Origin of the sequence: Flavobacterium psychraquaticum (genome assembly GCF_034497725.1) — a bacterium.
Lineage (GTDB): Bacteria > Bacteroidota > Bacteroidia > Flavobacteriales > Flavobacteriaceae > Flavobacterium > Flavobacterium psychraquaticum.
Window position 1 is genome coordinate 1 of sequence record NZ_JAXKVR010000021.1, and the last position, 111891, is coordinate 111891.

Annotated in this window: 114 protein-coding genes, 3 tRNA genes and 3 rRNA genes; 33 read left to right on the forward strand and 87 right to left on the reverse strand. The window is 34.6% G+C overall.

Annotation, left to right across the window (positions count from 1 at the left end; all coding sequences use genetic code 11):
• Positions 1-830: 830 nt before the first annotated feature.
• From T1L09_RS01595 to recR, 6 genes are all read right to left on the reverse strand, one after another.
• Positions 831-2150, reverse strand: a complete 1320-nt coding sequence (locus T1L09_RS01595) for an OmpA family protein (RefSeq protein WP_322549190.1) — start codon at positions 2148-2150, stop codon at positions 831-833.
• 240 nt (positions 2151-2390) lie between these two features.
• Complete coding sequence (locus T1L09_RS01600; RefSeq protein ID WP_322549191.1) at positions 2391-3782, reverse strand: UDP-glucose 6-dehydrogenase; 1392 nt, start codon at positions 3780-3782, stop codon at positions 2391-2393.
• Between the two features lie 664 nt (positions 3783-4446).
• Positions 4447-5427 (reverse strand): SDR family oxidoreductase, encoded by a 981-nt coding sequence (locus tag T1L09_RS01605; RefSeq protein WP_322549192.1) that lies wholly within the window; start codon positions 5425-5427, stop codon positions 4447-4449.
• 20 nt (positions 5428-5447) lie between these two features.
• Positions 5448-7892, reverse strand: coding sequence for a polysaccharide biosynthesis tyrosine autokinase (locus T1L09_RS01610; protein WP_322549193.1), 2445 nt, complete (start codon positions 7890-7892; stop codon positions 5448-5450).
• Positions 7893-7898: 6 nt separating this feature from the next.
• Positions 7899-8684 carry a polysaccharide biosynthesis/export family protein gene (locus T1L09_RS01615; RefSeq protein WP_322549194.1) on the reverse strand — a complete coding sequence of 262 codons (786 nt, stop codon included), beginning with the start codon at positions 8682-8684 and terminating at the stop codon, positions 7899-7901.
• 141 nt (positions 8685-8825) lie between these two features.
• Positions 8826-9443 (reverse strand): recombination mediator RecR, encoded by a 618-nt coding sequence (gene recR, locus T1L09_RS01620; protein WP_322549195.1) that lies wholly within the window; start codon positions 9441-9443, stop codon positions 8826-8828.
• Between the two features lie 76 nt (positions 9444-9519).
• Here recR and T1L09_RS01625 point away from each other — a divergent pair, with 76 nt between their 5' ends.
• Entirely contained in the window at positions 9520-10962 is a 1443-nt protein-coding gene (locus T1L09_RS01625) for a sodium:solute symporter (protein WP_322549196.1), read from the forward strand.
• A 95-nt stretch (positions 10963-11057) separates the two neighbouring features.
• On the opposite strand, the gene T1L09_RS01630 is transcribed toward T1L09_RS01625, so the two are convergent.
• The gene (locus T1L09_RS01630) at positions 11058-11414 is read right to left on the reverse strand and encodes a CoA-binding protein (RefSeq protein ID WP_322549197.1); all 357 of its coding nucleotides are present in this window, start codon (positions 11412-11414) and stop codon (positions 11058-11060) included.
• 102 nt (positions 11415-11516) lie between these two features.
• On the opposite strand from T1L09_RS01630, the gene T1L09_RS01635 reads away from it, so the two are divergent.
• From T1L09_RS01635 to T1L09_RS01645, 3 genes are all read left to right on the forward strand, one after another.
• Positions 11517-11951: a hypothetical protein gene (locus T1L09_RS01635; protein ID WP_322549198.1), complete on the forward strand. Its 435-nt coding sequence runs from the start codon at positions 11517-11519 to the stop codon at positions 11949-11951.
• A gap of 84 nt (positions 11952-12035) precedes the next feature.
• Positions 12036-12677: a MarC family NAAT transporter gene (locus T1L09_RS01640; protein ID WP_322549199.1), complete on the forward strand. Its 642-nt coding sequence runs from the start codon at positions 12036-12038 to the stop codon at positions 12675-12677.
• Positions 12678-13007: 330 nt separating this feature from the next.
• A complete protein-coding gene (locus T1L09_RS01645) occupies positions 13008-14438 on the forward strand; it encodes an SDR family oxidoreductase (RefSeq protein ID WP_322549200.1) in 1431 nt (476 codons plus the stop codon).
• Positions 14439-14500: 62 nt separating this feature from the next.
• Here T1L09_RS01645 and ctlX read toward each other — a convergent pair whose 3' ends face one another.
• The 4 genes from ctlX to T1L09_RS01665 all read right to left on the reverse strand — a co-directional run bounded on the left by ctlX (position 14501) and on the right by T1L09_RS01665 (position 16891).
• On the reverse strand, positions 14501-15436 hold the full coding sequence (gene ctlX / locus T1L09_RS01650) for a citrulline utilization hydrolase CtlX (protein WP_322549201.1): 936 nt from the start codon (positions 15434-15436) through the stop codon (positions 14501-14503).
• A gap of 82 nt (positions 15437-15518) precedes the next feature.
• Complete coding sequence (locus T1L09_RS01655) at positions 15519-15647, reverse strand: hypothetical protein (RefSeq protein WP_422718371.1); 129 nt, start codon at positions 15645-15647, stop codon at positions 15519-15521.
• Positions 15648-15676: 29 nt separating this feature from the next.
• A complete protein-coding gene (locus tag T1L09_RS01660; protein WP_322549202.1) occupies positions 15677-15859 on the reverse strand; it encodes a four helix bundle protein in 183 nt (60 codons plus the stop codon).
• Between the two features lie 117 nt (positions 15860-15976).
• Positions 15977-16891, reverse strand: a complete 915-nt coding sequence (locus T1L09_RS01665; RefSeq protein ID WP_322549203.1) for a dimethylarginine dimethylaminohydrolase family protein — start codon at positions 16889-16891, stop codon at positions 15977-15979.
• Between the two features lie 157 nt (positions 16892-17048).
• Here T1L09_RS01665 and T1L09_RS01670 point away from each other — a divergent pair, with 157 nt between their 5' ends.
• Complete coding sequence (locus tag T1L09_RS01670; RefSeq protein WP_322549204.1) at positions 17049-17756, forward strand: hypothetical protein; 708 nt, start codon at positions 17049-17051, stop codon at positions 17754-17756.
• Positions 17757-17822: 66 nt separating this feature from the next.
• Here T1L09_RS01670 and T1L09_RS01675 read toward each other — a convergent pair whose 3' ends face one another.
• The 36 genes from T1L09_RS01675 to rpsL form a co-directional block, all read right to left on the reverse strand.
• Positions 17823-19106, reverse strand: coding sequence for a citrate synthase (locus tag T1L09_RS01675; RefSeq protein WP_322549205.1), 1284 nt, complete (start codon positions 19104-19106; stop codon positions 17823-17825).
• A 529-nt stretch (positions 19107-19635) separates the two neighbouring features.
• On the reverse strand, positions 19636-20217 hold the full coding sequence (locus T1L09_RS01680; RefSeq protein ID WP_322549206.1) for a hypothetical protein: 582 nt from the start codon (positions 20215-20217) through the stop codon (positions 19636-19638).
• A gap of 201 nt (positions 20218-20418) precedes the next feature.
• On the reverse strand, positions 20419-21714 hold the full coding sequence (gene eno / locus T1L09_RS01685) for a phosphopyruvate hydratase (RefSeq protein ID WP_322549207.1): 1296 nt from the start codon (positions 21712-21714) through the stop codon (positions 20419-20421).
• A 79-nt stretch (positions 21715-21793) separates the two neighbouring features.
• Positions 21794-22903 carry a glutamine-hydrolyzing carbamoyl-phosphate synthase small subunit gene (gene carA, locus T1L09_RS01690; RefSeq protein ID WP_322549208.1) on the reverse strand — a complete coding sequence of 370 codons (1110 nt, stop codon included), beginning with the start codon at positions 22901-22903 and terminating at the stop codon, positions 21794-21796.
• 133 nt (positions 22904-23036) lie between these two features.
• Positions 23037-23519, reverse strand: a complete 483-nt coding sequence (gene rplQ / locus T1L09_RS01695) for a 50S ribosomal protein L17 (RefSeq protein WP_322549209.1) — start codon at positions 23517-23519, stop codon at positions 23037-23039.
• Between the two features lie 61 nt (positions 23520-23580).
• Positions 23581-24573 carry a DNA-directed RNA polymerase subunit alpha gene (locus tag T1L09_RS01700; protein WP_322549210.1) on the reverse strand — a complete coding sequence of 331 codons (993 nt, stop codon included), beginning with the start codon at positions 24571-24573 and terminating at the stop codon, positions 23581-23583.
• A 21-nt stretch (positions 24574-24594) separates the two neighbouring features.
• The gene (gene rpsD / locus T1L09_RS01705) at positions 24595-25200 is read right to left on the reverse strand and encodes a 30S ribosomal protein S4 (protein ID WP_322549211.1); all 606 of its coding nucleotides are present in this window, start codon (positions 25198-25200) and stop codon (positions 24595-24597) included.
• 82 nt (positions 25201-25282) lie between these two features.
• The gene (gene rpsK / locus T1L09_RS01710; RefSeq protein WP_322549212.1) at positions 25283-25666 is read right to left on the reverse strand and encodes a 30S ribosomal protein S11; all 384 of its coding nucleotides are present in this window, start codon (positions 25664-25666) and stop codon (positions 25283-25285) included.
• Positions 25667-25677: 11 nt separating this feature from the next.
• A complete protein-coding gene (gene rpsM, locus T1L09_RS01715) occupies positions 25678-26052 on the reverse strand; it encodes a 30S ribosomal protein S13 (protein WP_322549213.1) in 375 nt (124 codons plus the stop codon).
• Positions 26053-26054: 2 nt separating this feature from the next.
• Positions 26055-26171, reverse strand: a complete 117-nt coding sequence (ykgO, locus tag T1L09_RS01720) for a type B 50S ribosomal protein L36 (protein WP_002987490.1) — start codon at positions 26169-26171, stop codon at positions 26055-26057.
• 10 nt (positions 26172-26181) lie between these two features.
• Positions 26182-26397 carry a translation initiation factor IF-1 gene (gene infA / locus T1L09_RS01725; protein ID WP_008254466.1) on the reverse strand — a complete coding sequence of 72 codons (216 nt, stop codon included), beginning with the start codon at positions 26395-26397 and terminating at the stop codon, positions 26182-26184.
• Between the two features lie 5 nt (positions 26398-26402).
• The gene (secY, locus tag T1L09_RS01730) at positions 26403-27749 is read right to left on the reverse strand and encodes a preprotein translocase subunit SecY (RefSeq protein WP_322549214.1); all 1347 of its coding nucleotides are present in this window, start codon (positions 27747-27749) and stop codon (positions 26403-26405) included.
• A gap of 12 nt (positions 27750-27761) precedes the next feature.
• A complete protein-coding gene (rplO, locus tag T1L09_RS01735; RefSeq protein ID WP_322549215.1) occupies positions 27762-28214 on the reverse strand; it encodes a 50S ribosomal protein L15 in 453 nt (150 codons plus the stop codon).
• Positions 28215-28226: 12 nt separating this feature from the next.
• Positions 28227-28409, reverse strand: a complete 183-nt coding sequence (gene rpmD / locus T1L09_RS01740; protein WP_322549216.1) for a 50S ribosomal protein L30 — start codon at positions 28407-28409, stop codon at positions 28227-28229.
• Between the two features lie 13 nt (positions 28410-28422).
• On the reverse strand, positions 28423-28947 hold the full coding sequence (gene rpsE / locus T1L09_RS01745; RefSeq protein ID WP_322549217.1) for a 30S ribosomal protein S5: 525 nt from the start codon (positions 28945-28947) through the stop codon (positions 28423-28425).
• A gap of 6 nt (positions 28948-28953) precedes the next feature.
• Entirely contained in the window at positions 28954-29304 is a 351-nt protein-coding gene (rplR, locus tag T1L09_RS01750; RefSeq protein WP_322549218.1) for a 50S ribosomal protein L18, read from the reverse strand.
• An 11-nt stretch (positions 29305-29315) separates the two neighbouring features.
• Positions 29316-29858 carry a 50S ribosomal protein L6 gene (gene rplF, locus T1L09_RS01755; protein WP_322549219.1) on the reverse strand — a complete coding sequence of 181 codons (543 nt, stop codon included), beginning with the start codon at positions 29856-29858 and terminating at the stop codon, positions 29316-29318.
• 15 nt (positions 29859-29873) lie between these two features.
• Positions 29874-30272, reverse strand: a complete 399-nt coding sequence (gene rpsH, locus T1L09_RS01760) for a 30S ribosomal protein S8 (RefSeq protein WP_322549220.1) — start codon at positions 30270-30272, stop codon at positions 29874-29876.
• A gap of 103 nt (positions 30273-30375) precedes the next feature.
• Positions 30376-30645: a 30S ribosomal protein S14 gene (gene rpsN / locus T1L09_RS01765; RefSeq protein ID WP_322549221.1), complete on the reverse strand. Its 270-nt coding sequence runs from the start codon at positions 30643-30645 to the stop codon at positions 30376-30378.
• A 3-nt stretch (positions 30646-30648) separates the two neighbouring features.
• On the reverse strand, positions 30649-31200 hold the full coding sequence (rplE, locus tag T1L09_RS01770; RefSeq protein WP_322549222.1) for a 50S ribosomal protein L5: 552 nt from the start codon (positions 31198-31200) through the stop codon (positions 30649-30651).
• 2 nt (positions 31201-31202) lie between these two features.
• Entirely contained in the window at positions 31203-31517 is a 315-nt protein-coding gene (gene rplX / locus T1L09_RS01775) for a 50S ribosomal protein L24 (RefSeq protein ID WP_322549223.1), read from the reverse strand.
• An 11-nt stretch (positions 31518-31528) separates the two neighbouring features.
• Positions 31529-31897, reverse strand: a complete 369-nt coding sequence (gene rplN, locus T1L09_RS01780; protein WP_322549224.1) for a 50S ribosomal protein L14 — start codon at positions 31895-31897, stop codon at positions 31529-31531.
• Between the two features lie 2 nt (positions 31898-31899).
• Positions 31900-32157: a 30S ribosomal protein S17 gene (rpsQ, locus tag T1L09_RS01785; protein WP_322549225.1), complete on the reverse strand. Its 258-nt coding sequence runs from the start codon at positions 32155-32157 to the stop codon at positions 31900-31902.
• A 17-nt stretch (positions 32158-32174) separates the two neighbouring features.
• Positions 32175-32366, reverse strand: coding sequence for a 50S ribosomal protein L29 (gene rpmC / locus T1L09_RS01790; protein WP_322549226.1), 192 nt, complete (start codon positions 32364-32366; stop codon positions 32175-32177).
• A 12-nt stretch (positions 32367-32378) separates the two neighbouring features.
• The gene (rplP, locus tag T1L09_RS01795; protein WP_008254483.1) at positions 32379-32798 is read right to left on the reverse strand and encodes a 50S ribosomal protein L16; all 420 of its coding nucleotides are present in this window, start codon (positions 32796-32798) and stop codon (positions 32379-32381) included.
• 19 nt (positions 32799-32817) lie between these two features.
• Positions 32818-33552: a 30S ribosomal protein S3 gene (rpsC, locus tag T1L09_RS01800; RefSeq protein ID WP_322549228.1), complete on the reverse strand. Its 735-nt coding sequence runs from the start codon at positions 33550-33552 to the stop codon at positions 32818-32820.
• Between the two features lie 8 nt (positions 33553-33560).
• Positions 33561-33971, reverse strand: a complete 411-nt coding sequence (gene rplV, locus T1L09_RS01805) for a 50S ribosomal protein L22 (protein WP_322549229.1) — start codon at positions 33969-33971, stop codon at positions 33561-33563.
• A gap of 9 nt (positions 33972-33980) precedes the next feature.
• Positions 33981-34259 carry a 30S ribosomal protein S19 gene (gene rpsS, locus T1L09_RS01810; RefSeq protein WP_322549230.1) on the reverse strand — a complete coding sequence of 93 codons (279 nt, stop codon included), beginning with the start codon at positions 34257-34259 and terminating at the stop codon, positions 33981-33983.
• Between the two features lie 10 nt (positions 34260-34269).
• The gene (gene rplB, locus T1L09_RS01815) at positions 34270-35094 is read right to left on the reverse strand and encodes a 50S ribosomal protein L2 (protein ID WP_322549231.1); all 825 of its coding nucleotides are present in this window, start codon (positions 35092-35094) and stop codon (positions 34270-34272) included.
• 6 nt (positions 35095-35100) lie between these two features.
• Positions 35101-35391 (reverse strand): 50S ribosomal protein L23, encoded by a 291-nt coding sequence (gene rplW / locus T1L09_RS01820; RefSeq protein ID WP_322549232.1) that lies wholly within the window; start codon positions 35389-35391, stop codon positions 35101-35103.
• A gap of 7 nt (positions 35392-35398) precedes the next feature.
• Entirely contained in the window at positions 35399-36028 is a 630-nt protein-coding gene (gene rplD, locus T1L09_RS01825; protein WP_322549233.1) for a 50S ribosomal protein L4, read from the reverse strand.
• Entirely contained in the window at positions 36028-36645 is a 618-nt protein-coding gene (rplC, locus tag T1L09_RS01830) for a 50S ribosomal protein L3 (protein ID WP_322549234.1), read from the reverse strand. Before rplC ends, rplD begins: the two co-directional genes overlap by 1 nt.
• A 236-nt stretch (positions 36646-36881) precedes the next feature.
• Positions 36882-37187: a 30S ribosomal protein S10 gene (rpsJ, locus tag T1L09_RS01835; RefSeq protein ID WP_006259497.1), complete on the reverse strand. Its 306-nt coding sequence runs from the start codon at positions 37185-37187 to the stop codon at positions 36882-36884.
• 11 nt (positions 37188-37198) lie between these two features.
• The gene (fusA, locus tag T1L09_RS01840) at positions 37199-39355 is read right to left on the reverse strand and encodes an elongation factor G (RefSeq protein ID WP_322549235.1); all 2157 of its coding nucleotides are present in this window, start codon (positions 39353-39355) and stop codon (positions 37199-37201) included.
• 11 nt (positions 39356-39366) lie between these two features.
• Entirely contained in the window at positions 39367-39843 is a 477-nt protein-coding gene (gene rpsG, locus T1L09_RS01845) for a 30S ribosomal protein S7 (protein WP_322549236.1), read from the reverse strand.
• 24 nt (positions 39844-39867) lie between these two features.
• A complete protein-coding gene (gene rpsL, locus T1L09_RS01850) occupies positions 39868-40275 on the reverse strand; it encodes a 30S ribosomal protein S12 (protein WP_322549237.1) in 408 nt (135 codons plus the stop codon).
• Positions 40276-40637: 362 nt separating this feature from the next.
• On the opposite strand from rpsL, the gene T1L09_RS01855 reads away from it, so the two are divergent.
• Positions 40638-42299, forward strand: a complete 1662-nt coding sequence (locus T1L09_RS01855) for a BamA/TamA family outer membrane protein (RefSeq protein WP_322549238.1) — start codon at positions 40638-40640, stop codon at positions 42297-42299.
• Between the two features lie 51 nt (positions 42300-42350).
• On the forward strand, positions 42351-43097 hold the full coding sequence (gene rlmB, locus T1L09_RS01860) for a 23S rRNA (guanosine(2251)-2'-O)-methyltransferase RlmB (RefSeq protein ID WP_322549239.1): 747 nt from the start codon (positions 42351-42353) through the stop codon (positions 43095-43097).
• Between the two features lie 52 nt (positions 43098-43149).
• Here rlmB and T1L09_RS01865 read toward each other — a convergent pair whose 3' ends face one another.
• Positions 43150-43899, reverse strand: a complete 750-nt coding sequence (locus T1L09_RS01865) for a rhomboid family intramembrane serine protease (protein ID WP_322549240.1) — start codon at positions 43897-43899, stop codon at positions 43150-43152.
• A gap of 93 nt (positions 43900-43992) precedes the next feature.
• On the opposite strand from T1L09_RS01865, the gene T1L09_RS01870 reads away from it, so the two are divergent.
• Entirely contained in the window at positions 43993-45270 is a 1278-nt protein-coding gene (locus T1L09_RS01870; protein WP_322549241.1) for a replication-associated recombination protein A, read from the forward strand.
• Between the two features lie 17 nt (positions 45271-45287).
• Here the strand turns inward: T1L09_RS01870 and T1L09_RS01875 are convergent, their stop codons facing one another.
• The 7 genes from T1L09_RS01875 to radC form a co-directional block, all read right to left on the reverse strand.
• On the reverse strand, positions 45288-46010 hold the full coding sequence (locus T1L09_RS01875) for a hypothetical protein (RefSeq protein ID WP_322549242.1): 723 nt from the start codon (positions 46008-46010) through the stop codon (positions 45288-45290).
• Position 46011: 1 nt separating this feature from the next.
• On the reverse strand, positions 46012-46704 hold the full coding sequence (locus T1L09_RS01880; protein ID WP_322549243.1) for a YjjG family noncanonical pyrimidine nucleotidase: 693 nt from the start codon (positions 46702-46704) through the stop codon (positions 46012-46014).
• Between the two features lie 6 nt (positions 46705-46710).
• Positions 46711-47202 carry a hypothetical protein gene (locus T1L09_RS01885; protein ID WP_322549244.1) on the reverse strand — a complete coding sequence of 164 codons (492 nt, stop codon included), beginning with the start codon at positions 47200-47202 and terminating at the stop codon, positions 46711-46713.
• Positions 47195-48445 carry an ABC transporter permease gene (locus T1L09_RS01890; RefSeq protein ID WP_322549245.1) on the reverse strand — a complete coding sequence of 417 codons (1251 nt, stop codon included), beginning with the start codon at positions 48443-48445 and terminating at the stop codon, positions 47195-47197. Before T1L09_RS01890 ends, T1L09_RS01885 begins: the two co-directional genes overlap by 8 nt.
• Positions 48442-49071, reverse strand: coding sequence for an ABC transporter ATP-binding protein (locus T1L09_RS01895; protein ID WP_322549246.1), 630 nt, complete (start codon positions 49069-49071; stop codon positions 48442-48444). The genes T1L09_RS01890 and T1L09_RS01895 overlap by 4 nt, the downstream gene beginning before the upstream one ends.
• A 167-nt stretch (positions 49072-49238) precedes the next feature.
• Positions 49239-49904, reverse strand: coding sequence for a superoxide dismutase (locus tag T1L09_RS01900; protein ID WP_322549247.1), 666 nt, complete (start codon positions 49902-49904; stop codon positions 49239-49241).
• 174 nt (positions 49905-50078) lie between these two features.
• Positions 50079-50762 carry a RadC family protein gene (gene radC, locus T1L09_RS01905; RefSeq protein ID WP_322549248.1) on the reverse strand — a complete coding sequence of 228 codons (684 nt, stop codon included), beginning with the start codon at positions 50760-50762 and terminating at the stop codon, positions 50079-50081.
• 105 nt (positions 50763-50867) lie between these two features.
• Here radC and T1L09_RS01910 point away from each other — a divergent pair, with 105 nt between their 5' ends.
• Positions 50868-51515: a DUF1287 domain-containing protein gene (locus T1L09_RS01910; RefSeq protein WP_322549249.1), complete on the forward strand. Its 648-nt coding sequence runs from the start codon at positions 50868-50870 to the stop codon at positions 51513-51515.
• Between the two features lie 115 nt (positions 51516-51630).
• Here T1L09_RS01910 and T1L09_RS01915 read toward each other — a convergent pair whose 3' ends face one another.
• From T1L09_RS01915 to hpt, 7 genes are all read right to left on the reverse strand, one after another.
• A complete protein-coding gene (locus tag T1L09_RS01915) occupies positions 51631-52986 on the reverse strand; it encodes a UDP-N-acetylmuramate--L-alanine ligase (protein WP_322549250.1) in 1356 nt (451 codons plus the stop codon).
• Between the two features lie 73 nt (positions 52987-53059).
• Positions 53060-53746 (reverse strand): tetratricopeptide repeat protein, encoded by a 687-nt coding sequence (locus tag T1L09_RS01920; RefSeq protein ID WP_322549251.1) that lies wholly within the window; start codon positions 53744-53746, stop codon positions 53060-53062.
• A gap of 90 nt (positions 53747-53836) precedes the next feature.
• Entirely contained in the window at positions 53837-55984 is a 2148-nt protein-coding gene (locus T1L09_RS01925) for a S46 family peptidase (protein ID WP_322549252.1), read from the reverse strand.
• Between the two features lie 179 nt (positions 55985-56163).
• A complete protein-coding gene (gene obgE / locus T1L09_RS01930) occupies positions 56164-57174 on the reverse strand; it encodes a GTPase ObgE (protein ID WP_322549253.1) in 1011 nt (336 codons plus the stop codon).
• A gap of 130 nt (positions 57175-57304) precedes the next feature.
• Positions 57305-58579, reverse strand: a complete 1275-nt coding sequence (locus T1L09_RS01935) for a hemolysin family protein (protein WP_322549254.1) — start codon at positions 58577-58579, stop codon at positions 57305-57307.
• A gap of 119 nt (positions 58580-58698) precedes the next feature.
• On the reverse strand, positions 58699-59271 hold the full coding sequence (locus T1L09_RS01940; protein ID WP_322549255.1) for an adenylate kinase: 573 nt from the start codon (positions 59269-59271) through the stop codon (positions 58699-58701).
• A 22-nt stretch (positions 59272-59293) separates the two neighbouring features.
• On the reverse strand, positions 59294-59824 hold the full coding sequence (gene hpt, locus T1L09_RS01945) for a hypoxanthine phosphoribosyltransferase (RefSeq protein WP_322549256.1): 531 nt from the start codon (positions 59822-59824) through the stop codon (positions 59294-59296).
• A gap of 111 nt (positions 59825-59935) precedes the next feature.
• Here hpt and T1L09_RS01950 point away from each other — a divergent pair, with 111 nt between their 5' ends.
• The 12 genes from T1L09_RS01950 to T1L09_RS02005 all read left to right on the forward strand — a co-directional run bounded on the left by T1L09_RS01950 (position 59936) and on the right by T1L09_RS02005 (position 67745).
• Complete coding sequence (locus tag T1L09_RS01950; protein ID WP_322549257.1) at positions 59936-60469, forward strand: hypothetical protein; 534 nt, start codon at positions 59936-59938, stop codon at positions 60467-60469.
• Between the two features lie 31 nt (positions 60470-60500).
• Positions 60501-60740, forward strand: coding sequence for a hypothetical protein (locus tag T1L09_RS01955; RefSeq protein WP_322549258.1), 240 nt, complete (start codon positions 60501-60503; stop codon positions 60738-60740).
• Positions 60737-61036, forward strand: a complete 300-nt coding sequence (locus tag T1L09_RS01960) for a hypothetical protein (RefSeq protein ID WP_322549259.1) — start codon at positions 60737-60739, stop codon at positions 61034-61036. Before T1L09_RS01955 ends, T1L09_RS01960 begins: the two co-directional genes overlap by 4 nt.
• Positions 61037-61128: 92 nt before the next feature.
• A complete protein-coding gene (locus T1L09_RS01965; protein ID WP_322549299.1) occupies positions 61129-62289 on the forward strand; it encodes a 5-(carboxyamino)imidazole ribonucleotide synthase in 1161 nt (386 codons plus the stop codon).
• Positions 62290-62356: 67 nt separating this feature from the next.
• Positions 62357-62836 carry a 5-(carboxyamino)imidazole ribonucleotide mutase gene (purE, locus tag T1L09_RS01970; protein ID WP_322549260.1) on the forward strand — a complete coding sequence of 160 codons (480 nt, stop codon included), beginning with the start codon at positions 62357-62359 and terminating at the stop codon, positions 62834-62836.
• A gap of 156 nt (positions 62837-62992) precedes the next feature.
• Positions 62993-65017 carry a M3 family metallopeptidase gene (locus tag T1L09_RS01975; protein WP_322549261.1) on the forward strand — a complete coding sequence of 675 codons (2025 nt, stop codon included), beginning with the start codon at positions 62993-62995 and terminating at the stop codon, positions 65015-65017.
• Between the two features lie 51 nt (positions 65018-65068).
• Positions 65069-65599 carry a GNAT family N-acetyltransferase gene (locus T1L09_RS01980; protein WP_322549262.1) on the forward strand — a complete coding sequence of 177 codons (531 nt, stop codon included), beginning with the start codon at positions 65069-65071 and terminating at the stop codon, positions 65597-65599.
• 117 nt (positions 65600-65716) lie between these two features.
• The gene (locus tag T1L09_RS01985) at positions 65717-66220 is read left to right on the forward strand and encodes a GbsR/MarR family transcriptional regulator (RefSeq protein ID WP_322549263.1); all 504 of its coding nucleotides are present in this window, start codon (positions 65717-65719) and stop codon (positions 66218-66220) included.
• A gap of 73 nt (positions 66221-66293) precedes the next feature.
• Entirely contained in the window at positions 66294-66632 is a 339-nt protein-coding gene (locus T1L09_RS01990; RefSeq protein WP_322549264.1) for a hypothetical protein, read from the forward strand.
• Positions 66629-66973 (forward strand): hypothetical protein, encoded by a 345-nt coding sequence (locus T1L09_RS01995; RefSeq protein ID WP_322549265.1) that lies wholly within the window; start codon positions 66629-66631, stop codon positions 66971-66973. Before T1L09_RS01990 ends, T1L09_RS01995 begins: the two co-directional genes overlap by 4 nt.
• A gap of 11 nt (positions 66974-66984) precedes the next feature.
• Complete coding sequence (locus tag T1L09_RS02000; RefSeq protein ID WP_322549266.1) at positions 66985-67371, forward strand: hypothetical protein; 387 nt, start codon at positions 66985-66987, stop codon at positions 67369-67371.
• A gap of 179 nt (positions 67372-67550) precedes the next feature.
• Positions 67551-67745 (forward strand): hypothetical protein, encoded by a 195-nt coding sequence (locus T1L09_RS02005; protein ID WP_322549267.1) that lies wholly within the window; start codon positions 67551-67553, stop codon positions 67743-67745.
• 19 nt (positions 67746-67764) lie between these two features.
• Here T1L09_RS02005 and T1L09_RS02010 read toward each other — a convergent pair whose 3' ends face one another.
• Entirely contained in the window at positions 67765-68589 is an 825-nt protein-coding gene (locus T1L09_RS02010; RefSeq protein WP_322549268.1) for a UbiA prenyltransferase family protein, read from the reverse strand.
• A 151-nt stretch (positions 68590-68740) separates the two neighbouring features.
• Here T1L09_RS02010 and gcvP point away from each other — a divergent pair, with 151 nt between their 5' ends.
• The 8 genes from gcvP (at position 68741) to T1L09_RS02050 (ending at position 77539) form a co-directional block, all read left to right on the forward strand.
• Entirely contained in the window at positions 68741-71584 is a 2844-nt protein-coding gene (gene gcvP, locus T1L09_RS02015; protein ID WP_322549269.1) for an aminomethyl-transferring glycine dehydrogenase, read from the forward strand.
• Between the two features lie 156 nt (positions 71585-71740).
• Positions 71741-72112, forward strand: a complete 372-nt coding sequence (locus tag T1L09_RS02020) for a group III truncated hemoglobin (protein WP_322549270.1) — start codon at positions 71741-71743, stop codon at positions 72110-72112.
• 131 nt (positions 72113-72243) lie between these two features.
• Positions 72244-73302: a 3-oxoacyl-ACP synthase III family protein gene (locus T1L09_RS02025; protein ID WP_322549271.1), complete on the forward strand. Its 1059-nt coding sequence runs from the start codon at positions 72244-72246 to the stop codon at positions 73300-73302.
• Between the two features lie 142 nt (positions 73303-73444).
• Positions 73445-73963, forward strand: a complete 519-nt coding sequence (locus T1L09_RS02030; RefSeq protein ID WP_322549272.1) for a class I SAM-dependent methyltransferase — start codon at positions 73445-73447, stop codon at positions 73961-73963.
• A gap of 26 nt (positions 73964-73989) precedes the next feature.
• Positions 73990-74838 carry a glycosyltransferase family 2 protein gene (locus tag T1L09_RS02035; RefSeq protein WP_322549273.1) on the forward strand — a complete coding sequence of 283 codons (849 nt, stop codon included), beginning with the start codon at positions 73990-73992 and terminating at the stop codon, positions 74836-74838.
• 49 nt (positions 74839-74887) lie between these two features.
• A complete protein-coding gene (locus T1L09_RS02040) occupies positions 74888-75784 on the forward strand; it encodes a hypothetical protein (protein ID WP_322549274.1) in 897 nt (298 codons plus the stop codon).
• Positions 75785-76022: 238 nt separating this feature from the next.
• Positions 76023-76772, forward strand: a complete 750-nt coding sequence (locus tag T1L09_RS02045; protein ID WP_322549275.1) for an MlaE family ABC transporter permease — start codon at positions 76023-76025, stop codon at positions 76770-76772.
• Positions 76769-77539, forward strand: a complete 771-nt coding sequence (locus T1L09_RS02050; RefSeq protein ID WP_322549276.1) for an ABC transporter ATP-binding protein — start codon at positions 76769-76771, stop codon at positions 77537-77539. The genes T1L09_RS02045 and T1L09_RS02050 overlap by 4 nt, the downstream gene beginning before the upstream one ends.
• On the opposite strand, the gene T1L09_RS02055 is transcribed toward T1L09_RS02050, so the two are convergent.
• The 11 genes from T1L09_RS02055 to porU form a co-directional block, all read right to left on the reverse strand.
• A complete protein-coding gene (locus T1L09_RS02055; protein ID WP_322549277.1) occupies positions 77532-78917 on the reverse strand; it encodes a DUF389 domain-containing protein in 1386 nt (461 codons plus the stop codon). The two genes, T1L09_RS02050 and T1L09_RS02055, sit on opposite strands and share 8 nt — an antisense overlap.
• Positions 78917-79975, reverse strand: coding sequence for a mannose-1-phosphate guanylyltransferase (locus T1L09_RS02060; protein ID WP_322549278.1), 1059 nt, complete (start codon positions 79973-79975; stop codon positions 78917-78919). Before T1L09_RS02060 ends, T1L09_RS02055 begins: the two co-directional genes overlap by 1 nt.
• A gap of 44 nt (positions 79976-80019) precedes the next feature.
• On the reverse strand, positions 80020-80622 hold the full coding sequence (locus T1L09_RS02065) for a SprT-like domain-containing protein (protein ID WP_322549279.1): 603 nt from the start codon (positions 80620-80622) through the stop codon (positions 80020-80022).
• Between the two features lie 166 nt (positions 80623-80788).
• On the reverse strand, positions 80789-81475 hold the full coding sequence (locus T1L09_RS02070; RefSeq protein ID WP_322549280.1) for an SDR family NAD(P)-dependent oxidoreductase: 687 nt from the start codon (positions 81473-81475) through the stop codon (positions 80789-80791).
• On the reverse strand, positions 81465-82427 hold the full coding sequence (locus tag T1L09_RS02075) for a M28 family metallopeptidase (RefSeq protein ID WP_322549281.1): 963 nt from the start codon (positions 82425-82427) through the stop codon (positions 81465-81467). Before T1L09_RS02075 ends, T1L09_RS02070 begins: the two co-directional genes overlap by 11 nt.
• Positions 82428-82486: 59 nt before the next feature.
• Entirely contained in the window at positions 82487-84094 is a 1608-nt protein-coding gene (locus tag T1L09_RS02080; protein WP_322549282.1) for a S41 family peptidase, read from the reverse strand.
• Between the two features lie 65 nt (positions 84095-84159).
• The gene (locus tag T1L09_RS02085) at positions 84160-85770 is read right to left on the reverse strand and encodes a 2-oxo acid dehydrogenase subunit E2 (RefSeq protein WP_322549283.1); all 1611 of its coding nucleotides are present in this window, start codon (positions 85768-85770) and stop codon (positions 84160-84162) included.
• A gap of 4 nt (positions 85771-85774) precedes the next feature.
• Positions 85775-86773: a pyruvate dehydrogenase (acetyl-transferring) E1 component subunit alpha gene (gene pdhA / locus T1L09_RS02090; RefSeq protein ID WP_322549285.1), complete on the reverse strand. Its 999-nt coding sequence runs from the start codon at positions 86771-86773 to the stop codon at positions 85775-85777.
• Between the two features lie 158 nt (positions 86774-86931).
• Complete coding sequence (locus T1L09_RS02095) at positions 86932-87411, reverse strand: cytidine deaminase (RefSeq protein ID WP_322549286.1); 480 nt, start codon at positions 87409-87411, stop codon at positions 86932-86934.
• Positions 87412-87477: 66 nt separating this feature from the next.
• A complete protein-coding gene (porV, locus tag T1L09_RS02100) occupies positions 87478-88674 on the reverse strand; it encodes a type IX secretion system outer membrane channel protein PorV (protein ID WP_322549300.1) in 1197 nt (398 codons plus the stop codon).
• Between the two features lie 39 nt (positions 88675-88713).
• The gene (gene porU, locus T1L09_RS02105; RefSeq protein ID WP_322549287.1) at positions 88714-92595 is read right to left on the reverse strand and encodes a type IX secretion system sortase PorU; all 3882 of its coding nucleotides are present in this window, start codon (positions 92593-92595) and stop codon (positions 88714-88716) included.
• A 209-nt stretch (positions 92596-92804) separates the two neighbouring features.
• On the opposite strand from porU, the gene gldJ reads away from it, so the two are divergent.
• Both gldJ and T1L09_RS02115 read left to right on the forward strand, forming a co-directional pair.
• A complete protein-coding gene (gene gldJ / locus T1L09_RS02110) occupies positions 92805-94523 on the forward strand; it encodes a gliding motility lipoprotein GldJ (protein WP_322549288.1) in 1719 nt (572 codons plus the stop codon).
• A gap of 83 nt (positions 94524-94606) precedes the next feature.
• A complete protein-coding gene (locus tag T1L09_RS02115; RefSeq protein ID WP_322549289.1) occupies positions 94607-95887 on the forward strand; it encodes a UDP-N-acetylmuramoyl-tripeptide--D-alanyl-D-alanine ligase in 1281 nt (426 codons plus the stop codon).
• Between the two features lie 87 nt (positions 95888-95974).
• Here T1L09_RS02115 and T1L09_RS02120 read toward each other — a convergent pair.
• The 8 genes from T1L09_RS02120 to T1L09_RS02155 form a co-directional block, all read right to left on the reverse strand.
• Positions 95975-96049, reverse strand: a tRNA-Val gene (locus tag T1L09_RS02120).
• 349 nt (positions 96050-96398) lie between these two features.
• Positions 96399-97613 carry a bifunctional folylpolyglutamate synthase/dihydrofolate synthase gene (locus T1L09_RS02125; protein ID WP_322549290.1) on the reverse strand — a complete coding sequence of 405 codons (1215 nt, stop codon included), beginning with the start codon at positions 97611-97613 and terminating at the stop codon, positions 96399-96401.
• 228 nt (positions 97614-97841) lie between these two features.
• Positions 97842-98636 carry an energy transducer TonB family protein gene (locus T1L09_RS02130; protein WP_322549291.1) on the reverse strand — a complete coding sequence of 265 codons (795 nt, stop codon included), beginning with the start codon at positions 98634-98636 and terminating at the stop codon, positions 97842-97844.
• Positions 98637-98800: 164 nt separating this feature from the next.
• Positions 98801-99202 carry an ExbD/TolR family protein gene (locus tag T1L09_RS02135; RefSeq protein WP_322549292.1) on the reverse strand — a complete coding sequence of 134 codons (402 nt, stop codon included), beginning with the start codon at positions 99200-99202 and terminating at the stop codon, positions 98801-98803.
• Positions 99202-99906 carry a MotA/TolQ/ExbB proton channel family protein gene (locus T1L09_RS02140; RefSeq protein ID WP_322549293.1) on the reverse strand — a complete coding sequence of 235 codons (705 nt, stop codon included), beginning with the start codon at positions 99904-99906 and terminating at the stop codon, positions 99202-99204. Before T1L09_RS02140 ends, T1L09_RS02135 begins: the two co-directional genes overlap by 1 nt.
• 45 nt (positions 99907-99951) lie before the next feature.
• On the reverse strand, positions 99952-101319 hold the full coding sequence (gene nhaD, locus T1L09_RS02145; protein ID WP_322549301.1) for a sodium:proton antiporter NhaD: 1368 nt from the start codon (positions 101317-101319) through the stop codon (positions 99952-99954).
• A 10-nt stretch (positions 101320-101329) separates the two neighbouring features.
• Positions 101330-102556 (reverse strand): Glu/Leu/Phe/Val dehydrogenase dimerization domain-containing protein, encoded by a 1227-nt coding sequence (locus T1L09_RS02150; protein WP_322549294.1) that lies wholly within the window; start codon positions 102554-102556, stop codon positions 101330-101332.
• 91 nt (positions 102557-102647) lie between these two features.
• Positions 102648-103709: an anhydro-N-acetylmuramic acid kinase gene (locus T1L09_RS02155; protein WP_322549295.1), complete on the reverse strand. Its 1062-nt coding sequence runs from the start codon at positions 103707-103709 to the stop codon at positions 102648-102650.
• 96 nt (positions 103710-103805) lie between these two features.
• Here T1L09_RS02155 and T1L09_RS02160 point away from each other — a divergent pair, with 96 nt between their 5' ends.
• Entirely contained in the window at positions 103806-104945 is a 1140-nt protein-coding gene (locus T1L09_RS02160) for an acyl-CoA dehydrogenase family protein (protein ID WP_322549296.1), read from the forward strand.
• 171 nt (positions 104946-105116) lie between these two features.
• Positions 105117-105650, forward strand: coding sequence for an endonuclease III domain-containing protein (locus T1L09_RS02165; protein WP_322549297.1), 534 nt, complete (start codon positions 105117-105119; stop codon positions 105648-105650).
• A 389-nt stretch (positions 105651-106039) separates the two neighbouring features.
• Here the strand turns inward: T1L09_RS02165 and rrf are convergent.
• The 5 genes from rrf to T1L09_RS02190 form a co-directional block, all read right to left on the reverse strand.
• Positions 106040-106149 (reverse strand): 5S ribosomal RNA (gene rrf, locus T1L09_RS02170).
• A gap of 113 nt (positions 106150-106262) precedes the next feature.
• Positions 106263-109146 (reverse strand): 23S ribosomal RNA (locus tag T1L09_RS02175).
• 155 nt (positions 109147-109301) lie between these two features.
• Positions 109302-109375: transfer RNA gene (locus tag T1L09_RS02180), tRNA-Ala, on the reverse strand.
• A 137-nt stretch (positions 109376-109512) separates the two neighbouring features.
• Positions 109513-109586, reverse strand: a tRNA-Ile gene (locus T1L09_RS02185).
• Positions 109587-109674: 88 nt separating this feature from the next.
• Positions 109675-111190: ribosomal RNA gene (locus T1L09_RS02190) — 16S ribosomal RNA — on the reverse strand.
• Together the 16S, 23S and 5S rRNA genes with 2 tRNA genes alongside form the textbook arrangement of a ribosomal RNA operon.
• Positions 111191-111891: the final 701 nt, after the last annotated feature.

The following is a 111891-nucleotide window of genomic DNA, read 5'->3' on the forward strand; positions in this document are numbered from 1 at the left end:
TCTTTGATTAGAAAATCCAGCATGCAAATACAATCGATTATTTTCGTCTAAATAATAATCTTGGAGTGATTTCAAAAAAGTGATGTGTTTGCTCTTTGTTATGGAAGCCCCCTAGCCCCCAAAGGGGGAACTGACAAGATTGTGGAAGTGGTTTGCGTGAGCACTTGCAGGATGACAAGTTTGTGTGCGTAGTTTGCGAACAAACAACCTACAACCCACAACCTACAACCCACAATATACAACCCACAATATACAACCTACAATATACAACCTACAACTTACAACCTACAACTTACAACCTACAACTTATAACCCACAACCTACAACATACAACCTACAACATACAACCCACAACCTACAACCCACAACCCACAACTTACAACAGAAAACAAACAACTGGCAAATGACTCAAGTGGACCGGTTTTGACTGGTTTTGACGGGTTTTGACACGGTTTGAGGGGATATGACTAGTTTACCAACGTTTTTAGGGCATTTCTTCGTAACATGTTCGTAGTTTGTTCGCAACAGCTTCGAAAAAACGCACTTTTTGCGAAGAAACTACGAAGAAAGTAAGTAAATGTTAGGAAGTCCCTTAGCCCGCGAAAGGGGAACGGACAAGATTGTGGCTATGATTTGTGGATGTGCTGTGCGTGGGATCCTTGCAGGATGATAAGTTTGTGTAGCGTCCCCGAAGGAAGCCCTCTGGCCCGCGAAGGGGGAATTGCCGAAGCAATCTGTATTGCTTTTTTTGAAGCTGCTCTTGTCTTAAATAAAAAACCGGTAATGCCAGTGAAGCACTACCGATTTTGATCTATTTTAAAAAATAATTATTACTTAATTAGTTCAAAAGAAACTCTACGTGCTAATTGCAGGCCTGTTTTAGAACTATTGTCCATTGATTTATCTTCTCCTTGTCCCAAGATCTGGATTTGACTCGCTTTGATTTCTGAATTCAACAAATAATTCGAGATATTTTGGGCTCTTCTTTTGGCTAAATCTTTGTTCATTTGTTCATCTCCTGTGGTATCGGCATAACCTGTAATACGCACATTTGCTTCTGGATTATTTTTAAGGAAACTAATAACATAAAACAAATTATTTGCTGAAGCTGTGTTTGGCGTGTCTTTGTTAGTGTCAAAGAAAACATTTACAATCCCTTGCTCTAATAAACTGGCCCCTTCATAAGAACCCCCTTGATCATTGCTATTGAAACTTCTCTTACCATTTCTACCTTCTAACTCATCGGGTACACCGTTTTTGTTTAAGTCAATGGCTCTTCCTTTGGTATCTACTGTTACGCCACCCACCGTGTTAGGTTCTACGTCTAAATAATCTACCACACCATCACGGTCTGTGTCTTGTAGCTTTACTTCGATTTCATCAATTTTCTCCAAAAGTGCGGCTACTTTCAATTCGTTGGGGTCTTGCTTTACTTTCCAGTCCCCATGGATGTTGTCGCTTCCTAGTGCATAAGAAATACCAAAAGATAAGTTGGTATTTTTTCCGTACAGATCATTTGTAGTAGCAACAGTTCCGTCCCAATTCATGTGTTGTCTGTAATTGAAGTATACACTTAAATCTACAAAAAGAGCAAGTTTAGGCGTAATTCTATATTGGGGTGTAATACCCGCTACAAATCCGCCGTGGTACTCAGTATTGTTTAAGTTTTCGTTAGGTACTTGTCCTAAAACAGGAGCCAACATAAAGGCTGTTTTCGAGGTTAAACTCCCCACTTGGAGGCCACCATGCAAAAGTAAACCTACTCTCGTTTCTGGACTAAAATCTAAAATTTTAGCTGCATTTACAACCCCTTGAAGCGACAAATTAAAATGATTTGTTTTGTAAGGCAAACTGCTGTTATCTGCTTCAGTGTATTGGCTGTAAGCCAAATTTCCTTTAATTCCGAATTTAGGCGTAAACATATAGCGCACACCAAAATCAAAACTATTTATAGTAAAATGACTTAAGACGTGTTTCTTATCTCCTGCCGAAAACCCATTGCCATACGGGTAATTTCCATCGCTAAACCCAATCATTCCTTCAACCGTAAATCGGTTGTATGTAGTCAAAGAATCGTTTGCAACGATTGCTTCTTGTGCGCTAGCTTGGCTGATAAACAACGCGCTAGCGAACAAAATAAAATATTTCATAATTGTAAATTTTAAAGGTGCAAAGCTAAGTTTTTATTAACAGTATCGCACACTGATTCGATGATTTAATAGCATTTTAAACCGTAAGCACTTGTAATCAATACTTTAAAGGTACAAAGAGTTTTTTAATTAGGGTACTGCTTTTTTAGTTTTTTCAAATTTGTGGGCACGGAATGCTTTGGTAGAAAAGAATAAAATTCCGAGCTATCGGGTGCCTAAACTCATAACCATATCAAACCTTTAACTTCCTATTGCTTGATATATAAATCCAATTTTCTCTAAGGCTGTTTTATCTAATAAATTTCTACCGTCAAATATGAAAGCAGGTTTTAGCATGTTGGCATATATTTTTTGCCAATCGTAGGTTTTGAACTCATCCCATTCGGTTAAAACAGCTATGGCGTGGGCATTATTGCACGCTTCATACACATCGGTGGCAACATGTAATCCGTTGGCATTTGCTCCTTCAGAACGCGTTGCTAGATAATTTAGATCGGACTGAATTTGGAGTACGCCAACTTTAGGGTCATAGACGCTTATTTCGGCTTGTTCGGCTAATAAATCATCGGCTACATAAATTGCGGCAGATTCGCGGGTATCATTGGTGTCTTTTTTGAAGGCCCAACCCAAAAAGGCAATTTTCTTTCCTGATACCGTATTGTATAAAGTTTTGATGATGTTTTTTGCAAAGCGTCGTTTTTGGTGGTCGTTCATAATAATGACTTGCTCCCAATAATCCGCTACTTCATTTAATCCGTAGGTTTTAGCAATATATACCAAATTTAAAATGTCTTTTTGAAAACAAGAACCACCAAATCCCACAGAGGCTTTTAGGAATTTTGATCCTATTCGGCTGTCTAGACCGATTGCTTTCGCTACTTCGTTGATATCTGCACCTGTTTTTTCACACAACTCACTCAAAGCATTGATGGATGAAACACGCTGCGCTAAAAAAGCATTGGCTGTTAATTTAGACAATTCCGAAGACCATACGTTTGTGGTTAAGATTTTATCTTGCGGTACCCAATTTGCATAAATTGCAACTAATGCCGCAATGGCATTTTGGCCTTCAACGGTGGCATCGCCTCCAATTAAAACGCGATCAGGTGCTAACAAATCTTCCACCGCCGTGCCTTCTGCTAAAAACTCAGGGTTTGAAAGGATTTGGAAATTCACACCATTGCCCGTATGATCTAAAATATCACGAATCGCACTTGCTGTACGAACAGGTAACGTAGATTTCTCTACCACAATTTTATCTGTTTTTGCTACACGTGCAATTTGACGCGCACACAATTCAATGTATTTCAAATCGGCTGCCATCCCTTTGCCTACACCATACGTTTTGGTAGGTGTGTTCACCGATATAAAAATCATCTCGGCTTCATCAATCGCCTTGTCCACTTCCGTAGAAAAGAATAAATTTCGCCCTCTAGCTTCTGCCACCACTTCACTTAAACCAGGCTCATAAATGGGAATGTTATTCACATCTGAATCATTCCAAGCGGCGATTCTCTGTTCGTTCAAATCTACTACAGTAACTTTTATACCCGGGCACTTTTGTGCAATAATCGACATCGTTGGTCCACCTACGTAACCCGCTCCGATGCAACATATATTTTTTATCTTCATAACTTTTTTAATAACAACTTCAATAACAATAACAATAACAATAACAAGTTCAATTTCAATTTCAAAAATCAATACGAATTAAACTATTTCAACACAGATCTAATAAATTTTAAAAATTTAAATACTTTTAAAATACTTTTTGTAAAATAAATACCGTTTGTGAGTAAATTTAAAACATATAAGTCATTTAAGTTTTAAAATCTTTATTAATGACCCAGATCATTTCAATCGCAATTTTCAAAAATCAAATTTAATACGAATTAAACTATTTCAACACAGCTCTAATAAATTTTAAAAATTTAAATACTTTTAAAATACTTTTTGTAAAATAAATACCATTTAGCAAGTCAATTTAAAACATATCAGTCATTTAAGTTTTAAAATTTTTACTAATGACCCAGATCACTTCAATAGCAATTTCAAAAATCAAATTCAATTACAAGCGCAATACGTTTAAAATATTTGCAACACAGATTTTAAACAATTTTTAAAACATATCAGTCATTTAAGTTTCTAAAAACCTAACTAACTCAAAACAATAAATCGCAACACAAGCTACAGCAACCGAAAACAGATAACAGAAAACGAATAACAGATAACCCTCCATACAATCCACATCAATCTGAAACCTCAACACAAGCTACTTCAACCGAAAACAGATAACCTACAACCTCGTTTCCCAATACCACTTTACTGCTTCTTTCAAACCAGCTTTCATTGAAAATTTAGGTGCGTATCCTAACAAATTGGCAGCCTTATCAATACTAGCCAGCGAATGCGGAATATCGCCCACCCTATTTTCACCATAAACAATAGCAACATTAGCTATTGCAGGATCAAATTCAGATAAATATTCTTTCAACCCGTTAATCAATTCATTCAACGTCGTTCTTTCGCCAAAAGCAGTATTGTATACCGTATTAACCGCCTTTGGATTTTGGGTTAGCAACGCCAATTCGTTCATCTGAATCACATTATCGATGTAAGTGAAATCCCTTGAAAAATTACCATCGCCATTAATTACGGGACTTTCGTGCTTTAAGAATTGGGCGACAAACTTCGGAATTACCGCTGCATACGCCCCATTTGGATCTTGATTTCTTCCAAAAACATTGAAATAGCGCAAACCGATGGTTTCAATGCCGTAGGTTTTACTAAACACATCCGCATATAATTCGTTCACATATTTGGTAACAGCATAAGGCGAAAGTGGTTTCCCAATCACCTCTTCAACTTTAGGCAAACTTTCTGAATCGCCATAAGTTGATGAGCTTGCAGCGTATACGAAACGTTGTACATTTGCATTTCTAGCAGCCGTTAGCATATTCAAAAATCCGCCCACATTCACATCGTTAGACGTAATAGGATCATTAATGGAACGCGGCACACTTCCTAAAGCAGCTTGATGCAAGACATAATCGACTCCTGCAACAGCGTTCTCACAAGTTTTAAAATCTCTAATATCGCCTTCAATCAATACAAAATTTGGATTTGCTAGAAATTTTTCAATAGTATGCCGGTGACCTGTAGCAAAATTATCCAAGCAAACTACTTTATTATTTTCTAAAAAATAAGCACACAGATTAGATCCGATAAAGCCAGCACCGCCTGTAATTAGTATCCTTTTATTTTCTAATTTAATCATTACTTATTTTTTTAAAGGTATTATTTTTTCAACTTTTTAATGATTTTTTGCCACCCTTTTACATCGGCTTCCTCATCGTGATACCCTTCACCATAAGCACCATAGCCGTACCCATACCCATAGCCGTATTTTGGTTTGTTTTGATAGCCGTTAAAAACAATACTGATGTTGTGCAATTCCCCTCGTTTGTGTTTTTCATTCACCACGCCTAACATTCCTTTTTTGGTAAAACCCTGTCTGGTAACATATAAAGTAGCATCACAAAAACGCGATAATTCTAAAGCATCTGACACTAGACCCACTGGTGGTGTATCTAAAATGATGTAGTCGTATTTTAATTTTAGTTCTTCAATCAGTTCGGCCATTGCATCGCCCATTAAAAGTTCGGATGGATTGGGCGGAATTGGACCGGAAGAAATCACGTCTAAATAAGGGATGTGTGTTGGTTGAATAATATCATCCACCGTTTTTTGTCCGATTAAATAATTTACAACTCCAGTGATGTTATCGATATTAAAGTCTCCAAAAATCCTAGGTTTTCTTAAATCTAGTCCGACGATTACCGTTTTCTTTTCGCTCAAAGCAAAAACAGTTGCCAAATTAATGGAACAAAATGTTTTTCCTTCTCCACTAACTGAAGACGTAATCATTAGAATTTTTGCCCCTTGCTTTTGTTGTTTTTTATATAAAAACTGAAGTGACGAACGAATCGCTCTAAAAGATTCGGCTAAGGGTGACTTTGGTTTTTCAAAAACCGCTAAATTATTTTCCGTGCTTTTTTTACCCACTACTCCAATTACGGGAATTTTGGTTAATTTTTGAATATCTTCAACACCGTTGATGTTATTGTCTAAAAGTGCAATGATAAATACCAAAATTAGTGGAATTAAAAACCCAAATAACAACGCTAGAATATAATTGACGCTTGTTTTTGGTCCACGTAAACCTCCACCCACATCTTTTGCTCTATCTAAAAAGTTGATGTCTGAAATATTCGATGCTTTTACAATTTCGGCTTCGCTTCGTTTTTCTAAAAAGGTACTATAAATTTTATCTTTTAGGTTATATTTTCTAGTGATTTTGAGGTGTTCCTGTTTTTGTTCCGGCAATAAGCTAGCTTGTCCTTCTGCCAATCTTATGTTTTTATTCACGATTGAAAGATCGATATTTAATGCTGCTTTGGAACTGGCTATGTTTTCAAGCAAGACACTTTTTATTGCTGCCATTTCGCGATCGAAATCTGAAAACATCCCTTTACTCTTAACCGAATAAGCCATCTTTGAGCGCTCAGTAGATAATCCAATTAATTTTGAAACGTTTGAAATAATGTTTGGATCTTCAATTCCGGCTACCGTTGGCGCAGGTAATTTTGAATAATCGGTACTTTTATCTAAGTATGATTTAAGTAAGTTTAAATAGGAAACTTTTCTACCCAGTTCGTCTTTTTCAACATCGTATCCTGATAATTTCTCGGTTAGAACGCCACCACCACCTTCTTCTAATTCAAATATATTTTTCCCTTTTCTAAACTCTTTTAATTCGCCTTCTGCATCTTTGATTTGGTCTTCCATTTGAACCAAAGTACTATCAATGAAGCTGATGGTATTGATAGCAAACAGATTTTTACGATTTAATTCATTCTTGCGCAACATATCGACCGTTACGTTCAAATATTCAACTAATCTCTTCTTATTTGAACCTTCTAATTGCAAGCGTACCACAGAAAGCGCTTTTGCGTCGGCTGAAACATCGATTCCTTTGTAGGCCGCTACTACCTGATTAAAATCGTCAAAACGAATAAAGTATTCTGAATTTTCGTAATTAATTGCATCCGGTTGTAAAAGTAATTTTAGGTTTAGAAAAGGCAAAGCCACACTTTCATTAATCTGATATACTTTTTTAAATGCTTGCTCTCTTACATTGTATTCCGAAACCGATAAATCGGCATAATGCATTAAAGTTGCTGTGCTGGTTTCTTCAAAATCTACGCTTAATTCATATTGCGTAGGACTGATAAATTTGATTTTTATTAGCCTTCCAAATAATTGTCCTTTTGTTTTATCTATTGCAACTACAAAAGGTGTTTCGCCGTATGCATCTTGATAAAAGTACTTGCCTTCTTTAAAATATTGGATGTAATACTGTAATTTATCCACCACAAATTCGTTATGCGAACGCGATTTTAGCGTAGTGATGATTGTTTGTACTTTGTCTGAAGTGCCGCCCCAATTAAAAATTAAACTGGTGTTTGAGGTAAACAACGGATTGTTTTGATCTTCCACTACAATTAGCGACTCCATTCCGAAAACTTTTTCTTTTCTAATATTTACGTTGTATGCAATGGTGAACGCAATAACTAATGACAAGAGAAACCATTTCCAATAGCTGATGATTTTTAAAAGAAACCCTTTAAAATCAAAACTATTTTGTGTTTCAAAAAAATTGAAATCTTTAGTATCTAACATAATATTTTAAAGATTTTTACTTAATAAAATAGCCGTTGTCACTAATGATAAAGCTGAAACAATTGTTGCGACTGTTTGTACGCCTGTTGTCCCTGTTCCCCATGATTTTTGTTTCAAAGGTTTGATCAGGATGTAGTCGTTTGGTTGAATATAGAAATAGGGCGAATTCATGGCTTTTGCATCTGTTAAATCCAATGCGTAGGTTTCAAATCCGTGTGGAAATTTTCTAATAATTTGGACATCTTTGCGATTTCCTGTAAGTGTAATATCTCCAGAATTAGCCACCGCTTCCATAATGGTTACTTTGTCTTGAAACAAAACTTTGGAGCCTGGCGAGCCTATTTCGCCATTGATTGTATACCGTAAGCCCGCTAATTTGACGGTTACAAAAAGATTAGCTTCCTCTTTAAAATATTCATCTAACAGCTGTTTTTCTACTTTACTTCTAATTTCGTCTAACGTGTAGCCCAAAACATTTATTTCGCCCAGCACCGGCACTCTGATATTGCCGTGATCATCTACCGTGAAACCATTAAAATAAAGATCTTGTTGCGAAGTTCCTTGTTCACCATTCTGGGAAGGACTGAACATCGCTACTAATTTCTGATCAAGTGCTTTTATGGCAATTGAAATGATGTCATTGGTTTGCACCCGGTATGGTTTTGAAGCATCTTGTGCAATTTCAATAGCTGTGGTGTTACCCTTTTTGTTTTGAAGATAAATCAAATCCTTGTTCGAAATACAAGACGTAAACAAAGAAGTAAGTAAGGCCAAAAGAATTATTTTTTTCATCGGTTCAATGCCATAAACGTTGGGGTAATTATTTTAGGTAATCCGAAAACCAAAAAGCCCCTCCTATTTTTAGTAAACAAATATAGTTTTTAGAATTAAATTAAAGAAGCTATTCCTATAATTTGATGGAAATTTAGTGGATTATTGCCTCATAGAAGTATCAAATGGAATTCTATTCAACAAACTGCGCCCTAAAGTAACCTCATCTGCATATTCTAATTCGTCGCCCACCGCAATTCCTCTGGCAATAGTTGACGTTTTGATAGCTAAGTGTTTAATTTGTTTGTAGATGTAGAAATTGGTGGTATCCCCCTCCATTGTGGAGCTTAAAGCAAAAATAATTTCAGCAACAATTCCTTCTTTCGCTTTTTCTATTAAAGAAACTATTTTCAGCTGACTTGGTCCGATGCCCTCGATGGGTGAAATTTTTCCACCTAAAACATGATAAACCCCTTTAAACATTCCCGTGTTTTCAAGCGCCATTACATCGCGAACGTCTTCAACAACACAAATAATTGATTTGTCTCGAGAAGGATTAGCGCAAATGCCACAAATTTCAGCATCTGAAATGGTGTGACAGGTTTGACAAAACTGGATGTCTTTGCGCATTGTAGCCAAAGCATTTGTTAAGCCTTCAGTTTGTTCCAAAGGTTGTTTTAACAAGTGCAACACCAAACGCAAAGCGGTTCGTTTACCAATTCCGGGCAAATGCGCCATTTCATTAACGGCATTTTCTACTAATTTTGAAGGCAATTCCATTTGGCAAAATTACAAAACAAAGTGCAAATCTCCATTCATTTATAATTTCTTTTATCTTTGTGACAAACTAAAAACTATGCAACCTTCGTCGATACTTTTACTAATCTTAGGCTATTTCTCGATTTTAATCCTATTTTCTTACTTCACGGGAAGGAAAAACGACAACACCAACGAATCTTTTTTCAAGGCTAACAAACAAGCGCCGTGGTATTTAGTAGCTTTTGGAATGATTGGCGCGTCCCTTTCTGGCGTTACTTTTATATCCGTTCCTGGAAAAGTGGAAGGCTCACAGTTTGTATATTTTCAATTGGTATTGGGTTATATTATTGGCTATTTAGTAATCGGAACGGTGTTGTTACCTTTGTATTATAAGCTTAATTTAACGTCAATTTACAGCTATTTAGGCGATCGTTTTGGGCGCTATTCCTATAAAACAGGTGCCTGGTTTTTTATCATTTCTAGAGCCGTTGGTTCAAATTTACGCTTGCTTTTAGTGGCAGATGTGTTGCAGACTTTGGTTTTTGAACCACTTGGCATTCCCTATTGGTTAACGGTTATGTGTACAATTTTATTGATTTGGGTTTATACTTACAAATCGGGCATCAAAACAATTATTTGGACCGATACCTTGCAGACTTTTTTTATGTTACTATCTGTTGGAATTTGTATTGTGATTGTTTCACAAGATTTAGGTTTGAACATCAATACGATTTCAGGCTTCGTTGCCGATAGTGATTTTTCTAAAACTTTCTTTTTTGATGATGTGAGTTCGCCACAATATTTCTGGAAGCAATTCCTTTCGGGCGCTTTTATTGCCATTGTAATGACGGGATTAGATCAAGATATGATGCAAAAAAACTTGACTTGTAGAAGTTTGAAGGATGCGCAAAAGAATATGTTTTGGTTCACGATTGTTTTAACGGTAGTAAATTTTCTATTCTTAGTTTTAGGTTTATTGTTCACCGAATATGCTTTAAAATATAATATCGACGCACACAAAGATTCACTTTTTCCAATTTTAGCGAACCAACATTTGGGACTTGTGGTGGCTTTTAGTTTTATATTAGGTTTAATTGCTGCTGCCTATTCAAGTGCCGATAGTGCTTTGACCTCCTTGACCACTTCTTTTAGTATTGACATTTTAGAAATTGAAAAGAAATATGATGTGGCGAAACAAGTTATGATTCGAAAAAGAATTCATTTGGGATTTGTTTTCGTTTCAATTTTTATCATTCTCTTATTTAAATATGCTTTTCATGATGCCAGTATTATTGACAAAGTATTGAAGTTTGCTGGATTTACTTATGGTCCGTTGTTGGGATTGTACAGCTTTGGATTGTTTACCAAATGGCAAATTAAAGATAAATTAACGCCTATTGTTGCTGTTTTATCGGTCTTCCTATCCATATTATTAAACCTAAAAAGCGAAACCTGGTTTGGATTCGCCTTTGGATTTGAAATTTTAATTGTCAACGGATTCTTGACGTTTATCGGACTTTTATTAATTCGTCGGAACTAAGTATAGAATCATCTAATTGCTTCACTAAAGCAGAAAGTTTATTTAAACAATCAGATTCCACCGCGTAAATTCGCGAAAGCGTAACATTTATTAGCTTAAAACTGATTGGTTGCCAATAAAACCAACGTACAAGCGACTTCATATTCAATATTATTTTTCTCCAAAATTTTATAAAACTCGGGGTTTTCAGTTCCGGGATTAAAAATTACGCGCCTTGGCTTTAACGACACTATATACTCATAATAGGTTTCTTGTCGTTGCGGATTCAGATAAAGCGTCACCGTATCAATTCCTTGAAAAGCAACTTGTTCTTTTTCGATGGGAATATCAAATGCGATTCCTTCTTTTGCACCAATTGCTACTACTTGATGGCTTTTGTCGACCAAACTGTGAATGGCTTTGTAGGAATAACGCTCTTTATTTGTGGAGGCACCGAGGACTAATGTTTTCATATTTTTATTTTTTACAAGCTAAAGTTACGAATAAATAAACAAATAATAAAGATTTGCTAAATTCTGAAAAGCAACGCAAATTTGGAGTAATTTTAAACAAAAATGCTTTTCAACATTTCCTACAAAGACCCAAAAATAGAACGCCAAATCAATGAATTAGTTGGTTTGCCCTACTCTATAGTAGAACGATTTGCCAAAGGTGGCATTGGTTCTCCCAAATTGTTCATCACCCGATGCAGTCCAGAAATTTATGAATTGTTGCACGTGAATGAATCCGTAAAATTTTGCAACATCGAAATGCGTCCGAATGGCATTATCATTGGATTTCAATCGCGTTTAGAAGTATATGCCTTAGTAATTCCGTATTATAAATTAGTGCTTTTCAAACCTGGAAACACCATTACTTTTCATGTAGATGCCCATTACATTTCGGTAGATTGTTCCAAATACAATGCAAACAGTAAAAAATTCATTGCAAAAATTGAAGAAACAAAATTAAAGCAAACGCCCTATTCTCCTTTAGATGCTTATTTTTAATGTTTTAATAACGCAAAAGCAACTTAGATTTTAAAAAATACAAAAGAAAATAGCTACCTTGCACCCGTTTTCAAAAAATAAAGCATGGAAGTTTTTATCTATTTATTTGCCGCGTTGTTTTCCGTTTTAAACCCAATTGGTACGGTTCCTATTTTCGTAGGATTGACCGAAGGTTATACGAAAGCAGAATTATCGAAAACTTCTTTGTGGACGGCAATTAACGTTTGTATAATTTTATTAATCTCGTTTTTTATTGGCCAATATGTATTGAGCTTTTTTGGCATTACCATCACTGCGCTTAGAATTGCGGGAGGAATTATCATTACCAATTCGGGTTTCGGCTTATTGAATGGTCGGTTTAGCAAAAACAAAGGGATCAACAAAAAAGTAGAAGAAGAAGCCCAAGTTAGAAGTGATATTGCGCTTACACCACTAGCGATGCCTATGCTGGCGGGTCCGGGCTCTATGTCATTGTTGATTGCATATTATCAAGAATTGAAAAGTTCGGATGGCTTTATTTCTACTTACGAAATTGTATCGTCAAGTTTGGCAATTGTTGTGGTGGCGGTTGTGATTTTTATTATTCTTAGAAGTGCTTATTTTTTATCAAAAATACTTGGGAATTCCGGTATTATCGCCATCTCCAGAATTGTAGGATTTCTAACGATTGCTATTGGTATTCAGTATATCATTAGTGCTATTTTGAGTATTGTTAGAGGAATTTAGGAGGTGTGAGGTTTGAAAGTAAGCGGTAAAGTTTTATCTCAAATTTTCACAGCTTAAATTTTAGAACTAACTTCTCCGCATTAAAAACTCTGTCAAAGTTTTAAACTTTGACAGAGTTGCATGAGATTCACGAAGTGGTTGGCTTAGTGTCATTCACGAAATTTCGCGAGTTATTACAAAATTTTCGCCGGAACGCTGCTCTAATTTTTCTTTTTGAAACTATTATTATTGATGTGCTCTTGCTCTTGCTTACTTTAAACAATTCCCAAAATTCATTAATTTTCTGATCGCTATTTCTTTTTTTCTTAACTTTAAGAAAAATTGACAGCAATGCGTATTTTACTTACTGGAGCAAATGGCTATGTTGGCCGGCGATTACTTCCCGAATTAATATCAGAAGGACATGAAGTAATTTGTTGTGTGCGCGATAGAAATCGTCTGGGTTTAGATGAAGCGACTTTAGAAAAAGTAACTTTCTGGGAAGTTGATTTTTTAGATGAAATACGATTAGGAAATTTACCAGAAAAAGTTGATGTTGCTTATTACTTAATTCATTCCATGTCCTCGTCCACTTCTGACTTTGATGTAATGGAAGGTAAATCGGCACATAATTTCAATACCTATATGGCTGCAATTGGGGTAACTCAAGTAATCTATCTAAGCGGAATTGTTAATGATTCGAAACTTTCAAAACATTTGACTTCGCGAAAAAATGTAGAAGATATTCTATTTGAAGGAAATTTTAACACCACGGTACTTCGTGCGGGAATTATAGTAGGATCAGGAAGTTCTTCTTTTGAAATTATTCGGGATTTATGCGAAAAACTGCCTGTAATGATTACGCCAAAATGGGTTTTAACAAAATGCCAGCCAATTGCCATTAGAAATGTAATTCATTACTTAGTTGGTGTACTTCTTAAAGAACCACATTACAACAAATCGTATGATATTGGTGGCCCAAATGTAATCACCTATAAAGAAATGATGCTTTTGTATTCAAAAACGCGAGGCATCAAGTTGTGGATTTTCACTTTACCAGTAATGACTCCGAAGCTTTCGTCTTATTGGTTGTATTTTGTGACTTCCACTTCTTATAAATTAGCAGTAAATCTTGTAGATAGTATGAAAATGGAAGTCGTTTGTAAGAACAATGACCTTCAAAAAGCATTAGGAATTGTGCCCATAACATATGTGGATGCTATTAAACAGGCTTTTTTAAAAATCGAACAAAATTTAGTGGTTTCTAGTTGGAAGGACAGTTTAGTTAGTAGTGAATTTCAACCAAATTTTTCCGAATTTATTCAAATTCCTACTTATGGTTGTTTGAAGGATCACAAAACAAAACCTGTTATTAATCTTGAAAAAACTTTGGATAATATTTTTTCTATTGGTGGCGCTAGAGGTTGGTATTATGGCAGTTGGATGTGGAAAATTCGTGGTGCGATGGACAAACTATTTGGCGGTGTTGGTTTAAGAAGAGGAAGAACGCATCCAACGGAATTAGACAATGGTGATGCGCTTGATTTTTGGCGTGTTTTAGTTGCGAATAGAGCAGAAAAAAGATTGCTTCTGTATGCCGAAATGCGTTTACCCGGTGAAGCTTGGCTAGAATTTAGAATCGATGAAGAAAACAATTTGCATCAAATTGCGACTTTTAGACCTACCGGACTTTTAGGAAGGCTTTATTGGTATAGCTTAGTTCCATTTCATTTCTTTATTTTTGGAGGAATGATTAGAAATATCGTAAAAGAGAAAGTTTAAAACATAAAAAAACCAAATCCCAGTAAATTGGCATTTGGTTTTTTACTTTTTTATCGTGTGGGTTATTCTTGCGGTAAGAAAATTTCTGCCATCATGCAACGTGCACTTCCACCACCACAAGCTTCAATCGTATCTAAACTTGAGCTTACAATTGTTACGTGTTCTTCTAATTGTGCGATTTGCTTTTTTGTTAAACTTTGGTGAGCCGAAGCACTCATAATTAAATATCTTCTGTCGTCTGTTCCTTTTATTTCTAACATATTTCCAGCGAAGTTGTTCACTTGGTCTTCTGTAATTAGAATTACCTCTTTTTCATCGCCTTTTAGACTATCTAAAACCATTTTACGTTCTTTCTTATCGTCGATACAATCGGCGCAAATTACTGCAAATGTTTCCCCAACGCACATAATTACATTGGTGTGATAAATCAACTTGCGTTCGCCATTGACGTTTTGAAATGCTTCAAAAATTACGGGTGTAAATTCGAAATCTTCGCAAAATTCGATAAACAGTTCCTCATCTGCTCTTGGTGATAAAGCGCAGTAGGCTTTTGCATTGGCTCTATCTAAAACGATACTTCCAGTTCCTTCTAGATAAAATTCATCTTCTTCAGCAGAAGTATAATCCATGATTTCATTGATCTGAAATCCTTTTTCTTCTATAACGTCTAAAATATCTTCTCTACGTTCTAAACGGCGGTTTTCGGCAAACATCGGATATAAAACTACATCGCCATTTTCGTGGAAGGAAATCCAGTTGTTTGGAAAAATACTATCTGGCGTATCTGGACTTAGTGTATCTTCGATAACCACTACGTTTGCTCCAATCATCTTTAGCTTTTGTACAAACGTATCAAATTCTTCTTGCGCTTTTTGATTTACGGTCTCGGGAGATAAATTGTCTACTACTTTTTGGTAATAGTTGTTTACTGCTGTTTGTTCGTTCATACGGAATGCCACCGGACGAATCATTAATAGGGAGTTTGTGGTTTGGTTCATGGTTTTATTTGTTATCGGTTCTATGTTGTAGGTTGCAGGTTGTAAGTTGTAGGTTGTAAGTTGTAGGTTTGATTTACGTTTTTCAGTTTTCTTCAACGTATTTTATAAAATTAAAAACTTTAGCACTTAATTCGTTGTAGCTATCCACCAAATGTTGATCATCCGAAAAGACATCAGGATAAAGTTTATTTATTTTTTCAATATGAAACACAGTCTCTAAACAACTCGCATAGGAATAGGTTAGAAACTTAATAAAGTCGGCTTTATACCTTTTCTTCCATAACCTTCAACGATATTTGAATTAACTGAATCTGATGATCTTCTAACTTGACTTCCTAATTCATAAAGTTCATACTTTGGTAATTTCAACGATTTTTGGTGAACTATATAAAATAATTCCAATCCTAAATTATATACATCCAAATCTTTATAACTTTTCATAATATCACTATTTAAATTTTATGCTTGTAATTACCTACAAGTTAAAGTTAATACTTTTACACCATCTGCTTCAACTTAGAACCTACAACTTACAACTTTCTAGTCTCTTATCAACGGCAAAGTTGAGCATCTTAATAATCCTTCTTGTTTGGCGATTTCGGCGTATGGAATTTCTTCTACAGTGAAACCATTGGCTCTTAACCACGTATTTAGTCTTGTGAAATTCTTTTCGGATACAATTACATCGGGTGCAATTGAAAATATGTTGGAATTCATATGATACATTTCTTCGCGTTCGATATGAAATAGATTTTCTTTACCGAATAAATTTACTAAAAACATATAATCGGCTTCTTCACGAAAACCACTTTTGTAGATTATCCCTTTATTTGTACCGATCGGCTGAAAACAACAATCTAAATGCAAAGCATTATCTCGTGGTTCGATTTTCGATTTGACCAAATCAAATGCTTTCACTATTTTATTTGGAAATAAGTCTTTGATAAATTGAACACCTTGCATATTTGTTCTTGCTGTGATATAATCTTTATAATCAGAGCCTTTATAGGTTCCGATAAAAATATAATCGTTCCAAAGCATTACGTCGCCACCTTCAATGTGAACTTCCTCTGGAGGACGCACCACTTTTGTAGGATCCATTTGATCAATTATGTATTGGATTGCATCTAATTCGCGTTCGCGATCTGGTAAAATATTAGCTTTAATAAAGATATCATCGATTACAAATCCGATATCTCTTGAAAATATTTGATTGTAGTTTTCAATAATTTGAGGACGGAATACTTCTACGTCATATTTTTCAAATACTTTTTTAAAAGCTTCCATTTCTTTAATCATATCTGCTTCTACAGGATAGGTTCCTGCTTCAATATGTTGTAAAGATTTAGGATCATAAGCCTCTTCAATTGTGGGTGTCGGACCATTATTTTCTGCTGTTCCTAACACCACTGCCCTTAGGCGTGACGATTCGTTTTTTACATTTAATTGCAACATAACATTAGTTTTTATTGGCCTTATTTGGTTTTGGCATACTTGCAAATATAAGAAAATGAAATGAGATTAAAAATCAATACGGTCTCATTATTATATGTTTTAAGTCATTAATTTCCAATAATTTATTATATTTGATAAAACTTAAAAACTAATTATTATGGGAATAGGAAAATTTTTTAACTCACTTTTTGGAAAAGCAAAAGAAACTGCCGAAGACACTAAAGAAAACTTGCACGATGCAGCAGAAACTGCTAAAGAAAAAATTAAGGAAGCTGCTTCTGAAGCTAAAGAAGTTATAGAAAAAGTTGGTGACGCCGCTTCTAAAAAATTAGATGAAATGGGCGTTTCTGAAAAAGCGGCGGATTTTATGGCAGATGCGAAAGAAAAAGTAGACGAAGCTGCGAAATGGGCCGAAGAAAAAGCACATCAAGCAAAAGATGCGATGGAAGATTTAGCCGACAAAGCTGAAGAAAAAATGCATCAGGCTAAAGATTCTTTTAAAAACACTGCAGAAAAAACAGAAGAAAAAGCGGAGCTAGCTAAAGAGAAAGTAGCTGATATAAAAGAAAAAGTAGAAGAAAAAAAGGAAGAAGCAAAAGAAGCGATAGCTGACGTTAAAGATAAAGTAACCGAAGAAATTTCAGATCTTAAAGTAGCGGCTGCTGAAGTAAAGGACAAAATAGATGAAAAAGTGGAAGAAGCGAAAGAATCTATGGTTGAAGTAAAAGAAAAAGCCAAAGAAGAAGCACACGATGCTAAAGAAGCCGCTCATGATTTACTAGAAAAAGTCGAAAACAAAGCAGCAGAAACACAAAACAATATTGAAGAAAAAATAGAAAAAGCAAAAGACGAAATGGCCGACTAATTTTGAAATCCATTTTAAACAAAAAATCCCACTAATACTAGTGGGATTTTTTATATAATTAAGAGACTATCTATCTTTTACTTCTTTGAATGGACGTAATGTGTAGCCTGTGTAAACTTGTCTTGGACGACCAATTGGCTCCTTATTGATTCTCATTTCTTTCCACTGCGCAATCCAACCTGGTAAACGACCTACTGCAAATAAAACAGTAAACATTTCCACTGGAATTCCCATTGCACGGTAAATGATACCTGAATAGAAATCTACATTCGGATATAAGTTTCTAGATTTGAAATAATCATCTTCCAACGCTACTTTTTCTAATTTTTTAGCGATTTCTAATAATGGATCATCCACTCCTAGCGTTACTAAAACATCATCTGCTGCTTTTTTAATAATTGTAGCTCTTGGATCGAAATTTTTATAAACTCTATGACCGAATCCCATCAAACGGAACGAATCATCTTTATCTTTTGCTTTAAGAACGTATTTGTCAACATCGCCACCGTTATCGTGGATTTCTTGCAACATTTCTAAAACAGCTTGATTTGCTCCACCATGTAAAGGCCCCCAAAGTGCAGAAACACCAGCTGAGATAGAAGCAAACAATCCTGCGTGCGAAGAACCAACAATTCTAACTGTTGACGTAGAACAGTTTTGTTCGTGGTCCGCATGTAAAATGAATAATTTATCTAATGCATCAATAACCTTTAAGTCTGGCTTGTAAGGTCCGTTTGGTAATTCGAACATTAAACGCATAAAATTTTCTACGTATCCTTTGCTGTTATCATAATGATTTAAAGGATATCCCATTTTTTTTCTGTATGTCCAAGTTGCAATAACAAGGAATTTAGCCATTGTTTTGCACACGGCATCATACATTTCTTTTTCATTGTTTGGATTAACTGATTTTGGATTAAAAGCAGTCAAAGCACTAGTTAACGAAGCTAAGACACCCATTGGATGTGCTGTTCTCGGAAAACCATCAATGATACTTTTCATTTCTTCACTTACCAATGTATGTTTTCTAATATCGTTTTCAAATTTTTCTAACTGAGCTGCTGTTGGCAATTCACCGAAAATCAATAAAAATGATACTTCCAGAAAATTAGCTTTGTCCGCCAATTCCTCGATTGAGTAACCTCTGTAACGCAAAATTCCTTCTTCACCATCTAAAAAAGTAATCTCACTTGTACACGATCCCGAATTTTTATAACCAGGATCGATAGTAATAGCACCTGAAGCGCTGCGTAACTTATCGATATCGATAGCAACTTCATTCTCAGTTCCCACTATTACAGGAAACTCATACTTTTTGCCATCCAGCTCTAATATTGCAGTTTTTGACATATTATTATAATGTATTTTTTGATAAATATTTCTGTATGTTGCGAATTTAACAAATAATCCCCAAACTATAAAGGATTTTACTATAATTTATGGTTAAATAATATACATCAAAAAAGGATATTAATTTTAAGCTACTTTCCCTTTCATTCTTTAAAATCAACCCCTTAAGATAATACTTAGGCATTTTCTCTGTTTCCATTCAAAAAAATGTACAGTTTTTCTACCCTACAGCGAGCTAATGCAAAGTTTTTAATGCGATTTGTTGGTGATTAATTCACGTTTCTAAAAATCTTGAGGCCTCCACTGGAAAGAGACAGCGTTCATTTGAATGATTTTGCGATCGTACGACAGCAACTAGTTTTGATGTATTAAATTCCAACAAGTACAAAATTATTGAAAGAATAAAAATTCACCAGCATTTCACCACTGTGGCTAGCAATTTACTTAGTGTAGATTCTGAGACAAAAAAACCTTTAGGATTTAAAATTCTAAAGGTTTTTTTATTTTATTTTAAAAAGTAAACTTTAAACTATGGACTTACAAGATCGCTTGTTATGTTAATAACAACAGGAACTGTTCCAATTACTTCAAAATTAGAATTATATTTTCTGAAATTTCCGTTATACTGAATAGTAAAATTATTGTTTCCATTATTAGTTACGGTTACCGTACCAATAGGGTTATTTGCATTAATTAGTAAAGTACCACCTCCCTGATTAACGGCACATAAAGAAGTCCAACCTAAACAAAGTTTTTCGTCAGTAAGTAGTTGGTCATAAAAATCAGGCGAATAATCATTTAGCGTTTCAGCAATACTATAAGTTCCTTCAACAGGTAATCCATCTTTATAAAATAAGTCAAAAGCAACAGAAGCGACAGTTGTACCATTAACACCAACTAAACTGACAGTAGATCGATCAAAAGATTGACCTTGTTCTGTGTAAACATTGTCCATTTTTAGCTCAACTAATCCGTTGCTAGGTAATACTTCATACGACTGACCGTCTACTTGAAATTGATTTGACGCAGCTGAATCATCACTTGACGAACAAGAAGTAAGCGATAAACTTCCTACTAAAAATAGCGCAATAATTTTAAAATAATTTTTCATAAGTATTTAAATGTTTGTTAATTAAATATTTAGCAATCTTCAACTTGTAAGAATAGCTATCTGATGCAATGATAACATTCTTAATTCATTTCTAGTAGAAAAAAATAAAAAATTTAATACTTCTATCTTTTTTAACATAGACCTCTTGACGATATTCTAAAAATCGTAAATTATCAACAAAAGTGCTTATCCTAAAAAATACTATTTCTTCACTTTAAATGCATTTGCACCAGGAAAATAAGCTACATCGCCTAATTCTTCTTCAATTCGCAACAATTGATTGTATTTTGCCATACGATCCGAACGCGAAGCCGAACCCGTTTTGATTTGACCACAATTTAAAGCAACAGCTAAATCAGCAATTGTATAATCTTCAGTTTCTCCTGAACGGTGCGACATTACAGAGGTATAACCTGCATTGTGCGCCATATTAACTGCCGCAATTGTTTCGGTTAAAGTTCCTATTTGATTTACTTTAATTAAGATAGAGTTCGCCGTATTTTGGCTAATTCCTTTCGACAATCGTTCTACATTTGTTACGAATAAATCGTCACCCACTAATTGCACTTTATTTCCGATTTTTTCGGTAAGCAACTTCCAACCTTCCCAATCGTTTTCATCCATTCCATCTTCTATAGAAATAATTGGATATTTTTCAGCTAATTCAGCTAAATAAGAGGCTTGTTCTTCGGAAGTTCTAACTTTTCCTGTTTCGCCTTCGAATTTAGAATAATCGTATTTCCCATTTACATAAAATTCGGCCGCAGCGCAATCTAGAGCAATCATAATATCTTCTCCAAATTTATAACCTGCATTGGTTACCGCTAATTTAATAGATTCTATTGCGTCTTCTGTTCCACCAGCTAAATTGGGTGCAAAACCACCTTCGTCACCCACAGAAGTTGATAAATTTCTATCGTGTAATACTTTCTTTAAGTGTTGGAAAATCTCGGTACCCATTTGAAGCGCATGCGCGAAGTTTTTTGCTTTTACCGGCATAATCATAAACTCTTGGAACGCAATTGGAGCATCGGAATGCGAACCACCATTAATGATATTCATCATTGGAACCGGCAATGTATTTGCAGAAACGCCGCCAATGTAACGATATAAAGGCATTCCTAACTCATTCGCCGCAGCTTTAGCTACTGCTAAAGAAACGCCCAAAATAGCATTGGCACCCAGGTTTGATTTGTTTGGCGTTCCATCTAATTCAATCATCATTGCATCGATTAAATTTTGTTCAAAAACAGACATTCCAACAATAATTTCAGCAATTTTTGTATTTACATTTTCAATTGCTTTTGAAACACCTTTACCCAAATATGCTTTTCCGCCATCGCGAAGTTCAACTGCTTCATGTTCTCCTGTTGAAGCGCCACTTGGCACAGCAGCTCTTCCTAAAATTCCATTATCGGTAATTACATCGACTTCAACTGTAGGGTTTCCACGTGAATCGAAGATTTGTCTTGCGTGAATTTTAATAATTATACTCATTATATATCTTTTTAAGTTACTATTTTAAAATAGCAAATAATTAAAATTGGTTTTAAAGTCTCAAAAAAATCAACTAAATTTAGTTTTTTGATGATTGGATATTAATAATAAATTGGTCAAACAAATAACTAGAATCGTGCGGACCAGGACTTGCTTCTGGATGATATTGTACTGAAAAACAGTTTTTAGATTTCATACGCATTCCAGCAACAGTTCCGTCATTAAGGTGCAAGTGCGTAATTTCAAAATCTGGATGATTTTCTAAATCTTCTTTTACAACTGCAAATCCGTGGTTTTGTGAAGTGATTTCTCCTTTACCTGTAAGCACGTTTTTTACGGGATGATTAATTCCTCTGTGTCCATTAAACATTTTATAAGTTGGGATTCCAGTAGCCAAACCGATAATTTGGTGTCCTAAGCAAATCCCAAATAAAGGTTCATTTGCACTTAAAATTTGTCGTGCTACTTCTTGCGCAGTTTCCAACGGATCGGGATCACCAGGACCATTAGATAAGAAATAACCATCTGGATTAAAAGCTTTTAACTCTTCAAATGATGCGTTGTACGGAAATACCTTAATGTAGCAATCTCTTGCCGCTAAATTTTTAAGAATTGTAGTCTTTATTCCTAAATCTAAAGCTGCTATTTTATATTTAGCAGTTTCCTTTCCAAAAAAGTATGGTTGTTTTGTTGATACTTTGGACGCCAATTCCAATCCATTCATATCAGGAGTAAGTGCTAATTTTTGTTTTAATTCTTCAATTGGTGTTCCATCGGTGCAGATGACAGCATTCATAGCACCATTATCTCTAATGTAACTGACTAGCGCACGCGTATCCACGTCAGAAATTACAATTAAATTTTGCTTTTGAAAATAGTCGTACAAACTTCCGGCAGCATCCACTCTTGAGTAATTGAAGCTAAAATTTTTGCAAACTAAGCCAGAAATCTTAATTGAATCCGAATCAACTTCTCTGTCGTTGACCCCATAATTACCGATATGTGCATTAGTAGTTACCATAATTTGACCAAAATAAGAAGGATCCGTAAACACTTCTTGATATCCTGTAGTTCCGGTATTAAAAGCTACTTCACCATAAGTACTACCTTCAATTCCAATGGATTTTCCGTGAAAAATAGTTCCGTCTTTAAGGAGTAAAACGGCTTTAGAACGATTGTTATATTTCATTGTCTTGTGTTGTTGTGGGTGCAAATTTAGCTATAAAAGTTGTATTCATAAAATGTTTAATTCATAAAACAAAAAAAAAGGATAAACTTAAAAAAGTTTATCCTTGATTTATATTATATGAAAGCTACAATCATTATTCAGTAGCTTCAGTAGTCGCAGAAGCATCAGCAGCAGGAGCGTCGTTAGCATCATCTGCTTTCTTAGCTTTACCACGACGAGTCGTTTTCTTAACTTCTTTTTTACCACCGTTGTACAAAGTATTGAAATCTACTAATTCAATCATTGCCATATCAGCGTTATCTCCTAAACGGTTACCTAACTTGATAATACGTGTGTATCCACCAGGACGGTCTCCAACTTTAGCAGCTACTTCTCTGAAAAGCTCAGTAACAGCATATTTGTCTCTCAAATAAGCGAAACAAATACGACGATTGTGCGTAGTATCTTCTTTTGATTTTGTAACTAATGGTTCTACAAATTGTTTTAGTGCTTTAGCTTTTGCTACTGTAGTATTAATACGTTTATGTTCGATCAAAGAACAAGCCATATTAGCTAACATAGCTTTTCTATGTCCTCTTTGTCTACTTAAATGATTGAATTTTTTTCCGTGTCTCATGACGTGTTTTGTTTATCTTCATCTTGCATCAATCCTTTACGGAGCGCAAAATATGAAGCAATTATTCTTTATCTAGCTTATATTTAGTTAAATCCATACCGAAAGTAAGGTTTTTATTTGCCACTAACTCATCTAATTCAGTTAATGATTTTTTACCAAAATTACGGAACTTCATTAAATCATTCTTATTGAAAGATACTAAATCACCTAACGTATCAACTTCAGCTGCTTTTAAACAATTTAATGCTCTCACAGATAAGTCCATATCAACTAATTTAGTTTTCAACAACTGTCTCATGTGAAGCGATTCTTCATCATAAGATTCAGTTTGAGCAATTTCATCTGCCTCAAGAGTGATTCTTTCGTCAGAGAACAACATAAAGTGGTGAATTAACGTCTTAGCTGCTTCAGTTAATGCATCTTTAGGATGGATAGAACCATCTGTAATGATTTCAAAAACTAATTTTTCGTAATCTGTTTTTTGTTCCACACGGAAATTCTCAATTGTATATTTAACATTCTTTACAGGTGTGTAAATAGAATCTGTAAATATAGTTCCAATTGGAGCATTTGATTTTTTGTTCTCTTCAGCAGGAACATAACCTCTACCTTTTTCGATAGAAAGTTCCATATTAATGGTAGTCTTGCTGTCTAAATTACAGATAACTAAATCTGGATTTAAGACTTGAAAACCAGAGATGAATTTTTGAAAATCACCTGCAGTAATCTTATCCTTACCTGAAAGTGCGATAGAAACAGATTCATTATCGATATCCTCAATTTGACGTTTGAAACGTACTTGTTTTAGATTTAAGATAATTTCTGTTACATCTTCAACAACACCAGCGATGGTAGAGAACTCATGTTCTACACCTTCAATTCTTACTGACGTAATTGCGTATCCTTCAAGTGAAGAAAGTAAAACTCTTCTAAGTGCATTACCAACAGTCAATCCGTAACCAGGTTCTAAAGGTCTAAATTCAAATTTACCTTCAAAATCGGTTGAATCGATCATGATAACTTTATCGGGCTTTTGAAAATTAAATATTGCCATACTTTCGACTAAAGTCAATTATTATTTGTTATACAACTCAACGATTAGTTGTTCTTTAATATTTTCTGGAATTTGAAGTCTTTGAGGTACAGAAACGAAAGTACCTTCTTTAGTATCATTATTCCAAGTAATCCAATCATACACTTGAGAAGCATTTGATAAAGAACGATCGATAGCTTCAAGAGATTTCGATTTTTCACGAACAGCTACTTTATCACCAGGCTTTAAATGGTATGATGGTACATTTACCAACTCACCATTAACTGTGATGTGTCTATGAACTACGATTTGACGTGCAGCTCTACGAGAAGGAGCGATACCCATTCTGTATACTACGTTATCTAAACGTGCTTCACATAACTGAAGTAAAATTTCACCTGTTACTCCAGAAGCAGCAGATGCTTTTTTAAATAAGTTTCTGAATTGTTTTTCAAGAATTCCGTAAGTGTACTTCGCTTTTTGCTTTTCCATTAACTGAATTGCATATTCAGATTTTTTACCTCTTTTTTTAGCCAAACCATGTTGACCAGGAGGATAATTTCTTTTTTCGAATGATTTATCTTCACCGAATATTGCTTCGCCAAATTTACGAGCAATTTTTGTTTTTGGACCAGTATATCTTGCCATTTTAAAAAATTGAAAGGTAGGAATTATGAATTCAGGTCTTTATCCTTCGATAATTTTAAACCTACCTAATGTTATACTTAAATTATACTCTTCTTCTTTTCGGAGGACGACATCCGTTATGTGGCATTGGAGTTACATCAATAATTTCTGTAACTTCAACTCCAGAATTATGAAGTGATCTTATAGCAGATTCTCTTCCATTTCCTGGACCTTTCACATAAACTTTTACCTTTTTTAAACCAGCTTCAAGAGCTACTTTACTACAATCTTCTGCTGCCATTTGAGCTGCATAAGGAGTATTCTTTTTAGAACCTCTAAAGCCCATTTTACCAGCTGAAGACCAAGAAATAACTTCACCTTTCTTGTTGGTTAAAGAAATAATGATGTTGTTAAAAGTAGCATTAATATGAGCTTCTCCCGAAGATTCTACTATAACTTTACGTTTTTTTGCAGTTGCTTTCGCCATAATGTTACTTATTATTTAGTTGCTTTTTTCTTGTTAGCAACAGTTTTTCTCTTACCTTTTCTAGTTCTAGAGTTGTTTTTAGTTCTTTGACCTCTTAATGGAAGTCCAGATCTGTGACGAATACCTCTTTGACATCCGATGTCCATTAAACGTTTGATGTTTAATTGAACCTCTGAACGCAATTCTCCCTCAATTTTGAAATATGAAACAGCTTCACGGATTGCTCCGATTTCGTCGTCATTCCAATCTTGAACTTTTTTGTCTTCGCTCACTTGAGCTTTAGCTAATATATCTTTAGCTCTGCTTCTACCAATACCGAAGATATAGGTTAAAGCAATAATTCCTCTTTTTTGTTTAGGTATATCTACCCCTGCGATTCTTGCCATAATTATCCTTGTCTTTGTTTAAATCTAGGATTCTTTTTGTTAATAACGTATAATCTTCCTTTTCTACGTACAATAATGCACTCGGCACTTCTTTTTTTAACTGATGCTCTTACTTTCATTTTAATAGCTTTAGTATCTATAAGTAATTCTTGCTTTAGACAAATCATAAGGACTCATTTCAAGTTTGACCTTGTCACCTGGTAGTAATTTAATATAATGCATACGCATTTTACCAGATATATGAGCAATTACAATATGTCCGTTCTCTAATTCCACACGAAACATCGCATTTGACAATGCTTCTATGATTGTTCCGTCTTGTTCTATTGCTGATTGTTTTGCCATAAATATTAAGCTACTGCTTTTCTATTTTTACCACTCTTCATCAAGCCATCATAGTGTTTATTCAATAAATAAGAATTTATTTGTTGAATAGTATCTATTGCAACTCCAACCATAATCAATAAAGAAGTACCTCCATAAAAATAACCCCATGCTCCTTGCACACCAAGCACACTAACTGCTACAGCCGGGAACACAGCTATTAAAGCAAGAAATAACGAACCTGGGAAAGTTATTAATGACATTATTTTATCTAGGTAATCTCCTGTTTCAATTCCTGGCTTAATACCTGGAATAAAACCACCACTTCTTTTTAAATCATCGGCCATTTTGTTAGTTGGTACAGTAATTGCGGTGTAAAAGTACGTAAAAATTACGATTAACAAAGCAAATACTATATTATATACTAATCCGAATGGATCATTAAACATTGAAGCTAATGATATTGCGTTGTCAGATTTAGATAAACCTGATACCGCAGCTGGAATAAACATAATCGCTTGAGCAAAAATAATAGGCATTACACCCGAAGCATTTAACTTCAATGGAATAAACTGTCTGTTTGCTCCATTAATATCTTGTTCAAAATCTCCAGAAACTGTACGCCTAGCGTATTGCACTGGGATTTTCCTTACAGCCATTACTAATAAAATAGAAGCTATAATAACTAAAAACCAAATAATCAATTCAATTACTATCATCATAACACCTCCGCTTACTTGGGAAGTTCTTGCTGAAAATTCTTGAATAAATGCTTGAGGCATTCTAGCAATAATACCAACCATAATCAATAAAGAAATACCGTTACCGATACCTTTATCAGTAATTTTTTCTCCTAACCACATTGCAAAAATTGTTCCTGTAACTAAAATTAGCACAGAAGAGAACAAAAATGGGAATGAACCAGCTCCTAAATAAAAAGCATCACTTGGTAATGTTTTATAAAGATTATAAATATAACCCGGCCCTTGCACTAAAGTGATCAAAATAGTTAACCATCTTGTTATTTGGTTAATCTTTTTTCTACCACTTTCTCCATCATTTTGTAACTTTTGTAAATATGGCACTGCGATACCCATTAATTGCACCACAATAGAAGCTGAAATATACGGCATGATACCCAAAGCAAATACAGAAGCTTGCGAAAACGCACCTCCTGTAAATACATTGATTAACCATCCGATACCTTCATCAGTTTGACTTGTAAGATTTGCCAATTTTGAAGCATCTATACCTGGTAAGGTAACTTGAGCTCCAAAACGGTATACCAATAGCAACCCAAGAGTTAATAAAATACGATTTTTTAACTCTTCGATTTTCCAAATATTGATGAATGAATCTATAAATTTCTTCATTTTTTATAAAGATTATAAAGTTACAGCTTCTCCACCAGCAGCTTCAATAGCCGCTTTAGCAGTTGCAGTAAATTTGTGAGCACTTACTTTAAGTTTCGTTTTTAGCTCACCTCTTCCTAAAATCTTTACTAAGCTATTTTTTGTAGCTAAACGTGTATCTACAAACACAGTAAAATCTACTGTATCGGTAACCACTCCATTGTCTACTAATAATTGTAATGAGTCAAGATTGATACCTTGATATTCAACTCTATTAATATTCTTGAAACCAAACTTAGGAACACGTCTTTGAAGTGGCATTTGACCACCTTCAAAACCAATTTTCTTAGAATATCCAGAACGAGACTTAGCTCCTTTGTGTCCGCGAGCTGCGGTACCACCTTTACCAGAACCTTCTCCTCTACCTAATCTTTTATTTTGGTTGTGTACTGAACCTTCAGCTGGTTGTAAGTTACTTAAATTCATAACTGTATAGTGTTATTTAGTTTCTTCGACAGAAACTAAGTGTTTTACTTTATTTACCATTCCAAGGATAGCAGGACTTGCATCATGCTCAACAACTTGTCCCATTTTACGAAGACCTAAAGCTTCCAAAGTTCTCTTTTGATCAAGAGGACAATTGATTTTACTTCTTACTTGTTTTACTAATAATTTTGTCATGATTTCCTGTTAATTAACCTTTGAATACTTTTTCTAAAGATACTCCTCTTTGTTTCGCGATAGTTAGCGCACTTCTCATTTGTAACAAAGCATCAAAAGTTGCTTTAACTACATTATGAGGGTTAGAAGAACCTTGTGATTTTGACAATACATCATGAACTCCTACTGACTCTAGAACAGCACGAACTGAACCACCAGCAATAACTCCGGTACCATGAGAAGCAGGTATTAAAAATACTCTTGCTCCACTAAATTTACCTTTTTGTTCATGAGGTACTGAATGACCATTCAAAGGAATTCTAACTAAATTTTTCTTAGCATCTTCTACCGCTTTAGCAATAGCCTCAGAAACATCTTTAGATTTTCCTAATCCGTGTCCTACCACACCATTCTCATCACCAACTACTACGATAGCAGAAAAACCAAATGCTCTACCACCCTTAGTAACCTTAGTAACACGATTTACACTCACCAAACGATCCTTTAATTCTAGACCACCTGGCTTTACAATCTCTACGTTTTTATAATTATGATACATAATTTCTTAGAATTTAAGTCCAGCTTCTCTAGCACCTTCAGCTAATGATTTCACACGTCCGTGGTATAAATACCCTCCTCTATCAAAAGAGATAGTTGAAATACCCGCCTTAAGCGCCTTTTCAGCAACTAATTTACCAACTGCAGTTGCAGTTTCAATAGAAGTTCCTTTAACAACACCAGCATCTCTCGATGAAGCTGCCACTAATGTAGTTCCATTTACGTCATCTATGATTTGCGCATAGATTTCTTTATTACTTCTGAATACAGAAAGTCTTGGTTGAGCAGCAGTTCCGCTTACAATCTTTCTGATTCTGAACTTAATTCTTTGTCTTCTTTCAGATTTCGTTAATGACATAGTCTTAATTTTTAAGCTGATTTACCTGCTTTTCTTCTTAGTTCTTCTCCTACAAACTTAACTCCTTTTCCTTTATATGGTTCAGGTTTGCGGAAACCTCTGATCTTCGCAGCTACTTGACCTAATAATTGTTTGTCGAATGATGATAATTTTACTATCGGATTTTTACCTTTTTCTGAAATTGTTTCAACAACAACTTCGCTTACAACTTCTAAAACGATGTTGTGAGAGAATCCTAAAGCTAAATCAAGTTTTTGACCTTGATTAGAAGCTCTGTATCCAACTCCAACTAATTCTAATTGTTTTGTAAAGCCTTCAGAAACACCAATAATCATGTTATTGATTAATGAACGATAAAGTCCGTGTTTCGCTCTCTCATCTTTATGATCCGATGAACGCTCAACGATAACTTGGTTATCTTCGATTTTAACGGTTACATCAGAAAATTCTTGAGTAAGCTCGCCTAATTTTCCTTTTACTGTAACTACAGCGTCTTTAACTTCTACAGTTACTCCTGCTGGAATTGCAATTGGATTTTTACCTATTCTTGACATTGTCTCGTCTTTTTATTAATATACGTAACAAACAACTTCGCCACCAACATTTAATTGCTTAGCTTGTTTTCCTGTCATCAAACCTTTTGATGTAGAAACAATAGCAATACCTAAACCATTTAAGATTCTTGGCAAGTCTGATGAACCAGCATATTTACGTAAACCTGGTTTACTAATTCTTTGGATATCTTTGATAACAGACTCTTTAGTCTCTTTATCATATTTAAGTGCAATTTTGATTGTACCCTGAACAGAGTTGTCTTCGAATTTGTAACTTAAGATATATCCTTGATCGAATAAAATCTTTGTGATTTCTTTTTTCATGTTAGATGCAGGAATTTCAACCACTTTGTGGTTAGCTCTCACTGCGTTTCTAACTCTCGTAAGATAATCGGCAATTGGATCTGTATACATATGTATAAAATTGCGGCTATGGTTTTCATCTGGCACTCGCCAGATGAACCTATAACCAATTAAATTATTTTTTGGTTTGCAAAAGTAATAACTTTTTTCGAGATTACCAAGAAGCTTTTTTAACTCCTGGAATTAATCCTTGGTTTGCCATTTCACGGAACGTTACACGAGAAAGACCAAACTGACGCATATACCCTCTTGGTCTACCTGTTAATTTACAACGATTGTGTAAACGAACTGGCGATGCATTTTTAGGTAATTTTTGCAATGCTTCAAAATCTCCAGCAGCTTTTAGCGCTTTTCTTTTATCAGCATATTTTTCAACAACTGCTTGTCTCTTTACCTCACGGGCTTTCATTGATTCTTTAGCCATAACTTAGTTCTTTTTAAAAGGTAACCCTAATTCTGTTAATAAAGATTTCGCTTCTTTGTCTGTTTGAGCAGAAGTAACGAAAGTAATATCAAAACCAGAAATTTTATTTACTTTATCAATATCAATTTCAGGGAAAATGATTTGCTCTAAAATTCCTAAGTTATAATTTCCTCTTCCGTCGAATCCGTCAGCTTTAATTCCATTAAAATCTCTTACACTTGGCAGAGAAGATGTAATTAATCTGTCTAAAAACTCATACATTCTTTCTCCACGCAAAGTTACTTTTGCTCCAATCGGCATTCCTTTTCTCAATTTAAAAGACGCAACGTCTTTCTTAGAGATCGTAGAGATTGCTTTTTGGCCAGTAATTTTTGTCATTTCTTCTACAGCGTGATCTACTAATTTCTTATCAGATACAGCTGCACCAACTCCACGGCTTACAACAATTTTTTCAAGTTTAGGAACTTGCATTACATTTTTGTAACCGAATTCTTCTTTAAGAGCAGCAACTATTCTGCTCTTATATTCTTCTTTTAGTCTAGGTGTATAAGCCATCACTATATAACTTGATTAGATTTTTTTGAAAATCTCACTTTCGTATCTCCTTCTTGCTTAAAACCAACTTTCGTTGCTTCTTTTGACTTAGGGTCAATTAAAGACAAGTTAGAAATATGAATTGGAGCTTCTTTCTTAACGATTCCTCCTTGAGGGTTTTTTGCACTTGGTTTTGTATGTTTCGAAACCATGTTAAGACCTTCAACAATCGCTTTGTTTTTCTCACGAAGAACGCGTACAATTTTACCTTCTAAACCCTTATGGTCTCCAGCAATAACTCTTACTACGTCTCCTGATTTAATTTTTAGCTTTATCATTTGTATAAGAATTAAAGCACTTCTGGTGCTAATGATACAATTTTCATGAATTGTTTTTCACGAAGTTCTCTGGCAACTGGCCCAAAAACACGAGTTCCTCTCATTTCTCCTGCAGCGTTTAACAAAACGCAAGCGTTATCGTCAAAACGAATGTAAGATCCATCAGCTCTTCTCACTTCTTTTTTAGTACGTACAACAACTGCAGTAGACACAGCACCCTTTTTAACGCTTCCGTTAGGGGCAGTATCTTTAATTGAAACTACAATTTTGTCACCAACAGAGGCATAACGACGTTTCGTTCCTCCTAAAACACGGATAGTTAAAACTTCTTTAGCTCCCGTATTATCTGCTACTCTTAATCTTGATTCTTGTTGTACCATAATTACTTAGCTCTTTCAATAATTTCAACTAATCTCCAGCATTTTAGCTTAGATAAAGGTCTTGTTTCCATGATCTTTACTGTGTCGCCAATATTGCAATCGTTTGTTTCGTCGTGCGCAACATATTTCTTTGTTTTCAACACGAACTTACCGTATAATGGGTGTTTTACTTTTCTTGTTTCAGAAACAACAATAGATTTCTCCATTTTGTTGCTAGTAACAACCCCAACTCTCTCTTTTCTTAAATTTCTTTTTTCCATCTTTCAGCAGAATACAATTATTGTAACTCTCTTTTAGTTAACTCTGTGTGAAATCTCGCAACTGATCTTCTCAAACCTCTTAATTGAAGAGGATTTTGAATAGGCGAAATTGCATGAGCATTTTTTAGGTCGGTATACGTTTTCTTTAACTGACTAAGTTGAGTTTGTAACTCAGCTGCAGATAGATTTTTAATTTCTGATTGTTTCATAATAAATTTTGATTATGCTTCGAAATCTCTAGCAACGATAAACTTAGTTTTAACTGGAAGTTTTTGAGCTGCAAGACGTAAAGCCTCTTTTGCAACAGATAGAGGAACTCCTCCAACTTCAAACATAATTTTACCAGGTTTAACAACTGCAGCCCAATACTCAACTGCACCTTTACCTTTACCCATACGTACTTCTAATGGTTTCTTTGTAATAGGTTTGTCTGGAAATATTTTGATCCACAATTGACCCTCTCTTTTCATGAAACGTGTTGCTGCAATACGAGCTGCTTCAATTTGACGAGAAGTAATAAATGAAGAATCTAAAGATTTAATTCCAAACATTCCATTTGAAAGTTCGTGTCCTCTTTGAGAAACGCCCTTCATTCTACCCTTCTGTACCTTACGGTATTTTGTTCTTTTAGGCTGTAACATTTTTCTTTAGTTTAGATAATTACTTTCTTTTGCGTGCGTTTGGCTTATTTCCATCTCTTTTTGGAGCAGAAGATCCTGAAGGTTTAGACTTTTGTTTGTCCATTCCTACTAACGGGGAAAGATCTCTTTTTCCATAAACCTCACCTTTCATTATCCATACTTTGATACCCATTCTACCATAAGTAGTATGCGCCTCAGCTAATGCATAATCAATGTCAGCTCTGAAAGTTGACAAAGGAATTCTTCCTTCTTTAAAGTTTTCTGAACGTGCCATTTCAGCACCATTCAAACGACCTGAAATCTGAACTTTAATACCTTCAGCATTCATTCTCATTGCAGCAGCAATAGCCATTTTAATAGCTCTTCTGTACGAGATTCTGCTTTCAATTTGACGAGCAATAGACATACCTACTAAGTAAGCATCTAATTCAGGTCTTTTGATTTCGAAGATGTTAATTTGAACTTCTTTGTCTGTAATTTTCTTAAGTTCTTCTTTTAACTTGTCTACCTCTTGGCCACCTTTTCCGATAATAATACCAGGTCTAGCAGTAGTGATAGTAACGGTTACAAGTTTTAAAGTTCTCTCGATAATTATTTTTGATACACTAGCTTTTGATAAACGTGCATGGATATACTTTCTGATTTTATAGTCTTCAGCGATTTTGTCACCGTAGTCATTTCCACCATACCAGTTTGAGTCCCACCCTCTGATGATACCAAGTCTATTTCCTATTGGATTTGTCTTTTGTCCCATACTGTTTATTAATTACTTTCTGTGTTATTATTTGATCCTAACACGATTGTTACGTGATTAGAACGTTTTCTAATTCTGTGTGCACGACCTTGTGGCGCTGGGCGAAGTCTTTTCAACATCATTCCACCATCAACTGTAATCGTTTTTACAAATAAGCCTGCTTCTTCTAAATTAGCATCTTCGTTTTTCTGTTGATAATTATTTATCGCAGATAACAACAATTTCTCTAATTTTCTTGAAGCTTCTTTTTGACTAAATCTTAATATATTAAGAGCTAATTCAACTTTCTGACCTCTTACTAAATCTGCTACTAAACGCATTTTTCTAGGTGAAGTTGGACAGTTATTTAATTTAGCAAAAGCAACGTGTTTTTTTGCTTCCTTAGTCTGCTCTGCTCTTTCTCTTTTACGAACTCCCATAGCTTCCTATTATTTTTTACCTTTATTTTTAGCGCCAGCATGACCTCTAAAAGATCGTGTTGGTGAAAACTCTCCTAATTTGTGTCCTACCATATTTTCTGTAACGAAAACTGGTACAAACTGACGACCATTGTGAACTGCGATAGTCTGCCCAACAAAATCAGGAGTAATCATTGATGCTCTAGACCAAGTCTTAACAACACCTTTATTACCACCTGCGATATTTTCTTGAACTTTCTTCTCTAATTTATAGTGAACGAATGGTCCTTTTTTTAATGAACGTGCCATGTGTGTCTAATTATTTCTTTCTACGTTCTACAATATACTTATTACTCGGGTTAACTTTAGAACGAGTTCTATAACCTTTAGCAGGTAAACCTTTTCTTGAACGTGGATGACCTCCAGAAGAACGTCCTTCACCACCACCCATTGGGTGATCGACAGGGTTCATTGCTACCGGTCTAGTTCTCGGTCTTCTACCTAACCATCTTGATCTACCAGCTTTACCTGATACAATTAATTGGTGATCTGAGTTAGAAACCACTCCAATTGTAGCAGAACAAGTTAACAAGATCATTCTTGTTTCACCTGAAGGCATTTTAATTGTTGCATATTTCCCATCTCTCGCCATCAATTGAGCAAAAGTCCCTGCAGAACGAGCAATAACAGCCCCTTGACCTGGTCTTAATTCGATACACGAAATAACAGTTCCTAGAGGAATTTTACTTAAAGGCATTGCATTTCCAATTTCTGGAGACGCATCTTCACCTGAAACTACAGTTTGTCCAACTTGTAATCCATTTTGAGCAATAACGTAAGTTTTAGCTCCATCAGCATATGCTAATAATGAAATAAAAGCTGAACGATTTGGATCATACTCGATTGTTTTAACTGTCGCAGGAATTCCTACTTTAGTTCTTTTAAAATCGATAATACGATATCTTTTCTTGTGACCACCGCCTGTGTAACGCATGGTCATTTTTCCTTGACTATTTCTACCTCCAGAGTTTTTTATCGGTGCGATCAATGAACGCTCCGGCTTATCAGTTGTAATAGCGTCAAAACTATTCACAACTCTAAATCGCTGACCTGGGGTAATAGGTTTTAATTTTCTAACTGACATATTCTATTAGATATTAGTATAAAAATCTATTGTTTCTCCCTCTTTAACTTGAACAATTGCTTTTTTATATGCGTTTGTTTTCCCACTGATTAAACCACTTTTGGTATATTTAACACTTCTATCAGCTCTATAGTTTAAAGTATTAACAGCTACTACAGTCACACCAAACATTGCTTCAACAGCATTTTTGATTTGAATTTTGTTAGCAGTTTTTTGTACTATAAAACCAAAACGGTTAAAAATTTCACCATCTTTAGTTATTTTCTCAGTTATAATAGGCTTAATTATGATGCTCATAATCTTATTATTTACTTAAATTAACTTCAATTCCGTCAATTGCACCTTCTAAAAGCACTAATGTTTTAGCGTTTAAAATAGCGTAAGTACTTATTTCTGAAGTAGTTACAACGCTAGATCCTTTTAAATTGCGTGACGACAAATATACATTTTTATTTGCATCTCCCAACACAAACAAAGATTTTTTATTCTCTAACCCTAAAGACTTCAATACGTTAATGAAATTTTTAGTGCTTGGTGCATCAAATGTAAAATCTTCAACTACAACTAAATTTGACTCTTTTACTTTTAAAGAAAAAGCAGACTTACGTGCTAATCTTTTTAAGTTTTTGTTTAATTTAAATGAGTAGCTTCTTGGTCTTGGTCCAAAAACTGTACCTCCACCTTTGAACAAAGGGTTTTTTGCAGAACCTGCACGAGCAGTTCCTGTTCCTTTTTGTTTTTTAATTTTACGAGTACTTCCTGCAACTTCAGCTCTTTCTTTAGCTTTATGGTTTCCTTGTCTTTGATTAGCCAAATATTGCTTTACATCTAAATATACAGCATGTTTATTAGGCTCAATTGCGAAAACTGAGTCAGAAAGTTGAACTTTTCTTCCAGTTTCTTTTCCGTTTATATCTAAAACTTTTACTTCCATTACTTGTGAATGATTACATAAGAGCTTTTGTGTCCAGGAACTGCTCCTTTAACAACAAGTAAATTCTTTTCAGAAACCACTTTTAAAACTCTAAGGTTTTGTACTGTTACATTTTCTCCTCCCATTCTTCCCGCCATACGCATTCCTTTGAATACTCTAGATGGATAAGATGAAGCTCCTACAGAACCAGGCGCTCTTAAACGGTTGTGTTGACCGTGTGTTGCTTGACCAACACCACCAAAACCATGACGCTTAACAACTCCTTGAAATCCTTTTCCTTTAGAAACTCCTACAACATCAACAAATTCACCTTCAGTGAATAAGTCAACGGCGATAACATCACCTAATTTGTACTCCTCATCAAAACCTTTGAATTCAACGACTTTTTTCTTAGCTGACGTTCCTGCTTTTTTAAAGTGACCTAACTCCGCTTTAATTGCACGTTTTTCAGCTTTGTCATCGAAACCTAACTGAATAGCAGAATATCCATCTACTTCATTGGTTCTGACTTGGGTAACAACGCATGGACCACACTCAATAACAGTACAAGGAATGTTTTTCCCGTTCTCATCAAAGATGCTAGTCATGCCAATTTTTCTTCCGATTAACCCAGACATATTAAACTAATTATTAATTAAACTCTTTTTTTTAATACAAATAGCACTTGCACACTACTCATTTTGAGGGTGCAAATATATAAAATATTTTTTAATTATCGCATAAATAAATAGTTAAGATGCTTTTAGTTATAAAAAACTAAAAACACTAGCTATAAATTAGATGAAAAAAAACCGTAGTGTCATTAACACTAACGGTTTTTTAAAATTTTATTGCGATTTTTCAATCGAAAAAACTAAACTTTAATTTCTACTTCAACTCCACTAGGTAGCTCTAATTTCATTAAAGCGTCGATAGTTTTTGAAGAAGAACTATAAATATCTAATAGCCTCTTGTATGAACTTAACTCGAACTGCTCTCTTGCTTTTTTATTAACGTGAGGAGAACGTAACACAGTAAATATTTTCTTATGTGTAGGTAACGGAATTGGACCCGTAACTACTGCACCTGTGCTTTTTACAGTTTTTACGATCTTTTCAGCAGACTTGTCTACCAACATGTGGTCGTAAGATTTTAATTTTATTCTGATTTTTTGACTCATTTTCTTTAAGATTAGGCGTTACCTTTTGCTTTTTTAATTACAGCTTCAGAAATATTAGAAGGTGTTTCTGCATAATGTGAAAACTCCATTGTTGAAGTAGCTCTACCTGATGACAATGTTCTTAATGTTGTTACATATCCAAACATTTCAGATAAAGGCACGTCAGCTTTAATTGTTTTAGCACCATTTCTGTCACCCATATCATTCACTTGACCTCTACGACGGTTGATATCACCAACGATATCTCCCATGTTTTCTTCAGGTGTAATCACTTCCATTTTCATTATTGGCTCAAGAACTATAGCTCCAGCTGCTTTAGCCACCTCTCTATAACCCATTCTTGCTGCTAATTCAAAAGAAAGCGCATCAGAATCGACAGGGTGAAAAGATCCGTCTGTTAAAGTTACTTTCAAACTATCCACTTGGTATCCAGCTAATGGACCAGTTTTCATAGCTTCTCTGAAACCTTTCTCTACAGAAGGAATATATTCTTTAGGAACGTTACCACCTTTAACAGCATTGATAAATTGTAACCCTTTAGGGATTTTTCCATCAACTTCATCAGCTGGCTCTAATGTAAATACGATATCACCGAATTTACCACGTCCACCCGATTGTTTCTTGTAAGTCTCTCTATGTGTAGCTGATTTTGTGAAAGCTTCTTTGTATTCAACTTGAGGCTCCCCTTGGTTCACTTCAACTTTAAATTCACGTTTCATTCTATCAACAAGAATATCTAAGTGTAACTCACCCATTCCTGATATAATAGTTTGACCTGAAGCTTCGTCAGTTCTAACTGTAAATGTAGGATCTTCTTCAGCTAATTTAGCTAAAGCCATACCCATTTTATCCACATCTGCTTTCGTTTTTGGCTCAATAGCGATACCAATTACTGGCGCAGGGAATTTCATAGACTCCAAAATAATTGGGTGTTTTTCATCACACAATGTATCTCCAGTTTTGATATCCTTGAAACCTACAGCTGCTCCAATATCACCTGCCTCGATATACTCGATTGGGTTTTGTTTGTTAGCATGCATTTGGTAGATACGAGAGATTCTCTCTTTGCTACCAGAACGCGTATTCAAAACATAAGAACCTGCATCTAAACGACCAGAATATGCACGGAAGAAGGCTAAACGACCTACGAATGGGTCAGTAGCAATTTTAAATGCTAAAGCAGCAAAAGGCTCTTTAACATCTGGCTTACGTAAAATTTTCTTTTGATCCTCTTCTAATAATTCAGCATCATCAGGATGAATTCCTTCAATACCTTCTTTATCCATTGGAGATGGTAAGTATTTACATACCGCATCTAACATAAATTGAACCCCTTTATTTTTAAAAGAAGAACCAGAAGTCATTGGTATGATTGCCATATCAATAGTTGCAGCTCTTAAAGCTTTGTTGATTTCTTCTTCAGTGATAGAGTTTTCATCTTCCATGAATTTCTCTAACAAGTTGTCATCATAATCTGCAACTGCTTCAATAAGTATTGATCTGTATTCTTTTACCTCATCCAACATGTCAGCTGGAATATCGATAATATCATAAGTAGCCCCTTGATTTTCATTATGCCACACAATAGCTTGATTTTTAACTAAATCCACAACACCTCTATAATCACCTTCTTCACCAATTGGTAGAGTGATTGCAACTGCATTTGATTTTAGCATATCTCTCACTTGCTGACAAACTTTTAAAAAGTTAGATCCTTGACGGTCCATCTTGTTAACAAATCCCATACGTGGTACTTTATACTGATCAGCAAGCCTCCAGTTAGTCTCAGACTGAGGCTCAACACCATCAACCGCACTAAATAAGAAAACTAAACCGTCAAGCACACGTAATGAACGATTTACTTCAACAGTAAAATCAACGTGTCCTGGCGTATCAATAATATTAAAGTGGTAAGGAATAGATTCCGGAAGCACTTTACCTTGTTTAGTAGGAAAATTCCATTCACAAGTCGTAGCAGCAGAAGTAATTGTAATACCTCTTTCTTGCTCTTGTGCCATCCAGTCCATTGTTGCAGCACCATCATGTACTTCACCAAGTTTGTGTGATTTTCCCGTGTAGAACAGAATACGCTCTGTCGTTGTTGTTTTACCAGCATCAATATGAGCAGCAATTCCGATATTTCTTGTATATTTTAAATCTCTAGCCATTTCTGTATGAATTAAAATCTAAAGTGAGAGAATGCTTTATTAGCATCCGCCATTTTGTGAGTATCCATTCTTTTCTTAACAGCAGCACCTTCTTCTTTAGCCGCAGCTAAGATTTCTGACGCTAATTTACCTGCCATAGATTTTTCATTTCTTCTTCTTGCATATAAAATCATCCATTTGATAGCGTAAGAAATCTTTCTATCTGGACGAATTTGCATTGGAATTTGGAATGTAGCTCCACCCACTCTACGTGAACGAACCTCTACGTGAGGCATAACATTTGTTAATGCATCTTTCCAGATTTCTAATGCAGATTTTTCTGCATCTTGCTTTTTGTTTTCTACGATTTCTAATGCATCATAAAATACTGTGAAAGCTGTTGATTTTTTACCATCCCACATTAAGTTGTTCACAAAACGTGTTACTAACTGATCGTTAAATTTTGGATCCGGTAAAAGGGGTCTTTTTTTGGCCGCTCTTTTTCTCATGTCTTTACTTTAAAAGATTTAAAATTACTTTTTCTTTCCAGTTGGTGCTGGTGCTTGTCCTGGTTTTGGACGTTTCGCCCCATACTTAGATCTACGTTGTGTTCTTCCTGCAACACCCGCAGTATCTAATGCTCCACGTACGATATGATAACGTACACCTGGTAAATCTTTTACTCTTCCACCTCTAACTAATACTATCGAGTGTTCTTGTAGATTGTGTCCTTCTCCAGGGATGTATGCATTCACCTCGTTACCGTTTGTTAAACGAACCCTAGCTACCTTTCTCATTGCTGAGTTTGGTTTCTTTGGAGTAGTTGTATAAACACGAGTACAAACACCTCTTCTTTGAGGACAAGAATCTAAAGCCACCGATTTACTCTTCTTAGTCATTTGGGTTCTCCCTAGTCTTACTAATTGTTGAATTGTTGGCATAATTAAATACTAAAAATTTTTACTGTTTAAAATTCCCGCTTTTTACGGGGTTGCAAATGTAGGAATAATATTTTATTCTACAAGCGGTATTTTAGTATTTTTTATTGTGTTGTAATTTTTATACTGTTTTGATTCGTACTCGATTACAAAAAAGAAACACAAAAAACACCTAGCCCCGATTGGCGTGAAAATCCTTTTTTATGGCTTGCAATTGCTAAAATTGCAGGCTATGAAAAAGATTGCAACAGAAAGCGGGAACAAAGATCACAAAAATGCCCGAACCATTCGCTCCTACTTCTAAAAATAATTACTAAACCAAAATCCTTGAAATATATTTTACTTTTTTTCGTTTCTTTACAGCAATGAAAGTAGTTTTTTTAGGTATCGCGTTTTTTTTCTTCCAAATAAGTTTTGGACAAAATTTCTATTTGCAAATTGACGGAAATGACGCAACAGCAACAAAAACGATAGACAGCCTTGCTTTTGAGAAAACGCATAAAACAGTGGCATTGCTTCTTGAAGAGCAAAAAAGAATGGAAACTAAATTGACCAACAACGGTTTTTTTGATTGGCGACTTTTGAAACAAGAAAAGATAAATGATAGTAGTTTTGTGTTTACTTACAACATTGGGAAACCGATAAAAAACAACACCATATATATAGGTAATCTTTCTGAAGAGGAAAAAAAGTTGTTGCAAATTGAAAAAGACACAATTCAATTATCTACTACTGCTGTTGAACGTTTTATGAAAGAGAAAATTGCCCTTTTAGAAAAGAAAGGCTATTCGCTGGCGAATTTACAATTGAGCAAGCAAAAAAAAATTGAAAATAATTTATATTCAGAATTACAGCTAAAATTAAACTCCAAGCGAAATATTGCGGATATTGTGATTGTTGGTTACGATCAATTTCCGGTTGGAATTAAAAAAGCAATTACTAAAAAAGCAAAAAAAGCGACTTTTAATCAGGATAATTTAAAACAGATTAATGATGAGTTCGATAAATTACAATTTGTAAATCAGTTGAAATATCCAGAGATTTTATTCACCACGGATTCTACTAAAATATATGTGTATTTAGAAAAATCGAAACCTAATAAGTTTGATGGTTTTATTGGATTTTCTAACGACAAGGAAAGTAAATTGGTTTTTAACGGTTATTTGGATTTGCAACTTCAGAATATATTTAATTCGGGTGAAAAGTTTAATTTGTATTGGAAAAATGACGGAAGCAAACAAACTTCGTTCAACTTAGGTACCGAATTGCCTTATTTATTTAAAAGTCCGATTGGCGTAAAAGCGAATTTGAGAATTTTTAAGCAAGATTCTACTTTTCAGAATACAATTACCGATTTGAATTTGGGCTATTACTTTTCGTATAACACCAAAGCTTATTTGGGTTATCAGAAAACGAATTCGGCGGATATTCAAAATACGAATTCCTTTAGTATTAATAATTTTACGAATACTTTTTTAACTTCAAGTTTTGAACACACGACTTTTTCAAATGCTAATTTTATTTTTCCTGAAAAAACGAAAGTAAATTTAAAATTAGGAACTGGAAATAGAACTATTGAGGCAAATAAAACTAAGCAAACCTTCGTGCAGTTAGAAATGAGCCATCATTTAGAACTCAATTCAAAGAATAGTATTTTCATCAAAAATCAATCCTATTATCTGCAAAGCGATAGTTATGTGATTAATGAATTGTATCGATTTGGAGGCATTAATTCGATCAGAGGATTTAATGAAAATAGCTTGCAAGCGAATGCTTTTAGTGGAATTATGGCGGAGTTTCGTTATTTAGTTGCATCGAATTTATACCTACATTCAATTACTGATTATGGCTATTTTCAAGACAAAACTGCTAATATAGAAGGTAAATTATTAGGTCTGGGCTTTGGTTTTGGACTTTTTACTAAAAACGGATTAGTAAACTTAATTTATGCCAACGGAAGCACGAGTGACCAAACCATAAAACTATCAAATTCAATAGTTCATATTAGTTTTAAAACGAATTTTTAATTCCCGATTAGACTATCATAAAAAACCAAACTAAAATTATATCTTTGCCGTATGGAAAAAGAGAATCAAATATTCGGGATTAGAGCAATTATTGAAGCGATTAACGCGAACAAAGAAATTGACAAAGTGTTCATTCAGAAAGATGCAGAAAGCGACTTAATGAAAGATTTGATGAAGGCAATGAAAAGAAACAATGTTAACTTTTCGTATGTTCCTGTTGAAAAACTAAACCGATTAACTCCAAATAATCATCAAGGTGCTGTAGCTACTATAGCTCCTATTTCATTTGTTTCCTTAGAAACTCTAGTTGAAGGTGCTTTAGAAGCTTCTTTAGAAAGTGGTAAAAAACCTTTATTCCTTATTTTAGACCAATTATCTGATGCACGTAATTTTGGTGCAATTATCAGAACAGCAGAATGTACTGGTGTAAGTGGAATCATAATCCAAAAACAAGGATCAGCTCCTGTAAATGGAGACACGGTAAAAACTTCGGCTGGAGCAGTTTTTAATGTGCCAATTTGTAAAGTTGATCATATTAAAGATGCCATTTTCTATTTACAAGGTTCTGGTGTTAAAACTGTTGCTGCTACTGAAAAAACGGAAAGTCATATTTACGATATTAATTTAAACGAACCTGTAGCAATTATTATGGGTAGCGAAGATCGAGGAGTAAATCCTTCTGTTTTGAAAATCGTTGATGAAAAAGCAAAATTACCAATGTTTGGAACTATTGAGTCTTTAAATGTTTCTGTAGCTTGTGGTGCGTTTTTATATGAAGCTTTGAGACAAAGAATGTAATTAAAAATAAAAAGTTCAATTTTCCGATTAATTAGGAAATTGAACTTTTGACTTACTTTTTTCCTATAAAATCGTAAATCACTTTTATAGACGAACTGAAATATTCCTTTATTATTTCTTCTGGTTTTGGTGGCGGATTAAATGCTCCTTTTTCATCAAAATTTTTCATAAACGGATCTAATTCCGGATTAAAATCTGGCTTTTGCCAATCGTAAAAAATAGAGTTTTTAAATTGAGGTGTTTTCAAAACCAAGGCTAAAGCTAATCCTACGAAAAAACCAGCAAAATGACCTTCCCAAGAAATACCTTCTTTTATATTGGGAAACATATACCACACACTTCCACCATATAACAAAACAATGGTAAATGAAAGTGCTACCAACCGGTAATATTTGGTAAAAATTCCTTTGAAGAAGATAAAACTTACCAAAGCATAAATTAATCCACTGGCACCAATGTGATAACTTGGACGGCCCAAAAGCCAAGTTCCTAATCCTGAAAATAAAATTCCCAAAAGCAACACTGCAAAGGTTTGTTCTCTGTAGAAATACCGAAGAATGGGTAATAATATAAATAAAGCAATTGAATTATTGGACAAATGTTCTAAATCACCGTGTAAGAACGGGCTAAAGAGAATTCCTTTTAATCCATAAGTTTCCCTTGGGTAAATCCCCAAATGCGATAAATTATGATTAAATTTAAGTTCGTACCAAAAAACCATCCACAATGACAATACAAACAACATCGGTAATAAAATTACAGATTTTGTATATTGAAAAGGATTATCAAGATGGTTTCTCATTTATTTGAAGGAAGATTAATACACTTTAACTCTTCAAAGATAAAGCCAAAGATTATATTATGCACATTTGTCATAAAATTGTAATTTTACAAAATGGAAGCACCGTTAGCAGAAAGAATTCGCCCACAACAACTATCAGAATATATTAGCCAATTGCATTTAGTTGGTCCAACAGGTTCGTTAACCCAGCAAATAGCAAAAGGATTGATCCCTAGCTTAATTTTATGGGGACCACCCGGAACCGGAAAGACTACTTTGGCCCAGATTATGGCGCAAGAAAGCAAGCGTCCATTTTTTCAATTGAGTGCGATTCATTCTGGTGTTAAAGATATTCGAGAAGTAATTGAAAAAGCTAAATCAAGTAGTGGATTATTTACAACTAAAAACCCAATTTTGTTCATTGATGAAATTCATCGTTTTAGTAAATCCCAACAAGATTCCTTATTAGGAGCGGTTGAAAAAGGATGGATTACATTAATTGGAGCAACTACAGAAAACCCGAGTTTCGAGGTGATTCCAGCTTTGTTGTCAAGATGTCAGGTGTACGTTTTAAATCCATTTACAAAGGAAGATTTAGAAGCTTTATTGCATCGAGCGATTGCAACTGATGCGGATCTTCGAAATAAAAACATCATTTTAAAAGAAACCGAAGCTTTAATGCGTCTTTCAGGTGGCGATGGCCGAAAATTATTGAATATTTTCGAATTAGTCATTAATGCTACCGATGGAGAAACCATTGAAATCACCAATGAAAGAGTAATGGCGTTAGTTCAAAAAAACACCGTTTTGTACGACAAAACAGGTGAGCAACACTATGATATTGTTTCGGCTTTTATAAAATCGATTCGAGGGAGCGATCCAAACGGAGCCGTTTATTGGTTAGCCCGAATGATCGAAGGTGGTGAAGACGTAAAGTTTATTGCCCGAAGAATGTTAATCTTATCTAGTGAAGACATAGGCAACGCGAATCCAACAGCTTTGATTATGGCAAATAACACTTTCCAAGCGGTAACTACAATTGGTTATCCTGAAAGTAGAATTCTACTAAGTCAGTGTGCGATTTATTTGGCGACTTCTGCAAAAAGTAATGCGAGTTATATGGCCATTGGAAAAGCCCAACAAATGGTAAAACAAACTGGTGATTTACCAGTTCCAATTCATTTAAGAAATGCACCGACTAAATTAATGAAGGAATTAGGCTATGGTGACGAATATAAATATTCACACGATTTTCCAAATAACTTTGCCGAACAAGAGTTTTTACCAACCGAAATTTCTGCAACTAAATTCTTTGAACCTGGCGAAAATGCTCGTGAAAAAGAATTGCGTCAATTCTTAAAAAACAGATGGAAAGACCGTTATGATTATTAGTATACAGAATGAAAATATTAAAACTTTACGTTTAATTTTTCGGAAACTAATTTATCATTTTCGTAATATTCAAAAAACCAACTAGTATTTTTCTTAATTAAAACGCCAAATGTAGATTTTTTTTGCGCTATAAATATATATTCATCAGTAGTTTTATTTAAAATAAAAATGATTTCAGGTTTATCATTAACTAATTTATACCCTGTAGAAGTAGGAATTATAAAAAGACTATCATCATTAACTGTATTGGCTACAACTGTAGCACTTTTTTTAGTCAATATTACTTTCAAAGAATCTGATAATTCATTATCATTTAAAGTATTTTTTTTAAAATTAATTTTACCTTTCAAAGAAGACAATGACTCCTTAAAAGATTCATTATAAGCTTTTTGAAAATTTTTTTCTCTACTTGTACCTATTTCACTTTTTATCATTAGCGTATTTCTACAATCCTTTACTTCGAAATAAATTTTGGTAACAAAAATCTTACTATCTTCAATCGCATCAATATATAATGCTTGACACCTATTCTCTGACAGTTCAACAGGAAGCTCGTCATCACTATAAAAAACTTCGTAACCTTCATTTACAAAAAATGATCTAGTAATTTCATTTAAACTATATTCATTAGCATTCTTAAAAAAATTAAATTTTTTGGGAATAACAATATACTTATAATTCTCTTGTGAAAAAGTAAAAGTAAAACTTACTAAAAGTATTAAAAGCGCTAATTTTTTCATGTTAAAGTATGTTTTTTAATTTTAATAAATGATTAATCTGTAGCACATCCTTCTCAACTTCAAGGTTTTGTTCGTTGAAAAATATCGCTTCTATTCCAGCTTCTTGTGCGCCAATAATGTCTGCTTCATAACTATCACCTATCATTAGGCTTTCCATTTTTGAAGCTTTTGCCAAAGATAATGCAAATTCAAAGATATTTCGATGCGGTTTTTTAGCACACGCTATTTCTGAATTCGTAATGGTGTCAAAATATTGTTCGAGATTGGAGTTTTTTAATTTTCTGGATTGTACCGAAGCGAATCCGTTGGTAATAATATGTAGATTGTAATTTGGTTTCAGGTAATCTAACAACTCAATTGCACCATCAAATAAATGATTGAACTTGGGTAAATAATTAATATACGCCTCCGAAATATTTTGAATATCAGCATCCGAAACTTCAAACTTTAAGACATCAAAAACATCTTTCAAACGATAATAACGTAAATCTTCGTGCGAAATTTGATTGAATTGGTACAATTTCCAATAGTGATGGTTTCTGGGAATATAAACCTCCAAAAAATCATTTAAATTGATTTCGTACCCTTGCTCTTTAAAAATAGAATCAAATGCAAAACTAGAATTTTTATCAAAATCCCACAGCGTATGATCTAGATCAAAAAATAGGTGTTTTTTATGTTTAAAATCTTGCAAGTTTATTTATATTTTAGAAACAATTTCGGCATTCTCGATGTTGTAAATCCAGTCGTCAACATCGCTTTCATTTACTTTAAAAGTTCCTTTAATCGTTAAATATGTATCCGTTTTCAATTTTGGAAAACCTCCTTTAAATTTTAATCCTGTAATTGTTTCTGGTCCTGATTTCCCACAGAAAAAGCAAGATGCAAATACGTTTTTGCTCAACGCATAATTTTTAGAATCGATAGGTACAATAAAACCAGTTAAATAAACGGTTTTATTGTGGTATTGTTTTAATTTTATATTCACTTGTGGAAATTCCACCTCACCATAAGTAGCGTGTTTTTTGCGAATAAATTTAATGTCTCCTAATAATTTCCAAGTTAAAGTATCCGCAGCAATTGCAGCCGAAGTTGAGGAAACTGTCGTTTTTTCCGAATTTGAATTTTTCTGAAAACTCATTAAAGAAATAAATACGACTAAAGCTAAAACTACTTTTAAATAATTACGCATTGGCTAATGTTTTTGAAATGTTTAAATTATATGCTTTTATAGCAGGAATTAAAGCTGCAATAAAGCCTACAAATATACTTAGTAAAAATAATGTTCCTTCCTTTTCCCAAAGAAATTCATACGGATTAAAGCTCATTTTAAAATCAGCTTCGGAGGATTTCGATAATAAGCTTATGGCAACTCTTCCCAAAACTGTGCCAAAAACGTATCCCACAACACAAAGCAAAATACTTTCAATCATTACGACTTTCAGCAGCTGTAATCGCTTGGCTCCGTTGACACGCATTAAAGCAAATTCGTTTTTTCGTTCCTTTAGGGTATTGTATAAAGCAATAAAAATGGAGATTCCTGAAATTAACATAATTCCATAAGCTAAATATTGCAAAGCAGTAATTCCTATACCGAATAAACCAAACAATCTATTTACTTCGAAAGCAGGAGAAACTGCTTGCATTTTTGTATTTTGAGGTACAATTCTTTGCCAAGTTAATTTTGCCATTTGATTGCGAAGCTTCAATAAAACTGCGGTTATTTCCATATTTGGTTCGTCCAAAGTCAAATCAGTACTATGCGGCTCTTCTGCATCAACATGCACGTGACCTTCTTCTCCGTGCGCGGGATTTTCTTCGTGAATGTGATGCATTTGCCAAACGCTTGGAATTGTACATAAGATTAAATTATCTACCACTTTTCCCGTTGGTTTTGCAATTCCTACAATTTTATAGGCAAAATTATCGTGCACTTCACCTTCTTCAGCATCGCCGTGAGAACCGAAAAACTCATCTCCAATCTTAAAATTTAATTTTTGAGCAATATCGCTTCCAATTACAACTTCAAAATTATTTTTAAACATTTTCCCTTCGGCTAACGTTGCTTTATATTTTCCTAAGTAATCAGGAGTAGTTCCTAAAATTTTATAACCGCGATAATTGTCTCCAAAAGCTAATGGAATTGCCTTCTCCACAAACGGATTTTGCATCCAAACCTTGGCAGAATCGTAATTGATGTTTCCTGTTGGTGCATCGACCTGATAAACCGAAGATAAAATTAATTGCAAGGGACTTCCTTGTGCTCCCAAAACCAAATCGACATCTTCAATATTACTCGAAAATTTTTCTTCAAACTGTTTTTCTACTAAAATCAAAGTAGTAATAATGGCAACACTAGAGGTTAACAAAACAATACTCAAGATGGTATTTAAAGGTTTGAACAAAATATTTCTCCACGCTAATTTTGCGATCATACTAAAGTAATTTTATTGGTAAACTTTTCTTTAATTCGGCTATCGTGCGTTACAATTAACAAAGCTGCTTTATATTCTTTAGACAAAAAAGTAAGCAATTCAATTACTTTCTCTGCATTTTTATCGTCTAAACTTGATGTTGGCTCGTCTGCTAATAAGACTTTTGGCTCGTTCATTAATGCGCGAGCAATAGAAACTCTCTGTTGTTGTCCAATACTCAATTGCGAAGGCAATTTCGGACATTGATTTTCAATACCTAATTGTTGCAACAATTTCTTAGCACGATCGGTATTCTTTTTACCGGTTGCTAACCAACTAGCCATCTCTAAATTTTCTAAAATTGTTAGCGCTGCAATAAAGTATGATTTTTGAAAAACCACGCCAATATTCTTTCCTCTAAATTTATCTGTTTCTTTTTCGGAAAGCGCTAAAACATCCGTTGTATCGATTTGAATTTCACCCGATTTTGGTTTTAACAATCCAGCTAAAATATGCAAATAAGTTGTTTTTCCTCTTCCCGAATCTCCTGTAATTAGAAGTGTATTTCCCGCTTCGCAATGCAAATCAGGAAAAATAAACTCTTGTTCCTTTAAATAGGAGAATTTTATGTTTTTAGTATTAATCATTATCATTAATAGCTTTTGTTCAGCAGCGCAAGATAATAAAATAGAAAGTAAAATTTCTTAAAGAAAATCTAATAAAAAGCCCTGCATTTTTCAATACAAGGCTTTTTTACTTCTAAAATCATAAACGTATAAAAGTTTAATATAGGTCAAAGATTTGAAACAGTCAGCTATTTCTTAGCTTCTTTGTAACGTTTACTGACCTCTACCCAATTAACAACACTCCATAAAGCCGCTAAATAGTCACCTCTTTTGTTTTGGTATTTTAAGTAATATGCGTGTTCCCAAACGTCAATTGCAAAAATCGGTGTTCCTTTTACTTCTGCATTATCCATCATTGGATTATCTTGATTTGGAGTTGAACTCACTACTAACTTCCCTTCTTTTGTGACTACAAGCCAAGCCCATCCAGAACCGAAACGACTAGCTCCAGCTGCATTTAGTTTTTCTTTTAAACCTTCTACATTTCCAAAAGTCTCGTTTACTGCTTTTTCTAGTTCGGCAGACATTTTGGTGTTTTTATCTGGTGTTAAAACCGACCAAAACAACTCGTGATTGTAATGACCACCTGCATTGTTTCTAACAGCGGTACTCATCGTAGAGACTTTAGCTAAAATTTCATTTAGACTTAATTTTTCATCACCTGTACCTGCTAAAGCCGCGTTTAAATTTTTTACATAACCTGCATGATGTTTGCTGAAGTGAATTTCCATTGTCTGTGCATCTACGAAAGGCTCCAAAGCATTATATGCATAAGGCAAGGCTTTTTGTGTAAACTGAGAAAATGCAGTAGTTGATAATAAAACTGCAACTATTACTAATTTTATATTTTTCATAATATTTAATTTGTGCTAAAATACGGCTTATCCTTTAGAAAAAAAACTCGCAAATCTTAAAATTTGCATAATTATCTGTTCTTGTGGAATTTTAACTTGACGTTGGGTGCATTTAAAAATTTTATTGTACCTATCTAAGCTCATAAAAAACTATATGGTTTTGTGCTTAAAAAATCAAAAAATACTTTCATCTTGAAAACTAAAATACCCATTTTCTGTAATTATTATATGATCTAAAACTTGAATTTCTAGTGTTTTTCCGGCCTCTTTTATCCTTTTGGTGATTTGTAAATCTGCATCGCTGGCCATTAATTTTCCTGACGGATGGTTGTGCGTCAGAATAATAGCCGTAGCATTTTGTTCGAAAGCCATTTTGAAGATTATTCGAATATCTACAACTGTTCCTGTAATTCCTCCTTTTGACAATTGCGCTTTATAAATTACTTTATTAGAATTATTGAGGTATAAAACCCAAAATTCTTCGTGTGGCAATTCGCCAATTATAGGTTGCATAATATCAAAAACAGCTTTACTGGAAGTGATTTTCTTAAGTTCAACTGCTTCTTCGCTTCTTCTTCGTCTTCCTAATTCTAATGCTGCGGCAATGGAAATTGCTTTTGCTTCGCCAATTCCTTTGAATTGTATAAGTTGCGCAATAGACATTTTTCCTAAAGTGGAAAGATTATTTTCGGATGCTGCCAAAATGCGTTGGCACAATTGCACTGCGCTTTCGTTTCGAGAGCCGGAACCAATAAGAATAGCTAATAATTCGGAATCGGATAAGGAAGATTTTCCTTTGAGAAGAAATTTTTCACGTGGGCGATCGTCTTCAGCCCATTGGTTGATTGGCGTATACATAAAATTTATTTTGGCGTTTAGAATAACAAATTAAATCATTTTTTTAATAGTCTCAAAATAAATAGCTTACAATTTACGTTTGAATTGTCTCAAACCACATATTTTATGATAAAATATATTGCATTAGCTATTTTTTCCATTTCTTCCGTTACTTGTCAAGAAAGCAAAACGAAAACTGTTGCTAATATTGCTTCTAATTTGAAAATCGAGAATAAACGCTTAGAAAATCCTACAGATTTTTATCAAAAATTATCCAATGCTGCACTTTCGATAATTGATCCTGATGTGGTTTATACATCGTCTTATGTTGCAATAAACTATCCGAATGGCGATGTCCCTGCAAAAACGGGCGTTTGTACGGATGTAATCATTCGAGTTTATCGAAACTTGGGAATTGACTTGCAAAAAGAAGTTCATCAAGATATGAAGACGAATTTCTATTTGTATCCAAAAACTTGGGGATTGAAAAGTACCGATAAAAACATCGACCACAGAAGAGTGCCGAATTTAGAAGTGTTTTTTGATCGAAAAGGAGAAAAACTAAAAGTCACTGAAAATGCTTCCGATTATAAAACAGGTGATTTAGTAACTTGGATGATAAATGGAAAAATGCCACATATTGGAATTGTAACTCATAAAAAATCCGCCGATGGAAAACGGAATTTAATTGTGCACAATGTTGGAGGTGGACAAGTTTTAGAAGATTGCTTATTTAGTTGGGAAATTGTAGGGCATTTTAGATACGAGAAATAACAGCTTGATTTTTAAATATTTAGCCTTATAGATTCATATCAATATGTACTAATTTGAGAAGTTGAAATGAATTCAGCTTCTCAAAACAGCATTTTTTTATCTGAAAATCAAATTTCTAATTAACCAACCCTTTCACTTCATCAAAATCCAATCCGCCATAATTACCAGAACTCATCAACAATAAAGCTGAGTTATCTAAATTTTGAGCAAATAAAAAGTCTCTAAACGCTTTTGGATTGGTATAAATAATTAAGTTTTCTTTTTGGAAAGATTGTGCAATTTGATCGTAAGTTACTTCTTCCAACCGTTTTATTTTTACGGCATCTGGCGAATAGAAAACCACTGCTACATCTGCTGCGTCAAGTGCACCTTGGTATTCTTTTAAGAATTCGGCATTCAAACTACTGTAAGTATGCAATTCTAAACAAGCCACTAATTTTCTATTCGGATATTGTGCTTTCACCGCTTTTGTAGTTGCTGAAACTTTACTTGGCGAATGTGCAAAATCTTTATAAGCTACCTTATCGTTGCTTTCTGCAATTTTTTCCAATCGTTTTGAAGCCCCTTTAAAAGTGGCAATTGCTTCATAGAAATCAGCTTCGTCTACTCCCATATTTTGACAAATCCATTTGGCACCAGCTAAATTACTAAGGTTATGCGCTCCAAAAACTTCAATTGGCATTGGTCCTTCTGGTGTATCTAAAAGTGTGATTCCGTTTTCTACTGAATAACTGGGCGTTTGATATGCGATTTTTCGAATTGGATTTTCTGAATTTTCAGCCACATTTTTCACAACTTCGTCTTCTTCATTGTAGATTAAAATGCCGCCTCGAGCGATTTGATTCGTAAAAATACTGAATTGCTCCACATAGTTATCAAACGTAGGAAACACATTAATATGATCCCAAGCAATTCCTGAAATCAAAGCAATATTTGGATGATAAAGATGGAATTTCGGACGCAAATCAATTGGAGAAGTCAAATATTCGTCACCTTCTAAAACGATAAAATCGTTATCTTCAGTGAGATGAACCATCGTATCAAAACCTTCTAATTGCGCACCAACCATATAATCGACTTCGATATTATGATAATGCATAACGTGTAAAATCATTGAAGTAATCGTGGTTTTTCCGTGCGAACCACCAATGACAACTCTGGTTTTATTTTTCGATTGTTCGAACAAAAATTCAGGATAGGAATAAATTTTCAATCCTAATTCTTGTGCTTTTAATAATTCTGGATTATCTGCTTTAGCGTGCATTCCTAAAATAACTGCTTCAATATCAGTAGTTATTTTTTCAGGAAACCAACCTTCTTCAATTGGCAACAAGCCTTTTTTCGCTAAACGTGACTTTGAGGGTTCAAAAATTGCATCGTCGCTTCCTGTTACTTGATATCCTTTATTATGTAATGCTAATGCTAGATTGTGCATTGCAGCACCGCCAATAGCTATAAAATGTGTTCTCATTTTTTATGTTTAAAAGTTCGTAAGTTTAAAAGATTAAGAGGCGTAGGTTTCGCAAAACCTTATAAACTTTGACCTATTCTTTGAATTCTTGTTTTAACTTATTCGCTTTTGTTTTGTCTTTTAACTTATTCAAATATAAATCATATAATTTTTCAAAAGTAGTATTTGAATTGCCAATTTCGTGTGCTTTCTTGTAATTGCTCTCGGCTTTTGTATAGCGACTAAAATAGACATCAATATAACCTTTAGCTAAATAACCATCTACTTTTGAAAGCGCCATTAATTCAGCGGCATAGCGCTGTGATTTCTTTTCGCTTCCGCCAATAATACCCGGAAGTTCAACATATAACATCACTAATGCCCAGCGTGCTTCTATGTGATTTTCATCTAATTTTGCTGCAGTTAAAAAAGATTCTTCCACTTCATCAATCATTCCTAATGCTTTAAATTTATTCGATTCTTTAGCTTTCATTCCCATTGCGCCACCATATTTGTACCAATATGTTGCATTTGTGGGAAATGACGATTTCAACTTTTTATAATACAAAATGGCTTCATCCCAGTTTTTCTGAATTCCTGCGATATCACCTAAATATTCAATCGTTTTTGAATGATTGGGTTGCGATTTTAAAATTTCTTGAAATTCTTTTTCAGCTCCAATATATTTCTTTTGCGCATAGAGTTTTTCACCTTTCTCAAAATGAGATTGGGACAGCAAAAATATCGGCCATAAAAGAAAAAGTAAATGGATAAATTTCATTCTCCAAAAATAGTGAAATGATTTTAGTTTTTATGTATAAAAAAACGACTTGATTGCTCAAGTCGTTTTAAATTTTATTTCGTTTGCAAATTACTTTACAATTGTCATTTCATCAACGATGTGTTTCGCACCGGAGAAATTATCAATTACCCACAATACATAACGAATATCAACATTGATTGTTCTTTGTAATTTACTATCGAAGATTACATCACCTGCCATAGCTTCAATGTTTCCATCAAATGCTAGACCGATTAATTCACCTTTTCCGTTTAAAACTGGAGAACCAGAATTTCCACCTGTAATATCGTTATCAGTTAAGAAATTCACGTGTAATGTTCCGTCCTTATCAGCATAACGACCAAAATCTTTAGCAGCATTCATTTCTAATACTCTTGTAGGTAAGTCAAATTCTGCATCACCTTTTTTATATTTTTTAACTTGACCTTCTAAAGTTGTGTAGTTATTGATTGAAGCGTCATTACGTTTGTCTGCTGGCAAAGAACGAACTTTGCCATAAGTTAAACGTAACGTTGAATTTGCATCTGGATATTTAATTTCACCAATTTTAGATTCTCTCAAACCTTCTACTAGTAAACGGAACGATGCGCCAAAATCATTTTGAGCGGTCATTAATTCCTGACTTCTAAAGTTATAATGATTTAACATATCATTCGTTAAAACATATAAAGGATCACCCGTTACCATAGCTTCTGAATGTGTTTCTAAAAATGCTTTCACTTTTTCTACCGAAGTAAAAATACTTGCATCAAAAGCGTCGTTTACATATTTAGTAAAATCACCATTATTTTCCTTCGCTAATTTTTCTACCATTGGCGCTAAAGAATATCCTGCTTTTTTAGCATATAAATTCAATTGTGCTGCTAACATTTCTTTTTCAGCCGGGAGGTGTAATTCTTTGTGCATTCCTTCGACCATTTCTAAAATCCCAGGTTTCATTTGCGCTCTTTTAGTAGCATCTGCTTTAGCATACGCTTCTAACTGACGTCCTAAACCTCTACTTACAGTTCCAAAAGCAGATGATCTAAACAATTGCATCATGTAATTATCATGACGTGATTTTTCATTAGTCAAAGCGTAATACTTATTGATATTAGAAACAACATTGCCGTATTTTGCTTTATTTTCTTTTTTATTAGCCCATTTGTTAAATTTAGCTTCCTGAACCGCTTTCGACTTAGCCGTACCGAATTTCGACAAAGCATCAATCATTCCTTGACGGTTTTTCCAATAATTTGCTACACCTGCGTATTTTGAAGCATATATTAGGTTTATCTCATCACTTTTTACCATATATTTCTTCATAGCATCCATTGACGTTTTAGAACCTTCAACCCAAGCTGGGTAAGCAAATTTTACATTTTGATCAATTCCACCTGCTGGCATCCAACGGTTTGTTCTTCCAGGATAACCTAAAATCATTGCGAAATCATTTTCTTGAACACCTCCAATATTTACAGGTAAATAATGTTTTGGTTTTAAAGGCACATTATTTTGAGAATAATCTGCTGGGTCTCCATTTGCATCTGCGTAAACTCGAAACATAGAGAAATCTGCAGTATGACGAGGCCATTCCCAGTTATCAGTGTCACCACCAAATTTCCCTAAACTTTCTGGAGGAGTTCCTACTAAACGTACGTCTTTATAATCTTGGTAAACAAAATAGTAATATTCATTTCCTTGAAAGAATGGACGAACCGAAACTGTATATTTTCCACCTTCATTATTTTCTTTTTCAATTTTGGCAATTTCTTGGTTGATTGCCTTTTCTCTGTCTAATTCATTCATTGACGAATTTACCACAGCTAAAATTCTTTTCGAAACATCATCCATACGTACAAAAAAACGAACATATAAACTAGATGGTTTTAACTCTTCGGCTCTATTTTTAGACCAGAAGCCATCTTTTAAAATATTTTTTTCTGCTGAAGACAATTCTGCAATTGCGTCATATCCACAGTGGTGATTAGTTAATACTAAACCATCTTTAGAAATCATTTCCGCAGTACAACCACCATTAAACTGGACAATAGCATCTTTTAAACTGTGGTTGTTGATGCTGTAAATTTCTTCGGCTGTTAATTGCAAGCCCATTTTTTGCATGTCGCGGTGATTTAAACGCTCGATGAACATTAAAAACCACATTCCTTCATCTGCTTTTACCGAAGCTGGCACAAGCATAATTGCAGAAACAACAAATAATAATAATTTTTTCATGATAAATAAGTCTCTTTTAAATTGTCTTGCGAATATACTTAAAAATAAGATTTCAATATAATTATCAATTTAAAAAGGGTTTGAATTATCTTAACTTTAACTTTTTATTACAAGTATCGCTACAAACAAAAAAAGCACCTCTATATTTGAGATGCTTTTTCTTATCTATTTTAAACTGCTTATTCTGAATCGGCATTCAGCATTTGCCACAATTTATCTTTCAGCTCTTGAAGCCCTTGCTGAGCTACTGACGAAATAAACAAGTAAGGAGTTCCTTTAAATTCTTTATCTAATTGTTTTTTCAATTCCGATTTTAGTTCGTCATCGAGCATATCACATTTTGAGATAACTACCAAACGGTCTTTATCTAACATTTCTGGATTGTAACGACGTAATTCATCTAACAGAATTTCGTATTCTTTTTTAATATCTTCGGCATCAGCTGGAACTAAAAACAACAACGTTGAATTTCGTTCAATATGACGCAAGAAATAATGACCTAACCCTTTTCCTTCGGCTGCACCTTCAATGATTCCAGGAATATCGGCCATTACAAACGATTGAAAATCGCGGTAAGCTACAATTCCTAAATTTGGTTTCAAGGTAGTAAAGGGATAATCCGCAATTTTTGGTTTTGCTGAAGTTAACACCGAAAGTAAAGTTGATTTTCCTGCATTTGGAAACCCTACTAAACCAACATCTGCTAATACTTTTAATTCTAAAGTTACATCCACTTCTTTTACCGGCATACCTGGTTGTGCATAGCGCGGAGTTTGGTTGGTAGAACTTCTGAAATTCCAGTTTCCTAAACCACCTTTTCCGCCTTCCGCTAGAACCCTAACCTCATCGTGTTCGGTGATTTCAAACAAAACATCACCTGTTTCCTGATCTTTTACTACGGTTCCTAAAGGTACTTCAACATATTTATCTTCTCCGTCACTACCGGTACTTCTTGAACTTCCACCATCACCACCGTGACCCGCACGCATATGCTTTACAAATTTCAAATGAAATAATGTCCAAAGACTTTTGTTTCCTCTGATATATACGTGACCTCCGCGACCTCCATCTCCTCCATCTGGACCCCCTTTTTCAATAAATTTTTCCCTATGCAAATGCGACGAGCCTTTCCCTCCTTTACCGGAAGAAACATATATTTTAACGTAATCTACAAAATTTCCTTCTGTCATCTTTTCTTGGTATTCTGCCAGTGTTTTATATGTATTGTTTTCAAAATCTTAAAAACAATTTTAGTACTTCTGACAATTTATTTTTTCAATGCGCGTCATAATTTAATACAGAACATTGAACGCTTTATTATTATTCTTTTATTGTTGTAATTAAAACTTTGTCAATCTTTACGCCATCCATATCAATCACTTCAAAGTTTAACTTATTCCAAATTAATTTTTGTCCTTGTTTTGGGATTATTCCTAATTCTGTCACAATCAATCCACTTACAGTTGTAACATTATAATCGCCAATTTGCTCGTCCATATCGAAATAGGTTAAGAAATCGTGCAAAGAATAATGTCCATCAACCAACCACGAACCATCTTCTCTTGCTACTAGCTTAAATTCATCTTGATAAAAATCTGCTGCATCACCAACCAAAGCTTCTAAAATATCATTTAAAGTTATTATACCTTGAAAAATACCGTGCTCATCAGTTACTAAAGCATAGTGCACTTTCGATTTTTTAAAAGTTTCTAAAGCTTTGTATGCTGAAGTATGTTCTATAAAATAAACAGGATCCGTTGTAATAGCGTCCAAATTAAAATCCCCTTGTTCAAATCCTACAAATAAATCTTTCAAAGAAACAACTCCCTCAACTTCGTCTAAGTTATCAGCACAAACCGGATATACAGAATGTAAATCATTTAAAACTTTCTTTTTGATTGTTTCAAGTGAATCGTTATAACTCAAATAGTCTACTGCTCTTCGATGCGTCATTAAGGAATTAACTTTTCTGTCCCCAATATGAAAAACACGTTCCACTATATCTTGCTCAATTTCTTGAACTTCCCCTACCTCTGTTCCTTCTTTTATAATGGCTTTAATTTCTTCCTCTGTAACTTTTCCGTCAGCAGATGGTTTAATTTGAAGCACTTTTAATAAAAAATCAGTTGATATGGTTAATAACCAAATAAACGGCATTGTAACTACTGAAACCAATTTCATAGGAACGGCAACTGCTTTTGCAATGCCTTCTGGATGATTCAATCCTATTCGTTTAGGTAATAATTCGCCTAAAACCAACGAGAAGAAGGTTAACACAATTACAACAATTCCCACTGCAATCGATTCCGAATGTGCCTGTAAAACTTCAAAACTGGCAACAAAACGCTGCACATCGCGAGTAATTTTATCACCTGAATATATACCTGTTAAAATTCCAATTAATGTAATACCAATTTGCACAGTTGATAAAAACTCATTGGGTGAATTAGCCAAAGCCAAAGCCACTTTTGCGTTTTTGTTGCCTTTTTTTGCAGCTGTTTCTAGACGGTTTTTACGCGCTGAAATCAAAGCAATTTCCGACATTGAGAAAACGCCGTTTAGTAAAATCAAAAAGAGAATAATTAAGATTTCCATAATTAAAATTAAAAAAAAAGAGCTAAAATTCCAAATTACGGAAATCGCTCCTTTTCTGTGTGCAAATATCCAAAAAAAAATCGAATGCTCGAAATTTATCTTTTTGACGTAATTTTATGCTATAATGAATCTAAAATTGTGTTTAATCTTGCAGTAACTTCTTGTATCGTACCAATGCCATTAACAGCATAAAATTTATCTTGTTTTTGGTAATAATGCATTAGTGGCGCTGTTTTTTGATTGTACTCATCATAACGATTTCTAATTTTTACTTCATCTTGATCGTCTGGTCGTCCTGAAGTTTTTCCTCTTTCTAAAAGACGTGCTACCAAAACATTATCATCAGCTTCTAATGCAACTGTTGCTGTAATTTGTTGCTTTTTTCCGTGTAAGAACATATCTAATGCTTCTGCCTGTGCAATTGTTCTTGGAAAACCATCAAATAAAAATCCTGCAACTTCTGGATTTTTATCTACTTCACTTTCTAACATTTTAATCGTAACTTCATCTGGAACTAAATCACCTTTATCCATGTAGGTTTTAGCCAACTTGCCAAGTTCAGTATCATTTTTTATATTGAATCTAAAAATATCTCCTGTTGATAAATGAACTAAATTGTATTTTTTCTTTAAAAATTCGGCTTGAGTACCTTTTCCCGCTCCTGGTTTCCCAAATAATACGATATTAATCATGTTTGTGTTGTAAAATAGTTAGTTATTCTGATAATTGATAGACGTCTTTTAAATTTCTACCTAATCCGTCGTAGTCTAATCCGAAACCTACAATGAATTTATTAGGAATTCTGATGCCTACATAATCTAATTTGATGTCTTTTTTATAAGCTTCTGGCTTTAAGAAAAGTGTGGCAATTTTAAAGTGTTTCACTTTGTGTTCTTTTAAAATGGCTTTCAATTCTTCAATGGTGTTTCCGGTATCTACGATATCTTCAACAATAATTACCGAGCGTCCTTCCAGATTTTGATTCAATCCGATCAACTGTTTCACTTCTGTCGTCGTTGCCATTCCTTCATATGAAGCCATTTTAACAAAAGAAACTTCGCAAAGACCGTTATATTTTTTTAATAAATCTGCAGTTACCATAAAAGAACCATTCAAAACTCCAATAAAAACAGGAATGTCATCAGAAAAATCATCTTCAATTTGTTTGGCCATATTTGCTATAGCAAAGTCTATTTCTTCAGCAGCAATAAAAACTTCAAACTTTTTGTCGTGTAGTTGTATCAATTTTAGTCAGATTTAAAAATAAGTAACAAATTTAGTAAACTCATAAGGATTTCAAAGAAAGTATTTTAACTTTTTTTGCAAATTTGGTATATTTACCGAATGAAATCTGAAATGTATTCGAAAATTGAACTAAGTACTTGCCACGTGAAGAGCCGAAAAACGGTTAGTAACTTTGCAATGAAGGATGAAAATAACATAAAAGAAATCATTCATATTGCTTTTGATGTCAATCACGAATTGCATACCAAGGCTTTTTGGTCGTTAGATTTAGTTTGCGAAAAAAAAATGAAACTATTTATTCCATACCTTGAAAGATTTTGCGAAGTTTTACCCCAAATAAAAAACGATTCTGCTGTGCGACCTGCTACACGAATTTGTTTTTTATTAGCCAAAAGCAATAATCGAAAGAACGGTATTGACCTCTCACAAGAGCAAGAACACAACATTATTGAAAATTTAATTGACCGATTGATTCAGGATGAAAAAGTGGCTTCAAAAGTTTACGCGATGAAAGCTCTTTTTGTTTTTGGAAAGAAATACGATTGGATTTATGAAGAATTGAAACCGATTATTTCACAAGACGCTTATAACCATTCTGCAGCCTATCAGACTTGTGCTCGAAATATTTTGAAGAAATTAAAATAATTTATATATTTGATAATCAATTACAACCACAATGAATTTACAAGAAAAAAAACGTGCTTTAATCAAAAGAATAGAAGAGTCAACCTCGGATGATTTTATTTCTAAACTTTATAATGATGTCACACGAGATGAAACTTGGGATAATTCTGATGAAGGAAAAGAGTTGATTTTGAAGTTACTTGAAAAATCACAACAAAGTGCAAAAGAAGGAAAAATACATTCTTTTGAAAATGTTTTGAATGAAGTAAGAGAAAAATATGGTTTAAAATGATTGAAATTCAAACTTCAGAAGAAGGAAGAATATCATTCTTAGACGTCTCGGAATTTATACTTTTTAAATGGAACTATAAAATACTTCAAAATTTTATTGACATCATAGATCAAACTCAAAAACGATTATTAGTCAATCCTCAATTAGGCAAACCGTTTAATGCGACTATTCGAAAATTTGTAGTGCACAAAAATGCTTCTTTTTCTTACGAATTTGACGAAAATCTTCAAAAAATAACAGTACTACTCTTTATAGACAATCGTTGCAATCCAAAAGATTATTTAAAACTATTGTAACGAAATATCAATTGTTTATCTTTGCCTAAACACAACAAAAAATGACTCAAGCGAAACGAAAGTTTGAGTCTGATAAAAATAGCTACAGCAAAATGAATTATTTTTCTTCTGATTTTAAATTAGGGATTTTAGGTGGTGGACAGTTAGGCAAAATGATCGTTGCTGATACCCGAAAATTCGATATTCAAACTTTAGTGTTAGACCCAAGTGAAGAAGCACCGGCACGATTTGGCTGCAATGCTTTTTACAAAGGAAGTTTAATGGATTTTGACACCGTTTATCAATTTGGGAAAATGGTCGATTTATTAACAATCGAAATTGAAAACGTAAATCTAGAAGCTTTAGATAAATTAGAAGCAGAAGGTTTAGCGGTTTTTCCATCGCCAAAAACCTTACGTTTAATTCAGAATAAAGGAAAACAAAAAGATTATTATGTTGCGAATGATATTCCAACCTCAAAACATTTGCGTTTTGTTGATTTGAATGATTTACACAATGCACTAAAAAAAGACGAATTAGAATTTCCATTTGTCTGGAAATGTGCTCAATTTGGATATGACGGAAATGGCGTAAAAGTATGCCGTTCTGCTTTAGATTTAGTAAAACTTCCGGATGTGGAATGTATTGCTGAAGATATGATTCCATTTAAAAATGAATTAGCAGTAATAGTTGCTCGTTCAGTTTCAGGAGCAATAAAAACATACCCGGTTGTGGAAATGGAATTCCATCCGGAAGCCAACCAAGTGGAATATGTTATTTGTCCGGCTCGCATTGATGATAAAGTTGCCAAAAAAGCAACGGAAATCGCTTTAAAAGTTTCCGAAGCGTTTCATCACGTAGGATTATTAGCGGTTGAAATGTTTCAAACGGAAGACGACGAAATTCTTGTAAATGAAGTAGCACCAAGACCTCATAATTCGGGCCATCATACCATTGAAGCAAGTTATACTTCGCAATTCGAAAATCATTTGCGTGCTATTTTGAACCTTCCTTTAGGAAATACAGCTAGTAAAGTTGCCGGAATTATGGTAAATTTAGTGGGTGAAGAAGGTTATTCTGGTCAAGTGGTTTATGAAAACATTGAAAAAATAATGGCAATTGACGGCGTAACTCCTCATATTTACGGAAAGAGAGAAACACGACCTTTTAGAAAAATGGGGCACGTAACCATTGTCAACGAAAATATGACGGAAGCTAGAAGAATCGCAGAAGAAGTGAAGAATAGTATTCGGGTGATTAGTCAGAAAAAATAACATCAACTGCACGAATTAGAACGAAATAATTTTATACAATTCGTGTCAAAAAAAAAAAAACATAAAAATGAGTAAAGTAGCAATAATAATGGGAAGCATTTCGGATATGCCGGTAATGCAAGATGCCATCGATATATTAAAAGGATTCGGAATCGAAACGGAAGTAGATATCGTTTCGGCTCACAGAACACCTGAGAAGTTATTTGATTTCAGTAAAAACGCACATATTCGTGGAATTTCTGTGGTAATTGCTGGTGCTGGTGGCGCTGCTCATTTACCCGGGATGGTCGCTTCTATGTCGCCTCTTCCTGTAATTGGTGTTCCTGTAAAATCAAGTAATTCTATTGATGGATGGGATTCTGTTTTATCAATTTTACAAATGCCTGGCGGAGTTCCGGTGGCAACCGTAGCTTTAAATGGAGCAAAAAATGCAGGAATCTTAGCAGCACAAATCATCGGAAGTCACGATAAAAACATCTTGGATAAAATACTTGCCTACAAAGAAAATCTAAAACAAGTCGTTTTAAAAGCTTCGGAAAGTTTATAATACAGAAAAACCCCAAACTCTCTCTAATTTGGGGTTTCTGATCACAATTAAGTGAAAACTATAAAAAAATTATACTCTCTCTGATTGGGACAAAAAGGATGTTTTGCATCATTATGTCGTCAAAATTATACACTTTATCGGTAAAAACCAAATCTTATGACACTTTTTTTAAAAAAATTCACATCAAAACACAATACCGCACCGTTTAATAAGATTAATCTTTCAGAATATAAAAATGGTTTTGAAAAAACAATCGAACTTGCTCGTAATGAAATTAATGCAATTGCTAATAATACAGAAACTGCAACATTTGAAAACACGATTGAAGCTTTAGATTATGCTGGTGAGCAATTAGACCGTTTATCGTCGATATTCTTTAATTTGAATTCCGCTGAAACTTCTGACGAAATGCAGAAAATCGCACAAGAAGTATCTCCAATGCTAACTGCTTTCAGTAATGATATTGCTTTAAATGAAGATTTATTTAAAAGGGTAAAAGCAGTTCACGATCAAAAGGACAACTTGACTTTAACTACAGAACAAGCAACATTACTAGACAAAAAATTTAAAGGTTTTTCAAGAAATGGTGCTTTACTTTCGGAAGAAGATAAACTGAAATTACGCGAAATTGATACGGAATTAGCCAAATTAAAATTGACTTATGGAGAAAATGTTTTGGCAGAAACCAATAATTATCAATTGCACATCACGAATGAAGAAGATTTAAAAGGGCTGCCAGACGGAACCAAAGAAATGGCACGATCTTTAGCCAAATCGAAAGAATTAGAAGGTTGGGTTTTCACCTTAGATTTCCCAAGTTATCTGCCTTTTGTAACCTATGTTGAAAATCGTGAATTGCGAAAAGAAATTGCAATCGCAGCGGGAAAGAAAGCATTTAAAAATAATGAATTTGACAATCAAGAAAATGTAAAGAACATTGTTGCTTTGCGTCATAAAAGAGCTAATTTATTAGGTTATGCTTCGCATTCGCATTTTGTATTGGAAGAACGAATGGCACAAAACCCAGAAAAAGTACAAGCTTTTTTAAATGACTTATTAGAAAAAGCAAAACCAGCTGCTTTGAAAGAATTTTCAGAATTAGCCGCTTTCGCGAAGGAAATTGATGGCATTGAACAATTAGAAAAATGGGATGGTTCTTATTATGCTGAAAAATTAAAACAGAAATTATTCAATTTAGACGATGAACTTTTAAAACCGTATTTTAAATTAGAAAATGTTTTAAACGGAGCTTTTACGATTGCTGAAAAATTATTTGGAATCAAATTCAAAGAAGTTTTTGATATTGACAAATACCATCAAGATGTTACAACTTACGAAGTAACAGATGAAAATGACAATTTTGTAGCCGTATTTTATGCGGATTTCTTCCCAAGAAAAGGAAAACGAAATGGTGCTTGGATGACATCTTACAAACCACAATATGTAAAAGATGGAGAAAATGAAAGACCACACGTTTCTATTGTTTGTAATTTTACGCCTCCATCAGAAACAAAACCTTCGTTATTAACTTTTAATGAAGTAACCACATTATTTCACGAATTTGGACACGCTTTACACGGTATGTTGGCCGACACCATTTATCCAAGTCTATCAGGAACATCCGTTTATTGGGATTTTGTAGAATTACCAAGTCAAGTAATGGAAAACTGGTGTTACGAACCAGAAGCATTAGCTTTGTTTGCCAAACATTACGAGACGGGAGCAATTATTCCGCAAGAATATGTGGAAAAAATCAAAGAAAGTGCTAGTTTCTTAGAAGGAATGGCAACCTTGCGTCAATTGAGTTTCGGTATTTTAGATTTGAGTTATCACGCTAAAGTTCAAGAAATTACTGATGTGAAAGCGTTTGAAAAACAAGCGATGGCATTTGCTAATTTATATCCAGATGTGGCTGAAAACTGTATGAGTACTTCGTTTTCTCATATTTTTCAAGGCGGTTATTCTTCCGGTTATTACAGTTATAAATGGGCCGAAGTTTTGGATGCGGATGCTTTTGCTTACTTCCAAGAAAAAGGAATTTTCAACAAAGAAGTCGCAACAAAATTCAAAGAAAATGTGCTTTCAAAAGGTGGAACGGAATTACCAATGGAATTGTATAAAAAATTTAGAGGTCAGGAACCTAAAGTGGAAGCCTTGTTGAAACGCGCAGGTTTGTTGTAGAATTGAATTCGGTAAAATTCGACCAAAATTTATAAATCGTAAAATAATATTTTGAAACTAGAAGCACTGAAAATTGAAAAATTAGAAACAGATCGCTTAATTCTGATTCCTTACACAATAGAAATATGTGAAAACATTCTAGTAGGAAATTTCGACTTACTCTATAATAAAGGTTACACTAAAGGTAAAAGCTGGCCCGATAAAGATGTTTTGGAAACAGTTCCAAGAATTCTGAAAAATTTATCAGAAAATAATTATGCTACAGGTTTTGAATCTTGGCTTATTATTAAAAAAAATACTAACGAAATTATTGGAGATTTAGGTTTTAAAGGATTTCATAGCGAAACTCAAAGTATCGATTTAGGATATGGAATCATAGCAGAAGAAAGAGGAAATGGTTATGCAGAAGAAGCTTCTAAACAGCTTATTCAATGGGCATTTACTTTTGACTGTATAAAAGAAATAACAGCTAACTGTTTCATAAATAATCTTCAATCTATAAAATTGTTGAAAAAACTTAATTTCATTAAAAAAAAAGAAGGTGAAGAGATGATTTACTGGTTTCTAAAAAACAATTCATAATAAACTCATCCGAAGAAAAAAACTTCGGATAAGTTTTAAAAATATCTTTCATTTATTTTTGAAAGTTTAAAAACTTTTATATATCTTTGTTGAAGCAAAAATGAAATAAACATCAAAATGGAATTCAAAGAAGCAAAAAATAAATTCGTACAAACTTGGGGAGCATTAGGTTCACAATGGGGAATTAATAAAACTATGGCTCAAATCCACGCTTTGTTAATGGTTTCGCACGAACCGATTTCTATGGAAGATATTATGGAAGAATTGCAAATTTCTCGTGGGAACGCATCTATGAATTTAAGAGCATTAATGGATTGGGGAATTGTTTACAAAGAATACAAAGCGGGAGAAAGAAGAGAATTCTTTACAGCCGAAAAAGATTTGGATGAATTGGCTGTGAAAATTTCAAGAGAAAGAAGTAAAAGAGAAATTAAACCTGCTTTAAAAGTTTTAAAAGAAGTTTCTTCCATCAAATCAGATCAAACGGCTGAAGAAAAACATTTTGTAGAACAAACTTCAAAACTCTATGATTTCGTGTTAAAAGCAGACAACGTTTTGGATAAAATCACAGAATACAAAGACAATTGGTTGGCAAAATTGGTCGTTAAAATCATGAAGTAACTCTTTTAAAATAAACTAAAAAAATTTAACAACTACTTTCACTTATTTCTGAAAGTTTAAAATAATAGATAAGATGGAAAATTTAAAATTAACTAATTCAATTGCAATCACAATCCCATTATTTCTTGGAGTTTTGGGTATTGTAGAACCAATCAGTTTATATTTATCAGCTTATTCAACAATGCTAACAGGTTTACTACAAATTATTGTTGGAATCATTTTCTGGATAAAATATAAAGAAAATATTCACATAAAAATATATTTCATATTGGTGGTAACTTTTTTCATTCTGTGGTATTATAACGTGAATGTAAACTACATTGATGCTCTTACTTGGCCATTATTTTTTACACCCTTAGCACTTTGCATTTATATTTCCATAATTATTTACTCTCAAAAGGAAAAATTATGAACCTCAACATCATCGCCTACCTCATCTATTTAAGTATCACAGGCATTATCATCGCAAGAGTTGGGAAAATTTGTTATCAAAACGGAAACATCTACGTGTCGCAATTGCTTCCCAATCACGAAGAATTGTGTCAGAAAATAAATCAACTATTATTGGTTGGCTATTATTTATTGAACATTGGTTATTGTGCCATGACACTAATTTCTTGGCAACCCATTGAAAATTCTATACAATTAATTGAGGTTATTACTTCAAAATCGGCAATCATCATTATCACCATTGCAATTATGCATTATATCAATATTATTTTACTAACGAATTACATCAAAAAATTAATCTAAACTCACTCATTATGGAAACTTCAAAAATTTTAATCGGCTATGCAATTTACCTTCCTGTTGTACTATTTCTTACTTATTATGTTTCAAAGACACTTTTTAGAAATAGTAAAGTTTTTATGCTTGATATCTTTAAAGGAAGAGAGGAAATTGCGAATGCAACTAATAAACTATTTGAAACTGGATTTTATCTATTAAATTTAGGATTTGCTTTACGAATTTTAGAAATGAGTTTACACAAAAACACGTATCAATCACTAATTGAAGAATTGAGTTATAAAATTGGTGGTTTCTCAATTTATCTAGGTGTAATGTTATTCTTAAATTTATACTTTTTCTTCAGAGGAAAGCGAAAAGCCAACCAAAACCAAGTAGAACAGGGAATTGTAATTAACGGCTAAATTTAATAATCCCAATAAGTTGCAGAATTTGTTGGGATTATTTTTTAGTTTTTAATAGGATATGAAAGCAGTTTATTGAATTGGAAATTGGTGGAAAATCTGAAACATTCTATTAAAATCATATAATATACTAGAGAAATAAGATGCCTATTTTTGATAAATCACTAAAAACAAAAATTATGAATCTTAAAAGAATATTTGGAACAATCCTTACGGCTCTTGGAATCGGTGGATTAATATATACGGCTTACCTTTTTTCAATGACTTCTGGAAGCAATCAAGACATTAGAACCTTAATAATCTATGGGGTTTTAGGTTTTGTATTCTTCTTAACCGGAATTAGTTTAATCAAAACTACTAAAGACGAAGCATAACATTCATGTTGAAAAGAATTTATAATTTTTCCGACAAAACCAACACCAACCACCACAATATTGGAACACTTTCCAACCACAACGACGCATAATATCGGGAACGATTTTCATTAGCGAAATAGAGAAACAGAGCAATCGTTATGCAAACCAAAAGTTTAAAAAACAGTGGTAAAAAATGATGATTATCCGTATAAAAAAACTCCAAAGCCAGAAGCAACGCTAACAACAAATAACCTACTTTTTTAGTTTGCTTCACTCCTATTTGTTGGGGAACGGTTTGCAAATGAACATCATCTTTGTTGACATCTACAATATCAAAGACTAAAACCATTGGAAAAATAAGTAAAAAACGTTGCACAGCCATTAAAAAGACATCCGTTGAAAAAGAAAAATTGGCTTCAAATAAAGGCAAAATAACCGTCACACCAACCCAAGTAATAGCAACAATATAAATCTTAATTCCTTTCCAATTTCTTGCATTTTGTCTGTTAGGAAAAAAAGGTAAAGTATATAACAACGTTAGTCCCAAAAAAGCAAAAGCAGTGGTTTTAGTAACCCAACTCAACTGCCAAAAAAAGTAAATACAAGCCAAAAACGAAAAAAAACTCAAAAGAACAATGCCTTTCAATTCGTTTTTGATTTTTAATTTGTTTAACCTTGCTAAAGCATCGTATTTCACGAAATTATAGCCTACAACTGTACCAAAAAAAGCAAAGAAAGCCACCGAATAACCCGTGTCTATATTGAAAAAAAAATCAGTCATTAACACCAAAGAAAAGGCAGATAAAGCCACGTGTAGACTGCTATTAATATAAAAATCGATGGTTTTCTTCAATACATTCATTCCACAAAAATAAACAATCTGTTAATAAGACTTCGTTTTAGTTGATAAAAACACGAAATTTAGTATTTGTTTACAAGATTATTAGAAGATTAATAATTACTTTTGTGAGCGAAAAACAACACATACAAACACTTATACACTTTTTTGTAAAATGAGAAATGATGCATTCGCTTTAAGACATTTAGGTCCTCGTGAGTCGGACTTAAATCATATGTTTAAAACTATTGGTATTGAATCATTAGACCAATTAATTTTTGAAACTGTGCCCGACAATATTCGTTTAAAAAATGAATTAGATTTGGACGCTCCAATGACCGAATATGAATACTTAAACCATATTCAAGAATTAGGAAAGAAAAACAAAGTATTTAAATCGTATATCGGTTTAGGATATCATCCAGCAATCGTGCCAGCGGTTATTCAAAGAAATATTTTTGAAAATCCAGGATGGTACACCGCTTATACACCCTATCAAGCAGAAATTGCACAAGGTCGTTTAGAAGCCATTTTAAATTTCCAAACTACGGTTATTGAATTAACAGGAATGGAAATTGCAAACGCGTCATTATTAGATGAAGGAACTGCTGCTGCTGAAGCAATGGCACTACTTTTTGATGTAAGAACGCGCGATCAAAAGAAAAACAAAGTAAATAAATTCTTCGTATCAGAAGAAATTTTACCACAAACTTTATCGGTATTACAAACACGCTCTACTCCTATTGGTGTAGAATTAGTAATTGGAAACCACGAAACATTTGATTTTTCAAGTGAATTCTTCGGTGCTATTTTACAATATCCAGGAAAATATGGTCAAGTTTATGACTTCGCTGGATTTATTGGAAAAGCTAAAGAAAATGAAATCAAAGTAGCAGTTGCTGCTGATATTTTATCTTTAGTAAAATTGACATCTCCTGGAGAAATTGGAGCGGATGTTGTAGTGGGAACTACGCAACGTTTTGGTATTCCAATGGGTTATGGCGGACCACACGCTGGTTATTTTGCCACTAAAGAAGAATACAAACGTTCAATGCCAGGTCGAATTATCGGTGTTACAATCGATACCAATGGCAATCGTGCGTTGCGAATGGCATTACAAACGCGTGAACAACACATCAAACGTGAAAAAGCAACGTCTAACATTTGTACGGCTCAAGTTCTTTTAGCTGTTATGGCTGGAATGTACGCGGTTTATCACGGACCAAAAGGATTACAATTCATCGCAGATAAAGTACATGCTTCGGCTGTAACTGCTGCTGATGCTTTAAATAAACTAGGAGTTTACCAAACAAATTCTTCATTCTTCGATACGATTTTAGTAAAAGCTGATGCTGCTAAAGTAAAAACAATCGCTGAAAAACACGAAGTAAACTTCTTCTATCCAGATGCAGAAACAATTTCGATTTCATTTAATGAAACGACTTCTGTGAACGACATCAACCAAATCATCGCTATTTTTGCTGAAGCTACTGGAAAAGAAACTTTCGCAGTGTCGCAATTGCTTACAGATTCGATGATTCCTGCAAGTATTGAAAGAACTTCTCAGTTTTTACAACACGATGTTTTCAACAAAAACCAATCGGAATCACAATTGATGCGTTACATCAAAAAATTAGAACGCAAAGATTTATCGTTAAATCACTCAATGATTTCGTTAGGTTCTTGTACTATGAAATTGAATGCTGCGGCTGAAATGTTGCCTTTGTCCATGGCAAATTGGAATAATATTCATCCATTTGCACCTATTGAACAAGCGGAAGGTTACCAAATTATGCTTAAGAAATTAGAGCATCAGTTGAATGTAATCACTGGTTTTGCAGGAACAACTTTACAACCAAATTCAGGTGCGCAAGGTGAATATGCTGGTTTAATGGCAATTCGTGCTTACCACTTATCAAAAGGCGATACGCATAGAAACATCTGTTTGATTCCTGCTTCGGCTCACGGAACAAATCCAGCTTCTGCTGCAATGGCAGGAATGGAAATCATCGTGACAAAAACGATGGAAAATGGTAATATCGATGTAGAAGATTTAAGAGCGAAGGCAATTCAACATAAAGATAATTTATCGGCTTTAATGGTAACATATCCATCAACGCACGGTGTTTTTGAAAGCGCTATTGTTGAAATCACTGATCTTATCCACGAAAATGGAGGTTTAGTTTATATGGACGGTGCAAATATGAATGCACAAGTTGGGTTGACAAATCCAGCTACAATTGGTGCTGATGTTTGTCACTTAAACCTACATAAAACGTTTGCTATTCCTCACGGAGGTGGTGGACCAGGTGTTGGACCAATTTGCGTAAACGAGAAGTTAGTTCCGTTTTTACCAACAAATCCAATTATTCCTGTAGGCGGAAAAGATGCAATTACAGCCATTTCTTCGGCTCCTTATGGATCAGCATTGGTTTGCTTAATTTCTTACGGCTACATCACTATGTTAGGTGCAGAAGGTGTAACGAATGCTACAAAATATGCTATCTTAAATGCAAATTACATGAAGTCGCGCTTAGAAGAACATTATCCTATTTTATATTCTGGAGAAATGGGAAGAGCAGCACACGAAATGATTTTAGATTGTAGAGCATTCGAAGAAAAAGGAATTAAAGTAACGGATATTGCAAAACGTTTAATGGATTATGGTTTCCACGCGCCAACAGTTTCTTTCCCTGTTGCTGGAACTTTAATGGTTGAACCAACAGAATCTGAAGATTTAGCTGAATTAGATCGTTTTTGCGATGCCATGAGCGCTATTCGTAAAGAAATTGAAGCGTCAACAAAAGACGAAGAAAATAACGTATTGCGAAATGCACCACATACTTTAGCTATGGTAACGAATGACGAATGGATTTTCCCTTACACAAGAGAAACTGCCGCTTTCCCATTAGAATATGTTGCTGAAAATAAATTTTGGCCAAGTGTTCGTCGTGTTGATGAAGCGTATGGTGATAGAAACTTAGTTTGTTCATGTGCGCCAATTGAAGCTTATATGTAATAGAAAGAAAGTACAAAGTTAATTTTACTAAGTACAAAATTTAATAATTAAAAGCCCAAATTCAAATTTGTGAATTTGGGCTTTTTTTTTGAAACCTGATAAAAGTCAAGTTATTCAAAAATGAAAGTTGTAAATTTGATGAATTAAAGTGCAACTATGAAAGATATAGAAACCCGGGAAGATATTTTAACGCTTATGCGCGAGTTTTATGTAAAGCTTCTAGCAGATGATGGCATTAACTTTTTCTTTACAAAAGTGACCGCAATTGATCAACATTTAGAAGAACATTTTGAAACTTTAGCAACTTTTTGGGAGCAATCACTTTTTTTAAGAGGCGGTTATTTCACTAATATGTTTACAGTTCACAAAGAAGTGCACGAAAAATCGAAGTTTACTAAAGAACACTATACTATTTGGTTAGAACATCTTAACACAACAATTGACGCTCATTTTGAAGGAAAATATGCCGAACAAATGAAAACGCAAGCCTTGAGTATGGCAACAATAATGCAAATTAAGTTCCATTAAAACAATTAATATTAAATTTTATCTATTTTTAGCAAGAATATCTTACTTATTTGACAATATTATGCACGCATAGTATTTTTTAGTGTATCGTTAAAATATTTTTGTTAATTTAGCCAATTAATATCTTTATAATGCAAATTAAAATAACGGGTTCAGGAAGCTATATTCCAACAATAAAAGTTAGTAATTCTGATTTCAGCGAACATTACTTCTTAAATGAAGATGGATCTGCTTTTAATATGACGAATGAAGTAATAGCAAAGAAATTTGTTGAAATCACTGGAATTTTAGAAAGACGCTATGCTGATCCAGAAATGGTGAACTCCGATATGGCGTTTATAGCTGCAAAAAAAGCAATCGAAAACTCAGGAATAGATCCTGAAACATTAGACTATATTATATTTGCTCACAATTATGGCGACATAAAAAGCAACTCCATACAATCAGATACGGTGCCAAGTTTAGCGACGCGTGTGAAGTATTTATTACAGATAAAAAACCCAAAATGTGTTGCCTACGATATTCTTTTTGGATGTCCAGGTTGGATTGAAGGTGTAATACAAGCACAAGCCTTTATAAAAGCTGGAATGGCTAAAAAATGTTTGGTAATTGGATCTGAAACATTATCTCGCGTGGTGGACATTCACGACCGTGATAGCATGATTTATTCAGACGGTGCTGGCGCTACCGTAATTGAAGCAACAGAAGAAACCGGTGGAATTTTAGCGCATGAAAGTGCTACTTATTCTTTTGATGAAGCGAAATATTTATTCTTTGGCAATTCTTTTAATAAAGAAAAAACAGACGACATACGTTACATCAAAATGCACGGAAGAAAAATTTATGAATTTGCTTTATCGAATGTTCCAAAAGCAATGGCGTGTTGTTTAGAAAAAAGTGGTATTGCTATTACTGATGTAAAGAAAATTTTAATACATCAAGCAAACGAAAAAATGGATGAAGCGATTGTGAATCGTTTCTATAAATTATATAAAATGGAAACTCCTGCTGGAATTATGCCCATGAGTATTCATAAATTAGGAAATTCAAGTGTAGCGACCATTCCTACTTTATACGACTTAATCGTAAATAATAAATTAGAAGATCAAAGTTTAAACATAGGCGATGTCATCCTTTTTGCTTCCGTTGGAGCAGGAATGAACATCAATGCTATTGTATACAAAATGTAGATTCTTATAAAAATAAGCAACCGCAAATTCGCATAAAAAAATGTGAATTTGCGGTTTTCTATTTTTAAAACAAATGAAAACTATTCCAAACTTTAAATTATCTTTGTCACTTCGAGCTGTTAAGGCATAAATTTTAATTAGAATGTACGAAAAAACATATCCGAGCAAACGCTTCAACATTACGCTAGATTTTCTAAAAAAGCACGTCAAAACTTCAGAAACCATTTTTGATTTAGGTGTTCCAAATCCTTTTTCAAAAATAATGGAAGCAAACGATTATAAAGTAATCAACACAACAGGCGAAGATATTGACGAAAATCAAACGGCTTTGCATAGTGAAAAATATGAGGTTTTTACGGCATTTGAAATTTTCGAACATTTATTGAATCCTTACACGGTTTTAAAAAATGTAAAAGCAGATAAAATTTTAATTTCAATTCCGTTGCGTTTGTGGTTTTCACCAGCTTATCGCAGTAAAACTGATATGTGGGATCGTCATTATCACGAATTTGAGGATTGGCAATTGGATTGGTTGTTAGAAAAAACAGGTTTCAAAATAATCGATCGCGTTAAGTTTACACATCCGGTTAAGAAAATTGGTTTTAGACCTTTATTGCGATTTTTTACGCCAAGATATTATTTGGTTTACGCAGAAAGATAAAACAAGCAAAAAAAAGATTTTATCTAATGAAATATTACATAATAATTCCTGCTTATAACGAAGAAGCTTTTATGGCTTTGACTTTACAATCGTTGGCAGCACAAACTGTTTTACCTTCGAAAGTTATTGTAGTGAATGATAGCTCAACCGATAAAACTCCAGAAATCGTTTTGGCTTTCGCCGAAAAATACGCGTTTATCTCTTTGGTAAACAAAAAATCAGAAGCCATTCATTTGCCCGGAAGCAAAGTTATTCAAGCTTTTCACGAAGGCGAGAAACACATTGATGATAATTACGATATTATTGTGAAAGTTGATGCCGATTTGATTTTTCCAACCAACTATTTTGAAACCATCATCAAAGAATTTGAATCTGACGAAACGATTGGAATGGTCGGTGGATTTTGTTATGTTGAGAAAAATGGCGAATTTGTACTCGAAAATTTAACCGATAAAGATCATATTCGCGGTGCGTTAAAGGCGTATCGTAAAGAAACCTTTAAACAAATTGGTGGATTAAAACCTCAAATGGGCTGGGACACCGTTGATGAATTGCTATGTAAATTCTACAATTGGAAAGTAGTTACCGTTGAAAGTTTACACGTAAAACACTTAAAACCAACTGGTGCAAGTTACAACCAAGCCGCTCGTTTTAAACAAGGCGAAGCTTTTTATGCTTTAGGTTATGGGTTTTTTATCACAAGCGTTGCTTCGCTTAAATTAGCGATGCGAAAAGGGAAACTTTTATTATTTATTGACTATTTAAAAGGATTCTGGAAAGCAAAAAAAGTTAATAAAACGATGTTAGTAACGCCAGAACAAGCAAAGTTTGTTAGACAATACCGTTGGAAAAAGATGAAGGAGAAGTTGTTTTAACTTAAATCTTAAAAAATGAAATCATTATTTATTCAATTTTTTTTTTTGCTTGACTTTAATAAATGTTAACGCTCAATCTAAAAGAGTATTGATTTTTAGTGATTCTGGCAATTTGGTAAGCGATGCGCTTCTACTAATTGACAATTCTCCTAAATACATTTCAGACAGTATTGGTTTTGTTACAATTAACAATATTGATTTTGATAAAGAAATAACGATTAGACACTTAAATTTTGAAACTAAAACGTTTGCAAAATGGAATTTGAGAGATACTTTATTTCTAAATGAGAGAAAACATACGCTAAATGAAGTTGAACTTAAGGCTAAAAGAAAGAAAAGCAAAACGTTACAACTCTTTCCTACAAAGAACATTAGTAATAGTATGCCTAAAAACTTTGGGAAATCAGGATCTATCAGTCAAAATGTTGAAATAGCCGTTTTTTTTCCAAACCAAGATAGCACTCGAACAAAAATTATAAAAAAGATTCTTGTTCCGACGAATAATTATAAAATAATTAAAAGCTTACAATATGGCAAAACCTCAAAGAGAAAAAACGCAAAATACAGTCCATTCAAAATTAACTTATATACGATAGATTCTATTATTGGAATTCCGAAAGATAAAATATTTGAAGAGTATTTCGTGATTAAATGTGCTGTTAATGAAAATTATGCTGTTCTAGAATTAGATGAAAATGAAGAAATGGAATTCCCAAAAAACGGTTTCTTTGTGGTTATTAAAAACTTAACAATTGAGGAAAATAAAGAATTAGGTTATGATTTTGCACCTGGTATAGAACAAATTGGAGTATCTAAAAACAATAAATTTTTACCCTATTTTAGATATTTACATCAAGGAGAAGATGCTAAATGGACTAAAAAACAATATCTGATAAATAGAAACAATATTTATAATATTGGAGTTGAATTTAAAGAAATTAAATAACTAATAATTCATTTATCCGCGGGTTGCGTTAGTGATGGGAACGGCATCCTTTTTGTTTTTATTAGGTTTGCAAAAACCTAGTAAAAATAAAAAGATATAGTGGACAGCACGGCCTGAAAGGAAACGCCCTAATAATTAGTGTTCAGTATTGAGTTGTAGTAAGCAGGTTTCAGAAAAAAACATAAGACATAACGCAAAACTCAGAAGTTCTTAGTATTTTTGAGGATATTTTAAAACTATGATGTTAATTCGCTACCTATCGCAAATAGGGAAATATTTTATTATGTTGAAAGAAATTTTCAACAAGCCTACCAAATGGTCGGTGATGAAGCAACTTATATTCAAGGAAATTGATGATTTAATTATTGGTTCGCTTGGAATTGTAGCTTTTATTTCGTTTTTCGTGGGTGGTGTTGTGGCGATTCAAACAGCGCTAAACCTTACTAATCCGTTGATTCCTAAATATTTAATTGGTTTTGCAACAAGACAATCTGTGGTTTTAGAATTTGCTCCTACATTTATCTCGATTATTATGGCGGGAAAAATGGGTTCGTTCATCACTTCAAGTATTGGAACGATGCGCGTGACCGAGCAAATTGACGCGTTAGAGGTTATGGGCGTAAATGCGCTAAATTATTTGGTGTTTCCTAAGTTAATTGCCTTGCTTTTATATCCGTTTCTTATTGGTTTGAGTATGTTTCTCGGCGTTTTTGGCGGTTGGATGGCAGCTGTTTATGGAGGTTTTACAAGTAGCACAGAATTTGTGGCGGGACTTCAAACCGATTTTATTCCGTTTCATATTGCTTATGCTTTTATAAAAACAATTGTTTTTGCTTTATTATTGGCCACGATTCCTTCTTTTCATGGTTTTTATATGAAAGGTGGCGCTTTAGAAGTGGGACAAGCTAGTACGGTTTCCTTTGTTTGGACTTCGGTAGTGATTATTTTAATGAACTTTATTTTAACCCAACTTTTATTGAGCCAATGATTGAAGTAAAAAACATCGTAAAAAAGTTTGGCGAACAAACTGTTTTGAAAGGAGTTTCGACTCGCTTTGAAGCTGGAATGACTAGTTTAATTATTGGACAAAGTGGTTCTGGAAAAACTGTTTTCTTGAAATCTCTTTTAGGAATTCATACGCCAGAAAGCGGAACAATTTCGTTTGATGGTCGAGTTTATTCGGAATTATCAAATGACGAAAAAAGAGAATTGCGCACGGAAATAGGAATGGTTTTCCAAGGAAGTGCCTTATTTGACAGCATGACGGTAGAAGAAAACATAGGTTTCCCGTTGAAAATGTTTTCCAATAAAACCCCAAAAGAAATTAAAGAAAGAGTCGATTTCGTAATTAATCGTGTGCAATTAATCAACGCAAATACCAAACGTCCTTCTGAAATTTCGGGTGGAATGCAGAAACGTGTGGCGATTGCTCGTGCTATTGTGAATCATCCAAAATATTTGTTTTGTGACGAACCAAACTCTGGTTTAGATCCAAAAACAGCGATTGTAATTGACAATTTGATTCGCGAAATTACGGAAGAATACAACATCACAACCGTAATTAACACGCACGATATGAACTCGGTAATGGAAATTGGCGAGAAAATTGTGTTCTTAAAAAATGGTTTATTGGAATGGGAAGGTTCTAACAAAGAAATTTTCAAAACCGATAATGAAGCCGTTACCGATTTTGTATATTCCTCTGAACTGTTTAAACGCGTTAGAAAAATGTATTTAGAAGACGATGTTATTTAATAACAATTACACTTTCATCTTTTAATTTTTTACGAAGCCAATTTTGAAATCGTAAATTTTCGAAAGTTTTAATATCAGGCTTCACTTGGTTTTTCCAAATAATTTCAAAAGTTGGAATAGTATCAATTGTAGAGAAATTCGTACTGATTGTTTCCGAATAAGCTACTTTTTCTACGTTAGCATTCAAAGCCTTAATTTCTTCGGCAATTTGTCTAAACGGAAAAAGCATTTCGCCTTTTTTATGTAATTGATTTTTTAAGTCGAAAATTTCTTTGTCTTTGTTTAAAAGTAATTGATCTTTCTTTACTAATAATTGCTGGTTGGATAAAAATGAATTTTCAATTTCATTAATTTTAGACATAGTTTCTAAATTTCCTGCATCTTGAAGCACTTTAAATTTCACATCATCATAACCAAAAGATTTCATTTCAGATTTAAAATCCTGAATATCGGTTTGCATAATACTCTTCCCAACTACAGCAAATTGAATTTCTTTTTTATTAAAATTCTTGCGAACATCTAGAATTAAAATTCCTTTTTCAGTTCTTAATTTATCGATCAAAAGGTCTGATTTTTGATTAAAGTCGGACTTTTTATACAATTGATAAAACATGTAAATGCTAGGAATTAAAATGACCATCGCAAGAAAAGATATGATTTGAGAAATTCTTTTTCTACGTTGCGAATTTGCATACATTTCATAAGGAAATTTCAAAAAACGAACTACAATAAAAGTAGCCGATGCAATAAAAATTGTATTGATGGAGAATAAAAACATGGCGCCTCCAAAGAAATCCCATTTGCCCGTTGCCAAACCATAACCTGCGGTGCACAGCGGCGGCATTAAGGCCGTTGCAATAGCCACACCCGCAATGGTATTAATCGATTTGTTGCGTCTGCTCAGTGCAATAATCAGCGCTAAACCTCCCGAAAGCGCAATGATGACATCTCGAACATCTGGAAAAGTTCTAGCTACCAATTCGGGTGTTTCTTGTTGGAACATGGGAATACTAAAAAACAAAAACGATGTTAAAAGGCTTAAAATAACCATTACTCCAAAGTTCTTGACTGCTTTTTTTAAAAAATCAATATCATTAATTCCAAGCGATAACCCCATTCCTAGAATTGGTCCCATTAAGGGCGAAATTAACATGGCTCCAATAACTACTGCAGTAGAACTGGTATTCAAACCAGCAGACGCCACTAGAATAGAAAAAATCAAAATCCACGCATTCTGACCTCTCATGTTTACACCTGATTTGATGTCTTCAATCGTGGCAGCATGATCGGTATCTTGAAAAATATCAAAGGTATCTATAAGAAATAGCTTGACAGTCGAAACCGTTTTTTTAAAAAAACTTTGATTATTCTCCTCCATTATTTATTAATTTTAGAAACTATACTCTTAATCTCTTGTTCTTTATTTTTTGGATAAATCAATAAAACATCATCTTTATCTACTATAATATAATCTGTTAATCCGTCAATTACGACCAACTTTTTTCCCTCGGTTCTGATTATATTATTAGATGCATTTTCTAAATAAACTGAAGCATTTACTACTGCATTTTCTTGCTCATCTTTAGGTAATTTATCATATAAAGACCCCCAAGTGCCTAGGTCATTCCAATCGAAAGTTGCGGGTAAAACAAACACATTTTGTGCCTTTTCTAAAATTGCATAATCGACCGAAATATTTTCGGCCAACGGATAATTTTCCTTTATAAATGCAGCTTCTTTTTCGGTATTATACAAATCATAACCCGTCATAAAATGATCAAACATTACGGGTTGAAACTCCGCAAAAGCTTGTAAAACCGTTTTAGCACTCCACACGAAAATACCGGCATTCCATAGATAATTTCTACTTTGGATGAACTTTCTTGCAGTTGCATAGTCTGGTTTTTCGCGAAATTGCTTCACTTTTTTGATCGCTCTCGAATCTAATTTATCAAATTCAATATAACCATATCCGGTGTTAGCAAATGTTGGAAGAATTCCTAAAGTCATTAGGTTTTCATCGCGTTCACAAAAATCAAAAGCGTGTTGCAAATTAGCACAAAACTGCATTTCATCATCTATCCAGTGGTCTGAGGGCGCCACCACCATAATAGCATCTGGATTTTGTTTCTTAATTTTTAGAGAAGCGTATAAAATGCAAGGTGCTGTATTTCGCATTACAGGTTCTAAAATAATTTGCTCTTGTTTTACCAGCGGCAATTGTTCTAAAACAATATCATTATACAATTCATTCGTAAGAATCAATATATTTTCTTTTGGAATAATCTGAGAAAGTCTTGTGAATGTTTTTTGAATTAAGGTTTCACCCGTTCCTAACATATCGTGAAATTGTTTTGGAAATTCGGTTGTACTTACTGGCCAAAAACGAGAACCTACTCCACCAGCCATCAATATTGCGTAATAATTTTTATTCATTATAAGTTATTTTCCAGAAAGCTTTCGCCTCAAGTTAATTTAAATTAATTGGGTAACAATTCTACTTCGGCATTAGGTTGAAACAAATACATACGTCCGGAACTAACTTCCATACATTCATATCGTTTTACGCGAAGTGCGATTTTTTTAAAAATTTTTCCGTTGTGAATTCTAAAATTACTTCCCATCGGAATCTCAAAGATATAGTTTTTCTCGGTTTCTTTCTCGTCAAACGCTTTTAAAGCGATAGCTAACTTTGCATCGGTATCACTACTCGCTTTTGGATTTCTAAAATGTCTTGCCAATAAAGGCAATAATTGATTTGGAAATATTTCTGGTCGAATAAACGGAACCATTAATCTCTGAAAAGTAGTTTTCCACTCTTCGCCGTGTGGTTTTATCATTCGTCCATACTTCTCAAAAGCCACCAAATGTGCAATTTCGTGAATTAAAGTAATTAGAAAACGATATTTATTTAAACTTGAATTGACGGTAATTAAATGAAAACCTTGTGTGTCTTTACGATAGTCGCCGTGACGTGTTTGACGCTCATTTACGATTTTAAGATGCACGTGATTGGCTTTGATTAACTCAAAACAATTAGCAACTGCGTGTTCGGGTAAATATTTTTGTAATACGTTACTCATTATTCTATTTCATCCTTTTAGTAAAACTTTACATTTGGAGTTCACATTTTCAAGTGTCTGCTATTTTTCGGACAACTGACTTTCTAATTTTATTATTTTCGATTATAAATCATTCCATTAGTTCCTCTGCAGAACTTTTTTTACTGAAAATACAATTTACGAAAAATTATGGAGTTGATGCCGAAACTTGTAATACTTTTCCGTTGTAAAATTTATTTCCCGTCAAGCCAAAATCGTAAATATAATCGGCCATTTCTTTTGCAGAAAGTGGCGCTTCATATCCTGGGAAAGCTTCTTGTAACATTTCTGTATTGACCGCTCCAAGTGCTAAAACATTAAATGCAATTTGTTGTTCTTTGTATTCTTCCGCTAATACTTCCGACAATGTAATTACAGCGCCTTTACTTGATGAATAGGCAGCTAATCCTGGAAATTTTGAGCTTCCTTGCACGCCGCCCATCGAACTAATGGTTACAACGTGACTTCCTTTGGGTAAAAATGGAATACAAATTCTAGTCAATTCGGCCACAGCAAAAACATTGACTTTATAAACTTGCTCAAAATCGGCTGGTGTAATTTCTTTGTAAGGTTTGTTCACTAAAGAACCCGCATTGTGAATGATAATATCAACTTTATTATGCCAAGAATTTTTAATAAAATTCTCAACTTGTTGTAATTCTTTCATAATAGATACATCAATAGACAAAGATGTAATGTTTGAATTTGCAAGAAGTAGGTTTGAAATTTTACGAGAAATAGCTAAAACCTGATAACCTTCATTAGCAAACTTCAAAGCCAATTCTAGTCCAATTCCGCGCGATGTTCCGGTAATAATTATATTTTTATTTTTCATTTAATTTTATTTCTTTAGCTGGCGTATTAATCATTTTTTCTAATACTGGAATTGTTTTTGAAATTACATTTGCCATGTGTTTTGTGTTCATTAATTCAAATTCATCGTCAGGCTGGTGATAAAATTCGAAATTTTCAAAATCAAATGTAGAAACGGTATGAGAAGGCACATTAAACTCTGTAAAAAAAGGGTAATTATCAGAAGCTCTAAACAACATATATCGCATTTCGACAGGTAAAAAACCTACTAATTTCTCTCCGGCATATTCATTCATTTTGGCAGCCATATTACTTCTTCCAAAACCAGTTAAATACATATCCATTCCTTTATCTTCCATTGGAACCCCAATCATTTCAAAGTTAAACATAAAATATAGATCCATATTTTGTTCTTTCAACTTTGTTGCTAAATGTTTCGAACCTAAAAGTCCTTTCTCTTCGGCCGAGAAAAATACAAAAAGTATGCTTCGTTTATTGTTTTTAAACTTAGCAAAATACTTAACAACTTCGGTCACAGCAGTTGTTCCGGATGCATTGTCGTTCGCACCATTTGCAATATCATCTCCGTTCACAGCAGCAATTTTGCCAATATGGTCATAATGTGCACCAATAATTACGAACTCTTTTTTAAGTTTAGGATCTGATCCTTCAAGATAACCTACTATATTATAAGTTGTTTTGTCATAATTTGATAAAGTGTCGCGATAGGTTTTTAAATAAGGTTTAATTCCATTTTCGTTCAAAATGTTTTCTAAATAAACCGAGGCTTTTTCAATTCCTTCACTTCCAGAATCTCTACCTTCTAATTCATCTGAAGCTAAATAGGACAATGTTTTAATAACATTTTCTTCTGAAACCTGATAAGTAGCGCTTACTGCTTTTGATTCAGCTACTTTTTCTTGTGTTTTACAAGACAAGATAATAAAAGGGAGTAAGAATAATATTTTTTTCATAATTTTAAAGTTTAACTGAATTTGATACTGTATTGCGATTTCAAATAATAAATAATAGTTTATTCCGTCTTTTTTAAATTTGCTAAAATCCACTCGATATGCGGATCTGATTTGTCAATAATTTGTTCAGGTGTTTCAAGAATAGAAACATCGGGCATAATTCCTCTTCCAAATTCTTCTGTTTTTCCTGTTGCAGCTATTTTTTGTAAACCTACTCTCACTTTTAATTTCGAATTAGGCAATGTTAAAACTGGCATTGTTCCCGCAACTGTTCCGTTATAAGTTCCGCCCGTTTCTTCCCCAATAAATGTTGCGCGATTGGTACTTTTTAAATTGGATGACAAAATACAAGAAGCCGAGAAACTTCCACCATTTATAAGGACAAATAGCTTACCATCAAATCGGTTTGCTTTAGGTTCGGTAACTTTTGTCTGTTTGTTGAAAAGATAATATTCATCGTTTTTTCCTTTTCTAACCGAAACTATCCCTTTTACTGTAGTGTATAAAATAAATGGTGATAAAACTATTTTCCCAGCAAGAGGAATTGCTCTCAAACGATTAGTAGCAACACCCGTTCTGTTGGTCACTTTTATAGTATCAATAAAAACAAAAGGTTCTGGGGTTAAATAGCTGTATAAATTATGAATTTCTGCTAAACTTCCTCCTCCGTTATTTCGTAAATCTATAACTAATGTTTTTACTTTATTTTGTTGTATTTCGTTAAAAATACTGTCATAAGCTTTTTTATGTTGGCTGTGTTTGAAACCTTTTATTTTTAGAACTGCCACAGTAGAATCGCTAAGAATATAACTTAAACTTCTAGTGTAATCTTTTGATATCGAGTTATATAAAAAATATTTGTTCTTTTTACGTTCAATTTTAGCTTCTTTTTTCTTCTGAGCTTTTTCTGCTTTTGTCAATGCAATTTTCACAGGAGCTATTGAATCTTTCTTACTCAACAAAGAGTCAATTTCTTTTTTACCTGGTTTGGTTCTAGCTAAAATACGTTCGTAAATACTGTCTTTGTATTGTAAAACAAAATGTATACTGTCTGACATTTGTTTTTCTCCAACTAAATAAGAAGTAAATCGCGAAGCAAAACCGTGTGATAAATAAGTAGTATTTAATCCATCTGAAGTATAAGTGTTTTTATATTTCTGATGCAATTCTTTAGGAGAAATATTTTCAACACTTATTATTTTTGAACCTGACAACAATAAGGAATCTTTTGTGTAATTTTTATCTAGATAAAGTTCATCGTTATAATATTTAAAAGTAACAAGATTCAATGGGTTTTGTCCTTTCTTTTCGAGTTTTTTACGCTCCTTTTTTTCTGTTTTATTCACTAATGGCATCATTCCCATATGACCTTGTTTTACGGATGCAACAACAGGACTAATCTTGAAATAAAACTCATTAGGCGTTAAGGGCTCTGTAATTGTTGTGCGCAAGCTATCAAATTTATTAGCTAAAGCCTCTTTAGAAATATACCAGTCTAATGCGGGATGTAATTTATTTATTTTATACTCCACATAATTAATGTCTGACTGCAAATCAGCAACACTAACTTTTGAAGCCAAATGACTGTTGTATTTTTCAACCGAACTGCATTGAATGTGAGCTACGATAAAATAAAGCGAAACGAAAATTATAAATTTTACTCTCATAAAAAAATTACATAAAAAAGTCCCGAAGAAATTCGGGACTTTAAAGATATTTATTTTTTTTAGAACTATGCTAACATCGTCACAGGATTTTCCATAAACGCTTTAAACGTTTGTAGGAATTGTGCTCCTGTTGCGCCATCAACTGTTCTGTGATCACAAGCTAAAGTAACTACCATCGTGTTTCCTACAACAATTTGACTGTTTTTAACTACTGGTTTTTCAACAATAGCACCAACAGATAAAATAGCTGAGTTTGGCTGATTGATAATTGAAGTAAACGATTGGATTCCGAACATTCCTAAATTAGAAATTGTAAATGTACTTCCTTCCATTTCAGAAGGTTGAATTTTTTTAGATTTTGCTTTTCCTGCTAAATCTTTTACGTTTCCACCTATTTGAGTTAAACTCATTTGGTCTGCAAATTTCAATACTGGAACCATTAAACCATCTTCAACTGCTACGGCAACTCCGATATGAACGTGATGATTAATCACCATTGCATCTTCTCTCCATTGCGAATTTACTTGTGGATGCTTTTTCAATGCCATCGCACTCGCTTTAATTACCATATCATTGAATGAAACTCTCGTTTCTGGTAATCCGTTTATTGTATTTCTTGAAGCAATTGCATTATCCATATCTAACTCAATAGTTAAATAATAATGCGGTGCCGTAAATTTAGATTCTGCTAAACGTCTCGCAATGGTTTTACGCATTTGCGAATTTTTAATTTCTTCTTGGAACACTTCACCTGCTGGTACGAAAGGTTTTACAGCAGCTACTTTATTTGTAGCCTCTGCAACAGCTTGACGTGGCGTTGCAACAGTCGATGGAGTGAAATTCTCTATATCGCTTTTTACAATTCTTCCATTTTCACCCGAACCTTTTACTTGTGACAAGTTAATTCCTTTATCTGCAGCAATTTTCTTCGCTAATGGTGAAGCAAAAACTCTACCGCCAGAAGCTTGAACTGGTGCATTTGAGATTGTTTCCATTGAAGTAACAGGTTTAACTTCCTCCTCTTTTGGAGTTTCAGAAGCTGTTCCTGATTTATAATTTGCTGCAATTGCTGAAACATCAGTTCCTGCAGGTCCTAAAATTGCTAAAATTGTATCTACTGGTGCAGAATCTCCTTCTTGAACTCCAATATATAATAAAGTTCCTGAATTGAATGATTCAAATTCCATTGTCGCTTTATCGGTTTCGATTTCGGCTAAAATATCACCTTCACTTACAGAATCACCTACTTTTTTCAACCAAGTTGCTACCGTTCCAGTTGACATTGTATCGCTTAAGCGCGGCATTGTAATTACTTTTACTCCAGCTGGCATTTCTGCACTTTTTGGAGATTCTTCAGATTTTGATGCTGTAGCAGTTGCCTCCTTTTCAGTTTCTTTTTCAGCAGTATTTTTATTTAATAGTGCTGAAATATCTTCTCCCGCAGTTCCAACGATTGCTAACAAAGAATCGACTGGAGCTGATCCTCCTTCTTCAATTCCAATGTGTAATAAAACACCGTCATAAAAAGATTCAAACTCCATAGTAGCTTTATCGGTTTCGATTTCGGCTAAAATATCACCCGTTTTTATGGTATCACCCACTTTTTTTAACCAAGTTGCTACAACTCCTTCCGTCATTGTATCACTCAAACGGGGCATTGTTATAATCTGTGCCATATTCTTATAATTTATGAGAAATGAATGGATAGTTTTCTTGTTCGTATACTACATCGTATAACTGATTTACTTCTGGGAACGGCGATTCTTCGGCGAATTTCTCACATTCGGCAACTAAATCAGCTACTCTTTTATCCATTACTTCAATTTCTTCCGTTGTAGCGTAATTATTTTCTTTAATGACATCTAGCACTTGTGTTATAGGGTCAATTTTTTTATACTCTTCTACTTCGTCTTTTGTTCTATATAATTGCGCATCAGACATAGAATGTCCTCTGTAGCGATATGTTTTCATTTCTAAGAATGTTGGACCATCGCCACGACGTGCTCTTTCCATTGCTTCATGCATTGCTTCAGCCACTTTAATAGGATTCATTCCGTCAACTGGTCCACAAGGCATTTCGTATCCTAAACCTAATTTCCAAATATCCGTATGGTTCGCTGTTCTTTCTACCGAAGTTCCCATTGCATATCCATTGTTTTCTACAATGAACACAACTGGTAATTTCCACAACATTGCCATGTTAAATGCTTCGTGCAATGAACCTTGACGTGCAGCACCATCACCGAAATAAGTTAAAGTAACACCACCAGTTTCAAAATATTTATCTGCAAAAGCAATTCCAGCTCCCACCGGAATTTGAGCGCCAACGATACCGTGACCGCCATAAAAGCGATGTTCTTTTGAGAAGATATGCATAGACCCGCCCATACCTTTTGAGGTACCAGTTACTTTACCATATAACTCAGCCATTACCTGTCTTGGGTCTACACCCATTCCAATAGGTTGAACGTGATTACGATAAGCGGTAATCATTTTATCTTTTGACAAATCCATAGCATGCAAAGCACCAGCCAAAACTGCTTCTTGACCATTATATAAATGTAAAAATCCTCTAACTTTTTGTTGGATATAAACTGCCGCTAATTTGTCTTCAAATTTTCTCCAAAACAACATATCTTCATACCATTTAAGGTAAACTTCTTTGGTTATTGGCTTCATTATGTTTGATGTATTTAATTCAATTTTATTGCAATAAGATTAGTTTCTTTTCACAATTTTACGAAAAGCAAAAATACTACATAGAACCTTACTGAAAAAATTAAATTCTATGATTTTTTGTTTTTTTATGATAATTCGCAAATATAACTCCGAAAAAGCTATAGATTATTTTTATCGAAAACTAAAGGAAGGATATTTTGTAGCGAATCCGATTTATAAATTACTCCTTTTGCTCCCATAAAAAAAAGCTCAATTGAAGTGTCTTGTTTTAGTTCATATTCTGCAATAGATTGGCGACAACTTCCACAAGGCGGAATTGGTTCTACCAGATCGCGATCAATAGGAGATGCAGTAATGAACATTTTTAGCATTTTTGCCTTTGGGTACTGTGCTCCTGCGTAAAAAATAGCTACGCGTTCTGCACACAAACCAGACGGATAAGCAGCGTTTTCTTGATTGGAGCCTTGAACTACGATTCCGTTGTCTAACAAAAGAGCAGCGCCAACCGTAAATTTTGAATAGGGCGCATAGGCTTTGCTTCTAGCTTCAAAAGCTTGTTCCATTAAATTAGTTTCTACTGAAGATAATTCTTCTTTCGACAATACTGAAATGATTGTGTTTATTGAAATTTGTTTCATAAGTAAGGAAAAAAAATCCAAATTCTAAGAGAAGAATTTGGATGTTTATATAATTTTTATGTTTGTTTAAAGTTCATCGTAACTATCACCAAAATTGAATGTTAGTGAGAAACGAAGTGTGTTTTCAAGTGGATTTCTAACTTTTGATGCTGAGAATAAATAAGATACATCAACTTTTACCACATTATATTTAAAACCCGCACCTAAGGAGAAAAATTTTCTTGCCCCTTTTAATTCGTTTTCATTAAAATATCCTAAACGTAATGCAAATGAATCTTGGTACATATATTCTGCTCCTAAAGCCCAAGTAAATTCTTTTAGTTCTTCTGAAATGCCATCGGGTGCATCGTTGAAGGATTTAAAAATTCCTTCTGACCAACCAATTTTTCTGTATGCTAAACTAGCGGCAGCGTAAGCTGTATTTTCTTCACTCGCACTAATATCTCCATCGCCATCGATATCAACAAGCACTACTTTTGGAGGAGTTGGCACTAATAATTTAGTAACTTCGGCTGTTAAACCAATTTTATTATATTCATCGAATATAAAGTCAAAACCACCACCTAAACGCATATTTGCTGGTAGGAAATTTGAAGAACTTTCTAGATTATCTTGATCGTAATTGATTTTTGGTCCTAAATTCTGAAAGTTAAAACCTGCTCTCCATCGCCCATTAAAATCATCATAAGCTAATTCTTCTGACTGAAAATATCCAGAAACATCGACCGCAAATGAGGATGCTGGAGAGGCATCACCTGTATCTGATGCGATTTTTAGACTAGAGCGAATATACCTCGCGCCAATTCCCATTGCAAAACGATCACTTAATTTTAATGAATAAGAACCATCTAAAGCAAATTCGTTTGGGCTAACTGTATTCAAGGGTTGGCCAACCGCATCTGTTAATTCGATATCTCCTAAACCAAAATAACGCAACGAACCAGCGAACGCACTTCGTTCATTTATTCTGTTGAAATACGTAATTTGCCCTAAAGAAATATCATTTGCAATACTTGTTAAATAAGGTGTATAACTTACAGAAAAACCTTGTTGCTGCAGTGAAAATGCATATTTTGAAGGGTTATATTGTTGCGAAAAAGCATCTGCCGAAGTGGCTACTCCCATATCAGCCATACCCGCAGAACGAGCATCAGCAGCAATAAGCAAAAAAGGTACACCTGTCGTGATTACTCTATTATCTCCTTGAGCTTTTACGATCTGACCGATAAATAATAGTGACACTACTAAAGCAATTTTTTTCATTTTATTCATAGTAATTAATTTAACAAATATAGTATTTTATTACAGGATTACAAGTTTCTCATATTTTTCTGCCGATTTTCCTGTTGTAACTGATTTAACTTTTAATTTATAAACATACACTCCTTTACCGATTCTATCACCAAAATCATCCCTACCATCCCATGTAATTTCTCTACATAAAAAACCTTCGGTAACAACTTGCTGATTGATAGTTTTTACTAATTTGCCCGAAATCGTCAAAATTTGAACTTGCACGTCTAATTGCTCAAATGGCATATTATGATTGAACCAAAATTCAGTATAATTGACAAATGGATTTGGATAATTTAGCACCTTATCTAAACGCAAACCATCATCCGAACAAATGGCATTAAACTGAATTTCGGAAGTAACTAAATTATTATAGACATCCCAAGCTTTAAACAAAATCGTGTGCAATCCTGGCGCTAAGTCTCTGAATGGAAAACGAACAAAGCCTTTTGTGTAATCATCGCTTTCAGTTTCATAATATTCATTTAGAACGTAAGGCTTGGTTTCATCACCATCTAAGATAGCAATGATATCATGTCCTATTCCACTTGCAGTATTAATTCCGTTTTCATCGGCTAAAAAAGCTAGTAATATTGGAGCACAATTTGTTATTCCACCAGATGCAAAACTTTCATCATTCATGTGCAGTTTTACCGTTGGCGGATTCGTATCACTTGTAGCATTTACGTTAACCCCACCAATTTGGATTGTTTTATCGTAACCCGTTTGATTTTCTAAAATGGGATTGCTTCGTTTTGCATAAAAACTAATTTTTCCATTACCCACAGGAATTCGGATATCTTGTGGCACAACAAAACTAAATTCAAATTGTCCATTTATAACAGAAGCATTTCCTCTAAAAACGGTTTCTCCTAATGTTGTGAAATTCATTTTTATCAAGCCATTTGAATCCGCAACACCATTATTCCCTAAAGTACTTCTATTTATATCTTTATCAAAAATTTGAACTGCTAAATCACCATTATAATTAGCCAATAATACATCATTTTCATCTTTAATTTCTCCTGAAATCTTCACCAAACTCAGAGCCTGAAGAACCGGTAAAGGTTGACCCACCAGAATATCGTTTACCTTAGTTAAAACAACTTTTGGTTTTGGAATTGCTAATTTCAACGCTGGATCACCAATATAAAAAACAACTCTTCTGTTATCAGAACCTGTAAATAATTTTGTTACTCGCAATGCTTCTGCTATGGTAGGATAGTCATTAGATCCAAAAGCAAATAAGTTTTGACTCAGTACATTATTCATATTAAGCCCTGTTGTTACACCGATTTGTCTAGTAGTAGCAATCATCGCTGCTGCACCACCTGCATTGTTCCAGTACATATATTCGCCACCTGTGAATCGATTTGGATCATCAAAACGAGTAAATTCGCACGTAATTGTAATAAACAATGGATATCGATATTTATTAGTTAAGAGCTGCGCATCTAACTTTTCAAATAATCTTTCTCTACCAAGAGACTCTTCATTTCCGTGTCCGAAATAATTAAAAACCAAACCGCCTAAAGCTAAAGCGTCCAAGAAATCTTTTTTAGCTTCAGGATAGCGTTCCCCACCAGCCGCTACTTGCTGTACATAAGCATCCGTATGAATTTTTTTTACGTTTATAAAGGGCTTCTGAGTGGCTAATACATCTGCTAAATTATTTAGCCCTACTTGCAATGTAGCGTCTGTTGCATTATCAGCATCATCAGAATATACTACGTAATTGTTTCGCCAACGTCCGTATGATTTTTCATCGTGATACTCGATAACTTTATTCACCATTTCTTGCGCTTGAGCAGGTGTAGACACTAACATTCTTCCTACAGCGATGTCAATTCCATCAAAACTACCGGTCATAGTTCCTTCACCATCGTCCATTAATCCGAAAAAGTCATCCGACATAAAACTCGAGTATAATGAAATATTTGCATTATTATTGTTTTCTGCATCCGCTGGGTCAAACCCATGAAAAACAGGAACGATGTTGTTGTTGTTGGTTATTCTTTTTTTATAATCATAAGAAGCATCACCGAAAAGATTCACATATTTTACTCTTTTATCTGGTGAAGATGCGTTCCAATAAACATATTTTACTAAATTTCTAATCGCTGCAATATCTTGTTTTCCCGAAGAGAATTCTTGATATATATTTTCCAAAGTTACTACTCTAACCGTAAGTCCTGAATTTGTTCTATGAAAATTAGCCAATGTTTCTGCTTGGTTTATTAAAAACTGTGGCGTAAATATTAAATAATCTACATCTTCAAAATTACCTGAAAGATCCTTAAAAATAGTCCCTTTTATATTTTGATTTACTACCGCTGCCGCTGCTTCTTTTAATGGAAAGTAAAAATCATTAGCATCAACAGCTACATATTTTTTCACAGCTCCTAAATTTATTTTGAAATTAAAATTAGCTCCAAAAATATTTTCATATTTTGCAACATTATAAATATCGGTAACATCCCAGACCTGAGATATTGCAGCTGCATTCGTAATATTATAGGAACCAACACCGATGTTAGCTTGTTCGGCCTCGTTAAAAAATAAAAATTGCTTTCCATAACCAATTAAATTTCTCTTCGCTTTTAAGCGGATAAAATCTAAGTACCCATTAGAACTTGGAACTCCGCCATTGTTATAAGTTAAGTTTATAGAAATAACTGGTGAAGTTGAAGTAAAATTTGCATTTAAAGTTGTTTCATAACCTTCCGTACCACTAAAGGCAATTAGCGGAAAAAAAGAAATCGAGCCTATATTAGCACCATTCGCTTTGAAATTAAAAGATGAATTTCCGAAAGATTTGGAAGCGGTATTGATTTTAATTCCGACCGGAACACTTGTATCTAAATTTGGAATTGTGAAATCAAATGTTTGGGTGTTTTCAACATTAAATTGTTCGCCAAACCATCTTCGTCCCACTTTTCCTACATTCACTAAATCTTTTTCGTAGGTTATAACATCATCAAATTGCGTAAAACTTAAAGTTGCATTTCCCGAAGGCTCTGTCGCGTTTGTAATACGCTTACCGGTTCCGCTGTTTGCAGTAACGTAATAATAAGACTTGTCTGCGAATAAATTTACGCTAGTTAAACTTTCAGTATTCCAAGTATCAACACCTTCAGCGTAAAACAATATATAATCCGCATTATCAAAAACACCGTCTTCTTCTCCTATAAATTGCACAGCATTTTCCTCCAAATCCATCGGGTAAGAGGTATCGTTTAATAAAGGCAACATTCTCCCACCATTTCCGTAAATCTTAATTGATCTGGGATCTACAGCCACATTTAGACCTAAACTTTGTAAAAAAGATTTTGAAATTTTGTAAACACCCGATTTCTCAACGTAAAAACGATACCAACTGCCAGAAGCTAAAACAGAATTTGTAACCGACGAAACAGAAGAGGAACTTTGATTATTTGTGCGATTTAAAACTAAATTGGTGGTGATAGAATAAGTAATTGATATAACTTTTTTATAATTTCCGTTCTCTTTAATAATAGGACTAAAAACCAAAAGCCCTTTAAATTCGCCTCTAGCATTAATAGCTTCAAGTTTAGCATTAATCGACGAAGGAATAGCTGATCTATCTAAATCATATAAATCGGCATCGGTTATATTTAGGTAGTTTATATTTTTTATTTGTAGCGCTTCTTTTGGTAATAAACCCGGTAAATCGACAACCTGTCTAAAAGATACCGCTTTCGTAGCAACATTAAAATTAAAATTTTCGGATTGAAATTGAGGAATATTAATTGTGGTTTCGCTTAGATTGTATATAGTTGGTAAATTCCAATTCAATGCAATTGTTTCAACTTGTTGAGCAAAGCAATTACTAACAAATAAAACTGTTATATATAGGAGTGTATTTTTCATCAGTATAAAAACGCAGATTTAAAATTTATATTACAAAGAGAAAAAAATATTTCATTTAAATCTAATTTTTATAATAAAATAAGCTTAATTTCGTTCTAGTAAAAAGGATTTTAACAAAATATTAATTTTTTTTTACAATTAATTAAAAATGTGTTGCATATTAATACTTAATTATTATCTTGCGACTCGAATTTATTACCTACTAAAGTATGAAAATTAAGAAAATTATGGCTTTGAAAATGTTAGTAATAGTAGCGCTAACATTAGGTTTTACAGGTTGTAGCAAAAAAGGAAGCACGAAAGGCGGATCTTCAGCTACAGGGTGGAAAATTAACGACAAGAAGGGTGGTTTCCAGTTTAACGACAAGTACAAACAACAAGAAACTCCTCCAGGAATGGTACCAGTAGAAGGTGGAACTTTTACGATGGGAAAAGTACAAGATGATGTAATGCATGATTGGAACAACACTCCTAATCAGCAACACATTCAATCTTTCTACATGGACGAAAATGAAGTAACTAATAAAATGTATTCTGAATACTTATATTGGGTAAAAACAGTTTTTCCTCCGACCGAAGAAAATTACAAAAACATTTATAACGGAGCAATTCCAGATACTTTAGTATGGAGAAACCGTTTGGGTTATAACGAAACAATGACTAATAACTATTTGAGACATCCAGGTTATGCTGATTATCCGGTAGTTGGTGTAAATTGGATACAAGCAACTGAATTTAGCAAATGGAGAACTGACCGTGTAAACGAAGGTATCCTTGAACGCGAAGGCTACTTAAAAAGAGACAACAAAATTCTTTTAGGAACTGAAGTAACAGCTGAAAATTCTTTTAATACAGAAGCGTATATTAATAGTCCATCTACATCTTTTGGTGGAAATGAAGAAATTGTTCTTAAAAAAGAAGCTGGACGAGGAAGAAGAGCTGCTGCTGAAGATGCAAAGAACGTATATGCTCAAAGAAGTTCTGGGTTAATTACGCCAGAATACAGACTTCCTACAGAAGCGGAATGGGAATATGCTGCTTTAGCATTAGTAGGAAACAGAGAATACAACATTTACAAAGGTCAAAAGAAATACCCTTGGAGTGGTCAGTATACTCGTTCTTCAAAAAGACAATACAGAGGAGATCAATTAGCTAACTTTAAACAGGGTAAAGGAGATTACGGCGGGATTGCAGGATGGTCTGATGATGGTGCTGACATCACAAACAAAGTAAGAAGTTACGGTGCAAACGATTTCGGCTTATATGATATGGCTGGTAACGTTGCGGAATGGGTACAAGACGTTTACAGACCTATAGTAGACGACGAAGCGAATGACTTTAACTACTTTAGAGGTAATGTTTATACTAAAAATAAAATTGGTGCAGACGGAACAGTTGAATTAGTTACTTCAGAAACGATTAAATATGATACTTTAAGCAATGGTAGAATCATGGCAAGAAATTTCCCTGGACAAATTGCTCAAGTTCCAGTCGATGAGAATGAAACTTACTTAAGAACTAATTTCTCAACATCTGACAACAGAAATTACAGAGATGGTGATAGACAATCTACACGTTTCTTCAAAACAGGTGGTTCTGATGAAGAGAATGCAGATAATGCAAACGAAAAAAACAGAATGTACGAATCTCCAAAGCACAAAATTACTGCTAGTGTAGATTCTACAAGCACTGAAAAGAAAATGCTTAAACAATATGACAAATCTGATGAACGAACTTCATTAATTAATGATGACGTAAGAGTTTACAAAGGTGGATCTTGGAGAGATAGAGCATACTGGTTAGACCCAGCTTCTAGAAGATACTTCCCACAAGATATGGCAACTGATTACATTGGATTTAGATGTGCAATGTCTAAAGTTGGACCAAAATCTAACAAGAAAACTCCTAGAGGGAATCCTACAAAATAATTTTTCATACAAAATACTTTAGAAAGCCCTTTTTTACGAAAGGGCTTTTTTTTATCTTCGTTTATCACTAAATCATTCTATAAATGAACATCAACAAAATTCATAGCTTATTCTTAACCTGTTCTTCAATAGCAACCGACACGAGAAAAATTGAAAAAGATTGTTTCTTTGTCGCATTGAAAGGTGATAACTTTGACGCTAACACCTTTGCGCAAAAAGCCTTAGCAGAAGGAGCAAAATATGCGGTCATCGATAATTCCAATTATTACATTGATGACAGAACGATTCTAGTAAAGAACTCACTAGAAACTTTACAAGAATTAGCAAAATATCACAGAAAATTTCTTGGACTACCAATAATTGCATTATCAGGAAGTAACGGAAAGACTACAACAAAAGAACTAATAAACGTAGTACTATCGAAAAGATACAACACAATTGCTACTGTAGGTAATTTAAACAACCATATTGGTGTTCCATTAACTTTATTGCGCTTCACAAAACAAACTGAAATTGGAATTGTTGAAATGGGTGCAAATCATCAAAAAGAAATTGAACTTCTTTGTTCGATTACACAACCTGATTATGGCTATATAACCAACTTTGGAAAAGCACATTTAGAAGGTTTTGGAGGTATCGAAGGCGTTATAAAAGGAAAGAGCGAAATATTTAAACACCTTGAAAATAATAAAAAATTAGCTTTTATCAATTTAGACGATTCCATTCAAAAAGAAAAATCTGAAAACTTAAACAGATTCACCTTTTCAACAACCCAAGAAGCAGATGTAATCATCACTAAAGTTGAAGCTAATCCAATGGTTAAAATCGAATTTAAAGGACTGGAAATTCAATCTAACTTAATTGGTATCTACAACGCTAACAACATCAACGCCGCAATCACTATAGGAACTTATTTCGAAGTAAGTGAGGAAGATATAAAAGATGCCCTTGAAAATTATATTCCAGAAAACAATCGATCACAATTGATTCATAAAAACAGAAACGAAATTATATTAGACGCTTACAATGCTAATCCAAGTAGTATGCAAGCAGCGATTACAAATTTCATACAATTAGACAAATCTAACAAAATAGCCATTTTAGGAGATATGTTTGAACTAGGAACTGAAAGCTTTGAAGAACACAGAAAAATAGTGAAATTAATAGATTCTGAAGCTGAAATAAGAACATATTTCGTAGGCAAACACTTTTACGCTAATAAAACAGAAAGTAATCATATTTTGTTTTTTGAAGATTATAACGCATTTTCGCATTATTTTAAAAATCTTAAACCATCAAATAGTTTGTTATTGATCAAAGGATCAAGAGGAATGGCCTTAGAAAAGGCACTAGAAATTATATAATTAATCGATTTAAAACTCCTTATGTAAGGAGTTTTTTATTTAAAAAAGAGCAAAAAAAAACTCCAACATTTCTGTTGAAGTTTTTTGTGGGCGATGAGGGGTTCGAACCCCCGACCCCCTCGGTGTAAACGAGGTGCTCTGAACCAGCTGAGCTAATCGCCCTAATATTTTATTTGTTTTGGTTATCGAGGTTTGTTTCCCCAAACCTCCCGATAGAATCGGGATGCTCTGAACCAGCTGAGCTAATCGCCCCAATATTTTATTTGTTTTGGTTATCGAGGTTTATTTCCCCAAACCTCCCGATAGAATCGGGATGCTCTGAACCAGCTGAGCTAATCGCCCCAATATTTTATTTGTTTTGGTCATTGAGGTCTGTTCCTCCAACCCTCCCGATAAAATCGGGATGCTCTGAACCAGCTGAGCTAATCGCTCCAATAAACCGCTTTACTTCCGTATTGCGAGTGCAAATATACACCGTTTATTTTTATATGCAAGCGTTATTTGAAATTATTTATACGATTTCTGCAACTACGAAAGTACTTCCGCCTATGTAGACAAAGTCGTTTTCATCGGCTTGTTCTAACGCTTTTTTGTAAGCATCTGAAACATAATTATATAATTTTCCTTGCAGTACAAATTCAGCTGCTTTTTGTTGTAAAAATTCAGGATTTAAACCGCGAGAAACATTTGGTTTACAGAAATAATAAATTGCGTTTTTAGGAAATAAAGGTAAAATACTAGCCAAATCTTTATCATTTACGACCCCTAAAACAATATGCAACTTCTTAAACTTATATTTTTGAATCTGGTTCAACACAATTTTTAAACCGTGCGAATTATGAGCTGAGTCGCAAACTACAAAAGGTTTTTCTTGCAAAATTTGCCATCTTCCTAATAAACCAGTATTCAAAACCACATTTTTAAATCCGGCTTTTATGTTTTCTTCGGTAATATCAAATGACGCTTTTAACAAATTTGTCGTTAATAAAACTGTTTTTTTATTGTGCACTTGGTAATCGCCTAGCAAACCACATTCATAAGTAACATCTGGAGTTTCCTGAGCAAAATAAATCGGAGCATTATTTTCTTCTGCTTTAGCAACAAAAACCGGCTTAGTTTCCTCAGTATATTCACCAACTACAACTGGCGTGTTTTGCTTAATAATTCCCGCTTTTTCTCCTGCGATTGCTTCTAATGTATTTCCTAAAAACTGCGTATGATCAAAACCAATGTTAGTTATTACTGAAATCAACGGCGTAATCACATTTGTAGCGTCAAGTCTTCCGCCCATTCCCACTTCAATTATGGCGATATCGACTGCCTCTTTCGCAAAATAATCAAATGCTAAACCAACGGTCATTTCAAAAAAACTCAATTCATTTACTTCAAAAAACGATTTGTTTTGAGCCACAAAATCCACCACAAATGCTTCCGAAATCATTTCGCCATTAATGCGAACACGTTCTCGAAAATCTTTTAAATGAGGCGAAGTATACAAACCCACTTTATAACCACTTTCCTGTAAAATCGACGCCAACATAGACGACGTAGAACCTTTCCCATTAGTTCCCGCGACGTGAACTGTTTTGAATTTATTTTCAGGATTTTTCAGATGTTTTACTAGCAACAACGCGTTCGTTAAATCCTCCTTATAAGCCGAAGCCCCTTGCATTTGAAACATGGGCAACTGACTAAACATCCATTCTGTGGTTTCTTTATAGCTCATTTTATTTGTATTTGAAACGAATGTTTCTGGCATTCTTGTGGTCCATTTACCCGCTATCCGTTACAATCAATGCAAGCATTGGATTTTCACTCCTATCGGGGTTAGTTAGGTTTCTTTTGAGGATTTTTGTATTTCAATTCTATAGAAAATTTGCTTTTATATAAGTAGACCTAACAGGTTTTGGAAACCTGTTAGGTCTTACTGCATTCACAATAAGATGAATTTAAATTATTCGCCCAACTGAAAATTAACTACTACAAATCCGATTTGTGTGTCGGGTGCGTTTGGATCAGCTTGCCATTTAAAGGTTTTTGCTGTTTCTAAAGCGGGATTCACTAAACAAGGATTGGTATTTGTTGTTCCTTGAGCACGTTCGGCACGGATTACGTTTCCTTGGTTGTTTACCCAAATTTTCACCACTACTTTTCCAGATTCATTACAATCTTGTACTTTTTTACTATTACCGGCCAATTTCCTACCGGCTAATCCCCAACCAGTTCCTTTTCCGGTTCCAGTTCCATCGCCTGTTCCGCTACCGTAAAAACTGTTGGCGTACAAACTTCCGTTTGGATTTCCTTTAACGCCAGTTCCATCTGCATCATCTCCGTGACTTGTTTGCCCGTCTCCTTCTGCTTTTTTAGCATTTTTGATTCGGTCAAGTGCAGAGTTTACAGTTTTCTTTGGTGTTTCTACTGGTTTTGTTTCGGGAGTAGGTTTGGTGTCTTTTTTTGGTTTTTCGGTTTTTGTTGCTGTTATCGGAGCATCTGCATCTTGTGTAAGGATTTGTTCTTGCGAGGCTTCGGGTTGGCTTTGTGGAATTTCTTCGGACGCTTTTGGTGGCTCTATAGGTTGCACATCGCCACTTCCGGTGTCTGAATTTCCGAAGTTTACCGCAATACCGTTTTCTGGTGGCGGATCCATATAAGTTAGTCCGAGGAATGTGAACAAGATTAACATCACCACAAACAAAGCAGTTGTGATGCCAAATGATTTTTTTTCTTCGGGTGTTTCTAAAAACTTCATTTTTTCTGTTTTATAAGTAGTGAACTACTAAATAACTTAATTATCTTTTGAAACCTACTGCCCTAGCCCAGATAGGAACGGTATCCTTTTTTAAATTCCCTTGGGTTAAAACCCAAAGGAATTTAAAAAAGATATAGTGGATAGCTGGAAATAGCTTCTAAAAACTATTTTGGATCGACAGCTAATACTATTTTAATTTTATTTCGGTTGGCAATATCCATTACATAAACCGCTTTTTCAATCGGAACACCTTGTTCTGCACGAAGAATTAGAGCTCTTCCGTTATCATCTACCGGTGGCAGAATGGATAAAAGTTGGGCTTCTAACTGGGTTTCATCGATGGCGTCTTTATCGATAAAGAATTGTAAATCCTTTGTGATATTTACCGTAACATTTTTATTACTATCGGTTTTTCCTTTCGCTTTTGGCAGGACTAAATCTAACGCATTAGTGGTTACCATTGTAGAAGTGATCATAAAAAAGATAAGTAACAAGAACACAATATCGGTCATTGAAGACATATTGAATTCTGTTGAAACTTTATTTCTAGTTTTTCCTAACTTCATTATACTGGTTCGTTTAATAAGTCTAAAAAGTCTACCGCGTTTGCTTCCATTTGGTTTACTACTTTATTGGTTTTCACTACTAAGTGATTGTATCCAACGTAAGCGATAATACCGACAACAAGTCCAACAACCGTTGTGGTCATAGCGGTATAAATACCTTCTGCTAAAGCTCCTACTTCGATTTGTCCGCCTCCACTTGCCATTTTATGGAAAGCAAGAATCATACCAACTACTGTTCCAAGGAAACCAACCATAGGTCCGGCACCCGAAATCGTAGCCAACATACTTGTATTTTTTTCTAATTTATAAAGTTCTAAGTTACCTGCATTTTCAATAGCTGTGTTAATGTCTTCCAAAGGTTTCCCAATACGAGAAATTCCTTTTTCAATCAATCTTGCCACTGGAGAGTTGGTTTGAGCACATAACATTTTTGCCGAGTCAATTTTTCCAGCCATAATATGAAGTTTGATATTGTTCATAAAATTGGTGTCGATTTTAGAGGCTTTATTTATTGCCATTAAGCGTTCAAAATAAAGGAAAAAAGCACCAAAAAGCAATACAAACAGTACGATCATAATTGCAATCCCACCAACTCCTCCACTTGTTAGCAAACTCCATATTGATAACGTTTGTTCTGTAGGTAATGGCTCTGCTAAAACTTGACTAGCAACTGCTAAACTATCCGCTTGAAGAAATAAACTCATAAATAACTATTTTTAATAAAAACGTATATAAATTTTAAATATTGTCTAGTGAGGTGCGTTTAAAATAAAATCTCTAAGAAGGATGAAAACTGCACTTCCTGCTAAGAATCCGATTAAAGCCAAACCACCAATTTTTTTAAGATACCAAAAGAAATCTATTTTTTCCATACCCATTGCTACTACTCCAGCAGCTGAGCCAATTACTAAAATACTTCCACCTGTTCCTGCAGAAAAAGCAATAAAATGCCACGCTGGTGCATCTAACGGCATGGAGAACATTCCGATACTTGCTGCTACTAAAGGTACGTTGTCAATAACTGCTGAACCAAAACCTAACAATAAAACTACTAAATCAGACAGTAATGTTGTTTCGTGCTCTGTTCCTAACATTGGCACTCCTTTTTCTAAAACACCTGCAAATTCATATAACATACCTAAAGATTCTAAAGCGCCAACAGCCATTAAAATTCCAAGGAAAAATAAGATACTTGGCATTTCAATTTTTGATAAAGATCTATGAACCGGACTTAGATGTGGTGGATTTGCACCCAAACCAGCAGTTGAATCAGCAATACTAAATTCTTTGTTACTTAAGAATTCTGCAATAGCAGAGACAATTGCTAAAGATAACATCATTCCTACATAAGGTGGTAAATGTGTTACTGTTTTAAAAATCGGAACAAACAAAATACCTCCTAATCCAAGATAAAACATTGTAGCACTATGCTTTGATTTTTTTGGTTCTTCTGTCAAATCTGCCTCAATAAAACCTTTAAAAAGTTTCATTCGCGAAGCAATATAAGTAGGAATTGCATAACAAACAATCGATGGCAATAAAACGTGTATGATTAATTGTGCAGGAGAAACCTTATTCGCAATCCACAACATTGTGGTCGTTACGTCACCAATCGGAGACCAAGCTCCACCGGCATTAGCTGCAATCACAACTAAACCAGCAAACCAAAGACGCATTTCTTTTTCCTTAATAATTTTTTGAAGAATGGTTAACAAAACAATAGTTGCTGTTAAATTATCAATAATAGCGGATAAAACAAACGCTAAAGTGGTAAATAACCACAATAATTTTGTCTTGTTTTTTGTTTTGATGAAGGTTTTAATAGTTGAAAATCCGTCAAAATAATCGATAATCTCTACAATTGTCATTGCTCCCATTAAGAAGAACAAAATCTCGGCTGTTTTTCCCAAATGATGCAATAGAACACCTTCAACATTGTGCACTTCTTTTCCAATTCCTGGAATAATTTCAAAAACTTCCAGGTTGTTTACAGCGATTAAAGCCCATAAAATTGCCATCATTCCAAGTGCTGGAATCAATTTATCAACTTTAACACTGTGCTCAAACGCAATCCCTAAATATCCTAAGATAAAGACTGCAATAATAATAATCTCAATCATAAATTTACTATACTAATTGTTTCAAAGCAATTTCGAAAGCAGCAGCACTAATATTCTTTTTATCTGAATTTAATTCGTGTGCTTTTTGAAGTGCATTTTTGATGGTATTCGAAACGTCAGAGAAAATAGACTCGTCTGTAAACTGAACTCTACTTTCCATAAAATAAGCAAAGACTCTAGCCATTCCACAGTTTGCAATAAAGTCTGGTATCAAACTTATCTTTTTGTCTGTTTCTTCCATAATAGGTCCAAAGAAAATTGCAGTATCAGCAAATGGAACGTTAGCTCCACTAGAAATCACTTCTAATCCTGAAGCAATCATAGCATCTAATTGACTTTTAGTTACCAATCTTGAAGCCGCACAAGGAGCAAAAACTTGAGCACCCATTGACCAAATTTTCTCGTTGATTTCTTCAAATGGTATCATCTTATCAGCTACCAATTTATTTCCATCTTTGTTTAAATAAAAAGTTCTAATTTCTTCAAAAGAGAAACCGTTTTCATTCATAACACCGCCATCTCTGTCGATAATCCCCACCACTTTAGCACCCATTTGCGCCAAGTAAAAAGCAGCAGCAGAACCTACGTTTCCGAAACCTTGCACAATTGCTTTTTTACCTTGCACATCGCCACCATAAATTGCATAAAAATGACGCACCGCTTCTGCAACACCATAACCGGTAATCATATCGGCAACAGTATATTTTTTATCTACACTCGGTGAAAAATTAGGGTTTTTAATTTCCTTAATAACGCCATTACGTAATTGTCCAATTCTATTAATTTTTTCTGCTTCCGTTGGTTTAAAATGACCATTGAAAACACCTTCTTGCGGATGCCAAATACCACAATTTTCGGTCATTGGGATTACTTCGTGACTTTCATCAACATTTAAATCGCCACCTGTTCCATAATAATGTTTTAACAAAGGAGCAACTGCTTTAAACCATCTTTCCAAAACGCCTTTTTTTCTTGGGTCGTTTGGATCAAAGTTAATCCCAGATTTCGCTCCTCCAATTGCGGGTCCCGCAACTGAAAATTTTACTTCCATAGTTTTTGCTAATGAAAGTACTTCATTCATATCTAATCCCTTACGCATTCTCGTTCCACCACCAGCAGCTCCACCTCTTAACGAGTTGATCACAGTCCATCCTTCCGCTTCAGTTTCAGAATCTTTCCAATTGAATACTATTTCTGGTTCTTTGTTTTCGAATTTTTGTAATAAATCTTTCATTTGTTGGTTATTTTTTATCTAATTGACAAATATACATAATCTGCATTTAGGTAGATAGCCTAAAATTAGTTTTTTGATTATTTTATAACATTTAGTTAAACACTACGCCAGAAGAGTGATTTTCTTTCGCTCCTGTTACACTTGCCAAAACATTAATTTCATTTCTCAAACGCAAAACGCCTAAAAATCCAAATATTAAAGCTTCTTTAAACTGAATTGTTTTATCATCGGGAAGAACAATTTTCGTATTTTTTAAATAAAACTGAATTCTTTCAATTAGAAATTTGTTGTAAACGCCACCTCCAGCAATAAATAATGTCGCATTTTGCAAAGTACAAACCTTACTAATCTGAATAGCGATGTGTTCGACAAACGTATTTAATTTATCTTCAAGAGAAATCTTAAATGATTCAATCATCGGAAAAATCAATTCATTTACAAACTCCATTCCTAATGATTTTGGATACGATTTCGAATAAAAATCGATAGCGTTCAATTGTTTTAAAAGTTCTTGGTTGCAGTTTCCTGAACGAGCCAATTTACCTTCATCATCATAATCAAAGCCCAATTGGCTAGCATAAAAATTCAAAACTGTGTTTTCTGGTGAAATATCAAAAGCAATTCGATCATCATTTTCATTGAATGAAATATTTGAAAATCCGCCTAAATTCAGGCAATAATCATAGTTTGAAAAAAGTAACTCATCACCAATTGGAACCAATGGTGCTCCTTGACCTCCGAGTTTTACATCTTGTACTCGAAAATCGCAAACTATCTGATGATTTACTAATTCTCCAAGCAACGGAAGATTTCCGATTTGAAGTGTAATTCCGTTTTGAGGCTGGTGTAAAATCGTATGACCGTGACTACAAATTGCATCAATACCTGTTAAATTATTTTTAAAAATAAAATCATTTATAATTTTCGCCAACAAGTTCGTATAATCGACATTTAAAATGGCTAATTCTTCAGCCTCGAAATGAATTGCAGTTTTTAATTTATTCACCCATTCATCTGAATACGAAATAGTTTCAGACGAACCAATTTCAAAAGTCCAACAATCTGATTTATTGAATTTTATATACGCTAAATCTACGCCATCCAAGGATGTGCCAGACATAACGCCAATAACCTTATAATTTTGCTTAAACATGGGTTAAAATTACAAATAGTTAATGAAAATATGCTAATAAATAGTTACTTTTGATGTCTCAAAATAATTAATTATCAAACAATATATTTAAATAATATGGATTTTAAATTAACCGAAGAGCAAATAATGATTCAGCAGGCTGCGCGTGATTTTGCTCAAGCAGAATTATTACCTGGAGTTATTGAAAGAGATGAACATTCAAAATTTCCAACGGAGCAAGTTAAAATGATGGCAGACCTAGGTTTTATGGGTATGATGGTGGATCCAAAATATGGAGGCGCTGGATTAGACAGTATTTCTTATGTTTTAGCAATGGAAGAAATTGCAAAAGTTGACGCTTCTGCCGCTGTAATTATGTCGGTTAATAACTCATTAGTTTGCGCTGGATTAGAAAAATATGGTTCAGAAGAGCAAAAAATTAAATATTTAACACCGCTAGCAAAAGGAGAGGTTATCGGAGCCTTTTGTTTATCCGAACCGGAAGCAGGATCAGATGCAACTTCACAAAGAACAACCGCAATAGATATGGGCGACCATTATTTAGTAAATGGAACAAAAAACTGGATTACTAACGGTGGAACAGCTTCGACTTATTTAGTCATTGCGCAAACTGACGCTTCAAAAGGACACAAAGGAATTAATGTTCTTATTGTTGAAAAAGGAATGCCTGGTTTTGAAGTGGGTCCAAAAGAAAAGAAAATGGGAATTCGTGGATCAGACACACATACTTTATTGTTCAATGATGTAAAAGTCCCAAAAGAAAATCGAATTGGAGCAGACGGTTTTGGATTCGCATTCGCCATGTCAACTTTAAACGGTGGAAGGATCGGAATTGCTTCTCAAGCGTTAGGAATTGCTCAAGGTTCATATGATTTAGCATTGAAATACGCTCAAGAGCGTGTTACTTTTGTTAAACCAATCATTCAGCACCAAGCAATTGCTTTTAAGTTAGCAGATATGCATGTTAAAATCACATGTGCTAGATTATTGATACATAAAGCCGCTGCTGAAAAAGATTTAGGCGAAGATATAGCTCATTCTGGTGCGATGGCAAAATTATATGCTTCGGAAATTGCTCTAGAAGTTGCCAATGATGCAGTACAAATTCACGGAGGAAATGGCTATGTAAGCGAATATCATGTAGAACGTATGATGCGTGATTCAAAAATTACTCAGATTTACGAAGGAACTTCAGAAATTCAAAGAATTGTAATTTCAAGAGGTTTAGTTAAATAATCATAATATATTTTAACTAAAAAGGAGTTCTACTTACCAGTTGAACTCCTTTTTTTATACAGTTTAGCAATGTTATTCGATAATTGGAAAGAAGACTTACAACCACTAATGGATAAATATAGTAACCAAAAACATCCATTAGCTTATCAAAACACCTATTAATTACTAATAATGGTTTTGTTATCTGCACAAGATTCAGACGCCAATATCAATGTAATAGCGACACCATTCTTTGAAAAGTATCCAACTATTAGATCCCTTTCCATTGCCACAAACCCAGATATAGAAGCGTACTTATACACCGTCGAGAACTATAAAAACAAAATGATTTGGCTAGTTGAATTAGCCAACGACTTAATGACTGACGAGAACATACCAACTAATTTAACAGACTTAACTGCAATAAAAGGAATTGGCAGAAAATCAGCTAATGTTATATTAAGAGAAATAAATAAAAAACCAGAAGGAATTATTGGTGATTTACACGTTATCAGAGTTGCTCCTAGAATTGGATTAACCTTACCACATCAAGATGGAAACAAAATTGAGAAGCAATTGATGGACAAATTACCATACGAAATGTGGAATGAAATTGGTATGGCCTTATCCTTTTTAGGAAGAGAAATTTGTCGCCCAACTAATCCCGTATGTGAGGTTTGTCCGGTTAATAGCGTTTGTAATTACTATACAAACAACATTAAATAATAGTAGTCATTTGGGCGTTCCCTTTCAGGTCGGGCTATTCGTTCTATGGTTTTGTTTTTAAAGAAAAAACAAAAAGGATGCCACTTCCATCCCTAACGCAATCCCGGTTTTCATAAGGAAATTCGTTTTATTAAGTAGTTTTAAAGCATTTAAAAGTTTGATTTTATAGTTTGATGCATCCCAAATTATAGCTTATAATCCAGCCTTAAATGTTTAAATTCCCGCAAAACGAAGCTTCTTTTTAGCTAATATATTTGTTTTATCGTTTACTTTTGTCCATAAACCACCAAAACCAACGAATTTTAGCTGGTTTTTGGTGCAATATATGCTTTTTATGAGGATTATATATAACAAAAAAGCCCTATCATTACTGATAGGGCTTTTCAAAAGAAAGGCGGCGACATACTCTCCCACATAAATGCAGTACCATCTGCGCAATCGGGCTTAACTTCTCTGTTCGGTATGGGAAGAGGTGAGCCCCGACGCAATAACCACCTTAAAGGGTTTTGCAAGGGTAACTAATTTACATTAGCTAACAATACATAATATCTTAACATACTGAGATAAATAAATTTAAAGAAAGGTTCTTCCGAGCCCGAAGGCTCGGAATTTATACATAAGCTAACGGGTTATTAGTACTACTCGACTATGACATTACTGTCTTTACATCTATAGCCTATCGACCTAGTCATCTTCTAGGACCCTTAAAAGAAATCTCATCTTGTGGTGGGTTTCGCGCTTATATGCTTTCAGCGCTTATCCCTTCCAAACGTAGCTACTCTGCGGTGCTCCTGGCGGAACAACAGATACACCAGCGGTTTGTCCAATTCGGTCCTCTCGTACTAGAATCAGATCCACTCAAATTTCTAACGCCCACAGTAGATAGAGACCGAACTGTCTCACGACGTTCTGAACCCAGCTCGCGTGCCACTTTAATGGGCGAACAGCCCAACCCTTGGGACCTTCTCCAGCCCCAGGATGTGACGAGCCGACATCGAGGTGCCAAACCCCCCCGTCGATATGAGCTCTTGGGGGAGATCAGCCTGTTATCCCCGGCGTACCTTTTATCCTTTGAGCGATGGCCCTTCCATGCGGAACCACCGGATCACTATGCTCTACTTTCGTACCTGATCGACCTGTATGTCTCTCAGTCAAGCTCCCTTATACCATTGCACTCTACGCACGGTTACCAAGCGTGCTGAGGGAACCTTTAGAAGCCTCCGTTACTCTTTTGGAGGCGACCACCCCAGTCAAACTACCCACCAAACAATGTCCTCCGAATCATCGGAGTTAGGCCTCAGACAAGTAAAGGGTGGTATTTCAACAATGACTCCACAACGCCTAGCGACGCCACTTCACAGTCTCCCACCTATCCTACACATCACGTGTCCAAGGTCAATATTAAGCTATAGTAAAGGTGCACAGGGTCTTTTCGTCCCACTGCGGGTAAGCGGCATCTTCACCGCTACTACAATTTCACCGAGCTCATGGCTGAGACAGTATCCAGATCGTTACACCATTCGTGCAGGTCGGAACTTACCCGACAAGGAATTTCGCTACCTTAGGACCGTTATAGTTACGGCCGCCGTTTACTTGGGCTTCATTTCAATGCTTCTCCGAAGATAACATCTCCACTTAACCTTCAAGCACCGGGCAGGTGTCAGGCCCTATACTTCATCTTACGATTTTGCAGAGCCCTGTGTTTTTGATAAACAGTCGCCTGGATTTTTTCACTGCGGCCAGCATTGCTGCTGGCGACCCTTCTCCCGAAGTTACGGGTCCATTTTGCCTAATTCCTTAGCCATGAATCTCTCGAGCACCTTAGGATTCTCTCCTCAACTACCTGTGTCGGTTTACGGTACGGGTACTTATAATCTAAGTTTAGAAGATTTTCTTGGCAGCCTTTAGGTACACTATCACTTTGTCCGAAGACTCCGTGTACTATCGCATTTCACCAGTCCCAGCGGATTTGCCTACCGGGCCTATAGCTAAGTGCTTTAACGAACTATTCCGTCAGTTCGCGGTACTTTCACCACTGCGTCTCTCCATCACAATTATAAGTAGTACGGGAATATTAACCCGTTATCCATCGACTGTCCCTTTCGGGTTCGCCTTAGGACCAGACTAACCCACAGCTGATTAGCATAGCTGTGGAAACCTTAGTTTTTCGGTGTGCGGGTTTCTCGCCCGCATTATCGTTACTTATGCCTACATTTTCTTTTCTAAACAGTCCAGCATGACTCACATCACACCTTCGACCCAGTTTAGAATGCTCCCCTACCACTTTAACTTACGTTAAAATCCATAGCTTCGGTAATATGCTTATGCCCGATTATTATCCATGCTCGTCCGCTCGACTAGTGAGCTGTTACGCACTCTTTAAATGAATGGCTGCTTCCAAGCCAACATCCTAGCTGTCTGGGCAGACAAACCTCGTTATTTCAACTTAGCATATATTTGGGGACCTTAGCTGATGGTCTGGGTTCTTTCCCTCTCGGACATGGACCTTAGCACCCATGCCCTCACTGCTGGTAAACATTATATAGCATTCGGAGTTTGTCAGGAATTGGTAGGCGATGAAGCCCCCGCATCCAATCAGTAGCTCTACCTCTATATAACTTATACCCAGCGCTGCACCTAAATGCATTTCGGGGAGTACGAGCTATTTCCGAGTTTGATTGGCCTTTCACCCCTACCCACAGATCATCCCAAGACTTTTCAACGTCAACGGGTTCGGTCCTCCACTATGTGTTACCACAGCTTCAACCTGTCCATGGGTAGATCACACGGTTTCGCGTCTACCATTACTGACTAAAGCGCCCTATTCAGACTCGCTTTCGCTACGGATCCATACCATAAGTACTTATCCTTGCCAGCAACGGTAACTCGTAGGCTCATTATGCAAAAGGCACGCCGTCACCCCACTAAAGGGCTCCGACCGCTTGTAAGCGTATGGTTTCAGGATCTATTTCACTCCGTTATTCACGGTTCTTTTCACCTTTCCCTCACGGTACTGGTTCACTATCGGTCTCTCAGGAGTATTTAGCCTTAGCGGATGGTCCCGCCAAATTCACACAGGGTTTCACGTGCCCCGCGCTACTCAGGATACCACTATCTATTTCTTCTCTTACCCATACAGGACTATCACCCTCTTTGGTTTACCTTTCCAGGTAATTCCGGTTCAATCCGAATAGAATGTCGTGGTCCTACAACCCCAAAATTGCCGTAACAACTTTGGTTTGGGCTAATCCGCGTTCGCTCGCCACTACTTACGGAATCACTTTTGTTTTCTTCTCCTCCGCCTACTTAGATGTTTCAGTTCAGCGGGTTTGCTCTCCTATCGGAGTGACATGTCTTCAACATGCCGGGTTGCCCCATTCAGGTATCTACGGATCAATTCGTGTGTGCCAATCCCCGTAGCTTTTCGCAGCTTATCACGCCTTTCATCGCCTCTGAGAGCCAAGGCATCCCCCATACGCCCTTATTTTGCTTATGTGCCGCCTAATTCTATTAAAAATAAAACTAGGACTTGTATAAATACATTATAAATAATGTACCTATTTGATTACGTAATAAATTACGCATCTACTTTCTACTTTTTAAATATTTTTATCTCAATATGTCAATGAACTTTATTCCACTTGGGAATCGTGGAGAATATCGGAGTCGAACCGATGACCTCCTGCGTGCAAGGCAGGCGCTCTAGCCAGCTGAGCTAATCCCCCAAATCAGTCGGAAGTGTTCAGTATTCAGTTTTCAGTAACTTTACTTTACATCCAAATGAGTTTGTGAATCGCAACCTCTAGAATTTCCTTCGAATTGTACAAAACAGTCAACTACTTTAATTAATATCAATTAATAGTAGTCCCGCCCAGACTCGAACTGGGGACCCCTACATTATCAGTGTAGTACTCTAACCAGCTGAGCTACGAGACTCTGTTTTTTACTTTTCTTTATTTCTTAAATTAACAGCGAGAGTAAAATGTTCTTTATCTTGAACCTAACCTTTAAATCATTTCTCTAGAAAGGAGGTGTTCCAGCCGCACCTTCCGGTACGGCTACCTTGTTACGACTTAGCCCTAGTTACCAGTTTTACCCTAGGCAGCTCCTTGCGGTCACCGACTTCAGGTACCCCCAGCTTCCATGGCTTGACGGGCGGTGTGTACAAGGCCCGGGAACGTATTCACCGGATCATGGCTGATATCCGATTACTAGCGATTCCAGCTTCACGGAGTCGAGTTGCAGACTCCGATCCGAACTGAGATAGGTTTTGTAGATTCGCTCCTGCTCGCGCAGTGGCTGCTCTCTGTACCTACCATTGTAGCACGTGTGTGGCCCAAGGCGTAAGGGCCGTGATGATTTGACGTCATCCCCACCTTCCTCACAGTTTACACTGGCAGTCTTGTTAGAGTTCCCGACATGACTCGCTGGCAACTAACAACAGGGGTTGCGCTCGTTATAGGACTTAACCTGACACCTCACGGCACGAGCTGACGACAACCATGCAGCACCTTGTAAATTGTCCGAAGAAAAAACTGTTTCCAGTCCTGTCAATCTACATTTAAGCCTTGGTAAGGTTCCTCGCGTATCATCGAATTAAACCACATGCTCCACCGCTTGTGCGGGCCCCCGTCAATTCCTTTGAGTTTCATTCTTGCGAACGTACTCCCCAGGTGGGATACTTATCACTTTCGCTTAGCCACTCAGTTTGCACCGAACAGCTAGTATCCATCGTTTACGGCGTGGACTACCAGGGTATCTAATCCTGTTCGCTCCCCACGCTTTCGTCCATCAGCGTCAATCGTTTGTTAGTAACCTGCCTTCGCAATTGGTATTCCATGTAATATCTAAGCATTTCACCGCTACACTACATATTCTAGTTACTTCACAAAAATTCAAGCCCTACAGTATCAATGGCAGTTTCCTAGTTGAGCTAGGAGATTTCACCACTGACTTATAAGGCCGCCTACGGACCCTTTAAACCCAATGATTCCGGATAACGCTTGGACCCTCCGTATTACCGCGGCTGCTGGCACGGAGTTAGCCGGTCCTTATTCTTACAGTACCGTCAAGACGCTACACGTAGCGTTGTTTCTTCCTGTATAAAAGCAGTTTACACACCATAGATGCTTCTTCCTGCACGCGGCATGGCTGGTTCAGACTTGCGTCCATTGACCAATATTCCTCACTGCTGCCTCCCGTAGGAGTCTGGTCCGTGTCTCAGTACCAGTGTGGGGGATCTCCCTCTCAGGACCCCTACCCATCATCGTCTTGGTAAGCCGTTACCTTACCAACTAACTAATGGGACGCATGCTCATCTTATACCGTTGGAACTTTAATTATAAAATGATGCCATTCTATAATACCATGGGGCATTAATCCAAATTTCTCTGGGCTATTCCCCTGTATAAGGTAGATTGCATACGCGTTACGCACCCGTGCGCCGGTCTCAAAGGAGCAAGCTCCTTCTACCCCTCGACTTGCATGTGTTAAGCCTGCCGCTAGCGTTCATCCTGAGCCAGGATCAAACTCTTCATCGTATATTTTAATATTGTCGATTTAAAGTCGCTAGGTATTTCAATGTAATCGAAAATCTTACTCTCTCTTATTTTCAACTTCAAATCTTAATGTGATAAATCACATCAGTACTTAAAGTTGTGCTGTCAATTCAATATGTCTATGAACGTGTCATTCTTTTTTTGTTCGCCTCTCATTCGATTAGCGGGTGCAAAAGTACAACTCTTTTTTAATCTGGCAAGCTTTTTTGAAAAAAAAAAATAATTTTTTTTCCAAATCACTAACCCAGTATTTTTAAGAACTTGCAACCCCGTTTCTCTCGTTACGGGTCGGCAAAGATACAACCTTTATTTCCTATTATCCAAATCTATTTTTAACTTTTTTGAAAGTTTTTTTTAGCCTTGTTTAATCCTCAATATGTGTCTGAACTTCTTCTCTAATGCGGGTGCAAAAGTAGAAAAATATTTCGCACTCACAAGCCTTTTAGTACTTTATTTTTAATCTTTTTTAACCCGTTGCCTTAACTCTCTGATAACAAGAAGTTAATATACAAAAGTTTTTTTGAAGTTTTTTTATGTTTGCATCATAAAGAAGCAATCTTTGTGATCTATTGCTCGTAGCACATAAGCCCACTCCTATTCAAATTAGTTGTGTCAATTTAAAAATAAAAGCAATTTTGTTGAAAATCGTCGTTTTTGGTTGCTTTTACACAATTCTAGCCGTG

What these genes read in the sequence shown, in the direction of transcription:
- T1L09_RS02000 (WP_322549266.1), top strand. Translation starts at nt 66,985, where the DNA reads ATGGAAACTTCAAAAATTTTAATCGGCTATGCAATTTACCTTCCTGTT.
- rpsN (WP_322549221.1), bottom strand. Translation starts at nt 30,645, where the DNA reads ATGGCTAAAGAATCAATGAAAGCCCGTGAGGTAAAGAGACAAGCAGTT.
- rpmC (WP_322549226.1), bottom strand. Translation starts at nt 32,366, where the DNA reads ATGAAACAATCAGAAATTAAAAATCTATCTGCAGCTGAGTTACAAACT.
- carA (WP_322549208.1), bottom strand. Translation starts at nt 22,903, where the DNA reads ATGAAATATAACAATCGTTCTAAAGCCGTTTTACTCCTTAAAGACGGA.
- T1L09_RS01915 (WP_322549250.1), bottom strand. Translation starts at nt 52,986, where the DNA reads ATGAGAACACATTTTATAGCTATTGGCGGTGCTGCAATGCACAATCTA.
- T1L09_RS01615 (WP_322549194.1), bottom strand. Translation starts at nt 8,684, where the DNA reads ATGAAAAAAATAATTCTTTTGGCCTTACTTACTTCTTTGTTTACGTCT.
- T1L09_RS01600 (WP_322549191.1), bottom strand. Translation starts at nt 3,782, where the DNA reads ATGAAGATAAAAAATATATGTTGCATCGGAGCGGGTTACGTAGGTGGA.
- obgE (WP_322549253.1), bottom strand. Translation starts at nt 57,174, where the DNA reads ATGACAGAAGGAAATTTTGTAGATTACGTTAAAATATATGTTTCTTCC.
- rpsE (WP_322549217.1), bottom strand. Translation starts at nt 28,947, where the DNA reads ATGTATCATAATTATAAAAACGTAGAGATTGTAAAGCCAGGTGGTCTA.
- rpsL (WP_322549237.1), bottom strand. Translation starts at nt 40,275, where the DNA reads ATGCCAACAATTCAACAATTAGTAAGACTAGGGAGAACCCAAATGACT.
- eno (WP_322549207.1), bottom strand. Translation starts at nt 21,714, where the DNA reads ATGAGTATAATTATTAAAATTCACGCAAGACAAATCTTCGATTCACGT.
- T1L09_RS02130 (WP_322549291.1), bottom strand. Translation starts at nt 98,636, where the DNA reads ATGAAGTTTTTAGAAACACCCGAAGAAAAAAAATCATTTGGCATCACA.
- T1L09_RS01625 (WP_322549196.1), top strand. Translation starts at nt 9,520, where the DNA reads ATGCAACCTTCGTCGATACTTTTACTAATCTTAGGCTATTTCTCGATT.
- fusA (WP_322549235.1), bottom strand. Translation starts at nt 39,355, where the DNA reads ATGGCTAGAGATTTAAAATATACAAGAAATATCGGAATTGCTGCTCAT.
- T1L09_RS02095 (WP_322549286.1), bottom strand. Translation starts at nt 87,411, where the DNA reads ATGAAACAAATTTCAATAAACACAATCATTTCAGTATTGTCGAAAGAA.
- T1L09_RS02060 (WP_322549278.1), bottom strand. Translation starts at nt 79,975, where the DNA reads ATGAATAAAAATTATTACGCAATATTGATGGCTGGTGGAGTAGGTTCT.
- rplD (WP_322549233.1), bottom strand. Translation starts at nt 36,028, where the DNA reads ATGGAAGTAAAAGTTTTAGATATAAACGGAAAAGAAACTGGAAGAAAA.
- rpsJ (WP_006259497.1), bottom strand. Translation starts at nt 37,187, where the DNA reads ATGAGTCAAAAAATCAGAATAAAATTAAAATCTTACGACCACATGTTG.
- T1L09_RS01595 (WP_322549190.1), bottom strand. Translation starts at nt 2,150, where the DNA reads ATGAAATATTTTATTTTGTTCGCTAGCGCGTTGTTTATCAGCCAAGCT.
- infA (WP_008254466.1), bottom strand. Translation starts at nt 26,397, where the DNA reads ATGGCAAAACAATCAGCAATAGAACAAGACGGAACAATCATAGAAGCA.
- T1L09_RS02045 (WP_322549275.1), top strand. Translation starts at nt 76,023, where the DNA reads ATGATGTTAATTCGCTACCTATCGCAAATAGGGAAATATTTTATTATG.
- rpsQ (WP_322549225.1), bottom strand. Translation starts at nt 32,157, where the DNA reads ATGGAAAAAAGAAATTTAAGAAAAGAGAGAGTTGGGGTTGTTACTAGC.
- rplV (WP_322549229.1), bottom strand. Translation starts at nt 33,971, where the DNA reads ATGGGAGTTCGTAAAAGAGAAAGAGCAGAGCAGACTAAGGAAGCAAAA.
- rpmD (WP_322549216.1), bottom strand. Translation starts at nt 28,409, where the DNA reads ATGACAAAATTATTAGTAAAACAAGTAAGAAGTAAAATCAATTGTCCT.
- rplX (WP_322549223.1), bottom strand. Translation starts at nt 31,517, where the DNA reads ATGATAAAGCTAAAAATTAAATCAGGAGACGTAGTAAGAGTTATTGCT.
- T1L09_RS01965 (WP_322549299.1), top strand. Translation starts at nt 61,129, where the DNA reads ATGAATTATTTTTCTTCTGATTTTAAATTAGGGATTTTAGGTGGTGGA.
- T1L09_RS02125 (WP_322549290.1), bottom strand. Translation starts at nt 97,613, where the DNA reads ATGAGCTATAAAGAAACCACAGAATGGATGTTTAGTCAGTTGCCCATG.
- T1L09_RS02075 (WP_322549281.1), bottom strand. Translation starts at nt 82,427, where the DNA reads ATGAAAAAAATATTATTCTTACTCCCTTTTATTATCTTGTCTTGTAAA.
- T1L09_RS01960 (WP_322549259.1), top strand. Translation starts at nt 60,737, where the DNA reads ATGATTGAAATTCAAACTTCAGAAGAAGGAAGAATATCATTCTTAGAC.
- rplP (WP_008254483.1), bottom strand. Translation starts at nt 32,798, where the DNA reads ATGTTACAGCCTAAAAGAACAAAATACCGTAAGGTACAGAAGGGTAGA.
- rpsH (WP_322549220.1), bottom strand. Translation starts at nt 30,272, where the DNA reads ATGTATACAGATCCAATTGCCGATTATCTTACGAGAGTTAGAAACGCA.
- T1L09_RS02065 (WP_322549279.1), bottom strand. Translation starts at nt 80,622, where the DNA reads ATGAGTAACGTATTACAAAAATATTTACCCGAACACGCAGTTGCTAAT.
- T1L09_RS02160 (WP_322549296.1), top strand. Translation starts at nt 103,806, where the DNA reads ATGGATTTTAAATTAACCGAAGAGCAAATAATGATTCAGCAGGCTGCG.
- T1L09_RS01950 (WP_322549257.1), top strand. Translation starts at nt 59,936, where the DNA reads ATGTATTCGAAAATTGAACTAAGTACTTGCCACGTGAAGAGCCGAAAA.
- T1L09_RS01610 (WP_322549193.1), bottom strand. Translation starts at nt 7,892, where the DNA reads ATGTTAGATACTAAAGATTTCAATTTTTTTGAAACACAAAATAGTTTT.
- T1L09_RS01985 (WP_322549263.1), top strand. Translation starts at nt 65,717, where the DNA reads ATGGAATTCAAAGAAGCAAAAAATAAATTCGTACAAACTTGGGGAGCA.
- radC (WP_322549248.1), bottom strand. Translation starts at nt 50,762, where the DNA reads ATGTATACGCCAATCAACCAATGGGCTGAAGACGATCGCCCACGTGAA.
- T1L09_RS01635 (WP_322549198.1), top strand. Translation starts at nt 11,517, where the DNA reads ATGCTTTTCAACATTTCCTACAAAGACCCAAAAATAGAACGCCAAATC.
- T1L09_RS01865 (WP_322549240.1), bottom strand. Translation starts at nt 43,899, where the DNA reads ATGAGAAACCATCTTGATAATCCTTTTCAATATACAAAATCTGTAATT.
- T1L09_RS02080 (WP_322549282.1), bottom strand. Translation starts at nt 84,094, where the DNA reads ATGAGAGTAAAATTTATAATTTTCGTTTCGCTTTATTTTATCGTAGCT.
- rpsC (WP_322549228.1), bottom strand. Translation starts at nt 33,552, where the DNA reads ATGGGACAAAAGACAAATCCAATAGGAAATAGACTTGGTATCATCAGA.
- T1L09_RS01975 (WP_322549261.1), top strand. Translation starts at nt 62,993, where the DNA reads ATGACACTTTTTTTAAAAAAATTCACATCAAAACACAATACCGCACCG.
- rplB (WP_322549231.1), bottom strand. Translation starts at nt 35,094, where the DNA reads ATGTCAGTTAGAAAATTAAAACCTATTACCCCAGGTCAGCGATTTAGA.
- rpsK (WP_322549212.1), bottom strand. Translation starts at nt 25,666, where the DNA reads ATGGCGAAAGCAACTGCAAAAAAACGTAAAGTTATAGTAGAATCTTCG.
- T1L09_RS01680 (WP_322549206.1), bottom strand. Translation starts at nt 20,217, where the DNA reads ATGAAAAATTATTTTAAAATTATTGCGCTATTTTTAGTAGGAAGTTTA.
- porV (WP_322549300.1), bottom strand. Translation starts at nt 88,674, where the DNA reads ATGAAAAAAATTGCTTTAGTAGTGTCACTATTATTTATCGGTCAGATC.
- rplO (WP_322549215.1), bottom strand. Translation starts at nt 28,214, where the DNA reads ATGAATTTAAGTAACTTACAACCAGCTGAAGGTTCAGTACACAACCAA.
- T1L09_RS01875 (WP_322549242.1), bottom strand. Translation starts at nt 46,010, where the DNA reads ATGAAAAAATTAGCGCTTTTAATACTTTTAGTAAGTTTTACTTTTACT.
- T1L09_RS02030 (WP_322549272.1), top strand. Translation starts at nt 73,445, where the DNA reads ATGTACGAAAAAACATATCCGAGCAAACGCTTCAACATTACGCTAGAT.
- T1L09_RS02050 (WP_322549276.1), top strand. Translation starts at nt 76,769, where the DNA reads ATGATTGAAGTAAAAAACATCGTAAAAAAGTTTGGCGAACAAACTGTT.
- T1L09_RS02135 (WP_322549292.1), bottom strand. Translation starts at nt 99,202, where the DNA reads ATGAAGTTAGGAAAAACTAGAAATAAAGTTTCAACAGAATTCAATATG.
- rpsS (WP_322549230.1), bottom strand. Translation starts at nt 34,259, where the DNA reads ATGGCACGTTCATTAAAAAAAGGACCATTCGTTCACTATAAATTAGAG.
- T1L09_RS02005 (WP_322549267.1), top strand. Translation starts at nt 67,551, where the DNA reads ATGAATCTTAAAAGAATATTTGGAACAATCCTTACGGCTCTTGGAATC.
- T1L09_RS01935 (WP_322549254.1), bottom strand. Translation starts at nt 58,579, where the DNA reads ATGGAAATCTTAATTATTCTCTTTTTGATTTTACTAAACGGCGTTTTC.
- T1L09_RS01910 (WP_322549249.1), top strand. Translation starts at nt 50,868, where the DNA reads ATGATAAAATATATTGCATTAGCTATTTTTTCCATTTCTTCCGTTACT.
- T1L09_RS01925 (WP_322549252.1), bottom strand. Translation starts at nt 55,984, where the DNA reads ATGAAAAAATTATTATTATTTGTTGTTTCTGCAATTATGCTTGTGCCA.
- T1L09_RS02035 (WP_322549273.1), top strand. Translation starts at nt 73,990, where the DNA reads ATGAAATATTACATAATAATTCCTGCTTATAACGAAGAAGCTTTTATG.
- rplE (WP_322549222.1), bottom strand. Translation starts at nt 31,200, where the DNA reads ATGGCTTATACACCTAGACTAAAAGAAGAATATAAGAGCAGAATAGTT.
- T1L09_RS01955 (WP_322549258.1), top strand. Translation starts at nt 60,501, where the DNA reads ATGAATTTACAAGAAAAAAAACGTGCTTTAATCAAAAGAATAGAAGAG.
- rlmB (WP_322549239.1), top strand. Translation starts at nt 42,351, where the DNA reads ATGGAAAAAGAGAATCAAATATTCGGGATTAGAGCAATTATTGAAGCG.
- T1L09_RS01700 (WP_322549210.1), bottom strand. Translation starts at nt 24,573, where the DNA reads ATGGCAATATTTAATTTTCAAAAGCCCGATAAAGTTATCATGATCGAT.
- T1L09_RS01940 (WP_322549255.1), bottom strand. Translation starts at nt 59,271, where the DNA reads ATGATTAATATCGTATTATTTGGGAAACCAGGAGCGGGAAAAGGTACT.
- T1L09_RS01665 (WP_322549203.1), bottom strand. Translation starts at nt 16,891, where the DNA reads ATGTTGCAATTAAATGTAAAAAACGAATCGTCACGCCTAAGGGCAGTG.
- T1L09_RS01855 (WP_322549238.1), top strand. Translation starts at nt 40,638, where the DNA reads ATGAAAGTAGTTTTTTTAGGTATCGCGTTTTTTTTCTTCCAAATAAGT.
- T1L09_RS02025 (WP_322549271.1), top strand. Translation starts at nt 72,244, where the DNA reads ATGCAAATTAAAATAACGGGTTCAGGAAGCTATATTCCAACAATAAAA.
- T1L09_RS01670 (WP_322549204.1), top strand. Translation starts at nt 17,049, where the DNA reads ATGGGAATAGGAAAATTTTTTAACTCACTTTTTGGAAAAGCAAAAGAA.
- T1L09_RS01920 (WP_322549251.1), bottom strand. Translation starts at nt 53,746, where the DNA reads ATGAAATTTATCCATTTACTTTTTCTTTTATGGCCGATATTTTTGCTG.
- T1L09_RS02055 (WP_322549277.1), bottom strand. Translation starts at nt 78,917, where the DNA reads ATGGAGGAGAATAATCAAAGTTTTTTTAAAAAAACGGTTTCGACTGTC.
- T1L09_RS01890 (WP_322549245.1), bottom strand. Translation starts at nt 48,445, where the DNA reads ATGATCGCAAAATTAGCGTGGAGAAATATTTTGTTCAAACCTTTAAAT.
- T1L09_RS01990 (WP_322549264.1), top strand. Translation starts at nt 66,294, where the DNA reads ATGGAAAATTTAAAATTAACTAATTCAATTGCAATCACAATCCCATTA.
- rpsD (WP_322549211.1), bottom strand. Translation starts at nt 25,200, where the DNA reads ATGGCAAGATATACTGGTCCAAAAACAAAAATTGCTCGTAAATTTGGC.
- T1L09_RS01870 (WP_322549241.1), top strand. Translation starts at nt 43,993, where the DNA reads ATGGAAGCACCGTTAGCAGAAAGAATTCGCCCACAACAACTATCAGAA.
- rplW (WP_322549232.1), bottom strand. Translation starts at nt 35,391, where the DNA reads ATGAGCATCATAATTAAGCCTATTATAACTGAGAAAATAACTAAAGAT.
- T1L09_RS01630 (WP_322549197.1), bottom strand. Translation starts at nt 11,414, where the DNA reads ATGAAAACATTAGTCCTCGGTGCCTCCACAAATAAAGAGCGTTATTCC.
- T1L09_RS02020 (WP_322549270.1), top strand. Translation starts at nt 71,741, where the DNA reads ATGAAAGATATAGAAACCCGGGAAGATATTTTAACGCTTATGCGCGAG.
- T1L09_RS02165 (WP_322549297.1), top strand. Translation starts at nt 105,117, where the DNA reads ATGGTTTTGTTATCTGCACAAGATTCAGACGCCAATATCAATGTAATA.
- T1L09_RS01895 (WP_322549246.1), bottom strand. Translation starts at nt 49,071, where the DNA reads ATGATTAATACTAAAAACATAAAATTCTCCTATTTAAAGGAACAAGAG.
- T1L09_RS02150 (WP_322549294.1), bottom strand. Translation starts at nt 102,556, where the DNA reads ATGAAAGATTTATTACAAAAATTCGAAAACAAAGAACCAGAAATAGTA.
- rplC (WP_322549234.1), bottom strand. Translation starts at nt 36,645, where the DNA reads ATGTCTGGGTTAATCGGAAGAAAAATTGGCATGACTAGCATCTTTGAT.
- secY (WP_322549214.1), bottom strand. Translation starts at nt 27,749, where the DNA reads ATGAAGAAATTTATAGATTCATTCATCAATATTTGGAAAATCGAAGAG.
- rpsG (WP_322549236.1), bottom strand. Translation starts at nt 39,843, where the DNA reads ATGAGAAAAAGAGCGGCCAAAAAAAGACCCCTTTTACCGGATCCAAAA.
- T1L09_RS01900 (WP_322549247.1), bottom strand. Translation starts at nt 49,904, where the DNA reads ATGAAAAATATAAAATTAGTAATAGTTGCAGTTTTATTATCAACTACT.
- T1L09_RS01675 (WP_322549205.1), bottom strand. Translation starts at nt 19,106, where the DNA reads ATGTCAAAAACTGCAATATTAGAGCTGGATGGCAAAAAGTATGAGTTT.
- T1L09_RS02155 (WP_322549295.1), bottom strand. Translation starts at nt 103,709, where the DNA reads ATGTTTAAGCAAAATTATAAGGTTATTGGCGTTATGTCTGGCACATCC.
- rplQ (WP_322549209.1), bottom strand. Translation starts at nt 23,519, where the DNA reads ATGAGACACGGAAAAAAATTCAATCATTTAAGTAGACAAAGAGGACAT.
- rplN (WP_322549224.1), bottom strand. Translation starts at nt 31,897, where the DNA reads ATGGTACAACAAGAATCAAGATTAAGAGTAGCAGATAATACGGGAGCT.
- T1L09_RS01605 (WP_322549192.1), bottom strand. Translation starts at nt 5,427, where the DNA reads ATGATTAAATTAGAAAATAAAAGGATACTAATTACAGGCGGTGCTGGC.
- ykgO (WP_002987490.1), bottom strand. Translation starts at nt 26,171, where the DNA reads ATGAAAGTAAGAGCATCAGTTAAAAAAAGAAGTGCCGAGTGCATTATT.
- rplF (WP_322549219.1), bottom strand. Translation starts at nt 29,858, where the DNA reads ATGTCAAGAATAGGTAAAAATCCAATTGCAATTCCAGCAGGAGTAACT.
- T1L09_RS01640 (WP_322549199.1), top strand. Translation starts at nt 12,036, where the DNA reads ATGGAAGTTTTTATCTATTTATTTGCCGCGTTGTTTTCCGTTTTAAAC.
- gcvP (WP_322549269.1), top strand. Translation starts at nt 68,741, where the DNA reads ATGAGAAATGATGCATTCGCTTTAAGACATTTAGGTCCTCGTGAGTCG.
- rplR (WP_322549218.1), bottom strand. Translation starts at nt 29,304, where the DNA reads ATGTCATTAACGAAATCTGAAAGAAGACAAAGAATTAAGTTCAGAATC.
- purE (WP_322549260.1), top strand. Translation starts at nt 62,357, where the DNA reads ATGAGTAAAGTAGCAATAATAATGGGAAGCATTTCGGATATGCCGGTA.
- T1L09_RS01645 (WP_322549200.1), top strand. Translation starts at nt 13,008, where the DNA reads ATGCGTATTTTACTTACTGGAGCAAATGGCTATGTTGGCCGGCGATTA.
- T1L09_RS01995 (WP_322549265.1), top strand. Translation starts at nt 66,629, where the DNA reads ATGAACCTCAACATCATCGCCTACCTCATCTATTTAAGTATCACAGGC.
- T1L09_RS02115 (WP_322549289.1), top strand. Translation starts at nt 94,607, where the DNA reads ATGAACATCAACAAAATTCATAGCTTATTCTTAACCTGTTCTTCAATA.
- T1L09_RS02140 (WP_322549293.1), bottom strand. Translation starts at nt 99,906, where the DNA reads ATGAGTTTATTTCTTCAAGCGGATAGTTTAGCAGTTGCTAGTCAAGTT.
- recR (WP_322549195.1), bottom strand. Translation starts at nt 9,443, where the DNA reads ATGGAATTGCCTTCAAAATTAGTAGAAAATGCCGTTAATGAAATGGCG.
- T1L09_RS01885 (WP_322549244.1), bottom strand. Translation starts at nt 47,202, where the DNA reads ATGCGTAATTATTTAAAAGTAGTTTTAGCTTTAGTCGTATTTATTTCT.
- pdhA (WP_322549285.1), bottom strand. Translation starts at nt 86,773, where the DNA reads ATGAAGCCAATAACCAAAGAAGTTTACCTTAAATGGTATGAAGATATG.
- porU (WP_322549287.1), bottom strand. Translation starts at nt 92,595, where the DNA reads ATGAAAAATACACTCCTATATATAACAGTTTTATTTGTTAGTAATTGC.
- T1L09_RS02010 (WP_322549268.1), bottom strand. Translation starts at nt 68,589, where the DNA reads ATGAATGTATTGAAGAAAACCATCGATTTTTATATTAATAGCAGTCTA.
- T1L09_RS02070 (WP_322549280.1), bottom strand. Translation starts at nt 81,475, where the DNA reads ATGAAAAATAAAAATATAATTATTACCGGAACATCGCGCGGAATTGGA.
- rpsM (WP_322549213.1), bottom strand. Translation starts at nt 26,052, where the DNA reads ATGGCAAGAATCGCAGGGGTAGATATACCTAAACAAAAAAGAGGAATT.
- T1L09_RS02085 (WP_322549283.1), bottom strand. Translation starts at nt 85,770, where the DNA reads ATGGCACAGATTATAACAATGCCCCGTTTGAGTGATACAATGACGGAA.
- gldJ (WP_322549288.1), top strand. Translation starts at nt 92,805, where the DNA reads ATGAAAATTAAGAAAATTATGGCTTTGAAAATGTTAGTAATAGTAGCG.
- ctlX (WP_322549201.1), bottom strand. Translation starts at nt 15,436, where the DNA reads ATGAACCAAACCACAAACTCCCTATTAATGATTCGTCCGGTGGCATTC.